The sequence below is a fragment of the Burkholderia cepacia genome, from assembly GCF_029962485.1.
In the GTDB taxonomy this organism is placed as follows: domain Bacteria; phylum Pseudomonadota; class Gammaproteobacteria; order Burkholderiales; family Burkholderiaceae; genus Burkholderia.
The window spans coordinates 2,329,283-2,443,355 of record NZ_CP073637.1; the positions used below are offsets into that span (position 1 = coordinate 2,329,283).

At 66.5% G+C, this 114,073-nt stretch carries 102 protein-coding genes, 2 tRNA genes and 1 pseudogene (2 of these 105 cut by a window edge); 34 read left to right on the top strand and 71 right to left on the bottom strand.

Going from position 1 to position 114,073, the window contains the following annotated elements; genetic code table 11:
- The 3 genes from KEC55_RS10860 to cysS form a co-directional block, all read right to left on the bottom strand.
- A protein-coding gene (locus tag KEC55_RS10860) for an acetyl-CoA carboxylase carboxyltransferase subunit alpha (protein ID WP_176047389.1) crosses the window boundary here: on the bottom strand, positions 1-522 show its 5' portion. Its footprint begins 450 nt before the window's first position; 522 of the gene's 972 nt are visible here — the first part of the coding sequence; the start codon lies at positions 520-522; its stop codon lies beyond the left edge, outside the window.
- A gap of 103 nt (positions 523-625) precedes the next feature.
- Positions 626-1,453 (bottom strand): DNA-3-methyladenine glycosylase family protein, encoded by an 828-nt coding sequence (locus KEC55_RS10865; RefSeq protein WP_282505489.1) that lies wholly within the window; start codon positions 1,451-1,453, stop codon positions 626-628.
- Between the two features lie 43 nt (positions 1,454-1,496).
- Entirely contained in the window at positions 1,497-2,894 is a 1,398-nt protein-coding gene (cysS, locus tag KEC55_RS10870; RefSeq protein ID WP_282505490.1) for a cysteine--tRNA ligase, read from the bottom strand.
- Between the two features lie 233 nt (positions 2,895-3,127).
- Here cysS and KEC55_RS10875 point away from each other — a divergent pair, with 233 nt between their 5' ends.
- The 4 genes from KEC55_RS10875 (at position 3,128) to KEC55_RS10890 (ending at position 5,875) form a co-directional block, all read left to right on the top strand.
- Positions 3,128-3,850, top strand: a complete 723-nt coding sequence (locus KEC55_RS10875) for a tetratricopeptide repeat protein (RefSeq protein ID WP_176047392.1) — start codon at positions 3,128-3,130, stop codon at positions 3,848-3,850.
- A gap of 39 nt (positions 3,851-3,889) precedes the next feature.
- A complete protein-coding gene (locus tag KEC55_RS10880) occupies positions 3,890-4,471 on the top strand; it encodes a peptidylprolyl isomerase (RefSeq protein ID WP_011352517.1) in 582 nt (193 codons plus the stop codon).
- A gap of 88 nt (positions 4,472-4,559) precedes the next feature.
- The gene (locus tag KEC55_RS10885; RefSeq protein WP_027784822.1) at positions 4,560-5,051 is read left to right on the top strand and encodes a peptidylprolyl isomerase; all 492 of its coding nucleotides are present in this window, start codon (positions 4,560-4,562) and stop codon (positions 5,049-5,051) included.
- Between the two features lie 23 nt (positions 5,052-5,074).
- Positions 5,075-5,875, top strand: a complete 801-nt coding sequence (locus KEC55_RS10890; RefSeq protein WP_282505493.1) for a UDP-2,3-diacylglucosamine diphosphatase — start codon at positions 5,075-5,077, stop codon at positions 5,873-5,875.
- Positions 5,876-5,921: 46 nt separating this feature from the next.
- Here KEC55_RS10890 and cysE read toward each other — a convergent pair whose 3' ends face one another.
- Together cysE and KEC55_RS10900 are read right to left on the bottom strand one after the other, a co-directional pair.
- Positions 5,922-6,725, bottom strand: coding sequence for a serine O-acetyltransferase (gene cysE / locus KEC55_RS10895; protein WP_282505494.1), 804 nt, complete (start codon positions 6,723-6,725; stop codon positions 5,922-5,924).
- Between the two features lie 299 nt (positions 6,726-7,024).
- A complete protein-coding gene (locus KEC55_RS10900) occupies positions 7,025-7,849 on the bottom strand; it encodes an RNA methyltransferase (protein WP_282505495.1) in 825 nt (274 codons plus the stop codon).
- A 280-nt stretch (positions 7,850-8,129) separates the two neighbouring features.
- Between KEC55_RS10900 and KEC55_RS10905 the strand changes: the two genes are divergently transcribed.
- Both KEC55_RS10905 and KEC55_RS10910 read left to right on the top strand, forming a co-directional pair.
- Positions 8,130-8,933 carry an inositol monophosphatase family protein gene (locus KEC55_RS10905; RefSeq protein WP_176047396.1) on the top strand — a complete coding sequence of 268 codons (804 nt, stop codon included), beginning with the start codon at positions 8,130-8,132 and terminating at the stop codon, positions 8,931-8,933.
- 319 nt (positions 8,934-9,252) lie between these two features.
- On the top strand, positions 9,253-10,875 hold the full coding sequence (locus KEC55_RS10910) for an NAD(P)/FAD-dependent oxidoreductase (protein WP_282505496.1): 1,623 nt from the start codon (positions 9,253-9,255) through the stop codon (positions 10,873-10,875).
- 117 nt (positions 10,876-10,992) lie between these two features.
- Here the strand turns inward: KEC55_RS10910 and KEC55_RS10915 are convergent, their stop codons facing one another.
- A complete protein-coding gene (locus tag KEC55_RS10915) occupies positions 10,993-11,688 on the bottom strand; it encodes a methyltransferase family protein (RefSeq protein WP_282505497.1) in 696 nt (231 codons plus the stop codon).
- Between the two features lie 585 nt (positions 11,689-12,273).
- Here KEC55_RS10915 and KEC55_RS10920 point away from each other — a divergent pair.
- Positions 12,274-12,513, top strand: a complete 240-nt coding sequence (locus tag KEC55_RS10920) for a hypothetical protein (protein ID WP_282505498.1) — start codon at positions 12,274-12,276, stop codon at positions 12,511-12,513.
- Positions 12,514-12,565: 52 nt separating this feature from the next.
- On the opposite strand, the gene KEC55_RS10925 is transcribed toward KEC55_RS10920, so the two are convergent.
- The 6 genes from KEC55_RS10925 to KEC55_RS10950 form a co-directional block, all read right to left on the bottom strand.
- Complete coding sequence (locus tag KEC55_RS10925; protein WP_282507515.1) at positions 12,566-12,850, bottom strand: hypothetical protein; 285 nt, start codon at positions 12,848-12,850, stop codon at positions 12,566-12,568.
- A gap of 243 nt (positions 12,851-13,093) precedes the next feature.
- Positions 13,094-13,411 (bottom strand): hypothetical protein, encoded by a 318-nt coding sequence (locus KEC55_RS10930; protein ID WP_282505499.1) that lies wholly within the window; start codon positions 13,409-13,411, stop codon positions 13,094-13,096.
- Positions 13,412-13,499: 88 nt separating this feature from the next.
- Positions 13,500-13,736, bottom strand: coding sequence for a hypothetical protein (locus KEC55_RS10935; RefSeq protein ID WP_282505500.1), 237 nt, complete (start codon positions 13,734-13,736; stop codon positions 13,500-13,502).
- A 194-nt stretch (positions 13,737-13,930) separates the two neighbouring features.
- Positions 13,931-14,143, bottom strand: coding sequence for a 30S ribosomal protein S21 (gene rpsU / locus KEC55_RS10940; protein ID WP_282505501.1), 213 nt, complete (start codon positions 14,141-14,143; stop codon positions 13,931-13,933).
- A 33-nt stretch (positions 14,144-14,176) separates the two neighbouring features.
- Complete coding sequence (locus tag KEC55_RS10945; RefSeq protein ID WP_282505502.1) at positions 14,177-14,386, bottom strand: hypothetical protein; 210 nt, start codon at positions 14,384-14,386, stop codon at positions 14,177-14,179.
- A gap of 47 nt (positions 14,387-14,433) precedes the next feature.
- Complete coding sequence (locus tag KEC55_RS10950; protein ID WP_282505503.1) at positions 14,434-14,718, bottom strand: hypothetical protein; 285 nt, start codon at positions 14,716-14,718, stop codon at positions 14,434-14,436.
- Positions 14,719-15,299: 581 nt separating this feature from the next.
- On the opposite strand from KEC55_RS10950, the gene mutS reads away from it, so the two are divergent.
- A complete protein-coding gene (mutS, locus tag KEC55_RS10955; RefSeq protein ID WP_282505504.1) occupies positions 15,300-17,957 on the top strand; it encodes a DNA mismatch repair protein MutS in 2,658 nt (885 codons plus the stop codon).
- Entirely contained in the window at positions 17,938-19,206 is a 1,269-nt protein-coding gene (locus KEC55_RS10960) for a hypothetical protein (protein WP_282505505.1), read from the top strand. Before mutS ends, KEC55_RS10960 begins: the two co-directional genes overlap by 20 nt.
- Here KEC55_RS10960 and KEC55_RS10965 read toward each other — a convergent pair.
- The gene (locus tag KEC55_RS10965) at positions 19,186-19,728 is read right to left on the bottom strand and encodes an FKBP-type peptidyl-prolyl cis-trans isomerase (RefSeq protein WP_175045517.1); all 543 of its coding nucleotides are present in this window, start codon (positions 19,726-19,728) and stop codon (positions 19,186-19,188) included. The genes KEC55_RS10960 and KEC55_RS10965 overlap by 21 nt on opposite strands.
- Positions 19,729-19,760: 32 nt before the next feature.
- Here KEC55_RS10965 and KEC55_RS10970 point away from each other — a divergent pair, with 32 nt between their 5' ends.
- From KEC55_RS10970 to KEC55_RS10975, 3 genes and pseudogenes are all read left to right on the top strand, one after another.
- Positions 19,761-20,981: a cupin domain-containing protein gene (locus KEC55_RS10970; protein WP_282505506.1), complete on the top strand. Its 1,221-nt coding sequence runs from the start codon at positions 19,761-19,763 to the stop codon at positions 20,979-20,981.
- A 56-nt stretch (positions 20,982-21,037) separates the two neighbouring features.
- Positions 21,038-21,284 (top strand): annotated as a pseudogene (locus tag KEC55_RS35040) (hypothetical protein).
- Positions 21,214-21,477 carry a hypothetical protein gene (locus KEC55_RS10975; protein ID WP_034195863.1) on the top strand — a complete coding sequence of 88 codons (264 nt, stop codon included), beginning with the start codon at positions 21,214-21,216 and terminating at the stop codon, positions 21,475-21,477. The pseudogene KEC55_RS35040 and the gene KEC55_RS10975 overlap by 71 nt, the downstream one beginning before the upstream one ends.
- A gap of 113 nt (positions 21,478-21,590) precedes the next feature.
- Here the strand turns inward: KEC55_RS10975 and KEC55_RS10980 are convergent, their stop codons facing one another.
- From KEC55_RS10980 to KEC55_RS11025, 10 genes are all read right to left on the bottom strand, one after another.
- On the bottom strand, positions 21,591-22,367 hold the full coding sequence (locus KEC55_RS10980) for an MBL fold metallo-hydrolase (RefSeq protein WP_282505507.1): 777 nt from the start codon (positions 22,365-22,367) through the stop codon (positions 21,591-21,593).
- 4 nt (positions 22,368-22,371) lie between these two features.
- Positions 22,372-23,517 carry an outer membrane protein assembly factor BamC gene (gene bamC / locus KEC55_RS10985; RefSeq protein ID WP_176047443.1) on the bottom strand — a complete coding sequence of 382 codons (1,146 nt, stop codon included), beginning with the start codon at positions 23,515-23,517 and terminating at the stop codon, positions 22,372-22,374.
- A gap of 111 nt (positions 23,518-23,628) precedes the next feature.
- On the bottom strand, positions 23,629-24,531 hold the full coding sequence (gene dapA / locus KEC55_RS10990; RefSeq protein WP_059233738.1) for a 4-hydroxy-tetrahydrodipicolinate synthase: 903 nt from the start codon (positions 24,529-24,531) through the stop codon (positions 23,629-23,631).
- A 46-nt stretch (positions 24,532-24,577) separates the two neighbouring features.
- Positions 24,578-25,180, bottom strand: a complete 603-nt coding sequence (locus KEC55_RS10995; RefSeq protein ID WP_282505508.1) for a class I SAM-dependent methyltransferase — start codon at positions 25,178-25,180, stop codon at positions 24,578-24,580.
- A gap of 8 nt (positions 25,181-25,188) precedes the next feature.
- Positions 25,189-26,391 carry a tryptophan--tRNA ligase gene (locus tag KEC55_RS11000; protein WP_175906273.1) on the bottom strand — a complete coding sequence of 401 codons (1,203 nt, stop codon included), beginning with the start codon at positions 26,389-26,391 and terminating at the stop codon, positions 25,189-25,191.
- A gap of 8 nt (positions 26,392-26,399) precedes the next feature.
- Positions 26,400-27,062, bottom strand: a complete 663-nt coding sequence (locus KEC55_RS11005) for a site-2 protease family protein (RefSeq protein WP_282505509.1) — start codon at positions 27,060-27,062, stop codon at positions 26,400-26,402.
- A gap of 47 nt (positions 27,063-27,109) precedes the next feature.
- Positions 27,110-27,742, bottom strand: a complete 633-nt coding sequence (locus tag KEC55_RS11010) for an L-threonylcarbamoyladenylate synthase (RefSeq protein ID WP_176047446.1) — start codon at positions 27,740-27,742, stop codon at positions 27,110-27,112.
- A gap of 66 nt (positions 27,743-27,808) precedes the next feature.
- Positions 27,809-28,639, bottom strand: a complete 831-nt coding sequence (locus KEC55_RS11015; protein WP_282507516.1) for a 3',5'-nucleoside bisphosphate phosphatase — start codon at positions 28,637-28,639, stop codon at positions 27,809-27,811.
- Positions 28,640-28,721: 82 nt separating this feature from the next.
- Positions 28,722-29,612, bottom strand: a complete 891-nt coding sequence (locus KEC55_RS11020) for an alpha/beta fold hydrolase (protein ID WP_176047448.1) — start codon at positions 29,610-29,612, stop codon at positions 28,722-28,724.
- Positions 29,613-29,754: 142 nt separating this feature from the next.
- Positions 29,755-30,612, bottom strand: coding sequence for a ferritin-like domain-containing protein (locus tag KEC55_RS11025; RefSeq protein ID WP_282505510.1), 858 nt, complete (start codon positions 30,610-30,612; stop codon positions 29,755-29,757).
- A 143-nt stretch (positions 30,613-30,755) separates the two neighbouring features.
- Here KEC55_RS11025 and KEC55_RS11030 point away from each other — a divergent pair, with 143 nt between their 5' ends.
- The 3 genes from KEC55_RS11030 (at position 30,756) to KEC55_RS11040 (ending at position 32,747) form a co-directional block, all read left to right on the top strand.
- Positions 30,756-31,280 (top strand): gamma carbonic anhydrase family protein, encoded by a 525-nt coding sequence (locus KEC55_RS11030; protein ID WP_176047450.1) that lies wholly within the window; start codon positions 30,756-30,758, stop codon positions 31,278-31,280.
- Positions 31,281-31,305: 25 nt separating this feature from the next.
- On the top strand, positions 31,306-32,256 hold the full coding sequence (gene hslO / locus KEC55_RS11035; protein ID WP_282505511.1) for an Hsp33 family molecular chaperone HslO: 951 nt from the start codon (positions 31,306-31,308) through the stop codon (positions 32,254-32,256).
- A 134-nt stretch (positions 32,257-32,390) separates the two neighbouring features.
- Positions 32,391-32,747, top strand: coding sequence for a hypothetical protein (locus KEC55_RS11040; RefSeq protein WP_282505512.1), 357 nt, complete (start codon positions 32,391-32,393; stop codon positions 32,745-32,747).
- Between the two features lie 86 nt (positions 32,748-32,833).
- Here the strand turns inward: KEC55_RS11040 and ftsB are convergent, their stop codons facing one another.
- The 9 genes from ftsB to KEC55_RS11085 all read right to left on the bottom strand — a co-directional run bounded on the left by ftsB (position 32,834) and on the right by KEC55_RS11085 (position 43,985).
- A complete protein-coding gene (ftsB, locus tag KEC55_RS11045) occupies positions 32,834-33,259 on the bottom strand; it encodes a cell division protein FtsB (RefSeq protein WP_027784847.1) in 426 nt (141 codons plus the stop codon).
- An 81-nt stretch (positions 33,260-33,340) separates the two neighbouring features.
- A complete protein-coding gene (gene eno / locus KEC55_RS11050; RefSeq protein WP_011352544.1) occupies positions 33,341-34,624 on the bottom strand; it encodes a phosphopyruvate hydratase in 1,284 nt (427 codons plus the stop codon).
- A gap of 106 nt (positions 34,625-34,730) precedes the next feature.
- On the bottom strand, positions 34,731-35,585 hold the full coding sequence (gene kdsA, locus KEC55_RS11055) for a 3-deoxy-8-phosphooctulonate synthase (RefSeq protein WP_047898480.1): 855 nt from the start codon (positions 35,583-35,585) through the stop codon (positions 34,731-34,733).
- 3 nt (positions 35,586-35,588) lie between these two features.
- Positions 35,589-37,241, bottom strand: coding sequence for a CTP synthase (locus tag KEC55_RS11060; RefSeq protein ID WP_282505513.1), 1,653 nt, complete (start codon positions 37,239-37,241; stop codon positions 35,589-35,591).
- Between the two features lie 157 nt (positions 37,242-37,398).
- Entirely contained in the window at positions 37,399-38,244 is an 846-nt protein-coding gene (locus KEC55_RS11065; protein ID WP_282505514.1) for an alpha/beta fold hydrolase, read from the bottom strand.
- A gap of 338 nt (positions 38,245-38,582) precedes the next feature.
- A complete protein-coding gene (locus KEC55_RS11070) occupies positions 38,583-41,066 on the bottom strand; it encodes a DNA internalization-related competence protein ComEC/Rec2 (RefSeq protein ID WP_282505515.1) in 2,484 nt (827 codons plus the stop codon).
- A gap of 57 nt (positions 41,067-41,123) precedes the next feature.
- Positions 41,124-41,912 (bottom strand): TatD family hydrolase, encoded by a 789-nt coding sequence (locus tag KEC55_RS11075; protein WP_282505516.1) that lies wholly within the window; start codon positions 41,910-41,912, stop codon positions 41,124-41,126.
- Between the two features lie 68 nt (positions 41,913-41,980).
- On the bottom strand, positions 41,981-42,739 hold the full coding sequence (lolD, locus tag KEC55_RS11080) for a lipoprotein-releasing ABC transporter ATP-binding protein LolD (protein WP_415877928.1): 759 nt from the start codon (positions 42,737-42,739) through the stop codon (positions 41,981-41,983).
- Positions 42,732-43,985 carry a lipoprotein-releasing ABC transporter permease subunit gene (locus tag KEC55_RS11085; RefSeq protein ID WP_175829644.1) on the bottom strand — a complete coding sequence of 418 codons (1,254 nt, stop codon included), beginning with the start codon at positions 43,983-43,985 and terminating at the stop codon, positions 42,732-42,734. Before KEC55_RS11085 ends, lolD begins: the two co-directional genes overlap by 8 nt.
- A gap of 150 nt (positions 43,986-44,135) precedes the next feature.
- Here KEC55_RS11085 and KEC55_RS11090 point away from each other — a divergent pair, with 150 nt between their 5' ends.
- The 5 genes from KEC55_RS11090 to KEC55_RS11110 all read left to right on the top strand — a co-directional run bounded on the left by KEC55_RS11090 (position 44,136) and on the right by KEC55_RS11110 (position 50,862).
- Complete coding sequence (locus KEC55_RS11090) at positions 44,136-45,212, top strand: regulator (protein ID WP_282505517.1); 1,077 nt, start codon at positions 44,136-44,138, stop codon at positions 45,210-45,212.
- A gap of 14 nt (positions 45,213-45,226) precedes the next feature.
- On the top strand, positions 45,227-46,924 hold the full coding sequence (gene recJ, locus KEC55_RS11095; RefSeq protein ID WP_282505518.1) for a single-stranded-DNA-specific exonuclease RecJ: 1,698 nt from the start codon (positions 45,227-45,229) through the stop codon (positions 46,922-46,924).
- A gap of 155 nt (positions 46,925-47,079) precedes the next feature.
- Positions 47,080-48,184, top strand: a protein-coding gene (gene prfB / locus KEC55_RS11100; protein WP_124455448.1) for a peptide chain release factor 2 whose coding sequence is annotated in 2 segments (ribosomal slippage) — positions 47,080-47,160 and positions 47,162-48,184 — 1,104 coding nt in all. Because the reading frame shifts where the segments join, the coding sequence is not laid out codon by codon here.
- Between the two features lie 73 nt (positions 48,185-48,257).
- Positions 48,258-49,784 (top strand): lysine--tRNA ligase, encoded by a 1,527-nt coding sequence (lysS, locus tag KEC55_RS11105; protein ID WP_282505519.1) that lies wholly within the window; start codon positions 48,258-48,260, stop codon positions 49,782-49,784.
- A 346-nt stretch (positions 49,785-50,130) separates the two neighbouring features.
- A complete protein-coding gene (locus tag KEC55_RS11110; protein ID WP_282505520.1) occupies positions 50,131-50,862 on the top strand; it encodes a glycine zipper 2TM domain-containing protein in 732 nt (243 codons plus the stop codon).
- Positions 50,863-51,009: 147 nt separating this feature from the next.
- Here KEC55_RS11110 and iscX read toward each other — a convergent pair whose 3' ends face one another.
- The 12 genes from iscX to KEC55_RS11170 all read right to left on the bottom strand — a co-directional run bounded on the left by iscX (position 51,010) and on the right by KEC55_RS11170 (position 60,136).
- Entirely contained in the window at positions 51,010-51,219 is a 210-nt protein-coding gene (gene iscX, locus KEC55_RS11115) for a Fe-S cluster assembly protein IscX (protein WP_021157676.1), read from the bottom strand.
- Between the two features lie 19 nt (positions 51,220-51,238).
- On the bottom strand, positions 51,239-51,580 hold the full coding sequence (fdx, locus tag KEC55_RS11120) for an ISC system 2Fe-2S type ferredoxin (protein ID WP_006478392.1): 342 nt from the start codon (positions 51,578-51,580) through the stop codon (positions 51,239-51,241).
- 90 nt (positions 51,581-51,670) lie between these two features.
- Positions 51,671-53,539, bottom strand: a complete 1,869-nt coding sequence (gene hscA, locus KEC55_RS11125) for a Fe-S protein assembly chaperone HscA (protein WP_282505521.1) — start codon at positions 53,537-53,539, stop codon at positions 51,671-51,673.
- A 54-nt stretch (positions 53,540-53,593) separates the two neighbouring features.
- Positions 53,594-54,121, bottom strand: a complete 528-nt coding sequence (gene hscB, locus KEC55_RS11130; RefSeq protein WP_282507517.1) for a Fe-S protein assembly co-chaperone HscB — start codon at positions 54,119-54,121, stop codon at positions 53,594-53,596.
- Between the two features lie 94 nt (positions 54,122-54,215).
- Positions 54,216-54,539, bottom strand: coding sequence for an iron-sulfur cluster assembly protein IscA (gene iscA, locus KEC55_RS11135; RefSeq protein WP_011352561.1), 324 nt, complete (start codon positions 54,537-54,539; stop codon positions 54,216-54,218).
- Positions 54,540-54,604: 65 nt separating this feature from the next.
- Complete coding sequence (gene iscU, locus KEC55_RS11140; protein ID WP_006481982.1) at positions 54,605-55,012, bottom strand: Fe-S cluster assembly scaffold IscU; 408 nt, start codon at positions 55,010-55,012, stop codon at positions 54,605-54,607.
- 67 nt (positions 55,013-55,079) lie between these two features.
- Positions 55,080-56,303, bottom strand: coding sequence for an IscS subfamily cysteine desulfurase (locus KEC55_RS11145; protein ID WP_282505522.1), 1,224 nt, complete (start codon positions 56,301-56,303; stop codon positions 55,080-55,082).
- Positions 56,304-56,372: 69 nt separating this feature from the next.
- Complete coding sequence (gene iscR, locus KEC55_RS11150; protein WP_009691731.1) at positions 56,373-56,912, bottom strand: Fe-S cluster assembly transcriptional regulator IscR; 540 nt, start codon at positions 56,910-56,912, stop codon at positions 56,373-56,375.
- Positions 56,913-57,026: 114 nt separating this feature from the next.
- The gene (locus KEC55_RS11155) at positions 57,027-57,509 is read right to left on the bottom strand and encodes a low molecular weight protein-tyrosine-phosphatase (RefSeq protein WP_282505523.1); all 483 of its coding nucleotides are present in this window, start codon (positions 57,507-57,509) and stop codon (positions 57,027-57,029) included.
- A gap of 101 nt (positions 57,510-57,610) precedes the next feature.
- A complete protein-coding gene (locus KEC55_RS11160; RefSeq protein ID WP_043190346.1) occupies positions 57,611-57,838 on the bottom strand; it encodes a hypothetical protein in 228 nt (75 codons plus the stop codon).
- Between the two features lie 129 nt (positions 57,839-57,967).
- Entirely contained in the window at positions 57,968-59,380 is a 1,413-nt protein-coding gene (locus KEC55_RS11165; RefSeq protein ID WP_282505524.1) for a lactate utilization protein B, read from the bottom strand.
- Between the two features lie 33 nt (positions 59,381-59,413).
- The gene (locus tag KEC55_RS11170) at positions 59,414-60,136 is read right to left on the bottom strand and encodes a (Fe-S)-binding protein (protein ID WP_282505525.1); all 723 of its coding nucleotides are present in this window, start codon (positions 60,134-60,136) and stop codon (positions 59,414-59,416) included.
- A gap of 183 nt (positions 60,137-60,319) precedes the next feature.
- Here KEC55_RS11170 and KEC55_RS11175 point away from each other — a divergent pair, with 183 nt between their 5' ends.
- On the top strand, positions 60,320-61,129 hold the full coding sequence (locus KEC55_RS11175) for an IclR family transcriptional regulator (RefSeq protein WP_282505526.1): 810 nt from the start codon (positions 60,320-60,322) through the stop codon (positions 61,127-61,129).
- A gap of 91 nt (positions 61,130-61,220) precedes the next feature.
- Here the strand turns inward: KEC55_RS11175 and pbpG are convergent, their stop codons facing one another.
- Complete coding sequence (pbpG, locus tag KEC55_RS11180) at positions 61,221-62,390, bottom strand: D-alanyl-D-alanine endopeptidase (RefSeq protein WP_282505527.1); 1,170 nt, start codon at positions 62,388-62,390, stop codon at positions 61,221-61,223.
- Positions 62,391-63,043: 653 nt separating this feature from the next.
- Between pbpG and KEC55_RS11185 the strand changes: the two genes are divergently transcribed.
- A complete protein-coding gene (locus KEC55_RS11185) occupies positions 63,044-63,610 on the top strand; it encodes a phasin family protein (RefSeq protein WP_006481973.1) in 567 nt (188 codons plus the stop codon).
- Positions 63,611-63,817: 207 nt separating this feature from the next.
- Here KEC55_RS11185 and lpdA read toward each other — a convergent pair whose 3' ends face one another.
- The 3 genes from lpdA to aceE form a co-directional block, all read right to left on the bottom strand.
- Positions 63,818-65,581, bottom strand: coding sequence for a dihydrolipoyl dehydrogenase (gene lpdA, locus KEC55_RS11190; RefSeq protein WP_282505528.1), 1,764 nt, complete (start codon positions 65,579-65,581; stop codon positions 63,818-63,820).
- Positions 65,582-65,868: 287 nt separating this feature from the next.
- Positions 65,869-67,512 (bottom strand): dihydrolipoyllysine-residue acetyltransferase, encoded by a 1,644-nt coding sequence (aceF, locus tag KEC55_RS11195; RefSeq protein WP_282505529.1) that lies wholly within the window; start codon positions 67,510-67,512, stop codon positions 65,869-65,871.
- A 68-nt stretch (positions 67,513-67,580) separates the two neighbouring features.
- Entirely contained in the window at positions 67,581-70,277 is a 2,697-nt protein-coding gene (gene aceE, locus KEC55_RS11200; protein ID WP_282505530.1) for a pyruvate dehydrogenase (acetyl-transferring), homodimeric type, read from the bottom strand.
- Positions 70,278-70,550: 273 nt separating this feature from the next.
- Here aceE and fixL point away from each other — a divergent pair, with 273 nt between their 5' ends.
- The 4 genes from fixL to KEC55_RS11220 all read left to right on the top strand — a co-directional run bounded on the left by fixL (position 70,551) and on the right by KEC55_RS11220 (position 77,151).
- Positions 70,551-73,067 (top strand): oxygen sensor histidine kinase FixL, encoded by a 2,517-nt coding sequence (gene fixL / locus KEC55_RS11205; RefSeq protein ID WP_176047471.1) that lies wholly within the window; start codon positions 70,551-70,553, stop codon positions 73,065-73,067.
- Complete coding sequence (gene fixJ, locus KEC55_RS11210) at positions 73,064-73,702, top strand: oxygen response regulator transcription factor FixJ (RefSeq protein WP_006493245.1); 639 nt, start codon at positions 73,064-73,066, stop codon at positions 73,700-73,702. The genes fixL and fixJ overlap by 4 nt, the downstream gene beginning before the upstream one ends.
- Positions 73,703-73,948: 246 nt before the next feature.
- Positions 73,949-74,809, top strand: a complete 861-nt coding sequence (gene folD / locus KEC55_RS11215) for a bifunctional methylenetetrahydrofolate dehydrogenase/methenyltetrahydrofolate cyclohydrolase FolD (protein WP_176047472.1) — start codon at positions 73,949-73,951, stop codon at positions 74,807-74,809.
- A gap of 254 nt (positions 74,810-75,063) precedes the next feature.
- Entirely contained in the window at positions 75,064-77,151 is a 2,088-nt protein-coding gene (locus tag KEC55_RS11220) for a M3 family metallopeptidase (protein WP_282505531.1), read from the top strand.
- A 58-nt stretch (positions 77,152-77,209) separates the two neighbouring features.
- Here KEC55_RS11220 and dinB read toward each other — a convergent pair whose 3' ends face one another.
- A complete protein-coding gene (gene dinB, locus KEC55_RS11225) occupies positions 77,210-78,373 on the bottom strand; it encodes a DNA polymerase IV (protein WP_282505533.1) in 1,164 nt (387 codons plus the stop codon).
- 137 nt (positions 78,374-78,510) lie between these two features.
- Here dinB and KEC55_RS11230 point away from each other — a divergent pair, with 137 nt between their 5' ends.
- Positions 78,511-79,203: an aspartate/glutamate racemase family protein gene (locus KEC55_RS11230; protein WP_282505534.1), complete on the top strand. Its 693-nt coding sequence runs from the start codon at positions 78,511-78,513 to the stop codon at positions 79,201-79,203.
- Between the two features lie 107 nt (positions 79,204-79,310).
- Here the strand turns inward: KEC55_RS11230 and KEC55_RS11235 are convergent.
- Positions 79,311-79,387, bottom strand: a tRNA-Met gene (locus KEC55_RS11235).
- A gap of 182 nt (positions 79,388-79,569) precedes the next feature.
- On the opposite strand from KEC55_RS11235, the gene xth reads away from it, so the two are divergent.
- Complete coding sequence (xth, locus tag KEC55_RS11240; protein WP_282505536.1) at positions 79,570-80,346, top strand: exodeoxyribonuclease III; 777 nt, start codon at positions 79,570-79,572, stop codon at positions 80,344-80,346.
- A gap of 21 nt (positions 80,347-80,367) precedes the next feature.
- Here xth and KEC55_RS11245 read toward each other — a convergent pair whose 3' ends face one another.
- The 4 genes from KEC55_RS11245 to glnA form a co-directional block, all read right to left on the bottom strand.
- Positions 80,368-82,476 carry a prolyl oligopeptidase family serine peptidase gene (locus tag KEC55_RS11245; RefSeq protein ID WP_282505537.1) on the bottom strand — a complete coding sequence of 703 codons (2,109 nt, stop codon included), beginning with the start codon at positions 82,474-82,476 and terminating at the stop codon, positions 80,368-80,370.
- A gap of 89 nt (positions 82,477-82,565) precedes the next feature.
- Complete coding sequence (ntrC, locus tag KEC55_RS11250; RefSeq protein WP_282505538.1) at positions 82,566-84,074, bottom strand: nitrogen regulation protein NR(I); 1,509 nt, start codon at positions 84,072-84,074, stop codon at positions 82,566-82,568.
- 46 nt (positions 84,075-84,120) lie between these two features.
- Entirely contained in the window at positions 84,121-85,263 is a 1,143-nt protein-coding gene (gene glnL / locus KEC55_RS11255) for a nitrogen regulation protein NR(II) (protein ID WP_176047479.1), read from the bottom strand.
- Between the two features lie 161 nt (positions 85,264-85,424).
- Positions 85,425-86,840, bottom strand: a complete 1,416-nt coding sequence (glnA, locus tag KEC55_RS11260; protein WP_014896606.1) for a type I glutamate--ammonia ligase — start codon at positions 86,838-86,840, stop codon at positions 85,425-85,427.
- A gap of 406 nt (positions 86,841-87,246) precedes the next feature.
- On the opposite strand from glnA, the gene KEC55_RS11265 reads away from it, so the two are divergent.
- Positions 87,247-87,711, top strand: a complete 465-nt coding sequence (locus KEC55_RS11265) for a rhodanese-like domain-containing protein (RefSeq protein ID WP_282505539.1) — start codon at positions 87,247-87,249, stop codon at positions 87,709-87,711.
- A 115-nt stretch (positions 87,712-87,826) separates the two neighbouring features.
- Here the strand turns inward: KEC55_RS11265 and KEC55_RS11270 are convergent, their stop codons facing one another.
- The 5 genes from KEC55_RS11270 to hrpA all read right to left on the bottom strand — a co-directional run bounded on the left by KEC55_RS11270 (position 87,827) and on the right by hrpA (position 95,956).
- A complete protein-coding gene (locus tag KEC55_RS11270) occupies positions 87,827-88,642 on the bottom strand; it encodes a competence/damage-inducible protein A (RefSeq protein WP_282505540.1) in 816 nt (271 codons plus the stop codon).
- Entirely contained in the window at positions 88,639-89,466 is an 828-nt protein-coding gene (locus tag KEC55_RS11275; RefSeq protein WP_176047482.1) for an EI24 domain-containing protein, read from the bottom strand. Before KEC55_RS11275 ends, KEC55_RS11270 begins: the two co-directional genes overlap by 4 nt.
- 111 nt (positions 89,467-89,577) lie before the next feature.
- Positions 89,578-90,552 carry a sterol desaturase family protein gene (locus tag KEC55_RS11280; protein WP_282505541.1) on the bottom strand — a complete coding sequence of 325 codons (975 nt, stop codon included), beginning with the start codon at positions 90,550-90,552 and terminating at the stop codon, positions 89,578-89,580.
- Positions 90,553-90,568: 16 nt separating this feature from the next.
- Entirely contained in the window at positions 90,569-91,558 is a 990-nt protein-coding gene (locus KEC55_RS11285; protein ID WP_282505542.1) for a beta-propeller fold lactonase family protein, read from the bottom strand.
- A 180-nt stretch (positions 91,559-91,738) separates the two neighbouring features.
- Positions 91,739-95,956 carry an ATP-dependent RNA helicase HrpA gene (gene hrpA, locus KEC55_RS11290; RefSeq protein ID WP_282505543.1) on the bottom strand — a complete coding sequence of 1,406 codons (4,218 nt, stop codon included), beginning with the start codon at positions 95,954-95,956 and terminating at the stop codon, positions 91,739-91,741.
- Between the two features lie 23 nt (positions 95,957-95,979).
- Here hrpA and argA point away from each other — a divergent pair, with 23 nt between their 5' ends.
- A complete protein-coding gene (gene argA / locus KEC55_RS11295) occupies positions 95,980-97,359 on the top strand; it encodes an amino-acid N-acetyltransferase (RefSeq protein WP_282505544.1) in 1,380 nt (459 codons plus the stop codon).
- A gap of 50 nt (positions 97,360-97,409) precedes the next feature.
- Positions 97,410-97,685, top strand: coding sequence for an oxidative damage protection protein (locus tag KEC55_RS11300; RefSeq protein ID WP_006478357.1), 276 nt, complete (start codon positions 97,410-97,412; stop codon positions 97,683-97,685).
- 139 nt (positions 97,686-97,824) lie between these two features.
- On the opposite strand, the gene KEC55_RS11305 is transcribed toward KEC55_RS11300, so the two are convergent.
- The 3 genes from KEC55_RS11305 to KEC55_RS11315 form a co-directional block, all read right to left on the bottom strand.
- Complete coding sequence (locus KEC55_RS11305) at positions 97,825-99,243, bottom strand: MFS transporter (protein WP_282505545.1); 1,419 nt, start codon at positions 99,241-99,243, stop codon at positions 97,825-97,827.
- A 181-nt stretch (positions 99,244-99,424) separates the two neighbouring features.
- On the bottom strand, positions 99,425-100,789 hold the full coding sequence (locus KEC55_RS11310) for a CaiB/BaiF CoA transferase family protein (RefSeq protein ID WP_282505546.1): 1,365 nt from the start codon (positions 100,787-100,789) through the stop codon (positions 99,425-99,427).
- The gene (locus KEC55_RS11315; RefSeq protein WP_282505547.1) at positions 100,786-102,537 is read right to left on the bottom strand and encodes an acyl-CoA dehydrogenase family protein; all 1,752 of its coding nucleotides are present in this window, start codon (positions 102,535-102,537) and stop codon (positions 100,786-100,788) included. Before KEC55_RS11315 ends, KEC55_RS11310 begins: the two co-directional genes overlap by 4 nt.
- A gap of 173 nt (positions 102,538-102,710) precedes the next feature.
- Between KEC55_RS11315 and KEC55_RS11320 the strand changes: the two genes are divergently transcribed.
- Entirely contained in the window at positions 102,711-103,613 is a 903-nt protein-coding gene (locus tag KEC55_RS11320) for a LysR family transcriptional regulator (RefSeq protein WP_282505548.1), read from the top strand.
- Positions 103,614-103,634: 21 nt separating this feature from the next.
- Here KEC55_RS11320 and KEC55_RS11325 read toward each other — a convergent pair whose 3' ends face one another.
- The 4 genes from KEC55_RS11325 to KEC55_RS11340 form a co-directional block, all read right to left on the bottom strand.
- A complete protein-coding gene (locus KEC55_RS11325; protein WP_282505549.1) occupies positions 103,635-105,056 on the bottom strand; it encodes an amino acid permease in 1,422 nt (473 codons plus the stop codon).
- Positions 105,057-105,146: 90 nt separating this feature from the next.
- A complete protein-coding gene (locus tag KEC55_RS11330) occupies positions 105,147-106,217 on the bottom strand; it encodes a porin (RefSeq protein WP_432625385.1) in 1,071 nt (356 codons plus the stop codon).
- Positions 106,218-106,287: 70 nt separating this feature from the next.
- Positions 106,288-106,674, bottom strand: a complete 387-nt coding sequence (locus tag KEC55_RS11335) for a RidA family protein (protein ID WP_282505550.1) — start codon at positions 106,672-106,674, stop codon at positions 106,288-106,290.
- A 31-nt stretch (positions 106,675-106,705) separates the two neighbouring features.
- On the bottom strand, positions 106,706-107,920 hold the full coding sequence (locus tag KEC55_RS11340) for an amino acid aminotransferase (protein WP_282507519.1): 1,215 nt from the start codon (positions 107,918-107,920) through the stop codon (positions 106,706-106,708).
- A 191-nt stretch (positions 107,921-108,111) separates the two neighbouring features.
- On the opposite strand from KEC55_RS11340, the gene KEC55_RS11345 reads away from it, so the two are divergent.
- Positions 108,112-108,594 carry an Lrp/AsnC family transcriptional regulator gene (locus KEC55_RS11345; protein ID WP_282505551.1) on the top strand — a complete coding sequence of 161 codons (483 nt, stop codon included), beginning with the start codon at positions 108,112-108,114 and terminating at the stop codon, positions 108,592-108,594.
- Positions 108,595-108,676: 82 nt separating this feature from the next.
- Positions 108,677-108,751: transfer RNA gene (locus KEC55_RS11350), tRNA-Val, on the top strand.
- 122 nt (positions 108,752-108,873) lie between these two features.
- Here the strand turns inward: KEC55_RS11350 and KEC55_RS11355 are convergent.
- The 5 genes from KEC55_RS11355 to KEC55_RS11375 form a co-directional block, all read right to left on the bottom strand.
- Complete coding sequence (locus tag KEC55_RS11355) at positions 108,874-110,268, bottom strand: aspartate aminotransferase family protein (RefSeq protein ID WP_282505552.1); 1,395 nt, start codon at positions 110,266-110,268, stop codon at positions 108,874-108,876.
- Between the two features lie 28 nt (positions 110,269-110,296).
- Complete coding sequence (locus tag KEC55_RS11360; protein WP_282505553.1) at positions 110,297-111,634, bottom strand: glutamine synthetase family protein; 1,338 nt, start codon at positions 111,632-111,634, stop codon at positions 110,297-110,299.
- 12 nt (positions 111,635-111,646) lie between these two features.
- Positions 111,647-112,453: a gamma-glutamyl-gamma-aminobutyrate hydrolase family protein gene (locus KEC55_RS11365; RefSeq protein WP_282505554.1), complete on the bottom strand. Its 807-nt coding sequence runs from the start codon at positions 112,451-112,453 to the stop codon at positions 111,647-111,649.
- Positions 112,454-113,204: 751 nt separating this feature from the next.
- Positions 113,205-114,002, bottom strand: a complete 798-nt coding sequence (hutG, locus tag KEC55_RS11370; protein ID WP_176051615.1) for an N-formylglutamate deformylase — start codon at positions 114,000-114,002, stop codon at positions 113,205-113,207.
- A 59-nt stretch (positions 114,003-114,061) separates the two neighbouring features.
- Positions 114,062-114,073 carry the end of a formimidoylglutamate deiminase gene (locus KEC55_RS11375; protein ID WP_282505555.1) on the bottom strand. 1,365 nt of this gene lie beyond the right edge of the window, so 12 of the gene's 1,377 nt are visible here — the last part of the coding sequence; its start codon lies off the right edge, out of view; its stop codon occupies positions 114,062-114,064.

Below are 114,073 nucleotides of genomic sequence, written 5' to 3' on the forward strand. Positions count from 1 at the left end.
CTGGCCACGCTCTTCCGCGCCGATGCCCGGGTAGGCGCCCGGCGTGTCGACGAACGTGAAGATCGGCAGCCCGAACTTTTCGGCGAGACGCATCAGGCGTTCGGCCTTGCGATAGCCTTCCGGACGCGGCATCCCGAAGTTGCGCGCGGCGCGCTCCTTCGTGTCGCGGCCCTTCTGGTGACCGATCACCATGCACGGATGACCGCCGAAGCGCGCGAGGCCGCCGACGATCGACAGGTCGTCCGAGAACGCGCGGTCGCCATGCAGCTCGTGAAAATCGGTAAACAGTTCCGCGACGTAATCGAGCGTGTACGGACGCTGCGGATGCCGCGCGATCTGCGAAACCTGCCACGGCGACAGGTTCGCGTAGAGGTCTTTCGTCAGTTGCTGGCTTTTCTTCGACAGCCGCTCGATTTCTTCCGAAATATCGACAGCCGAGTCGTCCTGCACGAATCGCAGCTCTTCGATCTTGGCCTCGAGTTCGGCGATCGGCTGTTCGAAATCCAGAAACGTGGTCTTCATGTGTTCGAATCCTTGGGTCTTGCGGCAGCGCGTATTCTACCCGCGCGGGCGACGCTCAAAACCGGCTCTCAACTATTGATGTTTAAAACCCGATAGCCGACGCTCAGGCGTCGGTGTCGGGCGCATCGAGGCTGCGCCACATGTACCAGGTCGCGACGGTGCGCCACGGCTCCCAGTTGGCTGCGACTTCACGCGCCTCGCTGCGCGTGACGGGTTCCCCGCTGAAATAATTGACGCTGATCGCGCGGATCAGGCCCGGGTCGTCGAGCGGCAGCACGTCCGGCCGCGACAGGTTGAAGATCAGGAACATCTCGGCCGTCCAGCGGCTGATGCCGCGGATCTGCGTGAGTTCCGCGATCACGTCCTCGTCGTCCATCGACGTCCATTTGTCGACGTGCAACGCGCCCGATACGAAATGCTGCGCAAGATCGAGGATGTATTCCGTCTTGCGTTTCGACAGCCCGCACGCGATCAGCTTGTCCGCGCCGAGCCGGATCACCGGCTGCGGCGCGAGCTTCGGGCACGCGTCCTCGATGCGCGCCCACAGCGACTGCGCGGACGGCACCGAAATCTGCTGGCCGACGACCGAGCGCGCGAGCGTGACGAACGGGTCGCCGCGCTTCACGAGATGCGCGGGACCGAACTTCGGAATCAGTTTCTTCAGGATGCGGTCGCGCTTGACGAGGTCGGCGCAGGCCTTGTCCCAGTAGGCAGGACGCACGACGACCTCCTCGCCGTCCACTTCGGACGCACGGGTCTTGCGGGCCGCGTCGGCGGCCGGTTGCGCCGCCGCCGGCTGCGCATGACCGTTCAGCGCGCCGTTCGGCGCGGCACGCGTCGCGTCCGCCTTCGCCGCCGGCACGCGCCTGGCTGCCGGACGCGCGGCGACCGCGGTCGCGCGCCTGACCGGCGCTTTTCTAGCCGTTGCCATCTTGCCTCCTACCTGACGGATCGGTCAGTGGAACGCACCGCGCTCATACGCGACGCCATTCGGTCGATCCGCCCGGTTTGTCTTCAAGTGCGATGCCGGCTTCGAGCAATTCCGCCCGGATCCGGTCCGCTTCGGCATAGTCCTTCGCTTGCTTCGCCGCGACGCGCGCGGCGATCTTCGCTTCGATCTCGTCGGCGGCGACCGCGCCCGCCTGCGCGACGCCGGACGCCTGCTGCAGGAATGCGCGCGGCTCGCGGCCCAGCAGGCCGAGCAGGCCCGCCAGCTGTTTCAGCTGCCGCGCGAGCGACGCGTCGCGCGTGCGATTCACTTCGCCCGCGAGCTCGAACAGCGTCGCCACCGCGACCGGCGTGTTGAAGTCGTCGTTCATCGCGGCCGCGAAACGCTGCGCGTACGGCTCGTTCCAGTCGAGCGCGAGCGTGTCGGCCTCGACGTCCTTCAGCGCCGTATACAGACGCGTGAGCGATGCACGCGCGTCGTCGAGATGCACGTCGCTATAGTTGAGCGGCGACCGGTAGTGCGTGCGCACGATGAAGAAGCGCATGACTTCCGCATCGTACCGCTCGAGCACTTCGCGGATCGTGAAGAAGTTGCCGAGCGATTTCGACATCTTCTCGTTGTCGACCTGCACGAAGCCGTTGTGCATCCAGTAGTTGACGAACGTCTCGCCGGTCGCGCCTTCGCTCTGCGCGATCTCGTTCTCGTGGTGCGGAAATTGCAGATCCTGCCCGCCACCGTGGATGTCGAAGTGATTGCCGAGCAGCGAGCAGCCCATCGCCGAGCACTCGATGTGCCAGCCCGGGCGCCCCATCCCGTACTTCGATCCCCACGACGCGCCTTCCGGATCTTCCGGCTTCGCGCGCTTCCACAGCACGAAATCGAGCGGATCTTCCTTCGCGTCGTTCGCGGCGACGCGTTCGCCCGCGCGCAGATCGTCGAGCGACTTGCCCGACAGCTTTCCGTAGTTCGTGAACTTGCGCACCGAATAATTGACGTCGCCATCGGTCGCCTGGTACGCGTAGCCGTTCGTCTCGAGCGTCTCGATCATGCCGAGCATCTGCGGGATGAACTGCGTCGCGCGCGGCTCGATGTCGGGCCGCTGGATGCCGAGCGCACTTTCGTCCTCGTGCATCGCGCCGATGAACCGGTCGGTCAGCGACTTGATCGTCTCGCCGTTCTCGACCGCGCGGCGGATGATCTTGTCGTCGATGTCGGTGATGTTGCGCACATACGTGACCCGGTAACCGATCGCACGCAACCAGCGCTGGACGAGGTCGAACACGACCAGCATGCGCGCGTGGCCCACGTGACAATAGTCGTAGACGGTGATCCCGCATACGTACATCCGCACTTCGCCGGACTGGCGCGGCACGAAAACTTGCTTGTCACGCGCGAGCGTGTTGTAGATGCGCAGTGATTCCATAGAGATGAACCGTGAGCCGAAGGAAACCGCCCTGGCGAAGCTCGCCCAGCATGCGAAACGGACGGACCATCTGCTGCGGCGCCAGGCCGAGCGTCCTCGTATCACATGGGGCGGTCAGGCTGCAAGCACAGCGGTGACGGCCACGAGAGGCAAAGAAAGACTGTCTGCCGCTCGCCGGAACGCGCAGACGTTTTGTTAGAATGGCTCGGAGTATAACATTCCGATTTACGCCTATGAAACCTCATCGCGGCCGCGCGCAGAGCGCTGCGACCCTCGTTGCGACCACCGTCATGGGCGTCGCGCTGACGCTGTTCGCGGTCCCCGCGGCGCATGCGCAGAAGGCCCCGGCCGTCGCCGACGGCACCCCCGAAATCGACGCGTCGATCGCCGGCAAGCAATGGAAGCAGGCGCTCGCGCAGCTCGACGCGCGCATCGCGTCGAACCCGCACGACGTGCAGGCGCAGTTCAAGCGCGGCACCGTGCTGGCCCGCCTGAACCGCGACGACGACGCGATCCAGCAGTTCGTCGCGATCACGCAGGCGTACCCCGAACTGCCCGAGCCGTACAACAACCTTGCGGCGCTTTACGCGAAGCATGGCCGCTACGACGACGCGCGCACCGCGCTCGTCACCGCGACGCAATCGAACCCGAGCTACTCGCTCGCGTACGAGAACCTCGGCGATCTCTACCTGCGCCTCGCGGCCGAGTCGTACAAGCGCGCGCAATCGCTCGGCCGCACGAGCGGCGCCACCGCGCAGCGCCTCGCCGATCTCCAGAAGATCGTGTCGCCGCCGAAAGCCGCGTCGAACGCACGCGCGGCGACGCCCGCCACGCGCGACTACACCGACCGCGCCGCCGCGAACGTGAGCACCACCACGCTGCCGATGTCGCCGACGTTCCAGTTCAGCGGTCCGTCGGGCGCACTGGCGGCGCCGTACGTCGCGCCGTCGCAATAAGCGGCGCGGCCTTCTTTCCCTCCCAACCTGAGGATCGCAATGAAACGTCTGTTGCTGGCGCTTGGCGGCGCCGCCCTTCTCGCGACCGCGACCGCACCTGCGTTCGCGCAATCGGCTACCGCGCACCCCGTCGTGCAGCTGAAGACCTCGCAGGGCGACATCCGCGTCGAGCTCTACCCGGAGAAGGCACCGAAGTCGGTCGCCAACTTCCTCGATTACGTGAAGGCCGGCCAGTACAACGGCACGATCTTCCATCGCGTGATCAAGGGCTTCATGATCCAGGGCGGCGGCTACAAGACCAACTTCGAGGAGAAGCCGACCCGCGCGCCGATCCCGCTGGAGAGCCGCAATGGTCTGAAGAACCTGACGGGCACGATCGCGATGGCGCGCACGAGCGATCCGAACTCCGCCACCGCGCAGTTCTTCATCAACACGGTCGACAACAGCGGCCTCGACTACCCGAACCCGGACGGCAACGGCTATGCGGTGTTCGGCAAGGTCGTGTCGGGCCTCGATGTCGTGAAGAAGATCGAAGGCGTCGCGACGACCTCGCGCGGCCCGATGCAGGACGTGCCGGCACAACCGATCGTGATCGAATCGGCCAGCATCGTCTCGAAGTAAGAACCTGCCGGCACGTCCGGCGCCTCACGCGGCCGCGTCGCACGACCGGCCGCGTGCCATTTAAACCGCCTCACCGAAGGAATTCATCATGGTTGAACTGCATACGAACCACGGCGTGATCAAGCTCGAGCTCGACGCCGAGAAGGCACCGAAGACGGTCGAGAACTTCCTGAACTACGTGAAGAAGGGCCACTACGACGGCACCGTGTTCCATCGCGTGATCAACGGCTTCATGATCCAGGGCGGCGGCTTCGAGCCGGGCCTGAAGCAGAAGCCGACCGACGCGCCGATCGACAACGAGGCGAACAACGGCCTGAAGAACGACAACTACACGGTCGCGATGGCACGCACGAACGATCCGCACTCGGCCACCGCCCAGTTCTTCATCAACGTGAACGACAACGACTTCCTGAACCACTCGTCGCCGACGCCGCAGGGCTGGGGCTACGCGGTGTTCGGCAAGGTCGTCGAAGGCCAGGACGTGGTCGACAAGATCAAGGGCGTCAAGACGGGCAACGCTGGTTTCCACCAGGACGTGCCGGCCGACGACGTCGTGATCGAAAAGGCCGTCGTGGTCTGACGCACGGTTACGGAGACACTTCGATGTTGCAGGAGAGTCCGCCGCGAAGCGTCTCCGCGGGCGTGCCAGGCGAGCGCGAGTACGCGCAAGCCGCACGCCCGTTCCTGTTTCTCTCCGATCTGCATCTGAGCGAAGCGATTCCGAAGACGGTCGCCGCGTTCGAGCATTTCGTGAAATACACCGCCGACAGCGCCGACTCGGTGTTCATCCTCGGTGATCTTTTCGAATACTGGATCGGCGACGACATCCTCGACGACGATCCGTTCGCGGCCCGCATGGCCGCGCTGATGCACACGTTCTCCGAGCGCGGGATCGCGCTCTACGTGATGCACGGCAATCGCGATTTCCTGCTCGGCCGGCGCTTCATGAAGGCAGCCGGCGCAATGCTGCTGCCCGACCCGTCGCTGATCATGGCGTTCGGCCAGCGCATCGTGCTCGCGCACGGCGACGCGCAATGCACGGCCGACCGCGGCTACCAGGTGTTCCGTCGCTTCGCGCGCAACCGCGTCGTGCAATGGCTGTTTCTCGCGTGGCCGTTCCGCTGGCGCCGCGCGCTCGCGCAGCGCATGCGCTCGAACAGCGAAACGGGCCGGATGCGCCCTGCTTCGGCCATCTACGATGTCACGCGTGAAGGCGTGGCCGCCCTGTTCCGCAAGAGCCGCGCGAGCGTGATCATTCACGGCCACACGCATCGCCCCGCGCGCCACCTGGAACCGGGCGGCATCCGCTGGGTGCTGCCCGACTGGGATCTCGATCACGGCGCACCGCGCGGCGGCTACCTGCGCGTCGACGCGGAAGGCATCCACGCGATGCCGCTCGACTGACGCCGCCGTCGCACTGACCGGCGGCCGTCGGCACGCATCGCGTTCGTTACATCTGGCGCTCGACCGTCTTTCCCTCCAGCACCGCCGACAGCCTGCGCAGGTCGAGGCGCGCCGCATCGGCGCCCTGCAGCGTTTCCAGATGCGTCCCGAGCTGTTCGAGCGCCGCGACGATCTCGTCGACACGACGGCTTTCCTTCGCCGCGTGATCGATCAGGCCGTGGATCGCGAGCGACATCGGATCGTCGGCGTTCGGCGTGATCCCGTACGCGCAGAATGCCGCACGCTCGGGCTGCGGCTTCGGCTGCGCCGGCATCACGACGCGCGCCGGATTGCCGACCGCCGTGCCGCCTGGCGGCACCGGCTTCACGACGACCGCGTTCGAGCCGATCTTCGCTCCCGCCCCGACCGTGAAACTGCCAAGCACCTTCGCACCCGCGCCGACGATCACGCCGGCTTCGAGCGTCGGGTGGCGCTTCGCGCCGCGCGTGAGCGACGTGCCGCCCAGCGTCACGCCCTGATAGATCGTGCAGTCGTCGCCGATAATCGCCGTCTCGCCGATCACGACACCCATGCCGTGGTCGATGAACACACGCCTGCCGATCGTCGCACCGGGATGGATTTCGATCCCCGTCAGGAACCGGCCGGCCTGCGACGCGAAACGTGCGAGCCAGTAGCGCTTCGCGCGCCAGCATGCGTGCGCGAAACGATGCAGCACGAGTGCATGCAACCCCGGATAACAGGTCAGCACTTCCCATGCACTGCGAGCGGCGGGATCCCGCTCGCGAATCGTTGCAACGTCTTCGCGCAGTCTCGTGAACATGATGTGGTCTGGGAAAAGGCCGGCGCGCATCGCCGGCAATGACCGGCCGTTATCGCGCCGGGTAATTTGCTTATGACGTCCGGCGATTGTAGGGCCAGTCGCGCACGGCCGCACGCGGTCGCGCGTTCACCCCGCGGCCGGCGCGGGTATTCGGGCGGAAGGCTTGCTGGAGCGGGCTTGCTGGAGCGGGCTTGCCGGGAGGGTCGACCGGGTGGAATGCGCCGGGCCGGGGCGCTTCCGCGCTGACCGACGCGCGACCTGCCCGGCCCGAAGCGGCATCCGGGCGACGATCGAGCGACCGAGCAACCGGCCGCCGGTGCGCCGGCCGCTTACGCGTCGCCGTCGGGCTTGCCCGATTTCAGCAGGATGTGCTTCGCGACGCCGCGCAGGATGTTGACTTCCTCGCGCTCGAGGCCCGTGCGCGCGAACAGGCGCCGCAACCGCGGCATCAGCTTCTTCGGATTGCGCGGATCGAGGAAATCGAGCGCGATCAGCGCGTTCTCGAGGTGGACGTACATCCGCTCGATCTCGTCGCTCTGTGCGAGCGTGCCGACCTCGGCCGACTGTTGCGCCAACGGCTCGGCCGCCTGCTCGAGAAACGCGACGCGCAACTCGTACGCGAGCACCTGCACGGCCTGCGCAAGGTTCAGCGAGCTGTAGGCCGGGTTCGCCGGAATGTGCGCGAGCGCGCTGCACTGCTCGACATGCTCGTTCGCGAGGCCCGTGCGCTCGTTGCCGAACACGAGCGCGATGTCGCCCGTGCCGACCTGTGCGCACGCCTGCGCGGCGGCCGCACGCGGCGCGAGGCGCGGCGGCCCGTATTCGCGCGTGCGCGCGGTCAGTGCGATCGACCAGTGAACGCCGGACAGCGCGTCGCCGAGCGTCGGCACGACATGCGCGGACGCGAGGACGTCGTCCGCGCCGCTGGCCATCGCGATCGCCTCGGGGTCGCTCTGCACGTGCGGCACGCGCGGCGCGACCAGTACGAGACGCGAAAAGCCCATCGTCTTCAGCGCGCGGGCGGCCGCCCCGACATTGCCGGGATGGCTCGGCTCGACGAGCACGAAGCGGGTGGACGTGAAGCCGCCGGACGGCGGCGGGGACGAGGCCGCGCCCGGCTCGGACGGCGCGGCGGTGTTCTGCGGAGTTTCCACTACGATGCGACTCGGTTCATCAGAATGGCAGTATGGTATCGCCATCGCCGCGGCAAACCCACTCGTCCGGACGGACAGTGGGGGTTTCCCCGCATTCCGGTCGCCTGAAACCGCCAAAAATCGGGTAAAATCATGCCTTTACGCGTCGCGCACCGTGCGGCGCGGGTCGTACCCCGTTCTTTGTCAATTCGCGTCTCACCTCGCCCGGCATGCTTGCGCCGTTCCGGGCGGTTGTTCCACTTCGTGGCGGCCCGTGCCGCCGGCTACAGGATCCAGGCTCATGCATCCCATGCTCAACATTGCTGTCAAGGCTGCGCGCCGCGCCGGACAGATCATCAATCGCGCGTCCCTCGATCTCGACCTGATCGAGATCCGCAAGAAGCAGCAGAACGACTTCGTCACCGAAGTGGACAAGGCCGCCGAAGACGCGATCATCGAGACGCTGAAGACCGCCTACCCCGATCACGCGATCCTCGCGGAAGAATCGGGCGAATCGGAGAACGAATCCGAATTCAAGTGGATCATCGATCCGCTCGACGGCACGACCAACTTCATCCACGGCTTCCCGTACTACTGCGTGTCGATCGCGCTCGAGCACAAGGGCGTCGTCACGCAGGCCGTCATCTACGATCCGAACAAGAACGACCTGTTCACGGCCACGCGCGGCCGCGGTGCGTACCTGAACGACCGCCGCATCCGCGTCGGCCGCCGCGACCGCCTGGCAGATGCACTCGTCGGCACCGGCTTCCCGTTCCGCGAGAAGGACGGCCTCGACGCGTACGCACGCCTCTTCACCGAAATGACGCAGGCCTGCACGGGCCTGCGCCGCCCGGGCGCGGCGGCACTCGATCTCGCGAACGTCGCGGCCGGCCGCCTCGACGCGTTCTTCGAGCAAGGCATCAACGTGTGGGACATGGCCGCGGGCAGCCTGCTGATCACCGAGGCCGGCGGCCTCGTCGGCAACTACACGGGCGACGCCGATTTCCTGCATCGCCATGAGATCGTCGCGGCGAACCCGAAGATCTACGCGCAGATGATCCCGATCCTGAACCGCTACAGCCGAGTCCACCCGGCAGCGGAGTAAAAGCCCGAGCCGCGCCCGCATGGCGCGGCTTTTGTGCAAACCGCTCGCGGGCATCGTCACGATCGCGCGCCGTTCGCCGCCCGATCACCCGGGAGGCGCGACAATCTGCCGTGCACAAGGGGCGCTTCGTGCGCCTATCCTGAAGTTGCCCGAGTCGTCCGGGCGGGTCGGCGTACTGCCGCTCGCCCCGCTTCTCCCGCAACGACAATGAATGGTTTGCGTCCGGCAGGCCCGCGCGACGAACAACGCCGCCGCCGGCATACCGGCCCCACCTGTATCAACATCGCCACGACGCCGTGGCAATCGCATCCGAGTCCCCATGTTACGGCTAAGCGAAATTAAACTCCCCCTTGACCACCCCGAGAGCGCACTCGAGGCCGCCGTTCGCGCGCGCCTCGCCGAGCTTGGCGTGGCGGCGGACGAGCTCCTCCGTTACACCGTGTTCCGCCGCGCGCACGATGCGCGCAAGCGTTCGGACATCAAGCTCACGTACATCGTCGATCTCGAGGTCAAGGACGAAGCGGCCGCGCTCAAGCGCATGGCCGGCAAGCCGCATTGCGGCAAGACGCCCGACATGGCGTACCACTTCGTCACGAAGGCGCCCGAGCGCGCCGATTTCCTGCGCCCGGTCGTCATCGGCATGGGGCCGTGCGGCCTGTTTGCTGGCCTGATCCTCGCGCAGATGGGCTTCCGTCCCATCATCCTCGAACGCGGCAAGGCCGTGCGCGAGCGCACCAAGGACACCTTCGGCCTGTGGCGCAAGAGCGTGCTCAACCCCGAATCCAACGTGCAGTTCGGCGAAGGCGGCGCCGGGACCTTTTCCGACGGCAAGCTGTACAGCCAGATCAAGGATCCCCATCACTATGGCCGCAAGGTGCTGGACGAGTTCGTCAAGGCCGGCGCACCGGAAGACATCCTGTATCTGAGCCGGCCGCACATCGGCACGTTCCGCCTCGTGAGCATGGTGGAAAAAATGCGCGCGTCCATCCACGAACTCGGTGGCGAAGTGCGCTTCGAAACCCGGGTCGACGACATCGACATCGATCAGGGCAAGGTGCGCGCGCTCAAGCTGTCGAACGGCGAAACGCTCCCGTGCGACCACGTAGTGCTGGCCGTGGGCCACAGCGCGCGCGACACGTTCCAGATGCTGCACGACCGCGGTGTCTATATCGAAGCCAAGCCGTTCTCGCTGGGGTTTCGCATCGAACACCCGCAGGGGTTGATCGACCGCAGCCGTTTCGGCAAGTTTGCGGGCCACAAGCAGCTCGGCGCGGCCGACTACAAGGTGGTTCACCACGCCAATAACGGCCGGGCCGTCTACAGCTTCTGCATGTGTCCGGGCGGCACGGTGGTCGCGGCGACCTCCGAGCCGGGGCGTGTCGTGACCAACGGGATGAGCCAGTATTCGCGCGCCGAGCGCAACGCGAATGCCGGCATCGTCGTCGGCATCACGCCGGACGACTATCCCGGCGGCCCGCTGGCAGGCATCGCGTTCCAGCGCAAATGGGAAGAACGCGCGTTCGAACTCGGTGGCGGCGATTACCGCGCGCCGGGCCAGTTGGTCGGCGATTTCATCGCAGGCCGGCCGTCGACGTCGCTGGGTTCCGTGGCCCCGTCGTACAAGCCTGGCGTGAATCCGACCGACCTCAGCACCGCGCTGCCGGACTACGTGATCGAAGCCATCCGCGAAGCGTTGCCCGAGATCGACAAGAAGATCGCCGGCTTCGCGATGCACGATGCGGTGCTGACCGGCGTGGAGACGCGCACGTCGTCGCCGATCCGGATTCGACGCAAGGATGACTACCAGAGCATGAACGTGGACGGCCTGTATCCCGCCGGCGAAGGCGCCGGCTATGCGGGCGGCATCTATTCGGCCGCCATCGACGGTATCGAAGTCGCGCAGGCGGTCGCACTCAGCATGACGTCGGGGCACACGTCCTGACAAGCCGGACAAAGCCGGCGTGCGAAGGTCCGTGACCCGAGTACGCCGGCTTTTGCATGTCCGCCGCGCCAGTGTGCTTCATCGGCGCGCAGCCATCGCGCGCTTTCGGCACTCCCGTCAAAACACGCCGGGAATCAACCGGTACCGAACCTTCGTCTTGTACGCACGATAATCGGCGTCTTCCGACAGCACCCGCTCTTCCATACTGATTCGCCCAATCTGCAACAGCATCCAGATGCCGATCGTGAGCAGGTTTCGCGTACTGAAGTTTGCAAGCAGGAAACCGATTTCGGACAACAGATAACCGGCATAGATCGGGTGGCGCATGAACCGGTACGCACCGGTTGACACGACGCCGCGATTCGCCGGCAGCAAACCGAACGAGCGCCCGAGCGACAGTTTCGCGAACAGTTGCCACGCAATCCCGCATATTTGCCAGGCGCCCCCCGCCCACTCCGGAATCAGTTGTGTGCTGGCAGTCAGCTGATAGGTCAGGCAGTAAAACGAACCACCCAGAGAGAAGCACACCGCGACGGGATGCCAGTCACGCCGTGTCGGCAATTTGGCAAAAGCCGACATGCCGACGGTCAATACCGCGGATACCAGCAGCAGGATCAGCGTGATCCGGCTCGGGTCCGCTCGCCACGACATGTAAATCAAATAAGCAAATACGCCTAGCACGGTCACCGACGCCACGCGAGCACAAAGCTCGATCAGATTGATCCGCTCCGACTCATGCGCAACCGCTGTAACGTGCGGCACCAGCGTACTTTGCGCGCACGCGCCCCCCGCATCCTGTATGGCCTGCTTCATGTTTGTGCCCCGAACTTACTGCGTTTTTATATATATTGCCGTTTCAGACTAGCACGCTCCCACCACTGAAACTTGCTTAAGTTTCAGTTTTGCGAGGTTGATTGGTGTAAGTCCCGAGAGCATCGGCAAATATAAGGACCGTGTAACCGGATTACGCGGCCTGCCAAACGTTTCACAGTTCGCAGCGCTGTTCAGACGGACGAAATCGTCTGCGGTAATGGGCGGCTTGTATCCCTGGCTAAAAAAGGGCCGAATGAAAGCCGCAGACCTGGCGGCCATGATCGATACCGAACGACGGCGCTGCTCGGCGAGGTTCGAAGCGGCAACGCGCCGTCCAACGTCCAAACACACGTTCTGATATGCGGGGCGCCGTCAGCACGCAAGGGTTACGACTGAACGGCACGGAACTCATCGAAATCACGATCCGGTCAAGTCAATGCTTCGGAGATGCCAGTCGCATAAGTCAAAGACCCTCACGGAGTACGAATTGCCCATGAATCGACTGGAAACGTGGTGGATATAGGCGAATTTGCCCGACTGTCGGCGAGCATACTTGGGAACTCAATGACCATACCGGACACGGCCATGGCTTCCTCAAACATGCAAGCGATCGTGTGCGGCAAGACTATCCAGGTTGTCTTGATGGCTGATGCCGGAACGGCCAGTATTTTCGTCGTGGACAATGACGACGGTTCCCATCAGTCAAAAATCGTAAGCGTTCGCCAGTACATTGATGCTGGCATGGCTGACGAGGGTGTTGCCCGTCACGTACTCGATGTTGTCGTGGCGGCGATTGAGCGGCGCGGTCAGCGCTGGGCGCACTGAACGTCAGCTTGCCCGTTCGTCGAACCGTACAAGACTCGCCCGCACATTGACGTCAGAGTGTCGTCAACAATCGCAATTGATGCTCGGTTTCAGTTCCCTTAACCAGCGCATAGCACCGCGTCTCCCGTCGCTCGATCACTGACAGGCCTTCTGTATCGGAGAAGGTGTTCCATATGACGCCGTCAATACTTGCAAATTCGCCGTGAGTTCGCGCAAAGGCACGCAACAGCGGACTTGCTTCACGACGAAGAACGACACGGTCTGCATTTAGCACATAGGTCGACCAGCCACCGCGGAGGACCAGGTAATAGGGTATCGAACGGTGGTCAATTTTCATGAGCAGAGCTGCTTCTTCCATTGTCATCGCCACGAGGTCTAACCGTTCGCCTTGCCGATGACGTTATTGACTCGAGTGGTGCGCGACCACGGCGGGTTGGTGAAGCTGGCCGGTTTCGATGCGCGCGATGATCCGATTGCGTATGCGACGCAATGGACGGAACGATGGCTGGCCGCTCAACTTGGCTGCAGGCAAAAGGGAGGCGGCGCTACTGTGCCTTGAGCTTCGGGCATCGTGGATACGTTACCGCCTGGGGTGCTTCATTTCCTCGGCCTCCATCGCGGCGAGTCGTTCTTCACTTGCGGATACAGATTCCATGGCTTCGTCGATCGAAGCCAATGCATATTCGCAGGCCAGTTTCGATTCTTCAACGGTAGCATCTGGCTGGTCGTCGTCGCTTGGCGGAGGGGAAAGCATGTCTCCGAGCATCATCGCCAGCTCGGGGGTGTCCCATTGTTCGCCCTTCTGCACCTTCTTCTTTATATAGTGCCGGATTTCCGCGTCTTGCTCGGGCGAAAGTGGAAGGTGCCGAAACGTGTTGCTTGGGTTAGCGTCAATCATGATGTTGCTCCGAAGTTCAAATGCCCCCTTGGACTGTCCATGCTACGCGCATGCCCCCGGAAAGCGATGAGGGTGAAGGAGCAAGTTGCTATTTTCGGCAGCGCGAATCCTGAATGCGTTCGAGGCGGGCCCAAAGCTCGTCCACTTGGAGCGTCAGGACCTTGTCTCGCCTAGATTGCGTGCGGAGCTTGTTGAGCTTGACTCTCCAGTACGCCGGATCGTTCACCGACGATCGGTTGATGAAGGCGTGTTGCGCTTGCTCAAGCAGCCCGATCGATCGTCTGATCTGGGCCAACTCGCGTTCCGCGTCGCAGTACCAGCTCATGCTTGTCGCCTTCTGATTATGATTTTAATCCCGACTTGCCGGACGGCGCGACGGGCCGACTGATCATCAGTCTCGCCGCTGCGAGGCGGCCGGCCAGCATGCCAAGCACATCGTCCGGCCGCCATACCTCGTGCCGGGGACCGAGATGGCGACGCCAGAGGGCCCCTCGGCCGGCACGTTGTGCACGATGTTCTCTAGTACATTTTGCGGGGCGGCAGCATGCGCTTCGCCCGTAGGCGCTGCCTGGAGACGGCACTGGCTTTTTTCCGCTTGCGCTCCGTCGTGGGCTTTTCGTAGCTGGTGCGACTGCGCAACTCCCGAATCAACCCGGTCTTCTCGATACTGCGCCGGAATCGCCGCAGCGCGACATCGATTGGTTCGTTGATCTTCAGCGTGACGGTTGTCATGTAACTCCTGTTTAAAAACGTTTGACGGGAAAACTAGCCGAGCCGCGTCATGACGGTGCTCGCTATCTCGTCAGATTCGAACTCCGAATACCCGGCGCCAATTGAAAATGCGCGCACAGCCGCAAACATCTGCAGCTCTTGTTGATGGCACAGCGCAGAATTGGTCATTCCAGCGGGCAGGACTGCGTCGCTCCGAGTGACCTTGCTCCGTCTGATCAGATCAAGAAGTTCGTCGACGATCATTTCGTCCTCCCAATTGCTGGCAAGTCACGTTGCCATGGCGAGTCGCGTTAGAGGGCGTTCAAGAAGAAGCCCTGCTTTTCGCGATTGTTGTCGATGACGCTCTCGGCGTAGCGCACCGACGCACGACGTGCGTCACCGGCGGTATCGAACGGGCCGTCATCGAGAAGCCTGAACGTCTGGCTCTGTGTCAGCGTGTCGGCTGTGCCGCGAAGGCAGATCTTGACCGCTGCATCGAAGCCGGCATCGTAGTTATGCGGGCTGCCATCCAACGCAGGCACGTGCGGGTAAATCAGTGGATAGATCTCGAATCCACGGTAGATATGCATGCTCATAGTGAACTCCTGGCGATCGATTGCGGCGACTCGCAAGGACGAGCGTATGCAGCCAGCATCGCCTGATGCATGGCGCGACGGGTCAGGGTGAAAGGGACAAACGTTGCGAGCGAGGAAATGCGCGACGCAACACGGTGGCAGGTGGAGGGCGAGCGGTCAAACAGCAAACGGGTGCTCGAACGAAACCATCATACGCGCTTCGTCGATCGGGCGTCCATCTTATTTCGACCGCGACGAGGCGGTTGACGAAGTGCCTCGCAGCACCGCGCCTACGGCACACCATATGTCGTTGCGCCCACGTTCATCGAGACGCTTTCGACGTGGCTAGTCGACCGGATGACGGCCGCGCCGATTGCAGCCGACGCACTGAACATGCCGATCGCCGTCGTCAATGAACGTTAAGCACGCGCTCGCCCTGCTTTGGGTTGCTGACAATCCATCCGGCCAGGTCAAGCGTCGGATCGAGGTTGCCAGCGGCCGGCCGCGATCTCCGACAACTGGCCGGATGGCGAACTTCGAGCAGTCCCGGTCGGGCCACTGGTAAACTCGGGCAACCCAAGCAACAACTTCATGCCTGACCTATGACCACGCTGTCGCCCGACGCCTTCGCCGGCCACACTCCGATGATGCAGCAGTACCTGCGCATCAAGGCCGACCATCCCGACACGCTTGTCTTCTACCGGATGGGCGACTTCTACGAGCTGTTCTTCGAAGATGCGGAAAAAGCCGCACGCCTGCTCGACCTGACCCTCACGCAGCGCGGCGCGACGGCCGGCACGCCGATCAAGATGGCCGGCGTGCCGCATCACGCGGTCGAACAGTACCTGGCGAAGCTTGTGAAGATGGGCGAATCGGTCGCGATCTGCGAACAGATCGGCGATCCCGCCACGTCGAAGGGGCCCGTCGAGCGCAAGGTCGTGCGCGTCGTCACGCCCGGCACGCTGACCGATGCCGCGCTGCTGTCCGACAAGAACGACGTGTACCTGCTCGCGATGTGCACGGGCCACAACAAGCGCGGCGTCGCGGTCAATGTCGGCCTCGCGTGGCTGAACCTCGCGAGCGGCGCACTGCGGCTCGCCGAAATCGAACCCGATCAGCTCGCAGCTGCGCTCGAACGCATCCGGCCGGCCGAAATCCTGACGCCGGACGGCGCGACCGACGCCGTGCCCGCAGGCGCGGGCGCAAGCAAGCGCGTACCGGCCTGGCACTTCGACATCGCATCGGGCACGCAGCGCCTGTGCGACCAGCTCGACGTCGCGAGTCTCGACGGATTCGGCGCGCACTCGTTGACGAGCGCATGCGGCGCGGCCGGCGCGTTGCTGCTCTATGCAGCGGCGACGCAGGGCCAGCAGCTGCGGCACGTGCGCAGCCTGAAGGTGGAGAACGAAACCGAATACATCGGGCTCGATCCGGCCACGCGCCGCAACCTCGAACTGACCGAGACGCTGCGCGGCACCGAATCGCCGACGCTGTATTCGTTGCTCGACACCTGCTGCACGACGATGGGCAGCCGCCTGCTGCGTCATTGGCTGCATCACCCGCCGCGCGCGTCGGTTGCCGCGCAATCGCGCCAGCAGGCCATCGGCGCGCTGCTCGATGCGCCGGCGAACGCGAGCCTCGATGCGCTGCGCAGCGCGCTGCGCCAGATCGCCGACGTCGAACGGATCACCGGGCGTCTCGCGCTGCTGTCCGCGCGCCCGCGCGACCTGTCGAGCCTGCGTGACACGTTCGCCGCGCTGCCGGCGCTGCGCGAGCGCATCAGCGCGATCGTCGCGAATGCCGATGCGCTCACGCGCGTCGATGCGGCACTCGCGCCGCCCGCCGAATGCCTCGACCTGCTGACCAGCTCGATTGCGCCCGAGCCGGCCGCGATGGTGCGCGACGGCGGCGTGATCGCGCGCGGCTACGATGCCGAACTCGACGAACTGCGCGACATCTCGGAGAACTGCGGGCAGTTCCTGATCGATCTCGAAGCACGCGAACGCACGCGCACCGGCATCGCGAACCTGCGCGTCGAATACAACAAGGTGCACGGCTTCTACATCGAAGTCACGCGCGGCCAGACGGACAAGGTGCCCGACGACTACCGCCGCCGTCAGACGCTGAAGAACGCCGAGCGCTACATCACGCCCGAACTGAAGACCTTCGAGGACAAGGCGCTTTCCGCGCAGGAACGTGCGCTCGCGCGCGAGCGCGCGCTATACGACTCGGTGCTGCAGGCGCTGCTGCCGTTCATCCCCGAGTGCCAGCGCGTCGCGTCGGCACTCGCCGAGCTCGACCTGCTCGCCGCCTTCGCCGAACGCGCGCGCGCACTCGACTGGGTCGCACCGACCTTCACCGACGAGATCGGCATCGACATCGAACAGGGCCGCCACCCGGTCGTCGAAGCGCAGGTCGAGCAGTTCATCGCGAACGACTGTCGGTTCGGCACCGAGCGCAAGCTGCTGCTGATCACCGGTCCGAACATGGGCGGCAAGTCGACGTTCATGCGGCAGACCGCGCTGATCGCGCTGATGGCTTACGTCGGCAGCTACGTGCCGGCGAAGTCGGCGTGCTTCGGTCCGATCGACCGGATCTTCACGCGCATCGGCGCAGCCGACGATCTCGCGGGCGGCCGCTCGACGTTCATGGTCGAGATGACCGAGGCCGCGGCGATCCTCAACGACGCGACGCCGCAAAGCCTCGTACTGATGGACGAGATCGGCCGCGGCACGTCGACGTTCGACGGCCTCGCACTCGCGTGGGCGATCGCGCGCCACCTGCTCGCACACAACGCGTGCTACACGCTGTTCGCGACGCACTACTTCGAGCTGACGCAGTTGCCAGCGGAATTCCCGCAGGCGGCCAACGTCCACCTGTCGGCCGTCGAACACGGCCACGGCATCGTGTTCCTGCACGCGGTCAACGAAGGACCGGCGAACCAGAGCTACGGCCTGCAGGTCGCGCAACTCGCCGGCGTCCCGGCACCGGTGATCCGTGCCGCGCGCAAGCACCTCGCCTATCTCGAACAGCAGTCGGCATCGCAGCACACGCCGCAACTCGACCTGTTCAGCGCACCGCAGGCGATCGTCGACGATCTCGAATGCGCAGATGCACCGGCCCGACCCGACGCACCGCATCCGGCGCTCGACAAGCTGCGGGACATCGATCCTGACGATCTCAAGCCGCGCGAGGCGCTCGATCTGCTGTACGAACTGCGCACGCTGGTCCGGTCGCACGATGCCGACGGGCACGCGTAAGCGCGTCTCGCCGGGCCTGCCGGCCCGCGCAGCCGCCGCGCTCGTCGCGGCGTTACTTGCGCTCGCGCAGGCCGGTGCGCAGGCTGCACCGCCGAAGCGCACCACCGCGCCCTACTCGTTCGCGGTTGTGTCGGGCGTCATCAACGTCCCGGCGGACGAACCCTCCGCCCAGCGGCTGCTCGATTCGATCGCGCGCGAGCGCAACCTCGCTTTCGTCGTCTATGCGGGCGATCTCAAGGGTTCGAAGGAAGCGTGCCGCGATGCGCTGTATTCGCAGCGCGGCGCGATCCTGGATTCGGCGCGCGTGCCGCTCGTGTTCATTCCCGGCCACGACGACTGGCTGACGTGCAACACGGCAGCCGGCGGCGGCTACGATCCGGTCGAGCGGCTCGACTTCCTGCGGCAGACGCTGCTCGCCGACTCCGCGCTGCCCGATCCCGGCGGGCTGCAGATCACGCGGGAAAGCGAAGTCGCACGGTTCCGGCCGTATCGCGAGAATGCCCGCTGGATGCGCGACGACATCGTCTACGTCGCGCTCAACGCGCCGGCGCCGAACAATCACTACCTGACGGCCGGCGGCCGCAACGGCGAATTCGAGGATCGCATCATCGCGAACGGTTTCTGGATCGACCACGCGGCCGAATACGCGAAGCGGCGCGAAGCGCGCGCGATCGTGGTGATTTTCGAAGGCGATCCGCAGTTCGAACGCTATGAACGCGCGGAACGCTTTGCGTGGCTGCGTTTCAACCGGCCGCGCGTACGCGACGGCTTCCGTGAACTGAAACGAACGCTGGTGAAGGCTGCGGCGACGTTCCGTGGCCCGATCCTGGTGATGCACGCGAGTGGCGAACCGCTGAACGGCTTCCTGATCGACCGGCCGCTGCGTGCCGATGATGGTGAGCTGATAGGAAACGTGACGCGCGTCGCGATCGGACCGCGCCATCCGGCGAATCAGTGGGTCAAGGTGAGCGTGTCGCCGTCACGGCAGACAATCTTCAACGTGAGCCTGCAGGAGGTGCCGAAGAACCTGCCTGTGCCGCCCGCGCTGCCGCTCGTGCCGCACGACGACGTACCGCTGCCACAGATGCCTGAAATCCCTGCGTTGCCGGCGTTGCCCGACTCGTCGTCGGTCGCGCCGCCGCTGCAGGGTGACGGCGCCGCCCCGGGCGGCGCGTCGTGGCCGGTGCCGCCCCCTGCATCGGGGCCGGCGCCCGGCCTGCCTGCTAGCTCAGTGCAGGGTACGCCCTGACGGCGCTTCGCCGTCTTCGTCTTCGTCCTCGTCGACGATTTCGAGCCCTTCCGCGCCATGCGCGTGCTCATGCTCGATTTCGTCTTCGGTGGCTTCGCGAACGTCCTTCACGGTCAACGCGAAACGCAGCGCCATGCCGGCCAACGGGTGATTGCCGTCGAGCACGACCTTGTCTTCGGCGACGTCGGTGACCGTATAGATCAGCGAATCGACTTCCTCGTCACCGTCTTCCGGCGTGCCTTCGAACTGCATACCCACTTCGAGCGGCTCGGGAAAACGATCGCGCGGCTCGATCTTCACGAGTTCGGGATCGTAGTCGCCGAACGCGTCCTGCGGCTCGAGCTGAACCTGCGCCTCGTAGCCCGGCTCGTGGCCGTCAAGCTGTTCCTCGATCTTGGGGAACGTGCCATCATAGCCGCCGTGCAGATAGACCATCGGCTCGTCGCTTTCCTCGATCAGATTGCCCTGTGCATCCGACAGCTTGTAAGTGACCGACACGACGGTGTTTTTTGCGATTTTCATCCAATTCTCCCAAATACAACTCTCATTATACGATGCGCAACCGGTCTCAAGCCGAACCGCGGGATACCGCTGCCGCCCCGCTCGGCGCGCCGCCTTCCGATCTTCCCACACCGCTGCTCGGCGGTCTCACGCCGGCGCAATTCATGCGCGGCTACTGGCAGAAGAAGCCGCTGCTGATCCGTCAGGCGATCCCCGGCGTTGCGTCACCGGTCTCGCGCGACGCGCTGTTCGAGCTTGCCGCCGACTATGACGCGGAATCGCGACTGATCACCCATTTTCGTAACAAGTGGCAACTGATGCACGGCCCGTTCGAACCGGGCTCGCTGCCGGCCGTCACGCGCAAGGCGTGGACCCTGCTCGTACAGGGGCTCGACCTGCACGTCGACGCGGCGCGCGCGCTGCTCGACCGCTTCCGCTTCATCCCCGACGCGCGGCTGGACGACCTGATGATCTCGTATGCGACGGACGGCGGCGGCGTCGGCCCGCATTTCGATTCATACGACGTCTTCCTGCTGCAGGTCGAAGGCCGGCGCCGCTGGCGCGTCGGTGCGCAAAAGGACCTGTCGCTGCAGCCGGACGTGCCGCTGAAGATCCTCGAAAACTTCGAGCCGAGCGACGAATGGGTGCTGGAGCCCGGCGACATGCTTTACCTGCCGCCGCACATCGCGCACGACGGCGTCGCCGAAGGCGAGTGCATGACCTGCTCGATCGGCTTCCGGGCGCCGTCGGCCGGTGAACTGGGCGCCCAGTTCCTGTACTATCTCGCGGAGCGCGGCGGCCTGCGCGACGGGGGCGGCGACGATCTCTACCGCGACCCGAAGCAGCCGGCCGTCGATACGCCCGCGCAATTGCCTCCGGCGATGGTCGAGCGTGTCGCCGAGATCGTCGATGCGATCCGCTGGCGCAAGCGCGACGTCGCCGAATTCCTCGGTTGCTACCTGAGCGAGCCCAAGCCGAACGTCGTTTTCGACCCGCCGGCGCGCCTGTTGTCCGAGTCCGCGTTCGTCACGCAAGCTTCACGACGTGGCGTGTGTCTCGACAGAAGGGCCGCATTGATGTATAACGCGCGCTCGTACTTCATTAATGGTGAGGAAGGACCGCTCGAGCAGGCCGGTGAATGGCTGCCCGAACTGGCCAATCAACGCCAGATGGAGGCGAAACGGTTTGTAACACTATCCCGGGTTCCCTCAATGACAGCCTTGTTGCACGAGTGGTATTGTGCGGGCTGGATACGGGTCGGAAACCGGAATTAGTGTGAGTCGCCCCGTATGCCCGTACGGATCAAATTCTGTATGGGAAAGACAACGTATTGACCCCGCATTTGTCGACGGTCGATAGGAAAGTGCATATAATTTCCGCCCAAGCCGTAGGGAAGATTCACGCTCTAAGAAGTGCATCTCCACCAGCGGCCCAGGTCGGTGTTGGAGCACATTACCGGTATTGTTTCGCGCTGTTGCTTACCTTTAACCATAAAAGGACGTGATCATGAAGAAATCCCTCCTCGTAGCTTCCCTGTTGGCTGCTGTTGCACTGGCTGCTTGCAACAAGAGCGCTGATCAAGCTGCTTCGTCGGCTGCAAGCGACGCGGCTGCTGCTGCTTCGACGGCTGCTTCGGCAGTTGCTGGTGCAGCGAGCGACGCTGCTGCCGCTGCTTCGTCGGCAACGGCTGCTGCGAGCGACGCTGCTGCTGCAGTGGCGTCGGCTGCTTCGGCAGCGACGGCTGCTCCGGCTTCGGGCGCAAGCCAGTAAGCCTCAGCGTCAGCTGAAAAAAAACCGGCCCGAGGGCCGGTTTTTTTACGTCTGCCGTTTCCGTACATATCGCCCGGCAGCCGCACAGAGCCGCCGTAGCGGCCCTGCCCCGCTCATCCGAGCATCAGCCAGTCGAAGCCCGCGTCCTGCGAGGCCACGATCACGTCCTCCCCATCCGTCCCCAGTACGCCGCCGAACGCCCGGCGGGCCAGTTCCGGCAGGTTGTTCTGCTGGCTCAGGTGCGCCGCGACCAGATGCTTGAGGCGGCTGCGTTCGAGCGACGCGAGGATGTCGGCCGCCGCGTCGTTGCTCAGGTGCCCATGGTTGCCGCCGATCCGCGCCTTCAGCGACTGCGGATAGCGGCTCGCGGCCAGCATCGCGGTATCGTGGTTGGATTCGAGCACCAGCGCGTCACAGCCGCTCAGGACGGCCGTAATGTGCGGCGTGGCCATCCCGACGTCCGTCAGCACGCCGAGCCGGCTGCAGCCATCCATGAACACGAACTGGAGCGGTTCCCGCGCATCGTGGGGGACCGTATAGGGCATCACGGCCAGATCGCGTATCGCGGCCGTCTCGTCGCCCCACAGCACGTGGAGATCGACATCGGCCTCGTCCGCGCCGACCGCGCGCGCGGTGCCCCAGCTCATGTAGAGCGGCAGCGACGCACGACGGGCGAGCGTCAGCGCGCTGCCGACGTGGTCGCTGTGTTCGTGGGTGATGAGGATCGCATCGAGATCATCGATGCCGAGATTCAGTCGGCCGAGCCGGCGCTCGACCTCCTTGGCGGAAAAGCCGCAGTCGAGCAGCACGCGGGTGGTCGTCGTGCCGCTCGAGGCCTCGACGACCAGCGCGTTGCCTTCGCTGCCGCTTCCGAGGCTGGCGAATCGCACGCGCTCAGTTCAGTTGTGCGTGCAGCAGCGAGATGATCCGCTGCGCGTCCGACGAGTTGTCGACCTGGCCGTTTGCGCCGACCACCGCGACCTGCGTGCCGCCGGCGCCTTGCGCGCGCACGTTGACGAGGAATTCCTTGCCCGGCTTCGCCGCCGACGGACCGCCGTAGAACAGCTTGCCGAACAGGCCGTCACGCTTGAGCTCTTCCATCGTATTCGCGTAGCGCACGGTATACATGCCCTTCTCGCGGTCGCGATTGTCGACCGTGAAGTTGGTGCGGTCGAGCGCCAGGCCCACACGCAGCCACGCGCGATCGAACGACTCGGCCAGCTGCAGCGTCGCCGCGCCGCCGCTCGTGTCGCTGACCTGCGCCGGCGCCGTCGCGGGATGCGCGTCGGTCAGCAACTGCTTCGCCTGCGCGTCGGTCAGGCCGAACTTCTGCATCAGCTTCGACAGGAAGACGGCTTCGAGCACCGGGTTGCGCGGACGCTCTTCCCAGCGCGACGACGTGCCGCCCTGCGGGCCGACCATCATTTCTTCCATCGCGCTGTGCGTGATCGAGATGTCGGTATTGCCGTCCGACGTGCGGTTCACGAGCGTGCGGAAGCGGTCGCGCGTGCCCGACGAGTAGGCGAAATCGATGACCTTGCCGATCGTGCGGCGGAACCAGTCGTCCGGAATGTTCGCGCGGTTTTCGGCCCAGTCGGTCGCCATGATGCCCGTCGACGGCGCATCGGTCTTCAGCGAGAAGCCGTTCTCCTGCCAGAACTCCTTCAGGATCGGCCACAGCTGCTCGGGCGTCCGGCCATCGACGACGAGCCAGCGGCGATCGCCGTCGCGCTCGATATGCATGCCGAGCGGATCCTGCGCGCTCGGGATGCCGTCGGTCGCGTTGCCGGCCTGCGTCGTGACCCGCGGCGGCAGCGTACCGAGCCCGGCGTTGCTCGGCGGCGCAACGAACTGCTGCGTCGTCGGCACCGGCTTCAGGTCGCTCGGCACCGCGAGCGGCGGCGCCGAACCGGTGTTCTTGTAGTTGACCCGGTCGGGGGCCAGGTAGTCGTTCAGCGTATCGCAGCCAGCGAGCGCGCCCAGCGCCAGCGCCACCACCGACAGCTGGATGGCGCGAGAGGAAATGGCGAAACGTTTCATGAAATCCTTCGTCTTGCTAGAACGCTCGTCAGGAGCGGCGCCGGACGGAGCCGGCCGGTGCGGGTTGATCAGGGGTCGAGCCGGCGACCGCAGGACGCGGCCGCCTCGGCATCAGAGAACGCCGGCCTCGACGAGGGCCGAACGCACGGCGTCGTGGCAGCGCTCGTCGAGCGCCGTGAGCGGCAGCCGGATACCGCCCTGCATCTTGCCCATCGCCTGCAGCGCCCACTTCACCGGGATCGGGTTCGCCTCGATGAACAGGTTCTTGTGCAGCGACAGCAGCTTCATGTGCAGCGCCCGGGCGGTCTGGACGTCACCGGCCAGCGCCGCGCGGCACAGGTCGCTCATCGCACGCGGGGCGACGTTCGCCGTCACCGAGATGTTGCCGTGGCCGCCGAGCAGCATCAGCGCGATCGCGGTCGGATCGTCGCCGCTGTAGATCGCGAAATGCTTCGGTGCGGCCTTGATCAGGTGCGCAGCGCGATCGATGTTGCCGGTCGCTTCCTTCACGCCGATGATGCCCGGCACTTCCGCGAGGCGCAGCGTCGTTTCGTTCGCCATGTCCGCGACCGTACGGCCCGGCACGTTGTACAGGATCACCGGCAGGTCGACCGCTTCGGCGATCGTCCGGAAGTGGCGGTACATGCCTTCCTGCGTCGGCTTGTTGTAGTACGGCACGACCTGCAGCGTCGCGTCCGCGCCGACCGCCTTTGCGTGCTTAGTCAGCTCGATCGCCTCGGCGGTCGAGTTGCCGCCCGCGCCCGCGATGATCGGGATGCGTTTTGCCGCATGCTCGACCGCCGTGCGGATCATCAGGATGTGCTCTTCGACGTTGAGCGTTGCCGACTCGCCGCTCGTACCGACCACGACCAGCGCATCGGTGCCTTCCGCGATGTGCCAGTCGATCAGTTTGCGAAACGCCGGCAGGTCGAGACTGCCGTCTTCGAGCATCGGGGTGACGATCGCGGGGATGCTGCCGCGGATTTGAATGCCGTCTTGGGTGCCGTTAGCCATGAAACGCGATTGAATGTGTACCGGTAAACGTTGAGATTGTAGCGGATTAGCCGGGCAGTTCGTAACGTGGAATTCCCGCCCCCGCCTTCGGGGTCGCGCCCTCGCGCACCGCGCAGAGACGCTGGACGAACGCCTCGCGCGGCGCGGCGACGAAACCGTCCTCGTACGCGACCACCCGCAGGCGGCCGTGCACGGCGTCCAGCAGCTCGCCCGGGGCGAGCAGGAACGCGGGGTTGGACGGTTTTCCGACCGTTTCGTTTCCTTGCGCGAAGGTTTCGTAGATCAGCACGCCGCCCGGCACCACTGCATCGAGCAGATGGGGCCAGAGCGGACGATGCAGGTAGTTCGTGACGATCACGGCCGCAAACCGCTCGCCGGCCGGCAGCGGCCACGGCGCGCCTTCGAGATCGGCCGCGCGAGCCTCGACGCCGGGAATCGTGCGCAACGCGGCCAGCGCGACCGGATCGCGGTCAAGCGCGACGACCGGATGCCCATGCGACGCGAACCAGCGCGCATGGCGGCCGCCGCCCGCGGCGACATCGAGCACGGCGCCGCCGGCCGGCACGAGCCGCGACCATTGCGCGACCCAGCGCGACGGCTCGGCCTGAGCGACGTGACCGCCCGCGGCGGCAATGACGGATTCGCTCATGCGCCGGATCAGTTGTACGACAGGCCCATCGCGTCGCGCACGTCACGCATCGTTTCCGTCGCGTACTTGCGCGCCTTGTCGCAACCGTCCGCGACGATCGCGCGCAGCAGCGACGGATCGTCCATGTACTTCTGCGCGCGCTCGAGCATCGGCTGCTGTTCGCGCAGGATGCCTTCGACGACCGGCTGCTTGCAGTCGAGGCAACCGATACCCGCCGAGCGGCAGCCCTGCTGCACCCACTCGTGCGTCGCTTCGTCCGTATAGACCTGGTGCAGCTGCCACACCGGGCACTTGTCCGGATCGCCCGGATCGGTGCGGCGCACGCGCGCGGGATCGGTCGGCATCGTGCGGACCTTCTTCGTGATCGTCTCGGCGTCTTCGCGCAGGCCGATCGTGTTGCCGTACGACTTGGACATCTTTTGCCCGTCGAGGCCCGGCATCCGCGATGCCTCGGTCAGCAGCGCCTGCGGCTCGACCAGGATGATCTTGCGCGCGCCTTCGAGATAGCCGAACAGGCGCTCGCGGTCGCTCATCGACAGGCTCTGCGATTCCTGCAGCATCGCGCGCGCCTGTTCGAGCGCCTCGTCGTCGCCCTCCTGCTGATACGCATTGCGCAGCTCGTGATAGAGCTTCGCACGCTTGCCGCCGAGCTTCTTCGCGGCTTCGAGCGCCTTCTCCTCGAAGCCGGGCTCACGGCCATACAGGTAGTTGAAGCGGCGCGCGATCTCGCGCGTCATCTCGACGTGCGGCACCTGATCCTCGCCGACCGGCACGAGCGAGCCGCGATACAGCAGGATGTCGGCCGCCATCAGCACCGGGTAGCCAAGGAACCCGTAGGTCGACAGGTCCTTGTCCTTCAGCTTCTCCATCTGCTCCTTGTAGGTCGGCACGCGTTCGAGCCAGCCGAGCGGCGTGCTCATGCCGAGCAGCAGCGCGAGTTCCGCGTGCTCGGGCACCTTGCTCTGGATGAACAGCGTCGCCTGCGCCGGATCGATGCCCGATGCGAGCCAGTCGATCAGCACGTCCCACACGTTCTTCTCGATGACCTCGGGAGTCTCGTAGTGCGTCGTCAGCGCATGCCAGTCGACGACGCAGAAGAAGCACGGGTACTCGGACTGCAGCTTCACCCAGTTTTTCAGCACGCCGTGGTAATGACCGAGGTGCAGCGACCCGGTGGGTCGCATGCCGGAGAAAATACGTTCTGGGAACATGATTGTCGTTAGAAAAGCGAGGCGAATGGGGACAGGATGGCGCTCAGGACGGCGTAGCCGACGTTGACGAGCGGGCGCAGCCAGAAGTTCGTCAGCACGCCCGTCGCGACCAGCGCGAGGACGATGATGAAACCGTACGGCTCGATGCGCGACAGCGCGATCGATTGCTTCGGTGGCAGCAGCGCCGCCAGGATGCGGCCACCGTCGAGCGGCGGCAGCGGAAACAGGTTCAGCACGCCGAGCACGAGGTTCGCGCTGACGCCGGCAAGCGCCATCCGCGTGAAGAACGGCTCGTCGATGCCGACGGCGGGCAGCACGAGGGTCAGCAGGCCCCAGACCAGCGCCTGCACGAAGTTGCAGGCCGGGCCCGCGAGCGACACCCACAGGCTACCCCAGCGCGGGTTGCGCAGGTTGCCGAACGAAACCGGCACCGGCTTCGCATAGCCGAACAGGAACGCGCCGCCCGTCAGGAAGTACATCACGAGCGGGATCGCGATCGTGCCGAGCGGATCGATGTGGCGCATCGGGTTGAACGACACGCGCCCCATCACGTAGGCGGTGTTGTCGCCGAGCAGGCGGGCGGCGTAGCCGTGCGCGGCCTCGTGCAGCGTGATCGCGAAGATCACGGGCAGCGCGTAGACGGCGATGGTCTGTATCAGGGAAGCATCCATATCGCGTTATTGTAACAAGCGCACTCGCGCAAAATTGAACGGCCCGCTCATGCGGCCGAGAGGCCGAACGGTTCCAGCGCGCCGCGCCCTGCGCGCACGAGCTCCGGCTCGTCGCCGGTCAGGTCGATCACCGTCGACGGTTCGCGCGGGCACGCGCCGCCGTCGATCACGAGGTCGACCTGCTTCTCGAGCCGCGTGCGGATTTCTTCGGGATCGTTGAGCGGCTCGTCGTCCGGCGGCAGGATCAGCGTCGTGCCGAGCAGCGGCTGGCCGAGCGATTCCAGCAGCGCGAGCGTGATCGCGTGGTCGGGCACGCGCAGCCCGATCGTCTTGCGCGACGGGTGCGACAGCCGGCGCGGCACTTCCTTCGTCGCCTGCAGGATGAACACGTAGGGACCCGGCGTCACCGACTTGATCTGCCGGTACTGGCGATTGTCGACCATCGCGAAGTTCGCGAGCTCCGACAGGTCGCGCACGAGCAGCGACAGGTGCTGCTTCTCGTCGAGGCCGCGAATCCGGCGCACGCGTTCGACCGCATCCTTGTCGTCGAGATGACACGCGAGCGCATAGCTCGAATCGGTTGGCATCGCGATCACGCCGCCCTTGCTGATGATGTCCACGGCCTGCTTGATCAGGCGCGGCTGCGGATTATCCGGATGAATCCTGAAGAACTGGGACATGGGGGTACGTAAAGGGGGAAGAATCGGCAACGCACGGCAGCACGGGCGGCGGTCAGCCGCCCGGCGTCAGAGCCAGCGCTCCCAGACCGGTGTGAGGTCGGACGGCAACGGCGGCAGGCTGCCGAGCTCGATACGGCCCTCGCCCGGCGCGTGGAAATCCGAGCCGCGCGACACTTCGAAGCCGAAGCGGCGCGCAACCTCCGCGTATTCGCGGTACTGGTCGGGCGTATGACTGCCCGTGATGACTTCAATCGCGCGGCCGCCCAGATCGATGAATTCGCCGAAGAATGCGTCGAATTCGACGGGCGTGTAGCGGTAGCGGCCCGGATGCGCGACCACGGCTTCGCCGCCCGCCGCGCGAATCCAGCCGACCGCGTCGGACAGCGATGCCCAGCGATGCGGGACGAAGCCGGGCTTGCCGTCGCCGAGCAGCCGGTCAAACACGTCCGACGTCGATTCGGCGTGGCCGTTCTCGACGAGAAAGCGCGCGAAGTGCGTGCGCGAGATCAGGTCGGGATTCGAGACGTACTTCAGCGCGCCTTCGTACGCGTCGGGAATGCCGAGCGTCGCAAGCTGCTCGCCGATCGCCAGCGCGCGCGCCGCGCGGCCGTGGCGCGTGCGATACAGACCGTCGACCAGCACCGGGTTCGCGGGATCGATGTTCAGGCCGACGATGTGCACGGTGCGCGCCGCCCACGTGACCGAAATCTCGACGCCGCTCAGGTAACGCATGCCGAGCGCTTCCGCCTCGCTGCGTGCCGCCGCCTGGCCGCCGATTTCATCGTGATCGGTCAGCGCCCACAGGGTCACGCCGCCCGCATGCGCGCGGCGCGCGACGTCGGCAGGCGACAGCAACCCGTCGGAAACATTGGAATGGCAGTGGAGATCGGCGTTCATTGTCGGCATGGCAGGTAAGGCTTCATTCTACTGCAACGCGGCAATTGCGCCGCTCGCCTGCCCTGCCGACCGCATCGCGCGCCTACGCGCAGAACGCCTCGATCAGCGCCGCGATCTGCTCGGGCTGGTCGTGATGCACCATGTGGCCGGCGTCCTCGACGAGCTTTTCGCGCCAGTCGGGGAACGCGTCGAAGCGCGCCTTGAATTCGGGCAGCGGGATGTCGCCGGCGATATGCGCGAGCGTCGGCGAATTGACGGCTTCGACGTGCAGCACCTTCGCCCGCACCTGCTTCCAGGTAGCCATCACTTCATCGAGCCGGTACAGCAGCGGGCCCGGCATCTTGTGCGCCGGATCGGCCAGCAGGTGGTAGAGACCGTCGTCGCCGCGCTTCGACCAGTGCTCGGCGAGGAACGCGGCACGTCGCGGGGCGAGCCGCGGATTGGTCTTGATCAGGCGCGCCGCCACGTCGTCGAGGGACGCGTACGGCCGCAACGCCGGCGGCTCGCGCAGTTCGTCCAGCCAGCCGCGCAGCCGGCGCGGCGCCTGTTCAGCCCGGGCAGGCGCGAGCCCGAAGCCTTCGAGATCAACTACGCGACGCACGCGTTCAGGCCGGGCGCCGGCGTACAGGCACACGACGTTCGCGCCCATGCTGTGCCCGACCAGGTTGACTTCGCCGGCCGGCGCATAGTGGTCGACCAGCGCATCGAGATCACCCAGGTATTCGTGGAACCAGTAGTGGCCGCCGCCCTGCCGGGCCACCGGCCAGTCGGACAGCCCGAAGCCGCGCGCATCGGGCGCAATCACCTGCCAGTCGCCCGCGAGCGCGTCGACGACGAACTGGAACGATGCCGCGACGTCCATCCAGCCATGCAGCATGAACAGCATCGGCGCATCGGGCCGGCCCCAGCGCCGCACATGCAACTGGACACCGCGCACCGTGACGAAATCGGAAACAGAACTCGAGGCACTCATTGCAACCGCCAAAAAAAAGAATGGTCGTTCGATTATAGCGGCGACGCCTGCGTTCCGGCGCTCGGCAATCGAGGCCGCGCTCTAGCAGCGGTGGCATTCGGACGGCCGCCGGGAAGCACCGTCGGCCGGGTGCGCGGGCCGGCTAATGCGCCGCGTTTCCGTCCGCGGCGTCCTGCGCGGCCAGTTCGTCGAGTTCGGCCTGCTCGAAGCCGGCATCGCGGCGCGCATCGAAATTGAATGGGCCGCGCAGCCGCGGCGCATGGTATTGCTCGGCCAGCTGCCGGTAGGTCGGCACCGGATCGCGGCCGGCTGCGTCGCACAGATGCCGGAACCAGCGGTTGCCGATCGCGACATGGCCGACCTCGTCGCGCAGAATCACGTCGAGGATCGCGGCCGACGCGTCGTCGCCCGCCTGCACGAGCCGCGCGCGGATCGGCGGCGATGCGTCGAGCCCGCGAGCCTCGAGCGTGCGCGGCACGAGCGCCATGCGTGCCAGCACGTCGTCCTTGGTCCGCTCGCACATCTCCCACAGTCCGTTGTGCGCGGGAAAATCGCCGTACAGATGCCCGAATGCCGCCAGCTGGTCGGACAGCAGCGTGAAGTGATAGGCCTCCTCGGCCGCGACCTTCAGCCAGTCCGCATAGAACGCGTCCGGCTGGCCCGCGAAGCGCCAGACCGCGTCGAGCGCCAGGTTGATCGCGTTGAATTCGATATGGGCAAGCGCGTGCAGCAGCACCGCGCGCCCCTCGGGCGAACGCATGCTGCGCCGTTCGAGCTGGCGCGGCTCGACGAGCGGCGGACGGGCAGGACGTCCGGGCAGGTCGGCCGGTTCAGGCAGCGCGAGCGACGGCGCGATCGCGGCCTGCCCGGCCCGCAGCGCATCGTGCAACGCGCGCACCCGCGCGGCCTTCGCCGCCGGTTCGGAAAGGCGCAGCGCGTCGAGCGCCACGCGGCGCACACAGGCCGGCGTAGCGCCGGAAGACGAAGACTCCATGCTCATAAACGGGGACACCTTGCGTACGCATCGCGGGAGCATATGCACGCGACGGTTTACAATATGCGTTTGCTCCACGGCGCCATGCGCCGGGCAAACCGGACGCGCCATTCTACCGGCGCCCATCATCGAAGAGACAAGGAGACTCCGTGACGATCTACAAACTGGGCGAGACGGCCCCGACGATCCACGAAAGCGTATTCGTCGCCGACACGGCGGCCATCATCGGCAAGGTCGTCCTCGAGGAGAACGCGAGCGTGTGGTTTGGCGCGACGATTCGCGGCGACAACGAAACCATTGCCGTTGGCGCCGGCAGCAACGTCCAGGAAGGCGCGGTCCTGCACACGGACCCGGGCTTTCCGCTGACGATTGCCGAAAACGTGACGATCGGGCACCAGGCGATGCTGCACGGCTGCACGATCGGCGAAGGTTCGCTGATCGGGATTCAGGCGGTGGTCTTGAATGGTGCGGTCATCGGCCGCAACTGTCTGGTTGGCGCAGGCGCGGTCGTGACGGAAGGCAAGACGTTCCCGGACAACTCGCTGATTCTCGGCGCACCGGCGAAAGTCGTGCGCGAGCTGTCGGCGGAAGACATCGCGCGGCTGCGCGCAAACGCGAAGACGTATGTCGAGCGGCGCGCGCATTTCAAGGAGCAACTCGTGCGGATCGGGTGATTCGCGCGGATTTCAAGGAAGAAGAGTGAGCGACCAGTTACAGAAATTCATGTTCAATGCGGCGCCCGTGCGCGGCGAGATCGTTTCGCTGCGCAATACGTGGCAGGAAGTGCTCGCCCGCCGCGACTACCCTGCCCCCGTGCGCACGGTGCTCGGCGAGATGATGGCCGCGTGCGCGCTGCTGTCCGCGAACCTGAAATTTCACGGCACCCTGATCATGCAGATCTTCGGCGACGGGCCGGTCCAGATGCTGGTCGTCCAGTGCGGTTCGGATCTGTCGATGCGGGCCACCGCGAAGTTCGCCGGCGACTCGGCGCAAACGATCGGCGACGACACCAGCTTCGCGTCGCTCGTCAACGCGAGCGGCCACGGCCGTTGCGTGATCACGCTCGACCCGGCCGACAAGCTGCCGGGCCAGCAGCCGTACCAGGGCATCGTGCCGCTGAACGGCGTCGACGGCCCGCTCGAGTCGGTGTCGCAGGTGCTCGAGCACTACATGCATCACTCTGAGCAGCTCGATACGCGGCTGTGGCTCGCGGCCGATCGCGACCGCGCGGTCGGCATGCTGTTGCAGAAGCTGCCGGGCGACGGCGGCATCGTGCCACGCAACGCCGAAACCGATATCGACACGTGGGAGCGCGTCTGCACGCTCGGCGGCACGCTGTCCGCCAAGGAACTGCTCGAGGTCGAACCGGAAGTCGTGTTCCGCCGGCTGTTCTGGCAGGAAAACGTGCAGCACTTCGAACCGGCCGGCACGCGCTTCCAGTGCTCGTGCTCGCGCGAGAAGGTGGGCGCGATGCTGCGCATGCTCGGTCGCGACGAAGTCGACAGCGTGATCGTCGAGCGCGGCCACGTCGAGATCCACTGCGAGTTCTGCAACCAGCGCTACGAGTTCGATCCCGTCGACGTCGCGCAGTTGTTCGCGGCACCCGGCGTCGAGACCGGCATCGCGCCGGCAACCGACCAGCGTCACTGAGCGGCGTGCTCGTGCCCGCCATCCGGGCACGGGCGCATAATGACGCACGAGCGCCGCACGCACGGCTCAGGCACCGGAGGCTCGGCCTTCGGTGCACGCCACTTCCCGCCGTCGGCGCGCTGCAGGAGAAACACATGAATCGCCTCCGCCCGTTTCGCACCCTCATCCTGATGAGCGCCGCCGCCGGCACGCTCGCGCTCGCCGGCTGCGCGATGCCGCCGCCGACGTCCACGATCCTGAGCCGCCTGCCCGAGCCGGGCGCGTCGGGTGGCCAGCCGCCCGCGCTCTCGAGCGCCGAACGCAAGCGCTACGACGAGATCGACCAGCAGGTGCTGCGCGAACAGAACAGCGCCATCGCGGCCGAGGCAGCCGCACGCGCATGGGCGTACTACTCGCCACCGCCCGTGACCGTCTACGGCGGGTACTACGGCGGATGGGGAAATCGCTGGGGAACGGGTATCAGCTACGGCTACCCGGGCTGGTGGTGGTGAGCGGTCAATCGAACGATTGACGACTGGCAAGAAATAAAAAAGCGCGGTATTTCCCGCGCTTTTTCAATGGGTTCGAGGTATCGCGATCAGTGATGCGCGGCCTTGCCCTTGTCGCCGCCATGATGCCGCGACGGCTTCGCAATCGACTGCGGGTTCGGTACGACACGCACCGGCGCCGCGGAGACGGTACCGCGCGTCGACGTGTTCGACGGCGTGTTGTTCAGCGGGCCTGCGGGCGCATTCGGCGACACGAACTGCACGAAGACTTCGCCGTCCTTCACCATGCCCATCTCGTAGCGCGCACGCTCCTCGATGGCCGCGGTGCCGCTCTGCAGATCCTGCACTTCGCCGGCCGTGCGCTCGTTACGTAGCTTTTCGTCCGCATTCTTCTGGAGCTGGTCGTCAAGCTGCTGACGCAATTCATGCACCCGCAGCCAGCCGCCGTGTCCCCACCATAGGGGGTACTGAATGAGCGCCAGCAAGGCAATCAGGACGACAGTGACAAGCCGCATGTAAGAGACGCAGATATAAGAAGCGCCGCTCCGCGCACGTGCACAGAGCGGCGTCGATATGACGAACCCGATAGTAGCGCGTTAGCGCAGGTTATAGAAAGCCGATTTACCCGGGTAGCTTGCGATGTCGCCGAGATCTTCCTCGATGCGCAGCAACTGGTTGTACTTCGAGATGCGGTCGCTGCGCGACAGCGAACCCGTCTTGATCTGACCGGCATTCAGGCCGACCGCGATGTCCGCGATCGTCGAATCTTCCGTTTCGCCCGAGCGGTGCGAGATCACGGCCGTGTAGCCCGCGCGCTTCGCCATTTCGATCGCCGCGAACGTTTCGGTCAGCGTACCAATCTGGTTGATCTTGATGAGGATCGAGTTCGCGATGCCCTTCTCGATGCCTTCCTTGAGGATGCGCGTGTTCGTGACGAACAGGTCGTCGCCGACCAGCTGCACCTTCTTGCCGAGGCGGTCGGTCAGCAGCTTCCAGCCTTCCCAGTCGCTTTCGTGCATGCCGTCCTCGATCGACACGATCGGGAACTTGTCGGCGAGCGTCGCGAGGTAGTCGGTGAATTCGGCCGACGACAGTTGCAGGCCTTCGCCCGCGAGCTGGTACTTGCCGTCGTGGTAGAACTCGGATGCCGCGCAGTCGAGCGCGAGCAGCACGTCTTCGCCCGCGCGGTAGCCGGCCTTCTCGATCGCCTGCAGGATCGTCGACAGGCACTCGTCGTTGCTGCCGAAGTTCGGTGCGAAGCCGCCTTCGTCGCCGACTGCCGTGCTCATGCCGCGGTCGCTCAGGATCTTCTTCAGCGCGTGGAACACTTCCGCGCCGCAACGCAGGGCTTCACGGAACGTCGGCTGGCTGACCGGGACGATCATGAATTCCTGGATGTCGAGGCTGTTGTTCGCGTGCGCGCCGCCGTTGACGATGTTCATCATCGGCACCGGCAGTTGCATCGCGCCCGAGCCGCCGAAGTAGCGGTACAGCGGCAGGCCTGCCTCTTCGGCAGCGGCCTTCGCCACGGCCATCGACACGGCCAGCATCGCGTTCGCGCCGAGGCGCGACTTGTTGTCGGTGCCGTCCAGCTCGAGCAGCGTCTTGTCGAGGAACGCCTGTTCCGACGCGTCGAGGCCCATGATGGCTTCGGAGATTTCGGTGTTGATGTGCTCGACTGCCTTCAGCACGCCCTTGCCGTTGTAGCGGCCGGCTTCGCCGTCGCGCAGTTCGATCGCTTCACGCGAGCCGGTGGACGCGCCCGACGGCACCGCCGCGCGGCCCATCGTGCCCGATTCGAGCAGCACGTCGCATTCGACGGTGGGGTTGCCGCGCGAATCCAGAATCTCGCGGCCGATGATATCTACGATGGCACTCATGGGTTTCCTCTGAGAATGACGATGGATTCTTCAAACTGCGACGGCGCGCACGCCTGAACCGCTTTCGCTACAGACGCGCGAAGCCGTCGCAAGGTTCATTCGATCTTTAATTGAAATCGTTTTCCAGGAACGGATTGCGCTTCACCGCCTGGTCGAGCGTGACCAGCGTCTCCAGCAGCGCACCCATCCGGTTCAGCGGCACCGCGTTCGGGCCGTCCGACTTCGCTTCCGCCGGATTCGGGTGCGTTTCCATGAAGAGGCCGGCGACACCCGTCGCGACCGCCGCACGCGCGAGCACCGGCACGAATTCGCGCTGGCCGCCCGAGCTCGTGCCCTGCCCGCCCGGCAACTGCACCGAGTGGGTCGCGTCGAACACGACCGGCGCGTTCGTCTCGCGCATGATCGCGAGCGAACGCATGTCCGACACGAGATTGTTGTAGCCGAACGAGACGCCGCGCTCGCACGCCATGAAGCGGTCTTCCGACAGCCCCGCTTCACGTGCCGCGTCGCGCGCCTTGTCGATCACGTTCTTCATGTCGTGCGGCGCAAGGAACTGGCCCTTCTTGATGTTGACGGGCTTGCCCGAGCGCGCGCACGCGTGGATGAAGTCGGTCTGGCGGCACAGGAACGCCGGCGTCTGCAGCACGTCGACCACCGACGCGACCTGCTCGATCTCGTCGATCGAATGCACGTCGGTCAGCACCGGCAAGCCGAGCTGGCGCTTCACCTCGGACAGGATCCGCAGGCCTTCGTCCATTCCGAGGCCACGGAACGACTTGCCCGAGCTGCGGTTCGCCTTGTCGTAGGACGACTTGTAGATGAACGGAACGTTCAGCTTCTCGCAGATCTCCTTCAGGCGGCCCGCCGTGTCGATCGTCATTTGCTCCGATTCGACGACGCAGGTACCCGCGATCAGGAAGAAAGGCTTGTCGAGACCGACCTCGAAATCGCACAGCTTCATGCTTTACACTCCGTGCGCTTGCTTGTTGGCGAGCGCAGCTTCGACGAACGACTTGAAGAGGGGATGACCGTCACGCGGCGTGGACGTGAATTCCGGGTGGAACTGGACGCCGACGAACCACGGGTGCATCGAACGCGGCAGCTCCATCATTTCCGGCAGATCCTCGCTCGGGGTACGGGCGCTGATGATAAGGCCGCCGGCTTCGAGCTGGGGCACGAAGCGGTTATTGACTTCATAACGGTGGCGATGGCGTTCGTTCACGTCCTTGCCATAGATTTCTTCCGCCATCGTGCCCGGCTTGATCGGGCAGCGCTGCGAACCGAGGCGCATCGTGCCGCCGAGGTCGGATTCCTCGGTGCGCGTCTCGACCTTGCCGTCGCGGTCATACCACTCGGTGATCAGCGCGACCACGCGTTCCGGCGTGTCCGGCTCGAATTCCGTGCTGTTCGCCTGCTTCAGGCCGACGACGTCGCGCGCGAATTCGATCACCGCGAGCTGCATGCCGAGGCAGATGCCGAGATACGGCACCTTGGCTTCGCGCGCATAGCGGATCGCCGCGATCTTGCCTTCCGTGCCGCGACGGCCGAAACCACCCGGCACCAGCACGGCGTCGAGATGCTTCAGGCTGTCGACACCGTTCGCCTCGATCTCTTCCGAGTCGATGTACTCGATGTTGACCTTGGTCGACGTGTGCAGCGATGCGTGGCGCAGCGCCTCGATCAGCGATTTGTACGACTCGGTCAGATCGACGTACTTGCCGACCATGCCGATCGTCACTTCGTGCTTCGGGTTCTCGAGCTTCTCGACGAGCGCCGACCACATGCTCAGATCGGCGTCCTTCGGCGACAGCTTCAGCTCCTCGCAGATGATGCGGTCGAGGCCCTGGTCGTGCAGCATCTGCGGAATCTTGTAGATGCTGTCGGCGTCCCACACCGAGATCACGGCGTCTTCCGGCACGTTCGAGAACATCGAGATCTTCTTCGATTCGTCGTCGGGGATGCGGCGGTCGGCACGGCACAGCAGCACGTGCGGCAGGATGCCGATCTCGCGCAGCTTCTGCACGCTGTGCTGGGTCGGCTTCGTCTTCAGCTCGCCGGCCGTCGCGACGTACGGCACCAGCGTCAGGTGCACGAAGCACGCGCTGTTGCGACCGAGACGCAGGCTCATCTGGCGCGCAGCCTCGAGGAACGGCAGCGACTCGATGTCGCCGACCGTGCCGCCGATCTCGACGATCGCGACATCCGGCTCACCGCAGGTGGCCGACGCGGCCCCGCGCTCGATGAACGCCTGGATTTCGTTCGTGATGTGCGGAATGACCTGCACGGTCTTGCCGAGATAGTCGCCGCGGCGTTCCTTGCGGATCACCGATTCGTAGATCTGGCCGGTCGTGAAGTTGTTGGCCTTGCGCATCTTCGTGCTGATGAAGCGCTCATAGTGGCCGAGGTCGAGGTCGGTCTCCGCTCCGTCTTCCGTCACGAACACTTCGCCGTGCTGGAACGGGCTCATCGTGCCGGGGTCGACGTTGATGTACGGATCGAGTTTGAGGAGGGTGACTTTCAGACCGCGCGATTCTAGGATCGCGGCGAGGGAAGCGGCGGCAATACCCTTGCCAAGGGAAGAAACTACGCCGCCGGTGACGAAAACATATTTGGTCATCGCTGGATGCTCGCGGGAAAAACGGATTATACCGTAAAGCCCGCCCTTCTCTCAGCAATTGGCGCGATGATCGCGCCCTTTCGCGCCGACCCGCGCCAGCCGCGCGCGCCGGGGCAAACCGGCCGGCCGGTCGACGCGCGGCGGCCCGCGCGACGCGTCAGGCGCGCTTCGCGAGCGGCGCGCTGACCTGCGAAACGCCGCCCTCCTCCGCCTTCAGCGAATTCAGCATCCGCTGCAATGCGCGGGCGGTCTCGAGCGGCCGCTCCATCGGGAACAGGTGACTGCCTTCGAGCCACTCGACGCGGCCGCGCGCCGCGCGCCGCGTCGCGTCGAGCCCGACCTGCCGCACCTCGCGCGAACGCGTGCCGGCGAGGAAACCGAGCGGCACCGGCGCGCCGTGCGCGAGCCGCGGGCCGATCGTGTGCGGCAGTGTACGGTAGATCAGATACTCGACCTGGCGGTCGAACGCGAGCGCCCGCTCGCCGTCGGCGCCGGCCTGCGGAATCCCGTAGTCGATGTAGTCGGCCAGCATCCGTTCGTCCCAGCGCGCGAACGCCGGCTTCTCGCGGAAGTGCCGCCAGACTTCGTCTCGGCTGACCCAGCGCGTGCGCCGGTTGCGCGTCGCGGCGGCTGGCGACAGCCGCTCGTCGAGCCCCGCCCACTGGCTCGCGCGCAGTGCGCCGGCACGCCAGCCCGCGATGATCGGCGAATCGATCATCACGACGCCGCGCACCCATTGCGGCTTCTTCAGCGCGGCCATCAGCGACAGGTAGCCGCCGAGGGAATGGCCGACGAGCCATACCGGGCGCTCGTAGCGCCTGCCGATGTCGTCGAGCAGCTGCTCGACGAGGTGCGGCCAGTCGCGCGTCACCGGATAGCGGCGGTCGTGGCCGATCCGTTCGATGTAGCGCAGCTCGTAGTCGTCGGCCAGTTCGGCGAAGATCGTCCGATACGTCGACGCCGGGAAGCCGTTCGCATGCGAGAAGTGGAGGATGTCCTTCAAACGCCGTTGTCTCCTTTGTCGACGAGAGTTAGTGCTTTAGCACTTACTCTCGTCCCATGCTTCGCGGTCGACGAGAGTTGGTGCTTTAGCACTTACTCTCGTCCCATGCTTCGCGGTCGACGGGAGTGGATGCCTGAGCACTTACTCTCGTCCCATGCTTCGCGGTCGACGGGAGTGGGTGCCTGAGCACTTGCTCCCGTCCCGTGCTTCGCGGTCGACCGGAGTGGATGCTTCGGCATTGCTCCGCTCCCGTGATTCATTTTCTGCCGAGGCCCTGCTTCGGCACTTTACCCGCCGGCCCCGCGTTTTCTTGCCTGATACGCCGGCCTTCGCCGCACTCACCGGTCCATCCAGTACCGGCGCCGCTCGTCGCGATAACGCACGAATGCGAACCCGCCATCGGCCGGCGCGACGTCGAACCGTATGGCGCCGTCGCGATCGGTGCGCGGCAGCGGAATCCCGCGCGCCTCGTAGCGTGCGAGGACGCTCCGGTGCGGATGCCCGAAACGATTGCGATAGCCTACAGGAAATACCGCGACACGCGGCCCGACCGAATCGAGGAAAGGCTCGACCGACGACGTGCGGCTACCGTGGTGCGGCACGACCAGGATCTGGGCGGCCAGCGCGTCGCGCGCGGCGCTCACGAGCCGGCGTTCGGCGGGCGCTTCGATGTCGCCCGTCAGCAGCGCGGACGTCCCACCCGCATCGATGCGTAGCACGCACGACTGCCCGTTCGACGAGCCCGTGTCCGGGCCGCCCGACGGCCAGAGCATCGTGAACACGACGCCGTCCCAGGTCCAGCGCTGCCCGGCCGCGCACGGCAGCCGGTCCGCCACGCCGGCGGCCGTCGCATCGCGCCACAGTCCGCTCTTTGGCGGAATGCCCGCCAGCAACTGGCGCACGTCGGCGGCCGCATAGACGGCCGGTGCGCCGCCCGCGTGATCGGCGTGCGCGTGACTGAGCACGAGCGAATCGATTACCGCGATGCCACGCGAGCGCAATGCCGGCGCGACGATCCGCGCACCGGCATGCGTCGACTCCGCGCCCGGCCCCGCATCGAACAGCAAGGTCCGCCGCGCGGTTTCAACCAGCACCGACGCGCCCTGCCCGACGTCCAGCACGGTCAGACGGAACCCGCCCGGCGGCGGCGTGTCGGGCGCCGGCGCAACGAGCGGCAGCCACGTGAGCGGCGCCGCCCAGCGCAACGGCCAGCCGCGCGGCATCAGCGCCCACACGACACCCACGCAGGCCAGCGCGAGCACCGGCCAGTCGGGCATCGGCAGCCAGAACACGCCAGCCGGCCAGTCGGCGAGGTGCCCGAGCAGCGTCATCATCGGTTCGAGCGCCGCGTGCGCGAGCCGAAACGCATACGCGTCGAGTGGCGCGGGCAGCGCGATGCCGGCCAGCACGACCGGCGTCACGACCGAGCTGACCCACGGAATCGCGAATGCATTGCCGAACGGGCCCGACAGCGAAATCTGCGCAAACCAGGCGGCCGTGAGCGGCGCGAGGCCGATCGTCACCGCGTACTGCACGCGCGTGGCCTCGGCGATACGACGTCCCGCGCGCATGCCCCACGCGCGCAACCGGCTCGACAAGCCGGCCGCGCCGTCGCCCCCGTCGTCTTCCGCGTTCGCCTCCCGCACCGCGCGCCAGCCGGCAACCGCCAGCAGGATCACGGCGACCGCACCGAACGACAGCCAGAACCCGGCCGACAGCACCGCCCACGGATCGGCGAGCAGCACGCCGCCGAGCGCCGTGCACAGCACCGCCGACGTCGGCACGCTGCGTCCGGCCAGATACGCGATGCCGCCGCCCGCGATCATCCACCACGCGCGCTGCGCCGGCACGTTGAAGCCGGCGAGCGCCGCATAACCGGCCGCGGCCACCAGGGCGGCAAGCGCGGCCGCGTACTGTGCAGGCAACACGAGCGTCGCGGCCCGCGCGCGCCAGCGCAGCCGGCGCCAGACCATCGACACGAGCCCGCCCGCGATCGCGCCGACCAACCCGACATGCAGGCCGGAAATCGCGACCAGGTGGCTCGTGCCGGTGTTGCGCAGGACGCGCCAATCGTCGTCGCCGATGCCCGACTGGTCGCCGATCGCCAGCGCGGCGACGATCCCGCGATGCGCCGCGTCGACACCGAGCGTCTCGCCGATACGGGCCCGCAGCGCGTCGCGCAGCCGATCGATCGACGCACGCCATCCCGATGCGCGCGCGTCGAGCAATGCCGCCCGCCGTGGTGCGCCGATGTACCCGATGGCACGAATGCCCGCCGCGAGCCACGCCGCCTCGCTGTCGCGCACGCCGGGATTGGCCTCCGCATGCGGCCGCTTCAGGCGCACGACGAAACGCCAGCGCTGTGCGGCGCGCAGGTCGGGCAGCGCTTCGCGTGTCGCGGGCCTGCCGTACGTGCGCCACGACAGCCGGATCAACGGCGGAAAACGGACCAGCCCCGCATCGTTCGACTCGACCGCGAACAGCAGCCGCGCGCCGCGCTCGTCGACGACGGGCAGCCCCCTGATCACGCCCGTGACGACGATGTCGCGCCCTTCCCATTCCGCCGGCAAGCTGTCGCCCAGCCGCCATTCGGCGCGCACGGCCGCGTAGCCGAATCCCGCGACGCAGGCCGCGAGCGCGCACAGCATCCAGCCGAGTGCGGCCGTCGTACGCGTACGCCGTCGACGCATGCACCACGCACCCAGCGCCGCGCATCCGGCGAGCATGGCCACCCCGGCCACCCATGCGATCGCGCCCGGCAACGCCGCCTGCCGCTGCATCACGACGACGCCGAGCGCGAACGCGATCCACGCCACGCGCATTCCACCTCCTCGTCGACCTGGCGCCGCGATGACGAATGCGGCGCGTTCCGGCAACGATTATGCGGACGAAAGTGCGAGTCGCGGCAGCGCGGCGAGCGCGTTAGCCGAAGTGCATAGGGACACGGCACCGGCGTCGAGCCCGCGAAGTTCGGCGAGCACGTCGCCGATGCGCGGCACCTGGTCGGGCGTGTTGCGGGACTTGTACGCCCATTCGGGCGCGATGTCGGGTGCGTCGGTCTCGACGACGAGCGCGTCGAGTGGCAACTCCGCGGCAAGCCGGCGGATCTGCAGCGCTCGCGTGAACGTCACGTTGCCGCCGAAGCCGAGATGCAGCCCTTGCGCGAGATACGCTTCGGCCTGCTGGAAACTGCCGTTGAACGCATGCGCGATGCCGCGCCGCACGCCGAAACGGCGCAGCCCGGCGAGCACGCGGTCCTGCGACTTGCGCACGTGACACAGCACGGGCAGGTCGAATTCGCGCGCCAGCTTGAGCTGCCCCTGATAGAAGAACTGCTGCCGGTCTTCGTCGAGCCCCGGCACGAAATAGTCGAGGCCGATCTCGCCGATCGCAACGAAGCGCGGATCGTCGAGGCTCGCCTCGATTTCCATGCGCAGGCGGTCGAGATCCTCGTCACGCGCCTGCGGCGTATACATAGGATGGATGCCGAGCGCATAGACGGCGCCCGGCGTGCGTTGCGCGAGTTCGCGCACCGTCGTGAAGTTGTCGCGCCCGATGCTCGGGATCACGATGCGCGACACGCCGGCCGCGCGCGCCGCGTGCGCGACCGCGTCGCGGTCGGCGTCGAACTCGGCGGCATCGAGATGGCAGTGCGTGTCGATCCACATGGCGGCATGTCCTGCGCCCTCGCGCCGCGCCGGGACGCGCCCGGCAGCAGCCCGAAAGCGTTCGCTTCTTACACCGGCAGCGCCGGCTCCTCGTACAGCACGCCGTCGCGCAACCGCATGATGCGGTCGCAGCGCGCGGCGAGATCGGGATCGTGCGTGACGATCACGAAACTCGTTTCGAGCGTCTCGGACAGTTCGAGCATCAGGTTGAACACCGTGTCGGCCGTCGTACCGTCGAGGTTGCCGGTCGGCTCGTCGGCGAGCACGCACGCGGGTTTCGTGACCAGCGCACGCGCGATCGCGACGCGCTGCCGCTCGCCGCCCGACAGCTCGCCCGGCCGGTGCTTCGCACGCGGGCCGAGACCGACGCGCTCGAGCATCGTCTGCGCCTCGGCACGCGCGGCCTCGGTCGTCATCCGGCGGATGCGCAGCGGCATCGCGACGTTGTCGAGCGCGGTGAATTCGGGCAGCAGGTGATGGAACTGATAGACGAAACCGAGCGCACGATTGCGCAGCTCGTTGCGCTCGCGCTCGGCGAGTTGCGTAAACGGCTTGCCGAGCAGCGACACCTCGCCCGCGCTCGGCTCGTCGAGCCCGCCGAGCACGTGCAGCAGCGTGCTTTTGCCGGAGCCCGACGCGCCGACGACCGCGAGCTTCTCGCCGCGCCGCACCGTCAGCTCGGTGTTGTTGAGCACCTGCACGTTGAAGCCGCCCTGCACGAACGCCTTCGTGATCCCGCGCGCCTGAAGCACGTATTCCTGCATACCAGCCGAATCCTGTCTGTTGTGTTGTCGTGAATCCGCCAATGCGGTCGCGCGGTCATTCATAACGGAGCGCCTCCGCCGGCTTCACCTTCGCGCCGCGCCAGCTCGGATAGAGCGTCGCGACGGCCGACAGCGCGAACGCGATCAGCCCGATCCGGATCACGTCGCTCGCGACGAGTTCGGACGGCAGCTCGCTGATGAAGTACACCGACGGCGGCAGGAACTGCACGCCGAACAGGTGCTCGATCATCGGGATCAGCCACGGGATGCTCCACGCGATCAGACAGCCGAGCGCGACGCCCGACGCGGTGCCGACGAAGCCGATCGTCACGCCCTGCACGACGAAGATCTTCATGATCGACCCCGGCTGCGCGCCGAGCGTGCGCAGGATCGCGATGTCGGCCTGCTTGTTGGTCACCGTCATCACGAGCGACGACACGAGGTTGAACGCGGCCACCGCGATGATCAGCGTAAGGATGATGAACATCATCCGCTTCTCGATCTGCACGGCCGAGAACCAGGTCTTGTTCTGCTGGGTCCAGTCGCGGATGTACAGGCTGCCCGACAGCGTATGCGACAGCTCGACCGCCACGTCCGGCGCCTTTTGCATGTCCTTCAGACGCAGCCGCACGCCGGTCGGCGCGACCATCCGGAACAGCGCCTCGGCATCGCGGATATTGATCATCGCGAGCGTGCTGTCGTATTCGTAGTGGCCCGACTCGAATACGCCGACGACCGTAAACTGCTTCAGGCGCGGCATCATGCCGGCCGGCGTGATCGACCCTTCGGGCGCAACGAGCGTGACCTTGTCGCCGACCGTCACGCCGAGGTTGCCGGCGAGCGCATCGCCAAGCACGATGCCGAACTGACCCGGCACGAGCGCGGCAAGCTGGCCGGCCTTCATGTCCTTGCCGATGTCCGACACCTGCGGCTCGAGCGTCGGCTCGACGCCGCGCAGCATCACGCCGCTCACGGCGTCTTGGCGCGTGAGCAGCGCCTGTGCGTCGACGTACGGCGCCGCGCCGATCACCGACGGATTGCGGCGCGCTTCCTGCGCGGTCAGTTGCCAGTCGGGCATCGAGCCCGTCGGCGAGAACACCTCGACGTGCGCGAGCACCGACAGCATGCGATCGCGCACTTCCTTCTGGAAGCCGTTCATCACCGACAGCACGACGATCAGCGCCGCGACACCGAGCGCGATCCCGAGCATCGACACGAGCGCGATGAAGGAAATGAAGCCGTTGCCGGTCGTGCGTTTGCCGGCGCGCGTGTAGCGCCAGCCGATCTGCCATTCGTACGGAAGTTTCAAGCGAATCCTTTCTGCTGGTTACGGCGGGGAGGCGCCCCGCGGCCGGCCCGCCGCCCGGTGGCGGCCACCGGCCCGGGCACGGTCGAAAAACGGCCGCCGGACGCGAACGGGCCGTCAGCCGGCCCGATCACGCGCGCAGTTTGCCATACAATGCGCACCATCATGCACGACCGACGCCTCCATTTTCTCGTTCCGTTCGCGCTGCCGTCGGCGGCCGATGCGGCCTCGTCCCTGCACACGCTGGACAGCCCCGCGCTCGAAAAGTTGCTCGCCCGCGCCAGCCTCGTCGAGCGCGTGGCCGGCGAGGACTTCCAGCGCACACTGCCGCACGAGCGCTGGCTGGCACGCCAGTTCGGCGCGACCCAGGGCAACGCGGCGGACGAGGCGCCGCTCGCGCCCTACATGTTGCTGGCGGACGGCGGCGATCCCGGCACGCAAGCGTGGGCGTGCGTCGAGCCCGTGCACGTCGAAATCGCGCACGATCACCTGGTGCTCGTCGACCCGGCCGCCCTCGCGCTCGACGAAGGTGACGCAGCCGCGCTGCTCGCGGTCGCGCGACCGCTGATCGAGGAGCTCGGTGTACGGCTCGAAGCGCCGAACCCGGCGCGCTGGTACCTGTCGAGCGACCAGCTCACCCGGCTGGCCGGCGCCGCACCGCTGCGCGCAAGCGGCCGCAACATCGAGATCTGGCTGCCGCACGAAGCCCATACCGGCGAACGCTCGCGGATGTGGATGAAACTCCAGAACGAAGTGCAGATGGCGTGGTTCCAGCACCCGGTCAACGACGCTCGCGAAGCGCGCGGGCTACCGGCCGTCAATTCGATCTGGTTCCATGCACAGGGGACGCTGAAGCCGGTCGGCAAGCCGTTCGCGCGCGTGCTGTCGGCGTCGCCCGCGGCGCTCGGCCTCGCGCGCGCCGCGCAAACCGAAGCCGGCAGCCCGCCCGCGACGTTCGGCGCGCTGCCCGCCGCCGACGGCGCAACGCTCGTCGAACTGCCGGCGCTGACCACGCCGTTCATCGAGCAGGACTGGGCGCGCTGGCACGACGGGCTCGTCGCGCTCGAGCGCGACTGGTTCGCGCCGGCCCTCGCCGCGCTGCAGAACGGCGCATTGTCGAGCGTCGATGTCACGCTGTGCGGCGACACGAGCTCCGTGACGCTGCACGCGACGCGCGGCGACCTGCGCAAGTTCTGGCGCCGCCGTGCGATCGCCTCCCTGTTCGAATAACCCACCCACTGCGTATGACCCGGATCGTTACCCGCCCCGTCGCGCCCGCCGACGCCGAAGTGCTCGCGCGCCACGGCCTGCACCCCGTTCTCGCGCGCCTGTATGCGTCGCGCGGCGTGCAGTCGCCCGCCGACATCGAGACCGCACTTGCGCGCCTCGTCCCGCCCACCGAACTGAAGGGCTGCGCCGATGCGGCGTCGCTGCTCGCCGACGCGATCGCCGACAAGCGACGCCTGCTCGTCGTCGCCGACTATGACTGCGACGGCGCGACCGCCTGCGCGGTCGCGGTGCGCGGCCTGCGGATGTTCGGCGCGCAGATCGACTACCTGGTGCCGAACCGCTTCGAATACGGCTACGGCCTCACGCCCGAAATCGTCGAACTCGCCGCCGCGCGCAAGCCCGACCTGCTGATCACCGTCGACAACGGGATCGCGAGCGTCGCGGGCGTCGACGCCGCGAACGCCCGCGGCATCGACGTGCTCGTGACCGACCACCACCTGCCCGGCGACGCACTGCCCACCGCCCGCGCGATCGTCAACCCGAACCAGCCCGGCTGCGCGTTCCCGAGCAAGCACCTCGCCGGCGTCGGCGTGATGTTCTACGTGCTGCTCGCGCTGCGCGCCGAGCTGCGCCGCCGCGGCGCATTCGCGAGCAAGGAAGCCGAGCCGCGCCTCGACGGGCTGCTCGACCTCGTCGCGCTCGGCACCGTCGCCGACGTCGTGCGGCTCGACGGCAACAACCGCGTGCTGGTCGCGCAGGGGCTGCAGCGCATCCGCAACGGCCGCATGCAACCGGGCATCGCCGCACTGTTCCGCGCCGCCGCGCGTGAAGCGCGCACCGCGTCGGGCTTCGACCTCGGCTTCGGCCTCGGCCCGCGCCTGAACGCCGCCGGGCGGCTGTCCGACATGTCGCTCGGCATCGAGTGCCTGATCACCGACGACATCGGCCGCGCGTGGGACCTCGCCCAGCAGCTCGACGTGATGAACCGCGAACGCCGCGAGATCGAGGCCGGCATGCAGCAGCAGGCGCTCGCCGATCTCGCCGACGTCGACCCGGCCGACGCGTGCACGATCACGCTGTTCAATCCCGAGTGGCACCAGGGTGTGATCGGCATCGTCGCCGGCCGGCTCAAGGAAAAATTCCACCGCCCGTCGTTCACGTTCGCGCACGCCGACGAAGAAGGCAAGCGGGTCAAGGGTTCGGGCCGGTCGATCGCCGGCTTCCACCTGCGCGACGCGCTCGACCTCGTGTCGAAGCGCGAACCGGACCTGATCGTCGCATTCGGCGGCCACGCGATGGCGGCCGGCCTCACGCTCGACACCGAGAACGTGCCGCGCTTCGCGGCCGCGTTCGAGGCCGTCGCGCGCGAATGGCTGTCCGACGACGCGCTCGCCCGCGTGATCGAGACCGACGGCGAACTCGAGGACGCGTACTTCACGCCGCAGTTCGTCGGCCTGCTCGACGAGGCCGTGTGGGGGCAAGGTTTTCCGGCCCCGCTTTTCTCGGGCGAATTCGACGTCGTGTCGCAATCGCTCGTGAAGGAGAAGCACCTGAAGCTGCAGCTTGCGCGCGGCCGCCAGCGCTTCAATGCGATCTGGTTCAACCACACCGAACCGCTGCCCGAGAGCGCGCTGGTCGCGTACCGGCTCGTCGCCGACACGTGGAACGGCGTCACGCGCGTCCAGCTCATCGTCGAGCACGCAGCCGGCTGAGCGCGCCCTCCCCGGCCCGCTACCGCGCCCGCCCCGGCATGTGCGCCACGCCGGATGGGGCCGCGGCACACGTGCGCGCACCGTTTGCGTCACCGGGCAACCCTGCCGATCGGCTATAATTCCGCTTTTTTACGAAGCAAGAATAGCGAACGATCATGGAAGCGGAACGTCTCAACGCGATCGAAAGCTCCCTGCTCGACCTGCGCAACCGCGCGGGCGAGCTTCGGGGGTATCTTTGACTACGACGCCAAAGCTGCGCGTCTGACCGAAGTCAACAAGGAACTCGAAGACCCGAACGTCTGGAACGATTCGAAGAACGCCCAGGCGCTCGGTCGCGAGAAGAAGCTGCTCGAAGGCGTCGTCACGACGCTGACCGCGCTGGATGGCGACCTGCGCGACGCGCTCGACCTGTTCGAGCTGGCGCGCGAGGAAGGTGACGAGGACACGCTCCTCGCGTCGGAAGAAGACGCCGCGAAGCTCGAAGCGCGTGTCGGCGACATCGAGTTCCGCCGGATGTTCTCGAACCCGGCCGACCCGAACAACTGCTTCATCGACATCCAGGCCGGCGCCGGTGGCACCGAGGCGTGCGACTGGGCATCGATGCTGCTGCGCCAGTACCTGCGCTACTGCGAGCGCAAGGGCTTCAAGGCCGAGGTGCTCGAAGAGTCCGACGGCGACGTCGCCGGCATCAAGAACGCGACGGTCAAGGTCACGGGCGAATACGCATACGGCTTCCTGCGCACCGAAACGGGCATCCACCGTCTCGTGCGCAAATCGCCGTTCGACTCGTCGGGCGGCCGCCACACGTCGTTCTCGTCGGTGTTCGTCTATCCGGAAATCGACGACTCGATCGAAGTCGAGATCAACCCGGCCGACCTGCGCATCGACACGTACCGCGCATCGGGCGCGGGCGGTCAGCACATCAACAAGACCGACTCCGCGGTGCGGATCACGCACATGCCGACCGGTATCGTCGTGCAGTGCCAGAACGACCGCTCGCAGCACCGCAACCGCGCAGAAGCGATGGCGATGCTGAAGTCGCGCCTGTACGAAGTCGAGATGCGCAAGCGCCAGGCCGAACAGGACAAGCTCGAATCGAGCAAGACCGATGTGGGCTGGGGCCACCAGATCCGCTCGTACGTGCTCGACCAGAGCCGCGTGAAGGACTTGCGTACGAACGTCGAAATGAGCAACACGCGTGCGGTGCTCGACGGCGATCTCGACGACTTCATCAGCGCCAGCCTCAAACAGGGCGTGTAAGCGCCGCGGCGCGGCCTGGCCCGCGCCGCCCTTCCCGTTTGCGTTGCCGCACCCACTCCGAATTCCGACCATCATGACCGAACCGACCCAAACGCAGCCCGCCGTCACGGCGGACGAAAACCAGATCATCGCCGAGCGCCGCGAGAAGCTGCGCGCCCTGCGCGAGCAAGGCGTCGCCTACCCGAACGATTTCCGGCCCGAGCACCACGCAGCCGACCTGCAGGCGAAATTCGCCGAGTCGGACAAGGCCGCGCTCGAAGCGAACCCGGTCGAGGTGTCGGTGGCCGGCCGCATGATGCTCAAGCGCGTGATGGGCAAGGCGAGCTTCGCGACGGTGCAGGACGGTTCGGGCCAGATCCAGTTCTTCGTGACGCCCAACGACGTCGGCGCCGAAACCTACGACGCATTCAAGAAGTGGGACCTCGGCGACATCGTCGCCGCGCGCGGCGTGCTGTTCCGCACCAACAAGGGCGAGCTGTCGGTCCAGTGCAAGGAGCTGCGCCTGCTGTCGAAGGCGCTGCGTCCGCTGCCGGACAAGTTCCACGGCCTGTCCGACCAGGAAATGCGCTACCGCCAGCGCTACGTCGACCTGATCGTCACGCCGGAAACGCGCGACACGTTCCGCGCCCGCACGAAGACGATCGCGTCGATCCGCAAGTTCATGGACAACGCCGAGTTCATGGAAGTCGAAACGCCGATGCTGCACCCGATCCCGGGCGGCGCGGCGGCGAAGCCGTTCGTCACGCATCACAATGCGCTCGACATGCAGATGTTCCTGCGCATCGCGCCGGAGCTGTACCTGAAGCGCCTGATCGTCGGCGGCTTCGAACGCGTGTTCGAGATCAACCGTAACTTCCGGAACGAAGGCGTGTCGCCGCGTCACAACCCGGAATTCACGATGATGGAGTTCTACGCCGCGTACACCGACTACCGCTGGCTGATGGACTTCACCGAGCAACTGATCCGCCAGGCGGCAATCGATGCGCTCGGCACCGCGACGATCCAGTATCAAGGCCGTGAGCTCGACCTCGCGAAGCCGTTCCATCGCCTGACGATCACGCAGGCGATCCAGAAGTACGCACCGGACTACACCGCCGGCCAGCTGTCGGACGACGCGTTCCTGCGCACCGAACTGAAGCGCTTCGGCGTCGACGTGTCGCAGCCGGCGTTCCTGAACGCGGGCATCGGCGCGCTGCAGCTCGCGCTGTTCGAGGAAACGGCCGAAGCGCAGCTGTGGGAACCGACGTTCATCATCGACTACCCGGTCGAGGTGTCGCCGCTCGCACGCGCATCGGATACGGTGCCGGGCATCACCGAGCGCTTCGAGCTGTTCATGACCGGCCGCGAAATCGCGAACGGCTTCTCGGAGCTGAACGATCCGGAAGACCAGGCCGCACGCTTCAAGAAGCAGGTCGAGCAGAAGGATGCGGGCGACGAGGAGGCGATGTTCTTCGACGCCGACTACATCCGCGCGCTCGAGTACGGGATGCCTCCGACCGGCGGCTGCGGGATCGGCATCGACCGTCTCGTGATGCTGCTGACCGACAGCCCGACGATCCGCGACGTGCTGCTGTTCCCCCACCTGCGCCGCGAAGACTGATCGCCGCGCCCGCGTGTGCGCCGCGCCCTGCGGCGCGCACGCGTCAGCTTTGTAACGACGCGTAAATCCCATCAGCCCGCGTTCGCCGGCTTTCGATCCCTCCCCGTTTTATTCCCTCGTCGCGACGGCCTTCTCCGGGTTTTCCCGGTCACGACCGCCAGCGCCCCGCTGCAATTCGTTACACCTTGATACGGTGCGCCGCACGCCGCTGGACGACACTCCTGTTGCGTCACCACGCATGACCACGGGACCAGAACCAGGCGCAGGAACGCCCGGTCTGCTCGCTCCCGAGCGTGGGATCCGGCCCGGCCCGCAGTGCCGACCGGGATCGACATCGGAGAAAAAAATGGACAACCAGAATCAGACCACGCCGCAAAAGCAACGCCTCCACCCGCTCATCGCCACCGCAGCCGGCGCCGTCATCGTCGCCAGCCTCGCGGCGACAGCCGCGATCACGGGCGTGTTCCCGAAGGCGAGCAGCAGCAACGCACAGAACGGCCAGACCCAGGCTGCGCTGATCGCATCGCAGCCGGCCGTCGATACGGCCGCGGCCGCCAGTGCGGCATTGGCCGCGCAAGCACAGCAGCAGGCAGCCGAACAGGCCGCCGCGCAGCAGAAGGCTGCCGTCGCGCAGGCCGAGCCGAAGCCCGCGCCGCGTCCGGCAGCGCCGGTGCACCGCCGTCATACGACGGCACCGCAGCCGCCACAATACGCGCAACAGCCGTCGGCGCCGGCCCAGACCTACTGCCAGAGCTGCGGCACGGTCGTCGCGATTTCGCAGTCGCGCACGCCGGGCCAGAGCTCGGGGATCGGCGCCGTGGGCGGTGCTGCGGCCGGCGGCCTGCTCGGCAACCAGTTCGGTCATGGCAACGGCCGCACCGCGATGACGATCATCGGCGCGCTGGGCGGCGGTCTCGCCGGCAACCAGGTCGAGAAGCAGGTGCGCGCGGAAACCGACTATCAGGTGCAAGTGCAGATGGAGAGCGGCGCGACGCGCACGTTCACGTACCACAACCCGCCGCCGTTCGGCCAGGGCCAGCGCGTGCGGATCGAGAACGGCACGCTGGTCGGCGCGTAATCGCCTGATCGCATCGGTGCCCCCTGCCCGCGTGTCGTGCGCGGGCAAGCGGCCTGAAAACAAAAACGGCTCGTGAGCAGGTGCTCACGAGCCGTTTTTTTCATTGGTGCCGTACGCGCCAGTGCGGCACACGCGGTGCCCGGTCGGTCAGTCCTCGTCGTCGAAATCCGATTCGTCGATCCAGTGTGCCTGGATCGCTTCGAGGATCTTCTCGCCGGAGTGCTTGGGATCATCGTCGAAGCCGTCGAGTTCGAGCACCCACTGGCGCAGGTCGACGAAATTGATCCGCTGCGGGTCGATGTCCGGGTGCTTGTCCGCCAGCGCAATGGCTATTTCACGCGAATCGGTCCATTTCATCGCCTGCCTCCGGTTTAGGTCAGTGGTTTTCCTTCGCGTGGTTGATCGAGTACTTCGGAATCTCGACCACCAGGTCCGAATCTTCCTTCACGATCGCCTGGCACGACAGGCGCGACGTCGGCTCGAGGCCCCACGCCTTGTCCAGCAGATCGTCTTCGTCCTCCTCGGACGGCGTCAGATCGTTGAAGCCCTCGCGGATCACCACGTGGCACGTCGTGCATGCGCACGACTTCTCGCATGCGTGCTCGATCTCGATCCCGTGATCGAGCAGGTTGTCGCAGATACTCTTGCCGGGCGTCGCGTCGATCACTGCGCCATCCGGACACAGTTCGACGTGAGGCAGCACTACCAGTTGAGGCATGTCCGTTCCGTCAGTCAGGGTGCGGCGCCAGGCGCCGCACGGTTCATTATCTCGCGCAGACCGTCGCCGGCCGATGCGCGGTTCGCAAGTTCAGATCTCGTCGAGCCGGCGGCCCGACAGCGCGCGCTTGATGCTCTTGTCCATCCGGCGCGCCGCGAATTCGTCGGTGCCGTCGGCCAGCGACTTGGTCGCCGCTTCGATCGCGTTCGTATCGTCGCCCTGCGCGACCGCGCGCAGCGCGGCAGCAAGCGCATCGACCTGCGTACGCTCGTTGGCATCGAGCAGTTCGCCGTCGGCCGCCAGCGCAGCCTGTGTCGCCTCGAGCATCCGCTCGGCCTCGACCTGCGCTTCGCGCAGCGCGCGGGCGCGCATGTCGATTTCGGCCGTCTTGAAGCTGTCCTCGAGCATCTTCGCGATGTCGTCGTCGGCGAGGCCGTACGACGGCTTCACGACGACCGACGCCTCGACGCCCGACAGTTGTTCGCGTGCGAACACCGACAGCAGGCCGTCCGCATCGACCTGATAGGTCACGCGAATGCGCGCTGCGCCGGCCGTCATCGGCGGAATGCCGCGCAGCTCGAAGCGCGCGAGCGACCGGCAGTCGGCGACGAGCTCACGCTCGCCCTGCACGACGTGGATCGCCATGGCGGTCTGGCCGTCCTTGAAGGTCGTGAATTCCTGCGCACGCGCGATCGGAATCGTCGAGTTGCGCGGAATGATCTTCTCGACGAGGCCACCCATCGTCTCGACGCCGAGCGACAGCGGAATCACGTCGAGCAGCAGCCAGTCGTCGCCGGTACCGCGATTGCCCGCGAGCAGGTCGGCCTGGATCGCCGCGCCGAGCGCGACGACCTGATCCGGATCGAGGTTCACGAGCGGCGGCTGGCCGAAATATTTCGCGACCGCGTCGCGGATCACCGGCATGCGCGTCGCGCCGCCGACCAGCACGACACCCTTGATGTCGGCCGGCGTGACCTGCGCGTCGCGCAACGCCTTGCGGGTCGGCGAGAGCGTACGCTGCACGAGCGGCTCGACGAGCGACGCGAACGTGTCATGCGTAATCGTCTGTACGAGGTGCGCACCGCCCGACAGCGTGACATCCAGCGACGCTTGCGGCGCGGCGGACAGCGCTTCCTTCAGCACACGCACACGGTCGAGCAGCAGGCGCACGTCTTCGGGCGCCAGCGTCTTCGCGTCGATGCCGGCCTGCGCGAGCACGTGATCGAACAGCGCATGGTCGAAATCGTCGCCGCCGAGCGCGGAATCGCCGCCTGCGGCCAGCACTTCGAACACGCCCTTCGTCAGCTTCAGGACCGACAGGTCGAACGTGCCGCCGCCGAGGTCGTACACCGCGTAGAGGCCTTCGGCCCCGTTGTCGAGGCCGTAGGCAATCGCCGCGGCAGTCGGTTCGTTCAGCAGGCGCAGCACGTTGAGGCCCGCGAGGCGCGCGGCATCCTTGGTCGCCTGACGCTGCGCGTCGTCGAAATATGCGGGCACCGTGATCACCGCGCCGACCAGATCGTCACCGAGCGAATCCTCGGCGCGATAGCGCAGCGTCGCGAGAATTTCGGCCGACACTTCGACCGGGCTTTTCACCCCGTCGATCGTACGGATCTGCACCATGCCCGGCGCATCGACGAATTCGTACGGTGCGTTTGCCGCACCTTCGACCTCGGCCTTGCCGCGGCCCATGAAGCGCTTGACCGACACGATCGTGTTGCGCGGATCGGTGGCGGCTTGCTCCTTCGCTTCGTGGCCGATGCGACGGCCGCCCTTCTCGAGGTAGCGCACCACCGACGGCAGCAGCATGCGGCCCGCTTCGTCCGGCAGCACTTCGGGCACGCTGTTGCGCACGGCCGCGACGAGCGAGTTCGTGGTGCCGAGATCGATCCCGACGGCGAGTCGCCGCTGGTGCGGCGCCGGCGCCATGCCCGGTTCGGAAATTTGCAGTAAAGCCATCTTGGTTCGTTCGGGCGCTCGGCCCGTTTGCTGCGCGTGCCGCGAGGCACGCGGTTAAGTTTCGAGGCGCTCGATCTGCGCGCCCACTTCCGACGCGACGCGTTCGATGAACATCAGCTGGCGCACGGCTTCCGCGGCGGCCTGGTCGGCGCCGCTGTCGAGCAGCGTGCCGAGGCGCTCGACACGCACGCGCTTCTCGTCGCGCAACTCGGCGAGCAACCAGTCGAGCGCATCGACGTTGCGGGCGGCCGCGGCATCCTCGATGCCCTCGCGCCACTCCATCTGCTGCATCAGGAACGCCGGCTCCATCGCCGTGTTGTTTTCCGCGCCGATGTCCACGCCGCGCAGCGACAGCAGATAGGACGCGCGCTTCAGCGGATCGCGCAGCGTGCGGTACGCCTCGTTCGCGCGGGTCGCCCATTGCATCGCGATGCGCTTCTGTGCATCGCCGGCCGCCGCGAAGCGGTCCGGATGCACCTGCGTCTGCACCGTCCGGTAGGCGGTGTCGAGCGCCGTTTCGTCGAGCGCGAATTGCGCCGGCAGGTGAAACAGGTCGAAGTGGCTGTCTTTCAGCGAGACCATCGTCGCGTTCAATTCCGGTTCGTCGCGCGGCAAACGCCGCACATTAAAAAGGCGGCCCGTGCCGCCTCTTGCCCGCATCGCGCGGAGATCCGCGTCACACGCGGAACGATTCGCCGCAGCCGCACTCGTCCTTCACGTTCGGGTTGTTGAACTTGAACCCTTCGTTCAGGCCTTCGCGGGCGAAGTCGAGCTCGGTGCCGTCGATGTACGCGAGACTCTTCGGATCGACGATCACCTTCACGCCATGGCTCTCAAACACCTGATCCTCGGGAGCCAGCTCGTCGACATACTCGAGCTTGTACGCGAGCCCCGAGCACCCGGTCGTGCGAACGCCAAGCCGCAGGCCCACACCCTTGCCGCGACGGACGAGGTATTTCTGGACGTGCTGTGCTGCTTTTTCGGTCAGTGAAATTGCCATGATGTCCTTGCTGCGGCGTGCCACCGGGGCCCGCCGCGTTTCCTTCTCTAGCCGCTCGATGCCGCTCAGGCTGCTGCCTGATCGCCTTCCTTGGTGTCGTGGCGCTTCTTGTAGTCGGCCACGGCTGCCTTGATCGCGTCTTCCGCGAGGATCGAGCAGTGAATCTTCACGGGCGGCAGCGCGAGCTCTTCGGCGATCTGCGTGTTCTTGATCGACAGTGCTTCGTCGAGCGTCTTGCCCTTCACCCACTCGGTGACGAGCGAGCTCGACGCGATCGCCGAACCGCAACCGTACGTCTTGAACTTCGCGTCTTCGATCACGCCGTCCGCGCCGACGCGGATCTGCAGCTTCATCACGTCGCCGCAAGCCGGCGCGCCGACCATGCCCGTGCCGACCGTGTCGTCGTCCTTCGCGAACGAACCGACGTTGCGCGGGTTTTCGTAGTGATCCAGAACCTTGTTGCTGTAAGACATGACTCAGACTCCTTGACTCGTTACGTCTGCGTGCGTCAATCCGCCCGCGGGTGCATTCAATGCGGTATTAGTGTGCGGCCCATTCGATCGTCGACAGATCGATGCCATCCTGGTGCATTTCCCAAAGCGGCGACAGTTCGCGCAGCTTCGCGATCTTGCTGTTCAGCAGGTTGATCACGAAGTCGACTTCCTGCTCCGTCGTGAAGCGGCCGACCGTGAAGCGGATCGAGCTGTGCGCGAGTTCGTCGTTGCGGCCGAGCGCACGCAGCACGTACGACGGCTCCAGCGACGCCGACGTGCACGCGGAGCCCGACGACACCGCGACGTCCTTGATCGCCATGATCAGCGACTCGCCTTCGACGAAGTTGAAGCTGATGTTCAGGTTGTGCGGGACACGACGTTCCATGTCGCCGTTCACGTAGGTTTCCTCGATCTGCGACAGGCCGCGCAGCAGCTTGTCGCGCAGCATGCGGACGCGCTCGTTCTCGGTCGCCATTTCTTCGCGGGCGATGCGGAACGCTTCGCCCATGCCGACGATCTGGTGCGTCGGCAGCGTGCCCGAACGCATGCCGCGCTCGTGGCCACCGCCGTGCATCTGTGCTTCGATGCGCACGCGCGGCTTGCGGCGCACGTACAGCGCGCCGATGCCCTTGGGGCCGTAGGTCTTGTGCGCCGAGAACGACATCAGGTCGACCTTCAGCTTCGCGAGGTCGATCGCGACCTTGCCGGTCGACTGGGCGGCGTCGACGTGGAACACGATGCCCTTCTCGCGGCAGATCTCACCGATCGTCTCGATGTCCTGGATCACGCCGATCTCGTTGTTCACGTGCATCACCGACACGAGGATCGTGTCCGGGCGCAGCGCGGCCTTGAACACGTCGAGGTCGATCAGGCCGTCATCCTTCACGTCGAGGTAGGTGACTTCGAAACCGTCGCGCTCGAGCTCGCGGCAGGTATCGAGCACGGCCTTGTGCTCGGTCTTCACCGTGATGATGTGCTTGCCCTTGCCCTTGTAGAAGTTCGCGGCACCCTTGATCGCAAGGTTGTCCGATTCCGTGGCGCCGGACGTCCAGATGATCTCGCGCGGATCGGCGTTCACGAGTGCGGCCACCTGTTCGCGCGCTTCCTCGACTGCACGCTCCGCGTCCCAGCCGTAAGCGTGGCTGCGCGACGCCGGGTTGCCGAACTGCTCGCGCAGGTACGGCACCATCTTGTCGACCACGCGCGGATCGACGGGCGTCGTCGCGCTGTAATCCATGTAGATGGGCAGGTGGAGAGTCTCTTGGGTCATCTGTCGCTCCGGGTATTCTGTGCAGGGACTAACTATGTGCGTTATGGGGTATGGCGGGCGCCTTCGCGCTCACGAACTCGCGATGTTGAACACCGAATTGGGGCCGAGCGGCATCGTGCGCACGGGCTCGGCCGGTGCGGCGACGGGCTCCGGTGTGCGGCGATCGCGCAGCACCGCAGGGGCGCCCTCACGTGCACGCTGCTGATCGACGAGATCCTGCAGCGACACGGAATCGAGGTATTCGACCATCTTCTGGTTCAGGGTCGACCACAGCTCATGCGTCATGCAATGGCCGTCGGGCTGCTTCGAGCCGTCGCACGTGCCTTTGCCGCCGCACTGCGTGGCGTCGAGCGGCTCATCGACCGCGATGATGATGTCGGCAACGGTGACGTCCTGCGCGCGACGCGCGAGGTTGTAGCCGCCGCCCGGGCCGCGCACGGATTCGACGATTTCATGCCTGCGCAGCTTGCCGAACAGCTGTTCGAGATACGAGAGCGAAATCCGCTGGCGCTGGCTGATGCCTGCAAGCGTCACCGGGCCCTGCTCCTGGCGCAGTGCCAAGTCAATCATCGCCGTGACGGCGAAACGGCCTTTGGTGGTGAGTCTCATGGTGTCTAGGGGACTGCAATCTTGACGATTTTGGTCAAGTATAAATATTTGACGTTTTTAGTCAAGTATCCATGTCTTTGAAAGGGTATTCGCAGATCGCTGAATACCGCGCGATCAGCCCGCCGTACGGGCCCGAAGCGTCTCCAGCAGGCCCGCGCACGCGCGTTCGACCTGATCGAGTACCTGTTCGAACCCCTGCGCGCCGCCGAAATACGGATCGGCCACTTCGGTTTCAGTCGAGCCCGGCGCGAACTCCATCAGCAGGCGCACCTTGTCGCGATGCTGCGGCGGGCAACGCCGTTGCAATTCCGCGAGATTCGCTTCGTCCATCGCGAGCAGCAGGTCGAAGCGCTCGAAATCCGCCGCGCCTACCTGCCGCGCACGCAGCGCCGACAGGTCGTAGCCGCGGCTGCGGGCGGCTGCCTGAGCCCGCGTATCGGGCGGCTCGCCCACATGCCAGTCGCCGGTGCCGGCCGAATCGATCGCGATCCGGTCGGCCAGCGCGGCCGCGTCGACCTGGTGACGCATCACGCCTTCCGCGGTGGGCGAACGGCAGATGTTGCCGAGACAGACGAAACAGATCGCAACGCGGGTCATCGCACTATCGGAACGTTGCGGCGGACCGCGTGGGAGAAGAGCACGCCATTATACAAAGACAGCCGAAATCGCGCCGCCGCGCAAAGCGACGGCGCCATGCATTACAGCGCCTTCGGTGCGGCGAGCACGACGTCGCCGGATGCTGCCGGCAGCGGCTTCGCCGCGTCGCCGACCAGCCCGAACGACACCGCGCGCGCCAGTTCGGCAGACGCCTGGTGCACCGCCAGCGGGCCACGCGACGGCGCATCGGCCATCGCATGCAGATAGGCTGCCGCTGCCAGCGGGACGACGATTGCCAGCGGCCAGTACATCGATATTGTCTTTCTCATGATGCGGACCTCCTTGACCTCGTACCCCGAAACCCAATTCCGGGGACTACAGACAGGATTCTATAGACCGCATCTATCGAGATAAATATGCAAATAGCGAACGCACTGTTGCCGCCGGATGAACAGTCGTCAGCCGAGGTGGCTTTGGGACGCCGCGTACAGTTCGCGGAACGTGCGCCCGGTGGGTGTCGGCATGTCGCGCGTATCCATCCAGCCGCCCATCATCGGCAGGCGCCGCAGCATGCCGCCGTTGCCGCCCAGCCGCTCGAGGACGCGCACGGCGAGCTTGGTCGTCAGCGCGTACAGCATCGGCCGCCGCGCGAAGAAGCCCCATGCGGCGAGCGCCGCCCGCTCGCGCCACGGCCGCAGGTGCCGCTCGACCTGCTTCTCGCGCAGCGTGCGCAGCAGGTGCGACAACGGAATGCCGGCCGGGCACACACTGTCGCATTCGCCGCATAGCGTCGCGGCCTGCGGCAGGTCGAGCGTGCGATCGAGCCCGACGTAGCTCGGCGTCAGCACCGACCCCATCGGCCCCGGATAGACCCAGCCGTACGCGTGGCCGCCAACCTTCTGATACACCGGGCAGTGGTTCATGCACGCGCCGCAGCGGATGCAGCGCAGCATCTCCTGGAATTCGCCGCCGATCAGGCCCGTGCGGCCGCCGTCGACCAGCACCACGTAGTTGTGCTCGGGGCCGTCCTCGTCGCCCGGCCCGCGCGGCCCGGTCAGCAGCGAAAAATAGTTCGACGTCTTCTGCCCGGTCGCCGAACGCGGCAGCAGGCGCATCGCGGTCGCGAGGTCCTCGAGCGTCGGCAACACCTTCTCAATGCCCGTCACCGCGACGTGCACGCGCGGCATCACCGTGCACATGCCCTCGTTCCCTTCGTTCGTCACGATCGCGACCGAGCCCGTCTCGGCGATCACGAAGTTGCCGCCCGTGACGCCCATGTCGGCCGACATGAAATGCGGGCGCAGCACCTCGCGCGCCTCGCGCGTCATGTCCGGAATCTCGGTGAGGCGCTCGCGGTGGTGCGTGCGCGCGAACAGGTCGGCGATCTCGTCCTTGTCCTTGTGCACGACGGGCGCAATGATGTGGCTCGGCGGCTCGTTGTCGTTGATCTGCAGGATGTATTCGCCGAGGTCCGTCTCGATCGACTGCACGCCCATCTCCGCGAGCACCGCGTTCAGGCGCATCTCCTCGGACACCATCGACTTGGTCTTGATGACCTTCTTCACGTCGTGCCGGCGCGCGATGTCGGCGACGAGCCGCGCGGCATCCGCGGTCGTTTCGGCGAACAGCACCGTCGTGCCGCGCCGCGTCGCCTCGCGCTCGAACGCTTCGAGCCACACGTCGAGGTTCTCCAGCGCGCGGTTGCGGCGCGCCTTGAGCGCGGCGCGCGTGGCCGGGAAGTCGATCGCGGTCATCGCGTCGGCGCGCGCGGACACGAACTTCGTCGACAGCTTCTTCAAGTTCTGCTGCAGGCGCTGGTCGGCCAGCTTCTGGCCGGCGCGCGCCTTGAAATGCATCGATTGGACTTGCATCGCGGTATCGGGAAAAGTGAGCGGAACCGGGCGTCAGACGTCGCCCGCCAGCACCTGCGCGACGTGCAGCACGCGCGTGTCGCGGTCGCCGGTGCGGCGCAACCGCCCTTCGATGTTCAGCATGCAGCCGAGATCGCCGAGCACGACGGCGCCCGTGCCCGATGCGCGCACGTTCGCGCATTTCTCGTCCGCGATGGCCGCCGAGATGTCACCGTACTTGATCGCGAACGTGCCGCCGAAGCCGCAGCAGTGCTCGCAGTCCTTCATTTCGGTGACCGCGACGCCGCGCTGCGCGAGCAGCGCGCGCGGCTGCGCCTTCACGCCGAGTTCGCGCAGGCCCGAGCACGAGTCGTGATAGGTGACGGGCCCGGTGAATTCGCCCGGCGCGAGCGACACCTTCGCGACGTTCGCGAGGAAATCGGTCAGTTCGTAGACTTTCTGCTGGAACCGCGTGTAGCGCCCCATCAGTTCGGGGTCGTCGCGGAACAGGTCGCCGTAGTGCGCGCGGATCATCCCGCCACACGAACCCGACGGCGCGACGACGTAATCGAACTGCTCGAACTCGCGCAGCGTCTTTTCGGCGAGATCGCGCGCCAGCGCACGGTCGCCCGAGTTGTAGGCCGGCTGGCCGCAGCAGGTCTGCGCGGGCGGCACGATCACCTCGTAGCCGGCGTCGCGAATCAGCTTGAGCGCCGAGAAACCGATTTCGGGGCGCATCAGATCGACCAGGCAGGTCACGAACAAACCGACTCGCATACGTGCTCCTTCGAGAAAACGGCTCTCATTATCCGCCGTTTGGCCGGCAAGACCAACGCCGGCTCGCAGGCAAGCCCGCCGCGCGCGAAACGAGGACTTCCTCGAACGGCGTTCGCTTTTTTCACAATACGAGATACAATCGTTGCAACACCGCTTGACGCGTCAACCGATTTCTCCCCCGACATGAGCCAACCCACCCCGGATTCAAAAACGTCGATCCAGGTGATCGAACGCATGATGCGGCTGCTGGACGCGCTCGCCGCGCACAGTGATCCTGTCAGCCTGAAGGAACTGGCGCAGCGCACGGAGCTGCACCCGTCGACCGCGCACCGCATCCTCAACGACATGGTGACCTGCCGCCTCGTCGATCGCTCCGATCCCGGCACCTACCGCCTCGGCATGCGGCTGCTGGAACTCGGCAACCTCGTGAAGGCGCGCCTGTCGGTGCGCGACGCGGCGCTGATGCCGATGCGCGAGCTGCACCGCCTCACCGGGCAGACCGTGAACCTGTCGGTGCGCCAGGGCGACGAGATCGTCTACATCGAGCGTGCGTATTCCGAGCGATCGGGGATGCAGGTCGTCCGCGCGATCGGTGGCCGTGCGCCGCTGCACCTCACCTCGGTCGGCAAGCTGTTCCTCGCGGCCGACGAAACGTCGCGGGTGCGCGCCTATGCGACGCGCACGGGGCTGTCCGGCCATACGCAGAACAGCATCACCGACATCGCGAAGCTCGAGCGCGAGCTGACGATCGTCCGCCAGCAATCGTGCGCACGCGACAACGAGGAACTGGAGCTCGGCGTGCGCTGTATCGCGGCCGGCATCTACGACGATTCGGGCAAGCTCGTCGCGGGCCTGTCGCTGTCGGCGCCGGCCGACCGCCTGCAGGACGCATGGCTCGGCCAGTTGAGCCGCACGGCGCTCACCATCTCGGAATCGCTCGGCTACCGGCCGGCGCCCTCGAAGGACATGGACGGGCTGCAACGGCAGGCGTAAGCCGTCCTCGCCGGCCTCGGTGCCGGTTGTGCCGCCGGACGAAAAAAAGCCCCGCAATTGCGGGGCTTTCTTGTTGCAGCCTGCGGCGCGATCAGGTCCCGCCGTTCGGCGTGTTGGCTGCCGTCAGGCGCTCGCCGCCACCGGCGTCGAGCCAGTTGCGCAGGCGCGATGCGTCGGCGAAGCGCGAGTACTTGCCGAACGAGTCGAGCAGCACCATCACCATCGGCCGGCCATGGATCGTCGCCTGCATCACGAGGCATTCGCCTGCTTCGTTGATGAAGCCCGTCTTCTGCAGGCCGATGTCCCACGAGCCGTTGCCGCGGATCAGCGCGTTCGTGCTGTTGTACGCGAGATTGCGCTTGCCCGTGTACACCTCGTAGCTGCGATCGGTCGAGAACTGGCGGATCATCGGGTACTGATACGCGGCATTGACCATCTTCACGAGGTCACGCGCACTCGACACGTTCGAGCTCGACAGGCCGGTCGAATTCTCGAAGTGCGTATCGGCCATGCCGAGCGTCTTCGCCTTCGCGTTCATCGCGGCGATGAACGCCGGACGACCGCCCGGGTAGTAACGCGACAGCGCGGCAGCCGCGCGGTTTTCCGACGCCATCAGCGCGATGTGCAGCATGTCCTCGCGCGACAGCACCGAGCCGACCGACAGGCGCGAGCCCGTGCCCTTCTCGTAGTCGCGGTCTTCGTCGGTGACTTCGATCTGGTCGGTCATCGGCGCCTTCGCGTCGAGCACGACCATCGCCGTCATCAGCTTCGAGATCGACGCGATCGGCACGACGGCGTGCGAATTCTTGTCGAACAGCGGCTCGCCGGAATTCTGGTCGACGACGTACGCGACGCTCGAGCGCAGCGCGAGCGCGTCGGGCGTGTCGTGCAGGCCGAACGCCTGGCCGACCGTCGGCCGGCGCGGCTGGAACGCGACCTTGCGGACCGCGCCACGATGGCCGCCATGCAGGTTGTTCGCCGCGAGCGTCACGCGCTTTCGCGACGCCTTCGCGCGCGGCGCATCGGCCGCAGCGACCTTGGCGGATTTATCGGACGTCGCCTTGGCCGACTTCTTCTTCGCTGACGAAGCAGGAGCGACGGCCTTTTTCTTGGCGGCTTGTTGGGTCTTCGCGGTAGCGGCAAAGGCGTCGGCAGGCGCGACGGACGCGGTGGTCGCCAGCAAGGCGACTGCGACCGACACAGCCGTGCCGAGCGTCATGCTCTGCAACAATCTGCGCGGTGAGAACGATTCGGCTTTCATTGGGGTCTGGACAAAGCGGGCGGGAGGTTTCCGCAAGTGTAGTTAAAGCTGAAAAAAAGAGCAATATTAGGCACTTACCGATCGTCGTTAAACCGGAATGTAAGGGTCGGTCAACCTCAGACCAATTGACCCTCCCGCCCCCATCGAAAAAACTCATGGGTGCACTGCCCGACAGCGCCCGTCTCCCGATTACCACACGGTTAATTGAGATAACGTCACTTTGGAGGCGATTTAAAGCGGGGAAACTACGTATCCGGTGCTCGGCGTGCCAAGGGCGCCGGTCTCGACCGTGGCGGCGGCACGTCGCCACGGCACGCGCATCGAAACGGCGCGTTTTTCGACAGGAACAGAAGGATAACGTTCCATGGGCCTGTCAGGTTTACCTGTGCATGATCATGGTGCGCCACGCTTGCCCCGCACTCGTGCGCACCATCTGGGATCGCGCATGAAACCGATTCCGGACGGCCACGATAACTCGTTGTTTTATCGATAATTTGTCGCGATTGTGCAACGCACAAAAAATACTTGACATCCGTTTTCTCTGCCCTAAAATACGCCTCATTGCTGCGTTGCACAAAGCACGCGCATCCGAGGTTCCCCGTCGTAGTGCCCTTTACCCTGCGATCGACGCGATCGCTTTTCAGGAGCTGGACATGTCCTTGCTGACCCCCGAGCAAATCGCCGCTGCACAGAAAGCCAACCTCGAAAGCCTGTTCGGTCTGACGACCAAGGCATTCGAAGGCGTCGAAAAGCTGATCGAACTCAACCTGCAAGTCGTGAAGTCGACGCTGGCCGAAGGCCAGGAAAACGCACAGCGCCTGCTGTCGGTGAAGGACGCTCAGGAACTGATCGCACTGCAAGCCAGCCTGTCGCAGCCGGTCGCTGAAAAGGTGCTGTCGTACGGCCGTCACCTGTACGAAATCGCATCGTCGACGCAAGCCGAGTTCGCGAAGGTTGCCGAAGCGCAATTCGAAGAGCAGAACAAGAAGGTCCAGGCACTCGTCGACAACGTCGCGAAGAACGCCCCGGCCGGTTCGGAAACGGCTGTCGCCGCACTGAAGTCGGCACTGAACGCTGCGAACACGACGTACGAAACGGTTCAGAAGGCCACGAAGCAAGCCGTCGAAATCGCTGAAACGAACTTCAACGCTGCTGCTGCCGTCGCAACGAAGGCTGCAACCGCCGCTGCTGCACGTCGTTCGAGCAAGCCGGCCGCGTAAGCGTCCCCTGCTCCTGAAAGAGCCGCGCCCAGCGCGGCTTTTTCGTTTCCGGCGCCGGAATTTGCGCGAACGGGCCGCCGCTCGCCTCGTTCGATCAAGCGTTCTGATCGCAGCATCGGCCGCAGACAAAAGAAAACGCCGCCGCCCGGATTGCCCGGGCGGCGGCGTTCTTTCGTGGCCGGCGCGTGGCCGGCCGTGCCGGTCGCGTTACTTCTTGCGTTGCGGCGGCAGGTCCGTGCAGACGCCTTCGTACAGTTCGGCGGCCATGCCGACCGATTCGCCGAGCGTCGGGTGCGGATGGATCGTCTTGCCGATGTCTTCCGCGTCCGCGCCCATCTCGACCGCGAGGCACACTTCGCTGATCAGGTCGCCTGCGTTCAGGCCGACGATTGCGCCACCGATCACGCGATGGGTTTCCTCGTCGAAAATCAGCTTCGTGAAGCCTTCGTCGCGGCCGTTCGCAATCGCGCGGCCCGATGCGGCCCACGGGAACACGGCCTTGCCGTACTTGATGCCTTCGGCCTTGCACTGGTCTTCCGTCTTGCCGGCCCACGCCACTTCCGGATCGGTGTACGCCACCGACGGGATCTGCAGCGCGTCGAAGTACGCCTTTTCGCCGTGCGCGGCTTCCGCTGCGACGTGGCCTTCATGCACGGCCTTGTGCGCGAGCATCGGCTGGCCGACGACGTCGCCGATCGCGAAGATGTGCGGGACGTTCGTGCGCATCTGCTTGTCGACGTCGATGAAGCCGCGATCCGTGACCGCGACGCCAGCCTTGTCGGCACCGATCTTCTTGCCGTTCGGGCTGCGGCCCACCGCGACGAGCACGAGGTCGTAGCGCTGCGCTTCCGCCGGCGCCTTCTCGCCCTCGAACTTCACGTAGATGCCGTCTTCCTTCGCTTCCGCGCCGACCGTCTTGGTCTTCAGCATCACGTTGCCGAAGCGCTTCGCGTTGTACTTTTCCCAGACCTTCACGAGATCGCGGTCCGCGCCCATCATCAGGCCGTCCATCATTTCGACGACGTCGATCTCGGCGCCGAGCGTCGAGTACACCGTGGCCATTTCGAGGCCGATGATGCCGCCGCCGATCACGAGCATGCGCTTCGGCAGTTGGCGCAGTTCGAGTGCGCCCGTCGAATCGACGACGCGCGGGTCTTCCGGCATGAACGGCAGCTTCACGGCTTGCGAGCCGGCAGCGATGATCGCCTGCTTGAACTTGACGACCTTCTTGCCGTTTTCGCCCTGCACTTCCATGTGGAACGGATCGACGAATGCGCCGACGCCGGTGACCACTTCGACCTTGCGCGCCTTGGCCATGCCGGCGAGGCCCGTCGTCAGCTTCTTGACGACGCCGCCCTTGAAGTCGCGCAGCTTGTCGAGATCGACTTCCGGCTTGCCGAACGTGATGCCGTGCGACGCGAGCGCCGCGGCTTCTTCGACGACGAGCGACGTATGCAGCAGCGCTTTCGACGGGATGCAGCCGACGTTCAGGCACACGCCGCCGAGCGTCGAGTAGCGCTCGACGAGCACGGTCTTCATGCCGAGGTCGGCGGCGCGGAACGCGGCCGAGTAGCCGCCGGGGCCGGCGCCGAGCACGAGCATGTCGCACTCGATGTCGGCGGCGCCTGCGTAGCTGCCGGCTTGCGGCGCGGGCGCCGGAGCGGCGGCCGGTGCCGGCGCGGCGGCTGCGGGCTTCGCTGCCTCGGGTGCTTTCGCGGGCGCGGCTGCGCCAGCCGACGCTTCGACGATGGCGATGACGGTGCCTTGCGAGACTTTCTCGCCAGCCTTGACCTTGATTTCCTTGACGGTGCCGGCGACGTCGCTGGGCACTTCCATGGAGGCTTTATCGGATTCGAGCGTGATGAGCGTTTGCTCTTTTTCGATCACGTCGCCGGGTTTCACGTTGACTTCGATGACATCGACGCCGCTGAAATCGCCGATATCCGGAACCTTGACTTCGATGAGACTCATTACTGTCCCCTTCTTGATTAGCTGCAGACAGAGGGGGGAGAAACCCGCGGAAGAACCCATTACCGCGACTACGGCCTGACAAGAGAACGCGACGTTGGGCAGCACCACCTTTGCCGTCCGCCCAAGGACGCGCCTTTCTTTTGGTTACTTTTCTTTGGAAGACAAAGAAAAGTGACCGCCGCCCCGCGCAGGGGCGACGCTAGTAGACCGTTAGCGAAACAGGTTCAACGAAGAGGCGTGGATGACCGACACAAAACCCACGCCCCCGCGAGCCACTCCCACGCTCATCAAAGAATGATGCGACGGAAATCCGCGAGCAACGCGCCGAGATACGCATTGAACCGCGCGGCTTCCGCGCCATCGATCACGCGATGGTCATACGACAGCGACAGCGGCAGCGTCAGACGCGGCACGAACTGCTTGCCGTCCCACACCGGCTTCATCTGGCCGCGCGACAACCCGAGGATTGCCACTTCCGGCGCGTTGATGATCGGCGTGAAGTTCGTGCCGCCGATCCCGCCGAGCGACGAGATCGAGAAGCAACCGCCTTGCATCTGGTCCGGCTTCAGCTTGCCGTCGCGCGCGGCCTTCGACAGCTCGGCCATTTCCTTCGCGATATCGACGAGCCCCTTCTTGTCCGCGTCGCGGATCACCGGCACGACGAGGCCGTTCGGCGTGTCCGCGGCAAAACCGACGTGGTAGTACTGCTTGAACACCAGGTTGTCGCCGTCGAGGCTCGCGTTGAAGGTCGGGAATTTCTTCAGCGCGGCGACGACTGCCTTGATCACGAACGCGAGCATCGTGAACTTCACGCCCGCCTTTTCGTGCTCCTTGTTCAGCTGCACGCGCAGCGCTTCGAGCTCGGTGATGTCCGCTTCGTCGTTGTTCGTGACGTGCGGGATCATCACCCAGTTGCGATGCAGGTTCGCGCCCGAGATCTTCTTGATGCGCGACAGCGGCTTCGCCTCGAACGGGCCGAACTTCGAGAAGTCGACCTTCGGCCACGGCAGCAGGTTCAGCTCGCCGCCGCCTGCCGGCGCGGCTGCCGCGCCCGGTGCCGCGCGCTGGCCCGTCATCACGCCCTTCACGAAGCCCGTGACGTCTTCCTTCGTAATGCGGCCCTTCGGACCCGAGCCCTGCACGCGTGCGACTTCGACGCCGAGTTCGCGCGCGAACTTGCGCACCGACGGCGACGCGTGGCTGGCGCGGTATTCACCCGACGGCGCGGCGGCCGGTGCGGCGGCGGCCGGTGCCGGCGCAGCCTTCGCGGGCGCCGGTGCGGCAGCCGGCGCCGGCGCGGCGGCGGCCGGAGCCGGTGCGCTCGCCTGCGCGGCGGCGGCCGGTGCGCCTGCGGCTTCGAGCAGCACGATCAGCGTGCCTTCCGATACCGAATCGCCCACCTTGACCTTGATGTCCTTCACGACGCCGGCGGCCGGGCTCGGCACGTCCATCGTCGCCTTGTCCGACTCGAGCGTGACGAGCGACTGTTCCTTCTCGACCGTGTCGCCGACCTTCACGCCGATCTCGATGACCGGAACGTCCTTGTAGTCGCCGATGTCGGGCACCTTCACTTCGAGCGTGCCGCCGGCCGCTGCCGGGGCGGCAGCCGGTGCCGCCGCGGCCGGCGCAGGCGCCGCCGCCGGAGCCGGTGCTGCGGCCGGCGCAGCCGCGCCATTGGCCTGCGCCGCGGCGCCGCCTTCGAGCAGGATGATCAGCGAGCCTTCCGACACGGAATCGCCCACCTTGACCTTGATTTCCTTCACGACGCCGCCTACCGGGCTCGGGACGTCCATCGTCGCCTTGTCGGACTCGAGCGTGACGAGCGACTGCTCGGGCTCGACCGTATCGCCGACTTTCACGCCGATCTCGATCACCGGCACGTCCTTGTAATCGCCGATATCCGGCACCTTCACTTCGATCGCTTGACTCATCTGTTTCTGTCTCCATGGCCGCGCGCGCTCCTCGCGGGAGCGACGCGCGGCATCACACGGCGTGTGCGTTAAACGGTCATCGGGTTGGGCTTGGACGGATCGAGGTTGTACTTGGCAATCGCGTCCGCGACCACCTTGCGCTCGATCGTGCCCTCGTCGGCCAGCGCGTTGAGCGCTGCGACGGTGACCCAGTGACGGTCGACTTCGAAGAAGTGACGCAGCTTCTCGCGGGTGTCCGAACGGCCGAAGCCGTCGGTGCCCAGCACGACGAAGCGGCGATCGATCTGGCCGCGGACCTGGTCGACCAGCGCACGGACGTAGTCCGTCGATGCGATGACCGGGCCCTGCGTGTCCTTCAGGCACTTCTGCACGTGCGACAGGCGACGCTCTTCGGTCGGATGGAGCAGGTTCCAGCGTTCGACCTGGTGGCCTTCACGCGCGAGCTCGGTGAAGCTCGGCACGCTCCACAGGTCGGCAGCGACGCCCCAGTCGTTCTTCAGCAGGTCGGCCGCGGCGATCACTTCGTTGAAGATCGTGCCCGCGCCGAGCAGCTGGACGCGCGGCGCCTTCTTGTCGGCGTCGGCCTTCTTGAACGCGTACATGCCCTTGATGATGTCGGCCGCCACGTGCTCGCCCTGCGGAATCGCCGGGTGCTCGTAGTTCTCGTTCATCACCGTGATGTAGTAGTACACGTCTTCCTGGTCCTGCACCATGCGGCGCAGGCCGTCCTGGATGATCACGGCGAGTTCATAACCGAACGTCGGGTCGTAGCTCACGCAGTTCGGTACCGATGCCGCCCACAGGAGCGAGTGGCCGTCTTCGTGCTGCAGGCCTTCGCCGTTCAGCGTCGTGCGGCCCGCGGTACCGCCGAGCAGGAAGCCGCGCGAACGCATGTCGCCTGCGGCCCATGCGAGGTCGCCGATCCGCTGGAAGCCGAACATCGAATAGAAGATGTAGAACGGCACCATGATCTCGCCGTGCGTCGAGTACGACGTCGCCGCCGCGATCCAGTCGCACATGCCGCCCGCTTCGTTGATGCCTTCCTGCAGGATCTGGCCGGTTTCCGATTCCTTGTAGAACATCAGCTGGTCGGAATCTTCCGGCACATACTTCTGGCCCTGCTGGTTCCAGATACCGATCTGGCGGAACAGGCCTTCCATGCCGAACGTGCGCGATTCGTCCGGGACGATCGGCACGACGCGCTTGCCGAGCGCCTTGTCCTTCAGCAGGATGTTCAGGATCCGCACGAACGCCATCGTCGTCGAGATCTCGCGGCCTTCGCCCGTGCCCTTCAGCAGCGGCTCGAATGCATCGAGCGCCGGCACCGGCAGCGACGTCGCCTTCTCGCGGCGGTGCGGCAGGTAGCCGCCGAGGTCCATGCGCTGCTTGCGCATGTATTCGAGTTCCTTCGAGCCTTCCTCGAACTTCAGGTACGGCACGTCGGCGATCTGTTCGTCGGTGATCGGCAGGCGGAACTGGTCGCGGAACTTCTTCAGTTGCTCGACCGGCAGCTTCTTCTGCTGGTGCGTGATGTTCATCGCCTGACCCGACTCGCCCATCCCGTAGCCCTTGATGGTCTTCGCGAGGATGACGGTCGGCGCGCCCTTCGTGTTGCTGGCTTCGTGGAACGCTGCGTAGATCTTGTGCGGATCGTGGCCGCCGCGGTTCAGCGCCCAGATGTCGTCGTCCGACCAGTCGGCGACGAGCGCCTTCAGTTCAGGCGTATTGAAGAAGTGCTCGCGCACGAACGCGCCCGACTCCGACTTGTACGTCTGGTATTCGCCGTCGACGACTTCCATCATCCGGCGCATCAGCGCGCCCGACTTGTCGCGTGCGAACAGCGCATCCCAGCGGCTGCCCCAGATGACCTTGATCACGTTCCAGCCGGCGCCGCGGAACTCCGATTCGAGTTCCTGGATGATCTTGCCGTTGCCGCGCACCGGGCCGTCGAGACGCTGCAGGTTGCAGTTGATCACGAACACGAGGTTGTCGAGCTTTTCGCGGCTCGCCATCCCGATCGCGCCGAGCGATTCCGGTTCATCCGTCTCGCCGTCGCCGAGGAATGCCCACACCTTGCGGCCTTCCGTCTTCGTGATGCCGCGCGCCTCCAGGTACTTCATGAAGCGCGCCTGGTAGATCGCCATGATCGGGCCGAGACCCATCGACACGGTCGGGAACTGCCAGAAATCCGGCATCAGCCACGGGTGCGGATACGACGAAATGCCGTTGCCGTCGACTTCCTGGCGGAAGTTGTCGAGCTGCTCTTCCTTCAGGCGGCCGAGCAGGAACGCGCGCGAATACACGCCCGGCGACGAGTGGCCCTGCACGAACACGAGATCGCCGCCGTGCTGGTCGGACGCTGCGTGCCAGAAGTGGTTGTAGCCGACGTCATAGAGCGTCGCGGCCGACGCGAACGATGCGATGTGGCCGCCGACGTTCGTATCCTTGCCTGCACGCAGCACCATCGCCAGCGCGTTCCAGCGCGTGTACGAACGGATGCGGTGCTCGATGTCCTGGTCGCCCGGGATCTTTGCCTGGGCGCCGACCGGAATCGTGTTGATGTACGGGGTGTTGGCGGAGAACGGCAGGTGTTCGCCGTGCATGCGGGCGAACTCGATCTGCTTTTCGATCAGGTAGTGCGCGCGGCCGGTGCCCACGGAGGAGATCACGCCATCGAGCGACTCCAGCCACTCGACGGTTTCTTGCGGGTCGTCGTCACGTTCGGCGGCGACATATTTCATCACTTCGTTCGGTACAGCGGACATTCTCGTCTCCTGGGTCCTGGAATGTGAGGATCGCTCTCGTGCAGACGACGCGACGCGGCCGGCTGCGGGCAAGCTCCAGCGGATTGTAATGAGCGTGCGCGGGCCTGCGCAACAAAATTTTCGAATTGTGAGATCTTTTCTCGCAATGCGAAATATTGCTGCGCTGCACCCATGTTTCGGGGCGCTCCGGCACGCCGCGGCGGAACAAATCCGTTTCCGTTCAACATATCCGGTATAGGTTTTCCATGTATTGCGCTGCGCTACAATCCTGCCATGTTGACCGATCGGCTTTTCGCACGCTCGGCGCGACCGTCGGGCCCGCCGGCGGAGTCGCAGCCGTCCCGTTGGCACCACGGACCGTGGTGGTCCAATTCCTATTTGCTGACGCCGCTGCTGTCGATCCTGGTGTTCCTGGTGGTGATGAGCCTCATCCTGTGGAGCCTCAATCGCCGCGAACAGCAACAGCAGGAAGACACCCTCTTCCGTAACGTCGCGTGGGCGCAGCAGCAGATCCGCCTGTCGATGACGGGCGCGCAGGAGCAACTGCAGGCGCTGTCGCGCGATCTCGCGTCGGGCCGCCTCGACCAGAACGCGTTCCAGATGGCCGTCGCGGACGTGATGCAGACGCATCCGGAAATCCTCTACCTGAACTGGTACACCGCACCCGGCGTGCAGCGCTGGCCGACCGTGCATCCGCCGCTGCTCGGGCAGCGGCTCGCGAAACCAGGCGACGCACAGATGCAGGACGCCGTGCGCGGCGCGTACGACGAAGCGCGCAGCACGCGCCGCCAGGCCTACTCGCCGCTGATCTACGACGACTTCGGCAACGGCTTCATCACGCTGCAGACGCCCGTGATGCGCGGCGACCGCGAATATCTCGGCTCGATCGCCGCGGTGTTCTCGGTCGAAGGCATCCTGAAGCACGACATCCCGCAGGAACTGTCGTCGAAGTACAAGATCTCGATCACCGACTCGAACAACCGCGAGCTGTCGTCCACGTCGACACGCCCACGCCTGCCGCGCGACTCGCACTACGACCTGCCGCTCGATCCGCCCGGCCAGGGACTGACGGTGCGCGTGTACGCGTTTCCGCAGCTCACGAACCTGACCAACAACACGCTCGTGTGGCTCGTGGCCGGCCTGTCGTGCTTCGTGCTGTGGAGCCTCTGGAGCCTGTGGAAGCACACGCGCCAGCGCTTCGAGGCCCAGCAGGCGCTGTACGCGGAAGCGTTCTTCCGCCGCGCGATGGAAAACTCGGTGCTGATCGGCATGCGCGTGCTCGACATGCACGGCCGCATCACGCACGTGAACCCCGCGTTCTGCCGGATGACGGGCTGGGACGAAACCGACCTCGTCGGCAAGGTCGCGCCGTTCCCGTACTGGCCGCGCGACGCGTACCCGGAAATGCAGCGCCAGCTCGACATGACGCTGCGCGGCAAGGCGCCGAGCTCGGGCTTCGAACTCCGCGTGCGGCGCAAGAACGGCACGCTGTTCCATGCGCGCCTGTACGTGTCGCCGCTGATCGACAGCTCGGGCCGCCAGACCGGCTGGATGTCGTCGATGACCGACATCACCGAACCGAAGCGCGCGCGCGAGGAACTCGCGGCCGCGCACGAGCGCTTCACGACGGTGCTCGAAAGCCTCGACGCCGCGGTGTCGGTGCTGGCCGCCGACGAAGCCGAGCTGCTGTTCGCGAACCGCTACTACCGCCACCTGTTCGGCATCCGCCCGGACGGCCACCTCGAATTGTCGGGCGGCGGCTTCGATCGCGCGCAGGCATCGTCCGACTCGATCGACATGGTCGACGCGTTCGCGGGCCTGCCGGCCGCCGCGCTGACGAGCAGCACGGCCGACGCGCAGGAGGTGTACGTCGAGAGCATCCAGAAATGGTTCGAAGTGCGCCGCCAGTACATCCAGTGGGTCGACGGCCACCTCGCGCAGATGCAGATCGCGACCGACATCACGACCCGCAAGAAGGCGCAGGAACTCGCGCACCAGCAGGAAGAGAAGCTGCAGTTCACGAGCCGGTTGATGACGATGGGCGAAATGGCGTCGTCGATTGCGCACGAACTGAATCAGCCGCTCGCCGCGATCAACAACTACTGCTCGGGCACGCTCGCGCTCGTCAAGAGCGGCCGCGGCACGCCCGAGACGCTGCAGCCCGCGCTGGAAAAGACCGCGCAGCAGGCGTTGCGCGCCGGGATGATCGTCAAGCGGATCCGCGAATTCGTGAAGCGCAGCGAGCCGAAACGCCAGCCGGCGCGGGTTGCGGACATCGTCGCCGACGCAGTCGGGCTTGCCGAAATCGAGGCCAGGAAGCGCAGGATCCGGATCGTCACGGAAATCCTCGCAAGAATGCCTATTATTTATGTCGACCCCGTGCTGATCGAGCAGGTGTTGATGAACCTGATGAAGAACGCGGCCGAGGCGATGGCCGACGTGAAGCCGGCGTCGGCGGACGGCGTGATCCGCGTCGTCGCCGACATCGATGCGGGCTTCGTCGACATCCGCGTGATCGACCAGGGTCCGGGCGTCGACGAAGCGACCGCCGAGCGCCTGTTTGAACCGTTTTACAGCACCAAGTCCGATGGCATGGGCATGGGGCTGAACATCTGCCGTTCGATCATCGAATCGCATCGGGGGCGTCTGTGGGTGGTCAACAACGTCGAGCCGGATGGCCGCATTTCCGGCGCGACGTTCCACTGCAGCCTGCCCATTGGGGAACCCGCTGATCTCGGCCAAGGGGGGCGCGAGGCATCGGCATCACATACCGTTACGGGAGAACTATGAATAGCCCTGTCACCACCACTCAGGAAACCGTCTTTGTCGTTGACGACGACGAGGCCGTACGGGACTCGCTGCGCTGGCTGCTGGAGGCGAACGGCTATCGCGTGCAATGCTTTTCGAGCGCGGAGCAGTTCCTCGATGCCTACCAGCCGGCGCAACAGGCCGGCCAGATCGCATGCCTGATCCTCGACGTGCGGATGTCGGGCATGAGCGGTCTCGAGCTGCAGGAACGCCTGATCGCCGACAATGCCGCGCTGCCGATCATCTTCGTCACGGGTCACGGCGACGTGCCGATGGCCGTATCGACGATGAAAAAGGGTGCGATGGACTTTATCGAGAAACCGTTCGACGAAGCCGAGCTGCGCAAGCTCGTCGAGCGGATGCTCGACAAGGCCCGAAGCGAAAGCAAGAGCGTCCAGGAGCAGCGTGCCGCGAGCGAACGCCTGTCGAAGCTGACCGCGCGCGAGCAGCAGGTGCTCGAACGCATCATCGCGGGCCGCCTGAACAAGCAGATCGCCGACGATCTCGGCATCAGCATCAAGACGGTCGAAGCGCACCGCGCGAACATCATGGAAAAACTCAACGTCAACACGGTGGCCGACCTGCTGCGCCTCGCGCTGTCGAAGAAGCAGGCCTGAGCGTTGCGCGCGGCGCCGGGCAGCCCTGCCCGGCCGGCCGCACCATCGGACTACCGCGCCGCGCGACGCGGCCCACTCGCGCGGCATGGCCCGGCGCTTCCTCCCGGAGCGCCGGCACCGGCGCCATGACGCTTTCCTTGTATTCCCTGTCGGACGACAGCAGGCGACCGGTATAATTGCGTGCTTTGCTGCGGCGCTTCGCGCGTCGCACGCCCGCATTCCAACTTCCCGGCAGGACCCACCACCATGACAGCCCTCCTCATCGACGGCAACGCCCTTTCGAAGACCCTGCGCGGTCAGGCCGCCGAACGCGCCGCCGCCCTGACCGCACGCGGCCACCAGCCCGGTCTCGCGGTGATCCTCGTCGGCGAAAACCCGGCGAGCGAAGTCTACGTGCGCAACAAGATCAAGGCGTGCGAGGACAACGGCTTCTTCTCGCTGAAGGATGCGTACCCGGCCACGCTGTCGGAAGCCGGCCTGCTCGCGCGTATCGACGAACTGAACCGCGACCCGAAGATCCACGGCATTCTTGTCCAATTGCCGCTGCCCGCGCATATCGACAGCCACAAGGTGATCGAGGCGATCGCGCCGGAGAAGGACGTCGACGGCTTCCACGTCGCGAACGCCGGCGCGCTGATGACCGGCAAGCCGCTGTTCCGCCCGTGCACGCCGTACGGCGTGATGAAGATGTTCGAGGCGCACGACATCGCGCTGCAGGGCGCGAACGCGGTCGTGATCGGCCGTTCGAACATCGTCGGCAAGCCGATGGCGATGATGCTGCTCGATGCCGGCGCGACCGTGACGATCTGCCACAGCAAGACGCGCGACCTCGCCGCGCACACGCGGCAGGCCGACATCGTGGTCGCCGCGGTCGGCAAGCGCAACATCCTGACCGCCGACATGGTGAAGCCGGGCGCAACGGTGATCGACGTCGGCATGAACCGCGACGACGCCGGCAAGCTGTGCGGCGACGTCGATTTCGCGGGCGTGAAGGAAGTGGCCGGCCACATCACGCCGGTGCCGGGCGGCGTCGGCCCGATGACCATCACGATGCTGCTGATCAACACGATCGAAGCGGCCGAGCGCGCCGCCGACGCGGCCGCCTGACTCCCTGCCCGTTCAGCCGGCGCGCGGTTCCGTGCGCCGGCGTCTCGCCAGCCGCATCGCCGCGGCTGCACCGCGCCGGTCGCCGGCCGCCCGTCGCCCGTCGCTCGCATCCGCCCCTGCGTCAATCGCGTCATTAGAAACTAACGATTGGAAAGCGCGCGATGCGCCCCAATAATGTCGGTATCGGGCGCCATCGCGCCCCGCCGCCGTTACCCTTTTCATCCCGGTTCATCCGGCAACAGACAGGGAGTCTTATGTCCGCCAGCGCCAACACCAACCCGCTCCTCGACTTCTCCGGCCTGCCCCGTTTCGGCGAGATCCGCCCGGAACACGTGACGCCCGCGCTCGATACGCTGCTCGACGCAGCCAGCCGCGCGGTCGAAGCCGCGAGCGCAAGCGCGACGCCGTCGACCTGGGCCGCCGTCGTCGAGACGGTCGAGCACGCGACGGAGCCGCTCGGCCGCGCATGGGGCATCGTCGGCCACCTGAACGCGGTCGCCGACACGCCGGAACTGCGCGCCGCCTACGGCGAAAACCTGCCGCGCGTGACCGAGTTCTGGTCGAGCGTCGGCCAGAATCTCGCGCTGTACGAGAAGTACAAGGCGATCGCCGCGAGCACCGAATACGCGACGCTGTCCGCCGAGCGCAAGAAGATCCTCGACAACGCGCTGCGCGATTTCCGCCTGTCGGGCGCCGAACTGCCCGAAGACCAGAAGCCGCGCTTCGCGGAACTGCAGGAACAGCAGGCCGCCCTGTCGAAGGCGTTCTCCGACCACGTGCTCGACGCGACCAACGCGTACGCGTACTTCGTCAATGACGAAGCCGATCTCGCCGGGCTGCCCGGCGACGCGATCGAAGCCGCCGGTGAAGCCGCGCAGAAGGACGGCAAGGACGGCTGGAAATTCACGCTGCACTTCCCGTCGTACTTCCCGGTGCTGCAGTACGCCGACAACCGCGCGCTGCGCGAGACGCTCTATCGCGCCTATGCGACGCGCGCATCGGAGCTCGGGCCGCAGTACGGCGACGGCAAGGCCGAATGGGACAACACGGCGATCGTCGCCGACGAGCTGAAGCTGCGCCGCGAAGAGGCGCAGATGCTCGGCTACCGCAACTTCGCCGAAGTGTCGCTCGCGCCGAAGATGGCCGAATCGCCGCAGCAGGTCATCGCGTTCCTCGAGGATCTCGCGACGCGCGCGCGCCCGCACGCGGACAAGGACTGGGACGAGCTGCGCGCATTCGCCGCGAAGGAACTCGGCCTGACCGAACTCGCGCCGTGGGACGTCGCATACGCGGCCGAAAAGCTGCGCCAGCAGCGCTACGCGTTCTCGGAAAACGAGGTGAAGCAGTACTTCCCCGAGCCGGCCGTGCTGAAGGGCCTGTTCACCGTCACCGAGACACTGTTCGGCGTGCGGATCAAGGCGGACGACGCGCCGGTATGGCACAAGGACGTGCGCTTCTTCCGCGTCGAGAACCGCGACGGCTCGCTCGTCGCGCAGTTCTATCTCGACCTGTACGCGCGCGAAGGCAAGCGCGGCGGCGCATGGATGGACGACGCACGCTCGCGCGCGAAGCGCGGCAGCAGCGTGCAGACGCCGGTCGCGTACCTCACCTGCAATTTCTCGGCACCGATCGGCGGCAAGCCCGCGTGCTTCACGCACGACGAAGTCATCACGCTGTTCCACGAGTTCGGCCACGGGCTGCACCACATGCTCACGCGCGTCGACGAACTCGGCGTGTCGGGCATCAACGGCGTCGAATGGGATGCGGTCGAGCTGCCGTCGCAGTTCATGGAGAATTTCTGCTGGGAATGGGACGTGCTGTCGTCGATGTCGTCGCACATCGATACGGGCGCCACGCTGCCGCGCGAGCTGTTCGACAAGATGATCGCCGCGAAGAATTTCCAGAGCGGGCTCGGCACGCTGCGCCAGATCGTGTTCTCGATGTTCGACATGCTGCTGCACGTCGACTTCGATCCGGCCGGCGCCACCGGCGTGACCGCATTCGCGCGCGAGATCAACGAGCGCTATCACGTGATCCCGCAGGCGGCATTCTCGCGCTGGCCGAACACGTTCAGCCACATCTTCGCGGGTGGCTATGCGGCCGGCTACTACAGCTACAAGTGGGCCGAGGTGCTGTCGGCCGACGCGTACGCGGCATTCGAGGAAGCGGCCGCCAAGAGCGGCAGTGTGCTCGACGCGGCCACCGGCACGCGCTATCGCCGCGAGATCCTCGAGGTCGGCGGCAGCCGCCCGGCGATGGATTCGTTCAAGGCGTTCCGCGGCCGCGAGCCGGAAATCGATGCGCTGTTGCGCCACAACGGGATGGCCACGCCCGCGCACTGAGCGCGCCGCCCGGCCCTTCCGGTCGCATCGACAGGCACCGCTTCGGCGGTGCCTTTTTTCATGGCGCGGGCGTGTCGTCGTCGAACAGCGAGAACTGCCCGTGCCGCTCGGCGGTGTCTTCGTCGATGCGCACGCCGACGCCGAGCAGCCGCACGGCCTGCGCGCGCCGCTGCAGCCCCTTCGCGAGCAGCGTGACGGCCGTCTCCGCGTTCGTCGCGTCGGCCACGCATTCGACTGTCGTACGCTGGAAATCGGCGAAGCGGATCTTCACGTACAGCTTGCGGATCGACCGCGCGGCGCCCGCGCGCGCGATCCGCGCGTCGAGCTGCACGACGAGGCGGCGGATCTCGTCCGCGCATTGCTCGAGCGTCGTCAGGTCGGTCACGTAGGTCGTCTCGACGCTGACCGACTTGCGCTCCTGGTCGGCCTGCACGGGCCGTTCGTCGATTCCGCGCGCCAGTTCGTACAACCGCCGCCCGAATGCGCCGAACTCGCGGTGCAGGTCGATCAGCGGCCAGTCGCGCAACTGCGCGCAGGTCTGGATGCCGAGCCGGTCGAGCCGCGTGGCCGTCACCTTGCCGACGCCGTGCAGCTTGCGCACCGGCAGTGCCGCGACGAACGCGTCGATTTCGTGCGGCCGCACCACGAACAGGCCGTCCGGCTTGTTCCAGTCCGACGCGATCTTCGCGATGAACTTGTTCGGCGCGACGCCGGCCGACACGGTCACGCCGACCGTGTCGAACACGCGCTGGCGGATCTCGCGCGCGATCAGCGTCGCACTGCCCTGGCAGCGGTCCGACCCGCTGACGTCGAGGTACGCCTCGTCGAGCGACAACGGCTCGACGTCGGGCGTGTAGTCGCGATAGATCGCCATGATCTGCCGCGACGCCGCGCGATACTTGTCCATCGCGGACGGCAGGATCAGCAGGTCCGGGCACTTGCGCATCGCCAGCGCCGACGACATCGCCGAATGCACGCCATAGCGCCGCGCCTCGTAGTTGCAGGTCGCGATCACGCCGCGCTGGTCGGGCCGGCCGCCGACCGCGAGCGGCCGGTTGCGCAGCGACGGGTCGTCGCGCATCTCGACCGATGCGTAGAAACAGTCGCAGTCGCAGTGAATGATCTTGCGCATGCGCGGCAGCGCGTCGCCCGGCGGCGGCACGTGCGGATCGGCAGGCGGAATGGTGGTCTGGTTCACGGTGCCGATACTGTACAAAAACACAGTGCCGGTTTCAACTGTCGCGTGCGGCCACGCCCGGCTGCGCCGTACCGGCCCGCTTTGCGCGGATCGTACCGGCCGGGCATGGGCAGCGGCGCCTATACTCGTCGGCCGCGACACACGAAACGAGAAGGTGACGGATGAAGACGATCGGACTGATCGGCGGCATGAGCTGGGAATCGTCGGCCGAGTACTACCGGATGATCAACCGGCACTCGAAGGCGCTGCATGGCGGCCACCACAACGCGAAGAGCGTGCTCGTCACGGTCGATTTCGCGGAAATCGAAGCGCTGCAGCGCACGCACGACTGGGCGGCGCTCGGCGAGCGGATGGCCGATGCGGCACGGCAGCTCGAAGCGGCCGGCGCCGACCTCGTCGTACTGACGACCAATACGATGCATCGCGTGCACGACGCGATCGAAGCCGCGGTGATGCTGCCCTTCCTGCACATCGCCGATCCGACCGGCAGCGCGCTGCGCGACGCAGGCGTCGAGCGCGTCGCGCTGCTCGGCACGCGCTACACGATGGAGTTGCCGTTCTATGCGGAGCGACTGCGCGACAAATTCGGGATGGACGTGCTCGTACCGGACGAACGCGGGCGCGACGACGTGCACCGGATCATCTACGACGAGCTGTGCCACGGCGTCATCACGACGCAATCGCGTGCGACCTATGTGTCGATCATCGAGGAACTGGCGCAGCGCGGCGCGCAGGCCGTGATCCTCGGCTGCACGGAGATCACGCTGCTGATCGGCGCGGACGATTCGCCGCTGCCGGTGTTCGACACGACCGCGCTGCATGCGAAGGCGGCCGTGGAGTGGGCCGCGCGATAACCGCGACGACGATTTCGCGCGCGGAAAACAAAAAACCCGGCACGAGGCCGGGTTCCTGTCGACGAAGCGCGCATCGGTCATTTGCGCTGCACATCGTCTGGTGTGCTTGGTTGCGGGGGTAGGATTTGAACCTACGACCTTCGGGTTATGAGCCCGACGAGCTGCCAGACTGCTCCACCCCGCGTCAGAGAAATAAATTATAGGGTGATGAAGTACTCACGTCAACACTTTTGTCACAAATTCTTCTCTCCCCTTCCAGACAGCGTGGCGCGCCCGCTGCTCCGCGTCGCGTAAGCGCGCCGTCGCACCGCATGCACGCGGTAAGATGGCGGCCTTCGCATTCACGCCGCACACACACTCCCGTTCATGAAAATCGCCACCTGGAACGTCAACTCGCTCAACGTCCGCAAGCAGCACGTGCTCGACTGGCTCGCGCAAAGCGGCACCGACGTGCTGTGCCTGCAGGAACTGAAGCTGCCTGACGAGAAATTCCCGCGCGCCGATCTCGAGGCGGCCGGCTACCGCAGCTGGTTCACGGGCCAGAAGACCTACAACGGCGTCGCGATCCTCGCGCGCGAGTCGCTGACCGTCGACGAATCGGACGTCGTGCGCAACATCCCCGGCTTCGACGATCCACAGCAGCGCGTGGTCGCCGCGACGGTCGACGGCGTACGCATCGTGTCCGCGTACTTCCCGAACGGCCAGGCACCCGACTCCGACAAGTTCGTCTACAAGATGCAATGGCTCGACGCGCTGCAGGCGTGGCTGCGCACCGAGCTGCAGCGCTTCCCGAAGCTCGCGCTGCTCGGCGACTACAACATCGCGCCGGAAGACCGCGACGTGCACGATCCCGCGAAATGGGAAGGCCAGAATCTCGTGTCGCCGCAGGAGCGCGCGCACTTCGCGCAACTGATCGAGCTGGGCCTCGTCGATGCGTTCCGCCGCTTCGAGCAGCCCGAGAAGACCTTCACGTGGTGGGACTACCGGATGATGGCGTTCCGTCGCAACGCCGGGTTGCGCATCGACCACATCCTGCTGTCGCCTGCGCTCGCGGAGACCTGCACGTCGTGCGAGGTCGATCGCACGCCGCGCACGTGGGAACAGCCGTCCGACCACACGCCCGTCGTCGCGGTCGTCGGCTGATCGTCCAATCCGCCCGCGCGCTCAGCGCCGCGCGGGCGCCGGCCCGAGATGGGCCCACAGGAAGCCGAACTCGGCCGCATCGGCCTCCGCACGCTCCAGGTCGTCGGCACTGCCGTGGCCGCCGTCGGTGTTCTCCCAGTACCACACCCGTTCGTGACCGAGCGCATGCATGCGCGCGGCCATCTTGCGCGCGTGCGCGGGATGCACGCGGTCGTCGCGCGTCGACGTCGTCAGCAACAGCGGCGGATACGCGACACCTTCGCGCACGCGGTGATACGGCGAGTACGCTGCCAGCGCCGCGCCCTCACCCGGATCGTCCGGGTCGCCGTATTCGTCGAGCCACGCGGCGCCCGCGTGCAGCTTCGGATAGCGCTGCATGTCGAGCAGCGGCACGCGGCACAGCACCGCGCCGAACAGCTCCGGGCGCTGCATCATGCACGCGGCGACCAGCAGTCCACCGTTGCTGCCGCCCTCGATCCCGAGTTGCGCGGCGCTCGTCACACCGGTCGCGGCGAGATCCTCGGCTACCGCGATGAAGTCGTCGAACGAGCGCTGCCGGTGTTCGCGCTGCGCGTCGACGTGCCAGCGCGGTCCGAACTCGCCGCCGCCGCGGATATGCGCGAATGCCATCACGCCGCCACGTTCGAGCCACCCGATGCCGAACGCGTCGCTGTAGCCCGGCAGGTTCGGAATCGCAAAGCCGCCATAGCCCGACAGCAGGCACGGCCGCGCGACGCGCGTGGCGCCTTCGGCCAGATCGAGTGCATCGCGCGGCCCGATCAGCGTGTACGGCACCACCGTGCCGTCCTGCGAGCGCGCGCTCGCGCGGCGCACGACGAGCCCGGCCGCATCGAACTGCACCGGCGGCCGGTCGAGCAGCACACGGCGCGACGGTGCATCGTCCGCGCGATCGGCCAGGTCGGCCAGCCAGCATTCGGGCGGATCGAGATAGGTGTCGACATCGACGTACACTTCGTCGTTCAGCGTCGCCTCGACGGGCTCGACGTCGATCTGCGCGTCGCCCGCCCACTCGAACGGCCGCGCATCCCATGTCCACTTGCCGTCGTCGGCCTGTCGCGGTTGCCACAGCATCGTGCGGTTGTGCACGTCGTCGAGCCAGCTCGCGATCAGCGTCGTGCGCGTGTGCGTCCATGTGCACGCGGACGTCGTCGGCTGCGGCGCGAACAGCGTCGTGAAGTCGCGCGCCCCCGCGAGGAATGCCTGCTCGCGGATCGCGAGCAGCGAGCCGCCCGCATGGCGCACCCCCTCGCAGTCCCAGTCGAGACGCGGCTCCAGCACGAGCCAGCCTTCCCAGAACCCGACCTCGACATGCGTCGGCACGTCGTAGCGGGCCCACTCGCCCGCTTCGGTCAGCCAGTACGCGTGCGCATCGAAGAAGTCGACGCTGCGCCACGCGACATGCCGGTTGTCGATCGGATCGAACCACGCACCCGCGCTGATGTCGTCGGGTTCGCCGCTGAAGACGACAGGCGCATCGGCAAGCGCCGTGCCACGCACCCAGCGCAACGCTTCATACGGATAACCGGCCGCGGTCGCATGCGCTTCGCCGCGATCCCAGCTCACGTAGACGGTGTCGCGGTCGATCCAGCCGACCGTGTGATGGCCCGGCTCGTCGATCGTGAAGCCGCCGTCGACGAAACGGCGTTCGACGAGATCGAATTCGCGCACGACGACCGCATCGGCGCCGCCCGGCGACAGCGACAGCAGCGCGCGATCGCCATCCGGATACAGGATCGCGTCCTGCTCGAATACCCACGACTCGCCCTCCTCGGCACCGAGCGCGTCGACGTCGAGCAGCGTTTCCCATACAGGCTGACCGGCACGCCAGTCGTCCCAGCGCGTGCGGCGCCACAGCCCCTTCGGATGGAGATCGTCCTGCCACAGGTCGTACGCCCAGTCTCGCCAACGGGTCGGAATCACCGGGCGTTCGCGCGGCAGATACGCTTTGGCGAGACGCGCGGTCAGCGCGCGATACGCGTCGTCATCGCGCAGCGCGGCGCGCGTGCGCGCATTCTGCTCGTCTACCCACGTGCGGGCGCGCTTGCTGTCGAGCGCTTCGAGGAAACGGAACGGGTCGGCCCCGGCGGGCCAGCGGAAGGAATCGGACATTGAGGATCGGCGGAATGGCAAACGGCGTGCAAACCGCGATTATGTCCGATCGCGGCATGCGCGACGCCCGCGCATGCCGCAAATCGTGCTCAGGGCTCCAGATGGAGTTCCTGGATCTTGCGCGTGATCGTGTTGCGGCCGATGCCGAGCCGCTCCGCGGCCTCGACCTTGCGACCGCGCGTGAAGTCGAGCGCCTCGCGGATCACGGCCGCCTCGAAGCGGCGCGCGAGCTCGTCCATCACGTCGGCCGAATTCTCGCGCAACAGCCGCGCGACTTCGGTGCGCAGGCCATGCTCCCACAGCGGGTAGCCGGTCGGCGCACTGCCGTTCGGCGCGGCCGCGATGGGTGCGCTCGCCACCGGCGTCGCACCGATCGCGGGCGGCACCGGCGGCGCGCTGCCGGGCGCATCCGCGCCGTCGCCCGTCGCGACGACCGGCGCACCGGCCGGCACGAGGTCGGGCGGCAGGTCCTTGATCTCGACCGTCTGCGCGGGCGCCATCACGGTCAGCCAGTTCGCGAGGTTCTCGAGCTGCCGCACGTTGCCGGGAAACGCCAGCGACGTCAGGTATGCGAGTGCATCGTCGGACACGCGCTTCGGCTCGACGCCGAGATCGCGTGCGCTCTTCTGCAGGAAGTGGCGCGTGAGCAGCGCGATGTCCTCGCTGCGTTCGCGCAGCGGCGGCAGGCGCAGCCGGATCACGTTGAGGCGGTGGTAAAGGTCCTCGCGGAACAGCCCCTGCCGCACGCGCGATTCGAGATTCTGGTGCGTCGCGGCGATCACGCGCACGTTCGCGCGCAGCGGGTTGTGGCCGCCGACGCGATAGAACTGCCCGTCCGACAGCACGCGCAACAGGCGCGTCTGCAGGTCGAACGGCATGTCGCCGATTTCGTCGAGGAACAGCGTGCCGTTCTCGGCCTGCTCGAAGCGGCCCTGCCGCGTCGTCTGCGCGCCGGTGAACGCGCCGCGCTCATGGCCGAACAGCTCGGATTCGAGCAGGTCCTTCGGAATCGCCGCCGTGTTCAGCGCGATGAACGGCCCGTTCGCGCGCGGGCTGTGACGATGCAGCGCGCGGGCGACGAGTTCCTTGCCGGTGCCCGACTCGCCCGTGATCAGCACGGTCGCGGCCGAATGCGACAGGCGGCCGATCGCGCGGAACATGTCCTGCATCGCCGGCGCCTGGCCGAGCATCTCGGGCGCTTCGGCCACGCGTTCATCCTGCGGCGCGCCGCCGCGCAGGCTTTCTTCCACCGCACGGCGGATCAGCTCGACGGCCTTGTCGACGTCGAACGGTTTCGCGAGATATTCGAACGCGCCGCCCTGGAACGCCGCGACGGCGCTGTCGAGATCGGAGAACGCCGTCATGATGATGACGGGCAGGCCCGGCAGGCGCTCGTGCATCGCCTGCAGCAACTCGAGGCCCGAGCCGCCCGGCATCCGGATGTCGGACACGAGCACCTGCGGCGTCTCGTGGTCGAGCGCGGCCAGCGCGTCGCGCACGTTCGCGAAGCTCTTCGTCGCGAAGCTGTCACGGGCGAGTGCCTTTTCAAGCACCCAGCGGATCGATTGGTCGTCGTCTACTATCCAGATCGGCTTCATAGGTCGGTCAGGTTTGGGTGAATCCGGTGAATCGCAATGTCGCCGCTCAATGGTCGAGCGGCAGCAGAATCTGAAATTCGGTACGTCCGGGCCGGCTCTCGACCTCGATCATCCCGTCGTGCTGCTGCACGAACGTCTGCGCGAGCGTGAGGCCGAGACCGCTGCCGTCTTCGCGCCCGGACACGAGCGGATAGAAGATCCGGTCGCGGATCTCTTCCGGAATGCCGGGCCCGTTGTCGATCACGTGCAAGTCCAGTGCCAGCCGGTACAGGCGCTTCGCGATCGTCACCTTGCGCGCGATGCGCGTGCGCAGTTCGATCTTCGCGTCGCCCTGCGCGATCCGCTCGCGCAGCGCCTGCGCCGCATTACGCACGATGTTGAGCAGCGCCTGGATCAGCTGCTCCTTGTCGCCGCGCAGGTCCGGCACGCTTACGTCGTAGTCGCGCTCGATCGTGAGCCCGCGCGGGAATTCCGCGAGCATCACCGCGCGCACGCGTTCGCACACTTCATGAATGTTCACGTCGCCGACGATGTGCGGATGCCGGTGCGGCTCCAGCAACCGGTCGACGAGCGTCTGCAGGCGATCGGACTCCTTGATGATCACCTGCGTGTATTCGCGCAACTCGCCACGCTCGCGCTCGCCCAGCTCGAATTCGAGCAGCTGGGCTGCGCCGCGAATGCCGCCGAGCGGGTTCTTGATCTCGTGCGCGAGGTTGCGGATCAGCTGCTTGTTGACCGCGGTCAGGTCGTGAATCCGCTCTTCCCGATCGGTACGCGACTGCCGTTCGTTCTCGAACAGCTCGACGAGCACGAAATCGGGCGAGGTCTCGAGGAAGCCGACGATCGCGTGCACATGCAGCGGTTCGCGGCCGGGCCGGTCGAGCACGGTATCGAGGTGCGTCGCGTGAAAGCGTTCCTCGCCGATCGCGGTGATCGTCGACGCCAGCTCGTTTGCGTTCGGAAAAATCTCGCCCCACGGCCGCTGCGCGAGCTGCCGGCGCGAGATGTCGAGCATCGCCTCCGCCGACGGGTTAGCGAACGCGATCCGCAGCGTCTTGCGGTCGAGCACGATCACGACCGTCGGCAGCGCTTCCAGCCCCGCCAGCAGGCCCGAGCGTGCGAGCCGCTCGTCGTCCGTCAGTCGCTCGGGCTGCCCCGTTTTCGCCTTGATCAGATTCTTCAGAACCATCTGCGTGCTTGTCGCGCCTCACCGGGCCAGAAAATGAAAATCACCGGAACAAAAAAGGGACGGCTGGACGCCGTCCCCTTTCAGACTCCGCCGTTCCCGCCGCAGGCCGTGCGACGGGAACGAACCGGCAAAACGGCGCTGAATCGAAGCGCCATCGCCGATTAGAGCGAGTAGTACATCTCGAACTCGATCGGGTGCGTCGTCATGCGGAACTTCGCCAGCTCCTGCTCCTTCAGCGCGAGGTATGCATCGAGCATGCCGTCCGTGAACACGCCGCCGCGCGTCAGGAACTCGCGATCCTTGTCGAGCGCTTCGAGTGCCTGGTCGAGGCCCGCGCAGACGGTCGGGATCTTTGCATCTTCTTCCGGCGGCAGGTCGTACAGGTTCTTGTCCGCTGCTTCGCCCGGATGGATCTTGTTCTGGATCCCGTCGAGACCGGCCATCATCAGTGCCGTGAAGCACAGGTACGGGTTCGCCATCGGATCCGGGAAGCGCGTTTCGATACGGCGGCCCTTCGGGTTCGACACGTGCGGAATGCGGATCGATGCCGAACGGTTACGCGCCGAGTAGGCGAGCTTGACCGGTGCTTCGAAGTGCGGGACCAGACGCTTGTACGAGTTCGTCGTCGGGTTCGTGATCGCGTTCAGTGCACGGGCGTGCTTGATGATGCCGCCGATGTAGAACAGCGCCAGTTCCGACAGGCCGGCGTAGCCGTTGCCCGCGAACAGGTTCTGGCCGTCCTTCCAGATCGACTGGTGAACGTGCATGCCCGAACCGTTGTCGCCGACGACCGGCTTCGGCATGAACGTCGCCGTCTTGCCGTACGAGTGCGCGACGTTGTGGATGATGTACTTCGACCATTGCGTCCAGTCGGCGCGCTCGACCAGCGTCGAGAACTTCGTGCCGATTTCGTTCTGGCCCTGGCCCGCCACTTCGTGGTGGTGCACTTCGACCGGGATGCCGAGCTGTTCGAGCAGCAGGCACATTTCCGAACGCATGTCCTGGAACGTGTCGACCGGTGCGACCGGGAAGTAGCCGCCCTTCGTGCCCGGACGGTGGCCCGTGTTGCCGCCTTCGAATTCCTTGCCGGCCGACCACGGTGCTTCTTCCGAGTTGATCTTCACGAAGCAGCCCGACATGTCCGTGTTCCACTGGACCGAGTCGAAAATGAAGAATTCCGGTTCCGGACCGAAGTAGGCCGTGTCGCCGATGCCCGTGCTCTTCAGGTACGCTTCGCCGCGCTTCGCGAGCGAACGCGGATCGCGCTCGTAGCCCTTGCCGTCGGCCGGCTCGACCACGTCGCAGGTCAGCACGAGGGTCGACTCTTCATAGAACGGGTCGACGAACGCTGCGTTCGGGTCCGGCATGAGCAGCATGTCCGACGCCTCGATGCCCTTCCAGCCCGCGATCGACGAACCGTCGAATGCATGGCCGCTTTCGAACTTGTCCTCGTCGAACGCCGAAACCGGCACCGACACGTGCTGTTCCTTGCCGCGCGTGTCCGTGAAGCGGAAATCGACAAACTTGCAGTCCTCGTCCTTCACGAGTTGCATGACGTCGGCGACGGTTTTACTCATAACCTCTTCTCCTGATTGAACAATTCCGGCGGACTGGGAACCGCCTCGTTTATCGAGCTGACCGGGGTCTTGCTTTGGCGCAGCGCGCCCCGATTCGACCGAATTCTATATAGCAGCTTCCGTGCCACCTTTGCGAACGACGGGCGCAAATCGCGCCGGAGCTCGCCACGACGGGGCTGTGCTGCGCGATTCCGGGGCCTTGCGCCGCACCGGCCGCTCGCCGAAAGCACCCCGATGGTGCAATCACGGCAGCCTGCCGCAGCCACCGAATCATTCTGGTGCATCCGCACCATTCTGCACTCTTTTGGTGAGCGCGTGGGCCACGCGTGCACCGCACCGCATGCGGGCGTCCGTGCCACGACGCCGCGCTAAAATGTTCGTTTGACCGATACGGAGACTCCCTGCCATGAGTACGCTCGACCAGCTTTACGCAAAGGCCGACGAACGCCGCGCACAAAACGCGCTCAACTACGCCGGCGCGCTGCTGCCGGTCGAGGCATTCGAACTGTTGCAGCTCGACCCGTCCGCGCGCCTCGTCGACGTGCGCACACGCGCCGAACTCGACTGGATCGGCCGCCCGCTCGTCGGCGACGGCCAGTACCTGCACCTCGAATGGACGCGCTACCCGGGCGGCGTGCCGAACGCCGAATTCGTCAACGAACTGAAGGCGGCCCTCCCGGCCGATACGCCGATCCTGTTCCTGTGCCGCAGCGCCGCGCGCTCGAAGCTCGCCGCGGTCGCGTCCGCGCAGGCCGGCTTCACGAAGGCGTTCGATCTGCTCGAAGGCTTCGAGGGCACCAAGGACGCCGAAGGCCACCGCAAGACGGTCGACGGCTGGTGCTTCCGCAAACTGCCGTGGATCGGCGCCTGACGGCGCACGACGCTCACCGGCTACGACAACCTCATCGTCGAGCCGGGCGATGACATGCCGATGACGGGCCGCGTTGCGCGGCCCGTGGCTTTTGTGCGGCCGCCTGGCCGGCCGCTCAGACGCGCGGCGTGTCGGGCTCGACGACGTCGCCGCCGAGCAGGTGCACGCCTTCGCGCAGCTTCACGAACGCGGCCGCGACGGCTTCCGGCTCGCCCTTCACGCCGAGGTCGATGTGACGGCGCGCATAGATGCCGCCGCGCTCCGCATCGCCGACGCTCGGCAGGCTGAACACGCGCACGCCCGGGAAATCGCGCTCGATGCGCTCCATCAGCGGCGTGAGCGTCGATTCCGGCAGCTCGAACACGTACAGCGAGCGCTCCGCGTGCGGCGTCGCGTGATGCAGGTGCGCGTACTTCGTGTCGAGCACCCATTCGATCATCGGCCAGGCCATCACCGGGAAGCCCGGTACGAAATGCAGGTCGCCGGCCGAGAAGCCGGGAATGCGGTTATAGCCGTTCGGGATGATCGTCGCGCCCACCGGGAACACGCCCATGTTGAAGCGGTGCTGGTTCTCCGGCGATTCGAAGTCGACCGGCGTGGCCGGATCGGTGTGCGTTTCGCGGATCCGCTCCGAAATCAGCGCCTTCGCTTCGGGATGCAGTTCGAGCGCCACGCCGAGCGCGGCGGCCGCGCACTGGCGCGTGTGGTCGTCCGGCGTCGCGCCGATTCCGCCCGTCGAGAACACGATGTCGCCCGACGCGATCGCACGCGCGAGCGTCGCCGTGATGCGCGCCGGATCGTCGCCGACGTATTCGGCCCAGTCGAGCGCGAGGCCGCGCGCGCCGAGCAGCTCGATGACCTTCGCCAGATGCTTGTCCTGCCGGCGGCCCGAAAGGATTTCGTCGCCGATGATGATGATGCCGATGCTCATGCCTGCCCCATGTCGATTGCGGTGGCGCGCGCGCTCGCGCGCAGGTCTTCCAGCGCGCGCAGGCAATAGTGCCCGAACCACAGCGCCGAGAAGACGAGGATGAAAGCGTATACCCAGATCATGGCGGCCGCGACGAACGGGAACAGCACCATCATCCAGACCGACGAGACCCACACGAAGGTCGGCACGGTGCCGAGCAGCCCGGTCGCGACGCCGATACCGATCAGCGGCCAGCGGTGCCGGCGCACGAGCGCGCGGCGCTCGTCGCGGCTCGCGTGCAGCGCGAGCGCGTCGTAGGTCATCACGCGGTACGTGAGCCAGCCCCAGATCACCGGCGGCAGCAGCGCGAAGAACGGCGGGATCAGCCACAGCGGGATCGTGACGACGAGCAGCACGACGCCGACGAGCGCCGCGCCGAGCGAATTGAACGCGCTGCCGAAGAAGGTGCCGCCGCGCTTCGATTCGAGCGCCGCGAACTGCCGGTTCGACAGGTGCTTGATCACGACCGGCATCGAGATCGTCGCGATCAGCAGCAGCACCGTCAGCACGATCAGCGGGATCGCGAGCGACACGACCACGAACGGCGCGACGACCGCATGCAGCTGCGACATGCCGATCGCGTCGAACGCGCGATACAGCATGGCCGTCAGTACGAAGCCGTCGAGCGCGCCGCGCGCGATATCCAGTAGCGTCTGCCACGAGAACCACAGCACGGCGCCCCAGAGCAGCGCCGAGACGACGAACGGCATCAGGGTGAGCCACAGCATGCGCGGGTGCAGCGCGCTGGCGAGCGCCCGGACGAAAGAGCGCAGCAAGTCGTTCATGCGAGCCTGTATCGACGGAGAAAAACGGGGAAAGGATAAACCACACGGCCCGCATGCGCCGAAGCGCATGCGGGCCGTGTGGGAATGCCGTTCAACGGGAGCGGAATCGCGTCAGGCCGACGCCGCGCCGCGCTTGGCGGGGAACAGGCGCCGGAAGATCCGCACGAACGCGAGGCCGTGCTGCGACCAGAAGCCGTCGCCGTAGGACACGCCCTCGACCTGCTCGCGGATGCCGGTCGGCTCGACCGTGCGGTTCCACGAGGCGGTGCCGAACATCATGTCCCACCACGGAAACAGCACGCCGAAATTGCAGCCGTACTTGGTGCCTTCGTGACCGTAGCCGACCGCGTGGTGGCGCCGGTGGAAGATCGGGCTGACGAGCAGGCGCTCGCCGAGCCAGCCGAACGACAGGCGCGCATTCGTATGCTGGATGCTCTGCATGAAGTTCGTGAACGCGGTCAGCACGACGAACTGCGACGGCGTCACGCCGATCACGAGCGCGATCGCCGCGAAGAAGCACGACTGGAGCACGTCGTCGAGCAGGTGGTTGCGGTCGTCGCACCACAGCGACATCTGCCGCTGGCTGTGATGGACCGCGTGCAGCTCCCACCAGATGCCGAACTTGTGCTGCCAGCGGTGATACCAGTAGCCGGCGAAATCGAGCACGACGAGGTAGATCGCGAACGAAATGATCGGCTTCGAGGTCACGCCCGGCCACAGATAGTCGAGGTTGACGTTCGCGACGCCATGCAGGCGCAGCCACGCCTGGAAGTTGTCGAACACCGGCTGCAGCGCGAAGAAGAAGAACAGCGTGTAGATGCCGAGCTTCGAGATCGCCGTGTAGATCACGTCGACCCGCACCGCGCGGCGGTTCTTCCAGCGTTCGACCGGCAGCAGCGCCTCGAGCGGGCGCAGCAATGCAAACATCAGCACCATCTGCAGCGCGCCGATGATCACCCAGTACAGCGCGTCGTAGGTGTCCTCGTCATAGTCCATCAGGTTGAACTTGAAGAGGAGCGGCTGCACGACGTCGACGTACAGCCAGGTCTGGATGTCCGACACGAACGCATCGATCAGGTGCAGCATCGTTCGCCTCCGCCCGTCACGCGCCGTTCGCCGCCTTCCACGGCGCGCGGTCGTAGAAGTAGATGCCGTGCGGCGAGCGGCCGACGGCAATCGTCTGCACCAGCTTGCGCGAGGCCAGGTCGATGATCCCGACCTTCTTCGCGAAGCGGAACGTCACCCACAGCGTCTTCTTGTCGGCGGACAGCTCCATGTCGTCGGGGCCCGGCAGCAGGCCGGTGATGTCGCCGACATTGGTGAGCGTGTTCTCGTCGATGATGCTGATCGTGTTCGCGACGCGATTGGTCACCGCGACATGCGTGCCGTCGGCGAGCGAGCGGAAGTTGTGCGCGCCCTTGCCCGTGTAGATCTGCTTGACGACCTTCTGGTTGCGCCAGTCGACGACCGCGACGTAATCCGCGCCCGTCATCCCGATGAGCAGGAATTTGTCGTCCGGCGTGAGCCACAGGCCGGCCGGCACCTTGCCGACCTTCATCTTCCACTTGACCGTCTGCGTCGGCAGATCGATCGCCGCGATCTCGCCGGACACCTGCAGCGACACGAGCAGCGTCTTGCTGTCCTTCGTGAACGCGAGGTGGCTCGGCATCACCGCGAGCGGCACGCGCTTCACGAGCTTCAGGTCGCGGCCGTCGTAGCCGTAGATGTCGACGCGATCGAGGCGCAGGCCGGCCGCCGCGAACCACTTGCGGTCGGGCGAGAAGCCGAGCTGGTAAGGATCGTCGATCCCTTCGACGGTACGCTGCAGCTTGCCCGTCTTCGGATCGAGGAACATCAGGCTGTTCGAGACCGAATTTGCGACGATCAGCGACGAATTGTCGGGCGTCGCCATCAGGTGATGCGGCTCCTTGCCGGTCGGCATCGTGCTGACGACCTCGCGGGTCTGCTGGTCGATCAGGGAAAGCGTCGCTTCGGCCGAATTGAGGACGATCACGTTATTCGCGTGTGCGGCGGGCGCCAGTACGGCGGCGGCCAGCGCGAGCGTGCGGCCGAGGGAAAGGAAAGTGCGCATGAAGACTCACGTCGTGGAACAACCGTCATTGTAAAACGTTCAACCGGCCGCACCGGTTGACGGCGGTCGGCATTGCGCCACTTCGACGCACGCCGCGGCGGCCGGATGAGCCGCCGCGGCAGGCCCCGCGCGGCCGGCCGGGGCCGGCCGCCGGTATGGGCCCGGGAAGCCGATGTTGCGCTAGCGCTGCATCGACTCCCAGACCTTGTGCAGGCGCTTCACAGAGACAGGCATCGGCGTGCGCAGTTCCTGCGCGAACAGCGAAATCCGCAGCTCCTCCAGCAGCCAGCGGAATTCCGCGAGCCGCGGGTCGGCGACGCCGCCGCGCTGCGACACCGCGCGCTGGTACTGCTGGGCAAGCGGCAGCAGGTCGGCCGACTGCTTCGCGTCGCGCGCCGGATCGGCCTTCAGCTTGTCGATCCGCAGCGCGATGCCCTTCAGGTAGCGCGGGAAGTGCGCCAGTTGCGTGTACGGCGTGTCGATTACGAAGCGCTTGCCGACCAGCGCGGCGAGCTGCTGCTGCAGGTCCGCGTGCGCCTGCGCGAACGGCTTCGCCTGCGCAAGCTTCTTCACGAGCCCCGCATATTCGGCCAGGACCTGGCCGACCAGCCGCGCGATTTCCTGCGCGAGCAGGTTCAGGCGGCTCCGGCCCTCGTCGCGGCGTGCGTGGAAGCTCACGTCGTCGTCGGGCAGCGGGTCCTGCAGGCATGCGCGGTCGAGCGCCGTGTCGATCAGCTGGTCGCGCAGCTCGTCCTGCGTGCCGAGCGACATGTACTGCATCGCCATCTCGCGCAGGCCCGGCAGGTTCTTCTCGAGGAACTTGATCGGCTCCTTCAGCTGCAACGCGAACAACCGCCGCAGGCCGGCCCGGTGGATGCGCGCGGCCTCCTCCGGCGAATCGAACACCTCGACGTCGCAATGCGTGCCGCGGTCAACGAGCGCCGGGTAGCCGTACAGCGTCTGGCCGCGCCGGCGGATTTCCAGCAGCTCGGGCAGCTTGCCGAAATTCCAGGTCGTCAGGTTCTCGTACAGCGCCGTCGCGCCGGCTTCCGCCGGAGCGGCCGTCTGCGGCGCCGCGCCCTTGCCGGCCTTCGCGCTGCGACCGGCGGCACCGGCGGCACCGGCCGCACCAGCTGCCGCCGGCGTCTGGCCGATCGGCTGACCTGCATCGGCATCGCCGCCCGTCGCGATCGTCGACGCCGCCGCGATCTTCTGGAACTGCTGCTGCGCCTGCGCGCCAAGCTCCTGGCGAAGCTGCGCGAGATTGCGCCCCATCGCGAGCTGGCGGCCGTGCTCGTCGATCACCTTGAAGTTCATGAACAGGTGCGCGGGCAGCGTCTCGAGCTTGAAGTCGGCCGTCTTCATCGCGATTTGCGTCTCGCCGCGCACGTCGGCGATCAGCGCCTCGACGAGCCCGCCCGCGCCGAAGCGCTCGCGGCCCATCCGCTCGACGAAACCGGCCGCGTACTCGGGCAGCGGCACGCAGTGCCGGCGCAGCTTCTGCGGCAGCGACTTCAGCAGCAGTTGCACCTTTTCCTTCAGCATCCCCGGCACGAGCCACTCGCAGCGGCGCGCGTCGACCTGGTTCAGCGCGTACAGCGGCACCGCGAGCGTCACGCCGTCGCGCGGCGTGCCGGGCTCGAAGTGGTACGTGAGCGCCATCTCGACGCCGGCCATCGTCGCGCGCTTCGGGAACAGCTCGGTCGTCACGCCGGCCGCCTCGTGGCGCATCAGGTCGTCGCGCGACAGGTACAGCAGCCGTTGCTTGTCCTCCGACTGGCCGCCCTTCTTCACCTCGTCGCGATACCAGCGCTCGAACGCGACGCCCGTGTGGATCCCTTCCGGGATCGCCTGGTCGTAGTACGCGTAGATCAGCTCGTCGTCGACCAGCACGTCCTGGCGGCGCGACTTGTGCTCGAGCTGCTCGATGTCGGCGAGCAGCTTGCGGTTGTGCGCGAAGAACGGCAGTTTCGTGTCGAATTCGCCTTCGACCAGCGCGCCACGGATGAACAGCTCGCGTGCGCGTGCGGGATCCTGCTTGCCGAACGCGACGCGCCGGCGGTGGTAGATCGGCAGCCCGTACAGCGTCGCGCGTTCGTACGCGCTGACCTGCGCCGGTCGCTTTTCCCAGTGCGGCTCCGACAGTGATTTCTTCAACAGGTGCGCGCCGATCTTCTCGACCCATTCGGGCTCGATCTTCGCGAGGCAGCGCGCATACAGCCGGCTCGTCTCGACGAGCTCGGCCGCCATCACCCAGCGGCCGGCCTTCTTCGCGAGCACGGAGCCCGGCCACAGGTAGAACTTGATCCCGCGCGCGCCGAGATAGTGCGGATCGTCGTCGGCTTTCAGGCCGAGGTTGCCGAGCAGGCCCGTCAACAGGGCCAGATGGACCTGTTCATAGGTCGCCTCGACTTCGTTCAGCCGCCAGCCGTGCTCGCGCACGACGGTCAGCAGCTGCGAATGGACGTCGCGCCACTCGCGCAGCCGCAGGTGCGACAGGAAGTTCTGCCGGCACGCGTCGATGAGCTGGCGATTCGACTTCTTGTGCGCGACGGCCTCTTCGAACCACGCCCAGATCTTCAGCCACTGCAGGAATTCGGAACGCTCGTCGGCAAACCGGCGGTGCGCCTGGTCGGCCTGCTCCTGCGCCTCGATCGGCCGGTCGCGCGGGTCCTGCACGGACAACGCGCTCGCGATGATCAGCACCTCGCGCAGCGACTGCTGGTCGCGCGCGGCGAGAATCATCCGGCCCACGCGCGGGTCGAGCGGCAGCCGCGCGAGTTCGCGGCCGAGCGGCGTCAGCGCGTTGTCGTCGTCGACCGCACCGAGTTCATTGAGCAGTTGATAGCCGTCCGCAATCGCACGGCCGGGCGGCGGCTCGAGGAACGGGAACGACTCGATCGCCGTCAGGTGCAGCGACTTCATCCGCAGGATCACCGACGCGAGCGACGAGCGCAGGATTTCCGGATCGGTGAAGCGCGCACGCGCCTGGTAGTCGCTTTCCTCGTACAAGCGAATGCAAACGCCGTCGGCCACGCGGCCGCAACGGCCCGCGCGCTGGTTCGCGGCCGCCTGCGAGATCGACTCGACCTGCAACTGCTCGACCTTGTTCCGGTACGAATAGCGCTTCACGCGCGCGAGGCCCGTGTCGACCACGTAACGGATGCCCGGCACCGTCAGCGACGTTTCGGCCACGTTGGTCGCGAGCACGATCCGGCGCGCATTCGACGCCTTGAACACCTTGTCCTGGTCGGCCGCCGAGAGCCGCGCGAACAGCGGCAGGATCTCGGTGTGTGGCGGATGGTGCTTGCGCAGCGCCTCGGCCGCCTCGCGAATCTCGCGCTCGCCGGGCAGGAACACCAGCACGTCGCCGGGGCCTTCGCGGCACAGCTCGTCGACCGCGTCGACGATCGCGTCCATCAGGTCGCGCTCGGCTTCGCGCGCGGTCTTCACGCGGTCGCGGCCGCCCGTGCCTTCGGCATTCTTCACGGCCGGTCGATCCTCGGCCACCGGGCGGTAGCGCATCTCGACCGGATACAACCGCCCGCTCACCTCGATCACGGGCGCTGGGCGCTCGTCGGTGCCGAAATGGCGCGCGAAGCGATCGGCGTCGATCGTCGCGGACGTGACGATCAGCTTCAGGTCCGGCCGCCGCGGCAGGATTTCCTTCAGGTAGCCGAGCAGGAAGTCGATGTTCAGGCTGCGTTCGTGCGCCTCGTCGATGATCAGCGTGTCGTACGCCTTCAGCAGCGGGTCGGTCTGCGTCTCGGCGAGCAGGATGCCGTCCGTCATCAGCTTCACGGACGCGCCCGGCGCGAGATTGTCGGTAAAGCGCACCTTGTAGCCGACCACCTCGCCGAACGGCGTGCCGAGCTCCTCGGCGATCCGGCGGCCGGTCGACGATGCGGCGAGCCGGCGCGGCTGCGTATGGCCGATCAGGCCCGTGCCGCCGGCGCCGAGGCCGCGACCGAGGTCGAGACAGATCTTCGGCAACTGCGTGGTCTTGCCCGAGCCCGTTTCGCCGCAGACGATGACAACCTGATGACCGGCGATCGCGCGCGCGATTTCGTCGCGCCTGCCCGACACGGGCAGGCTTTCGGGGTACGTGATCGGCGGGACGGGATTCGGCGCGACGACAGCGCGCGGCGGACGCTCGCGGCGCGGTGGGCGCTCGCCCGTTGCCTGCGGTGCGCCCTTCGCGGCCGGCTGGCGCGCATCGCCGCGCCGTTCGTCACCGCGCGGCGCGCGCGGCGCGTGTGCCGGCGTGCCCGCCGGCTGGTCCTGCTGCTGGCGCGGCGGCTGGCCCTGCTGCCCGCGTGCATCGGCCGCACCATCCGGGTGCCGGGCCGACGGCGTATTGGCCCGCGTCGGCGCGGGACTTTTAGAAACATTCGACATGGGGGCGCATTATAATCCCGCCCATGAATTCCCAAACCGACCTCCCTCCCGCCCAGACCGGCGCCGCGACGCCGCCGGCCGCCGACGATTCGCCCGCCAGTCACGCGCAGTTCGTCGACTGGATGCGCTCCGTCGCGCCCTATATCCACAAGTTCCGCAACAGCACGTTCGTCGTGGGGTTTGGCGGCGAGGTGGTACAGCAGGGGCTGTTGAACGCGCTCGTGTCCGACATCGCGCTGCTGCAGGCGATGGGCATCCAGATCGTGCTGGTGCACGGCTCGCGCCCGCAGGTCGAAGAGCAGCTGAGCCTGCATGGTGTCGAATCCGAGTTTTCGCACGGCCTGCGCATCACCGATGCGCGCGCGCTCGAATCCGCGAAGGAAGCGGCCGGCGAAGTGCGTCTCGACATCGAGGCCGCGATCAGCCAGGGTTTGCCGAACTCGCCGATGGCGCACGCGCACATCAGCGTCGTGTCGGGCAACTTCGTGACCGCCCGGCCGGTGGGGATTCTCGACGGGGTCGATTTCGCGCACACGGGCATCGTGCGCAAGATCGACGCCGAATCGATCCGTCATTCGCTCGCGAGCCGCAAGCTCGTGCTGCTGTCGCCGCTCGGTTTCTCGCCGACCGGTGAAGCGTTCAACCTGTCGATGGAAGACGTTGCGTCGGCGGCCGCGATCGCGCTGCGCGCCGACAAGATCATCTTCCTGACCGAAGCGCCCGGCATCGTCGACGACGAAGGCGAGCTGGTGCGCGAAATGTCGCTCGACGCGGCCGCCGAGCTGCTCGATTCCGGCAACGTCCAGGGCGACGACGCGTTCTTCCTGAAGCACTCGATCCGCGCGTGCCGCGGCGGCGTGACCCGTGCCCACCTGATCCCGCAGTCGCTCGACGGCAGCATGCTGCTCGAACTGTTCCTGCACGACGGCGTCGGCACGATGATCTCGTACGAGAACCTCGAAAGCCTGCGCGAGGCGACGCCGGACGACGTCGGCGGCATCCTGTCGCTGATCGAGCCGCTCGAATCGGACGGCACGCTGGTGCGACGCGGCCGCCACCAGATCGAACGCGACATCGACCACTTCTCGGTGATCGAGCACGATGGCGTGCTGTTCGGCTGCGCGGCGCTGTACCCGTACCAGCAGGAGAAGATCGGCGAGATGGCGTGCCTGACGGTCGCGCCGGAAGCGCAAGGTTCGGGCGACGGCGAACGCCTGCTCAAGCGCATCGAGCAGCGCGCCCGCGCGCGCGGCCTCACGCACATCTTCGTGCTCACGACGCGCACCGAGCACTGGTTCCTCAAGCGCGGCTTCGTCAAGGTCAGCGTCGACGACCTGCCGGAAGACCGCCGCAAACTCTATAACTGGCAGCGCAAGTCGCTCGTGCTGATGAAGCAGCTCTGAGCGCAGGCACGACTGCCCTCCCCCCAGTTCGATTACAGGAGAAGTACACGATGGCTCGAATGATTCAATGCGCGAAGCTCGGCAAGGAAGCCGAAGGCCTCGATTTCCCGCCGCTGCCGGGCGAACTCGGCAAGCGCATTTACGAGAGCGTCTCGAAGGAAGCGTGGCAGGGCTGGCTCAAGCAGCAGACGATGCTGATCAACGAAAACCGCCTGAACATGGCCGACCCGCGCGCGCGCCAGTACCTGATGAAGCAGACGGAAAAGTACTTCTTCGGCGACGGCGCGGACCAGGCGTCCGGCTACGTGCCGCCGACGGAAGGCTGATGACTCGGCGCGCGCGGCTGGCAGCCTGCCGGCCACGCGCTCCAGGAAAGACGGCACCGTGTTTCGCACGGTGCCGTTTTCTTTTGGCGATACGCGTCCGGTGCGCTCCGGCCTCCCGCGCGGCAGCCTTGCGGGCCGCTCAGCCGGCCGGCTTCAGCGCACCGCCCTCGCCCGGCTGCGCATTCCCGTCAGCCGCGGATTCCGCGCTGCCGCCTTCGGTGCCCCACTCGGCCGCATCGCTGCGTTCGGCCGTCGACAGTTCGTCCGCGCGATACCCGGTGCGATTCAGCAGCGCCAGCATGCAGGCGAGCGACACGAGCGCGTAGAACCCCGATGCGACCGCGACGCCGACGATGCTGCCGGTCGCGTTGAGGATCGCCTGCGCGAGCACCGGCGTGCCGCCGCCGACGACGAGCGCGCTCAGCTGATATGCGAGCGACAGGCCCGTGTAGCGGATGTTCGCCGGGAACACCCGCGCGAGCACGCCGCCGACCGCGCCATAGAACATCGCCGACGGAATCGTCGAGATGCACATGCCCGCGACGGCCACCCAGTACGAACGCGTCGCAAGCGCATGGAACATCACGGGCATCAGCACGATTTCCGGAATCAGGATCCAGCACATCGCGCGGCGCATGTCGACCTTCGACACGAACCACGCGCCGACCGGCTGCATCAGGAACTGCACGACGAGCGAGATCGACAGGATGCCGAGGAACGTGCCCTGCGCGTAGCCGAGTTCCTTCGTCGCCCACGACAGCGCGAACGTGCTGCGGAAATACGTGACGTTGATCACGGGCAGTGTGCCGGCCGCGAGCAGCACGACCACCCAGTGATCGCGCACGACGTCGCGCAACGGCAGCTTCACCGTGCGCTTGCGCGCGAGCACGCGCTGCATGTCGGCCGACTCCTCGAGCTTCAGCCGGATCACCATGCCGATGATCACGAGCACGGCCGACAGCAGGAACGGAATGCGCCAGCCCCACATCAGGAACGACGGTGTCGGCAGCGCGCTCAGCGCGAAGAACGCGGCCGTGGCCAGCAGGTTGCCGGTGGGCGAACCCTGCTGCGCGAACGCCGCATACAGGATGCTGCGATGCTTCGGCGCGTTCTCGCTCGCGATCAGCACCGCGCCGCCCCACTCACCGCCGACCGCGATGCCTTGCAGCACGCGCAGCACGACGAGGCCGGCCGGCGCCCAGACGCCGATCTGCGCGTAGCCGGGCAACAGGCCGATGCCGGTCGTCGCCAGCCCCATCATCACCAGCGTGATCACGAGCGCGGTCTTGCGGCCGACACGATCGCCGAGATGCCCGAACACGATGCCGCCGAGCGGCCGCGCGGCGAAGCCGGCCCAGAACGTGACGAATGCAAGCAGCGTCGCGACACCGGGATCCATCGTGCTCGCAAAGAACACCTTGCCGAACACGAGCGCCGCGGCCGTGCCGTAGATGTAGAAGTCGTACCACTCGATCGTGGTGCCGACGAACGCCGCGAAGGCGGCGCGGCCAGGCCGCGGCTGCGGCTGAGCGGCGGACGGGGATTGCGGACGGCTCATTGATGTCTCCATGTCTGTGATCGGTGGCGCGACTGTCGCGCGCCTTTTCCGGGTGGCCGGCTCTACGCCGCCGGCCGGCGAGGTTGCTCCAGGGTGCGTTGCCCTGTGTTGCGCTGCTTTTCGTTGCTTTTCGTTGCGGTCCGTCGGCCCGTCATGCTCGCCTGCGGGCCTCGTCGGCCGGTCACGTCTGGTCGGGCGCCGCCCTCAGAACACCGGCCTCGAGCAGTTGCTGCTGAAGCGCGCGATCGACGCCGAGCCGGTCGAGCACGGCACGCGTGTCGCCGCCGAGCGCGGGTGGCGGCGAACGATAGGTCGCCGGCGTGCGCGACAGCTTCACCGGCGACGCGGTGCCGCGATACGCGCCGATCTCGACGAACAGGTTCCGGTGCAGCGCATGCGGATCGTGCGCGACGTCGGCCACCGTCCGTACCGGCCCGCACGGCACGCCGGCCGCCATCAGGTCGTGCGCGAGCGGCTCGCACGCGTGCGCGGCGAGCCGCGCTTCCAGTTCGGCCTTCAGCTCGGGCCGGTGCGCGCAGCGGCTGCGGTTGTCGACGAAGCGCGGATCGCTGGCGAGCGCCGGCGCACCGAGATGCGCGACGAGCCGCGCGAACTGCCGGTCGTTGCCGACCGCGAGGAAAATCGGCACGGTCGCCGTGCGGTAGCTGTCGTAAGGCGCGATGTTCGGATGCGCGTTGCCGCTGCGCTCCGGTACGCGCCCGGAGCCGAAGAAGTTCGGCAGGTGCGGATGCAGCAGCGACACGCCGCAGTCGTACAGCGCAATGTCGATCGACTGTCCGCGCCCGCTCTTCTCGCGCTCGGCCAGCGCCAGCAGGATGCCGGCGAGCGCATTGAGCCCCGTGACCATGTCGACGATCGGCAGACCGATGCGCGTCGCATCGCCATCGCGTTCGCCGTTGACGCTCATCAGCCCGGCCATCGCCTGGATCACCGCGTCGTAGCCGGGCAGCCCGCCGAGCGGGCCTTCGTCGCCGAAGCCCGTCACCGCGCAGTGGATCAGCCGCGGGAAGCGCGGCTGCAGGTCGCGTGCATAGTCCATCCCCCAGCGCGCGAGCGTGCCGGGCTTGAAATTCTCGACGAGCACGTCGGCCTCTTCGAGCAGGCGCCACAGGATCGCGCGCCCTTCGTCGCGCGACAGGTCGAGCGCGAGCCCTTCCTTGTTGCGATTGACGCCCATGAAATACCACGCGGTATCGCCGACGAACGGCGGCCCCCAGCCGCGTGTTTCGTCGCCGGCAGGCGGTTCGATCTTGACCACCGCCGCACCGTGGTCAGCGAGCGCTTGCGTGCAATACGGGCCACCGAGCACACGGCTCAGGTCGACGACTTTCAGGCCGTCCAGTGCGCCTTGGGTCGCGTTCGTCGCGTTCGTCGCGTTCGTCGCGTTCGTCGCATTCGTCGCATTCGTCGCATTCGTCGCATTCGTCGCATTCGTCGCATTCGTCGCATTCGTCGCATTCGTCGCATTCGTCGCATTCGTCGCATTCGTCGCATTCGTCGCATTCGTCGCATTCGTCGCGCTCATCGTTCGACCTCCGGCAACAGGTCAAGCGCCGTGTCGAGCGCGACCGGCGTACCGCGCAGCAACGCATCGAACGCGGCCGATTCGTCGTCGCGCGACGCCGGCGCGAGCGGATCGACCGGCAGCAGCTTGTGGCGCACGATCAGGTGCGCGAGCGCGAGACGCCGGAAGTCCGGCGCAAGGCGCACGCCCTCGCAGGCCATCAGCACGGCCGCGCTCGCGTAGTACAGCGCGGACGCGGCCTGCCGCACGCGTGCGTCGTCGCCTTCCGCCGCGACCCGCGCCAGCGCATCGCAGGCGCGCGCGAGAATGCGCCGCAGCGCCGCGCGGCTCGCATCGGGCAGCGGCGCCGCGCCGAGCCGGTCGCCCAGGAACGCGCGCAGCGCATCGAGTGCGTGCTCGCGCTGCGCGGCCCGCGCGACGTCCAGCGCGACGATGTTGCTCGTGCCCTCCCAGATCGAGCCGAGATGCGCATCGCGCACGATGCGCGCGTCGCTCCATTCCTCGATGTAGCCGGTGCCCCCGCGCACTTCCATCGCATCGCCCGTCACGCGGCGCGCGTCGCGGCACGCGCGAAACTTGATCAGCGGCGTCAGGATCCGCACGCAGCGCGCGGCCTGCTCGTCACCCGCGTCGGCCTGCGGCAGCAGCAGCGCAATCTGCATGAACATCGCGCGCGCGGCCTCGGCCGGCAGCAGCATCTTCATCAGCTGGCGCTGCATCAGCGGCATCTCGATCAGCTTGCGGCCGAACGCCTCGCGATGCGCGGCGACGTGCAGCGCCTCGTTCAACGCACGCCGCATCAGCCCCGCCGCGCGCACGCCGTTCGACAGCCGCGACATGTTGATCATGTCGGCCATCTGGTGAAAACCGCGGCCGACCTCGCCGATCAGGAACGCCTGCGCACCTTCGAGCGCGATCTCGCCGCTCGCCATCGAACGGCTGCCGAGCTTGTCCTTCAGGCGCACGATCCGGTAGCGGTTGCGCGTGCCGTCCGGCAACGTCTTCGGCAGCAGGAACAGCGCCAGGCCCTTGATGCCGTCCGGCGCGCCCTCGGGCCGCGCGAGGACCATCGCGAGATCGGCGTCGGCATTCGAGCAGAACCATTTGTCGCCGGTCAGGCGCCAGACGGTCTCGCCGTGTGCGTTCGTCTCGCGCGCTGCGCGCGTCGCGATCCGGGCGACGTCGGAGCCGGCTGCCTGCTCGGTCATGAACATCGCGCCCTGGTACAGCGTGTCGAAGTCGCGCGATGCGAGCATCGGCAGGTAACGCGCGACAAGCGCCGGATCGCCGAAGCGGCGCAGCGTACGCGTCAACGAGTCGGTCATGCTGACCGGGCAGCACAGCCCGAACTCCGCCTGGACGAACAGGAACGTCAGCGCGTACTTGACGAGCGGCGGCACGGATTCCGGCCCGTGGCTCAGCGACGCGAGCCCGAGCTCCGCATAGGCAACGCGTTCGAGCGCGACGTACGCGGGATCCTTGTCGATCCGCTGCACGGCCTCGCCGCGCCGGTTGCGGTGCTCGAGCACGGGCGGGTGCTTGTCCGCGCGCGACGCCCATTCGTCGAGCTCGCCGGACACGCGTGCGCCGAGCGTGCGCAGCCGCGGCTCGAGTTCGGCATAGTGCGCGTCGCCGAGATGCAGCTTCAGCAACGCGCCGAGGTCGGGATCGGCGGTGAAGAAATTGATGCCCCGGCTGTCGGGGATGTTGGATGCGCCGGCGTCCGGCGTGCGAGCGGTGTCGTTCATGCGTGCGTCTCCTGGGTTGCCTGCACGTCGGCTGGAGGCGCCGCCGCGGCGCCCGGCCAGTCCCGCGCAAAGCCTTCCGCAGAGCGTAGGCGCGCGATCGATAAGCGTCCAATACAGGATTTATCCGGTACGATAGATATCGCTTATCGATGCCGACGTCGGGAGGAGACACCATGGAACTGAGGCAGTTGCGCTATTTCGTGGCGGTCGCCGAGGAACTGCATTTCGGGCGCGCAGCGAAGCGCCTCTTCATCTCGCAGCCGGCGCTGAGTTTCGACATCCGCAAGTTCGAAGACGCGCTCGGCGTGCAGTTGTTCTCGCGCACCAACAAGACCGTCGCGCTGACCAACGCGGGCGAGGTGCTGCTCGGCGAAGCGCGCCGGTTGCTGCTGCAAGCGGCCGAAGCCGAGCGCCTGACGGTGCGCTCCGCGTCGGGCCTCGCGGGGCGGCTGCGGATCGGCTTCGTCCATTCGATGCTGTATCGCGGGCTGCCCGATGCGGTGCGGCGCTTCGAGGCCGACTACCCGGGCGTCGAGGTCGTGCTGAGCGAGATGAACACGCAGGCGCAGGTTCAGGCGATCCAGCGCGGCCAGATCGATCTCGGCTACGCGCACTGGGGCCACTTCCCGCCCGAGGTCGAATCGGTACCCGTCTATGCTGAGCCGTTCGTGTGCTGCCTGCCGGCCGCGCATCCGCTCGCCCGGCGCAAGCAGGTCGCGCTCGCCGCGCTCGCGGCGGAACCGTTCATCCTGTTTCCGCGCGAAGCGGCGCCGCACTATCACGACCTGATCATCGCGCAATGCGTGAACGCGGGATTCAGTCCGCTGATCCGCCACGAAGCGCGCCTGTGGCAGACGATCCTGTCGATGATCGAGTTCGGGATGGGTGTCGCGCTGGTGCCGCGCGTGCTGCAGCAGGCGAAGAGCGACCGGCTCGCGTTCCGGCCGCTGAAGGATGCGTCGCTCGAATCGCGCACGCTCGCGTTAAAGCGCAGCGGCACCGCCGAGCCGGTTGCGCTGCGCTTCGCCGACTACGTGCGCGCATCGATCGACGGGCTGCCCGCGCTCGCTGGCTGAACGCGCTCGCCCGCCGCTACGTCACGACTTCGCGCCGGGCTGCAGCACCGGCTGCGCGCGTCGATACCACACCGCGTACACGACCGACAGCGCAACCAGGAACGGAATACCGAAGATCAGCGTCATGTGGAATTCCGCCGTGAAGTAGGTCGTCACCATCACCGCGAGCATCAGGCCCGCGCCGAGCAGCGTGAGCAGCGGAAAACCGCGCATCCGGAACGCGGGCGCCGGCAGGCCGAGCGCCGCGCGACGCCGCCGGAAGCAGTAGTGCGTGACGAAGATCATCATCCACGTGAACAGCGCGCCGAACATCGACACGGCCATCATGATCGTGAACGACGCGTCCGGATACAACACGCTCAGCACGGTCGCAAGCGCGATGCCGAGCGTCGACAGCATCAGTGCGCCGAACGGTACACCGCGCGCGTTCACTTCCCCGAGCGCCTTCGGCGCATGCCCCGCACGCGACAGGCTGAACATCATCCGCGTCGTGATGTAGAGCTGGCTGTTCATTGCGGACAGCGCGGCGATCAGCACGACGAAGTTGATCAGTCCGGCCGCGCCCGGCAGGTGGATTGCCTCCATCACCTTCACGAACGGGCTTTCGTCGCGCCCCGCCGCCGTCCACGGCACGATCGCGAGCATCAGCGCGAGCGTGACGAGGTAGAACAGCACGAGCCGCACGATCGTCGAGCGGAACGCACGCGTGACCGCGCGCTCGGGATCCTCGGCTTCACCGGCCGCGACCGCGATCATCTCGATGCTCAGGTAGCTGAAGATCGACACGATCACCGCGACCCAGGTGCCCCACGCCCCCTTCGGAAAAAAGCCGCCGTGATCCGTGTAATGGTGGAATCCCGCGCGTGCCGAGCCGTCGCCGACCAGCCCCGGATTGCCGAACACGACATAGGCGCCGAGCACGATGAAGCCGACGATCGCCGCGATCTTCACGACCGAGAAGCCGTACTCGACCGCGCCGAACACATCGACGCTACGCGCGTTGACGAACACCAGCAGCGCGGAGAACCCGACGATCCACAGCCAGCCCGGCACGCCCGGCAACCAGTACTTCATGTACAGCGCGATCGCGGTGACCTCGGTGCCGACCGCGAGCACGATGCACGCCCAGTACGCGTAGCGCACAAGGAACCCGGCCCACGGGCTCACGTAATGTTCGGCGTACGCACCGAACGAACCGGATGTCGGGTGCGCGACCGTCATCTCGGCGAGACAGCCCATCAGCAGCAGCGAGATGAACGCGCCAATCGCGTAGCTGACGAGCACGCTCGGGCCCGCGAAGCCGATCGCGAAGCCGCTGCCGAGAAAGAGGCCGGTGCCGATGGCGCCGCCGATCGCGATCATCGCCATCTGCCGCGCGGTAAGCGTGCGGCGCAGGCCTTGCTCGCGCGCCGCGATATGCTGGAATTGCCCTTCTGGTTGCATCGAATGACCTCGTTCGAAAGCGATTGTCCGGTCGGAATGTCGACGGCGCGCGGCCCGGCGCCGGACGGCCGGCCGCCGCGCGCCGCGGGCTCAGAACATGTGGCGCAGGCCGGCCGCGACGCCCGTCTGGTTGCCGCGTCCGGGCATTTCCGTGAACGCGCCGCCCGTCACGCGGTTGTAGTCGACCGTCGCGTAGACCTGCGTTGCCTTCGACAAAGCGTACTCGGCCTCGAGCACGCCCGTGTAGCGCTTGCCGCCGTTACCGGCCACGCCGTTGACGTTGCGGATGTCGTCGTAATACGCGACGCCCGTCACCGACACGGCCGGCGTGACCTTGACGCTCGCACCCGTATAGAAGATCGCGTCGCGACGCGGGTTGTCCGCGAACGCACCGTAGGTCACGTCGCGGCCCGGCGCGTTCAGCAGTTGCTGGTCGAGCATGCCCGTACGATCGATGCCGCCGAGATAGCCCGCGTACAGCGTCGCCGCGCCGAACGCGTAGCGCGCGCCCGCGCCCCACGCCTGCTGCGCGCGGCTGCTCAGGTCCCGCACCTGCTGGTACGTCGCGCCGACCATCAGCCCGCCCTGCGTGTACGACACGTGCGTGCCCCAATACGCATTCGCGCCAAGGCTGCCCGCGACGCCGCCGAAGCCGTAGCTCGCGCCGACGTTCAACCCGCCGAACGTGCCGTCGTAGCTGACGACGTTGCTCGCACGGCCTTGCGTGAGGAAATACGGCCACATGTTGGCCGTGTAGTTGCCGACCGTCAGCGGATCGAGATCGCCGAACAGGTTGAACGCCTCGGTCGCCTGGCGGCCGAGCTTCACGGTACCCCAGTCGCTCGCAAGACCGACATACGCGTAGCGACCGAACAGCGCGCCGTCGAGCTGCCCGTTCTGCGGCTCGAAGCCGCTCTCGAGCTGGAAGATCGCCTTCAGCCCGCCGCCGAGCGCTTCGCTGCCCTTCAGCCCCCAGCGGCTGTTCGTGATCGCGCCGTTGGTCATCTGCACGCTCGCACCGTTCGACGCGTCGGCATGCGTCGTGTAGCGAATGCTCTGGTCGACGATTCCGTACAGCGTCACGCTGCTCTGCGCCATCGCGCCGCTCGCGGCAAGCGCACCGGCCATCATTGGCAGTGCGAATTTATGGATTGTCCTCATGTTCTCCTCCAGTCCTGTTGTCGTTTGTCGATGATTGCGTGACTGCGCGCCACGCAATGCGGTGTTCCTGCTAGGTGTGCGCCACAGGCAGCGCGACGTACGCGACGAGTTCGACGCGCATCGCCGGATGCGCGAAACCCTGCACGCCGACGCACGTCCGGTTCGGATACGGTTCGCGAAAGTGGCGCCGGTATTCGGCGTCGAATTCGGGCATCGCCTTCACGTCGGACAGGTAGACGAGCACCTGCGCGACGTCGTCCATCGTCGCGCCGGCCGCCGCGACGGCCTTCGCGAGATTCGCGAGCGTGATGCGCGCCTGTTCGGTCATCGTGTCGCCGGCGATCGCACCGGATGCGTCGACCGGCCCGTGCCCCGTAAACATCAACCCGCCGGCGCGGGTCGCCCACGAGAAAGGTTGTGCGAGCTGCGGCAGGTCGACCGGAATCGTTTCAGCCATCGTGTCCTCCTTGTGATCGGGACCGGGACATTCAGGCGGCCTGCCGCGACGCGCCGCCGAGCACATCGGCGATCGCGTTGGCGACGTGGTCGACATTCGCATCGTTCAGGCCAGCGATGCACATGCGGCCGGAGCGCAGCAGATAGACGCCGTGCGATGCACGCAACCGGTCGACGTCGGTCGCTGCCATGCCCGTGTAGCTGAACATCCCGCGCTGCGCGACGAGTGCGTCGAACGCACGGTCTGGCAGCCGCGCATCGAGCCGCGCCTTCAGTTCGCCGCGCATCCGCTTGATGCGCGTGCGCACCTGCGCGACCTCGTCTTCCCAGCGCGCGCGCAGCGCGTCGTCGTTCAGCACGGTCGACACGAGTTGCGCGCCGAACAGCGGTGGGCTCGAATAGGTGCGGCGCACGCCGGCCTGCAACTGACTCAGCACCGTCGCGGCCTCGCCCGCGTTCGCGCAGACGACCGACAGCCCGCCGACGCGCTCGCCGTACAGCGAGAAGTTCTTCGAAAACGAATTGCCGACGATCGCGGGCAACCCGGCATCGACGATCGCGCGCACGGCCCACGCGTCGTCGGCGAGACCGTCGCCGAAGCCCTGGTACGCCATGTCGAGAAACGGAATCAGCCCGCGCCGCGCGAGCACGTCGATCACCGCGCGCCACGCGTCGCGGCCGAGGTCGAGCCCCGTCGGGTTGTGGCAGCACGGCTGCAGCAGCACGACGCTGCGCGCCGGCAACGCATCGAGCGCGGCAAGCATCGCGTCGACGCGGATGTCATTGCGCAATGCGTCGTAGTACGGATACGTATGCACGTCGAGGCCGGCGGCCGAGAAGATCACGCGGTGGTTGTCCCACGTCGGGTCGCTGATCCAGATCGCACTGTCGGGGAAATAGCGCTTCACGAATTCCGCGCCGAGCCGGATCGCGCCCGATCCGCCGAGAGTCTGAAGCGTCGCGATGCGCCCTTCCGCGAGCGCCGCGCAGTCGTCGCCGAACACGAGGCGCTGCACGCCCTGCCGATACGCGGCAAGCCCCTCCATCGGCAGATAGGTGTGCGGCGCGCCGGCTTCGCGCAGACGCTCGGCCGCGATGCGCGTGCTGCCGAGAACCGGAATCCGGCCCGTGTCGTCGTAGTAGAGACCGATGCTCAGGTTGACCTTGTGCGGATGCGCATCCTGCTGGAAGGCCTGGAACAGCGACAGGATCGGATCGCCCGGGTAGGCGGGAATGTGTTCGTACATGGCGAAATGGCGGTAGAGGTTGAAAGCAGCGGCGCGACCGGCGGCATCACGTTGCGCCGGGATGGGCAGTCGGGACATGGGGCGCATGTTATCGAGGACGAAATAGAATGAGCTTCACTTTTCGATGACGAACTCGCCAGATTGCAGTAGAGTCTGCGGATCCATTCTCAAAATTCACCGGATTCTGCGAAATGACTCTGGATCGAACCGATATGCGGATCCTCCGGCACCTCGAACGGGACGGACGCATCAGCAATCAGGACCTCGCGAACGCGGTCGCGCTGTCGCCGTCGGCATGCCTGCGGCGCGTGAAACTGCTGGAGGAACGCGGCGCCATTACCGGGTATCGCTGCGCGATCGAGCCGAAGAAAGTCGGCGTCGCGTTCGAGGCGCTCGTGCATGTGTCGATGCGGCCTGACGTACCCGAGTGGCACGACCGGTTCGTGGAAGCGATCCAGCAGTGGCCGGAGGTCATCGCGGCGCAGATCGTCACGGGCGGGTCGAACTACGTGCTGGCGGTTCGCGCGCGCGACCTCGATCACTATTCGGATTTCGTGATCAACCGGCTGCACCGCGCCGCGGGCGTGATGTCGATCAACTCGAGCATCGTGCTCGCGACGCTCAAGCGCGACGGGTCGATCCTGGATCTCGTCGAGCCGTCGACGGCCGGCTGACCGATCGTTGCGCGGGCCTGAAAAATATTTGCAGAAAGTACTTTACAGACCCTCAAAGCACTGACATAATTTCAGCTTCTTTGGGCGGTTAGCTCAGCGGTAGAGCACTGCCTTCACACGGCAGGGGTCACTGGTTCGATCCCAGTACCGCCCACCAAAGAATTCAAGGCCCTGCGTCTCACGACGCAGGGCCTTTTCGTTTTGGTGTCGCACTCGTCAAAGCGTGCACATCCGGGCGGCAATGCCGTCCCGGAACCACACCACGCACGCTGCACGGACTTACCGTGCGTGCCCCACCCGCTCCGCCGTCGCATCGAACGCGCGCTTCGCCTTATCGACGATCTCGTCGACCTCCGCCTCACGAATCACGAGCGGCGGCGACAGCAACATCCGGTCGCCCGTCGCGCGCATGATCAGGTTGCCGTTGAAGCAGAAGTCGCGGCAGATCGTGCCAATATCGACATCCGCACCGAACCGCTCGCGCCGGCCGCGATCGCGCGCAAGCTGAACGCCCGCGACCAGCCCCGTACCCGCAATCTCGCCGACGACCGGATGATCACCCAGCGCGTCGCGCAGCCGGCGCTGGAAATACGGCCCGATGTCGTTCTTCACGCGCTCGACGATCCCTTCGTCGCGCAGCAGCTTCAGGTTCGCGACCGCGACGGCCGCCGCCACCGGGTGGCCCGAGTACGTGAGCCCGTGATTGAATTCGCCGTTGTCGATGATCGGCCGCGCCACGCGCTCGTGAATGCCGACCGCGCCCATCGGCACGTAGCCCGACGTGAGGCCCTTGGCCATCGTGATCAGATCCGGCTCGAAGCCGAAGTGCTGGTGCGCGAACCATTCGCCGGTCCGGCCGAAGCCGCCGATCACCTCGTCGGCCACGAGCAGGATGTCGTACTTGCGGCAGATCCGCTGGATTTCCGGCCAGTACGTCGACGGCGGGAAGATCACGCCGCCCGCGCCCTGGAACGGCTCACCGATGAACGCGGCGACGTTCTCCGCGCCGAGTTCGAGAATCTTCGCTTCGAGCTGCTGCGCGCGCGCGAGGCCGAACGCTTCCGGCGTCTCGCCCGGCTGCGCTTCGCCGAAGAAATACGGCTGGTCGATGTGCACGATGTGCTCGACCTTCGAGGGCATCTGCTCGTGCATGTAGCCCATCCCGCCGAGCGTGCCGCCTGCGATCGTCGAGCCGTGGTAGCCGTTCTTGCGCGAGATCACGTATTTCTTCTGCGGCTTGCCCTGCACGCGCCAGTACTGGTGCACGAGGCGCAGCACGGTGTCGTTGCCTTCCGAGCCGCTGTTGCAATAGAAGAAGTGGTTGAAGCCGGCCGGCGTGACTTCCGCGAGCATCGCGGAGAGGTCGATCACCGGCGGGTGCGTGGTCTTGAAGAACGTGTTGTAGAACGGCAGTTCCTGCAGCTGGCGATACGCGGCGTCGGCGAGTTCCTTGCGGCCGTAGCCGACATTCACGCACCACAGGCCGGCCATGCCGTCGATGACCTTGTTGCCTTCCGAATCCCACAGGTAGACGCCGTCGGCCTTCACGATCACGCGGCTGCCGGCGCGGTTCAGCGCGCCCATGTCCGAGAACGGGTGGATGTGGTGCGCGGCGTCGAGCGCGCGGTATTCGGCGGTCGAGTGCGGCGAGAAGGCTTCGTTTCGATCGATCATGTTTCCTCCGTAAAACAGCGCCGCACGTTCATACGTGCAGCAGCAGATGTCTGCGTTCCCACGAGCTGATCACGCGGAAGAACGCTTCGTATTCGGTTTCCTTCAATGCCAGGTAAGCCTTCACGAACTTGTCGCCCAGGATGCCGGCGAGCGGCTCGCATGCGGCCATCAACGAGATGCCCTCTTCGAGGTTGCGCGGCAACTGGTAAGGCAGGTCGTAACCGTCCGATGCGATCGGCTCGGTCGGCGCGAGTTGCTGCGTCATGCCGAGATAACCGGCGGCGAGCGTTGCCGCGAACACGAGGTACGGGTTGCAGTCGACGCCCGGAATTCGGTTCTCGATGCGGCGCGCGACAGGGCTCGACTGCGGGATGCGGAAGCCGACCGTGCGGTTGTCGTAGCCCCACTGCACGTTGATCGGCGCGGCCATGAAACGCGATAGCCGGCGGTACGAATTGATGTACGGCGCGAAGATCGGCATCAGCGCCGGCGTGTATCTCTGCAGCCCCGCGAGGTAGCTGTGGAACAGCGGCGACACCGAACCGTCCTCGCCTGCGAACAGGTTCCGCCCGGTGTGCATGTCCGCCAGGCTCTGGTGAATGTGCATCGCGGATCCCGGTTCGTTTTCCATCGGCTTGGCCATGAAAGTCGCGTACATGTTGTGACGCAGCGCGGCCTCGCGCACCGTGCGCTTGAACAGGAACACCTGGTCGGCCAACGGCAGCGCGTCGCCGTGCACGAAGTTGATCTCCATCTGCGCGGCACCGACTTCATGGATCAGCGTCTCGATATCGAGGCCCTGCATTTCGCAGTACTCGTAGATGTCCTCGAATAGCGGATCGAACTCGTTGACGGCCTCGATCGAATACGACTGGCGGCCCGTTTCCGCGCGCCCCGTGCGACCGATCGGCGGACGCAGCGGCAGGTCGGGATCGGCATTCATGTCGACGAGATAGAACTCGAGCTCCGGCGCGACGACGGGTTTCCAGCCCTTTTCCTTGTACAGGTCGAGCACGCGGCGCAGTACGTAGCGCGGCGAGATCTCGACCGGCGAGCCGTCGAAATGCACGCAGTCGTGGATCACCTGCGCGGTCGGATCGACGGCCCACGGGATCAGGCAAATCGTCGACGGATCGGGCACGCACACCATGTCGGGATCGGTCACGCCGGTCAGTGTGCCGTCCTCCGGATAGTCGCCGGTGACGGTCTGCACCATCACGGCCTGCGGCAGCCGCATCGATTCGCCGGATTCGAACTTGTTGCGCGGGATGATCTTGCCGCGCGCGATGCCGGCCATGTCGGGGATGATCGCTTCGACCTCGGTGATGCGGTGCTGCCGCAGGAATTCGCTCAGTTCGGGTTGCATGATCGGCCTCGTTCAGTCGACGTCGGATGCAGCCGGCGACGCCATCGCGCCGCCGGCTGCATGAATGCGGTGCGTCATGCGCGCGCGGCACGCCGCGCCGAATGCCGCGAAGATGTCGCGCGACAGCGGCTGTTCCGCGTAGCGCCATTCGGGATGCCACTGCACGCCGAGCGCGAACGCACGCGCGCCGCGCACGCTGACGGCCTCGACGAGCCCGTCGGGTGCACTCGCCTCGACAGCGAGCCCCGCGCCGAGGCGAGCGATGCCCTGATCGTGCAGCGAATTGACCGTCGCCTCGTGCGCGCCGCGCGCGATCCGCTGCAGCAGGCCGCCCGGCGCGAGTTGCACGGCGTGTGCGGGGCCGTACTGCCGTTCGAGCGGATCGGCCGGCCGTTCGCGATGATCGTCGAAGCCGTTCATCGCGTGCAGCCGCTGATGCAGCGTGCCGCCGTATGCGACGTTCAGCTCCTGCATGCCGCGGCAGATCGCGAGCACGGGCACGCCCGCATCGATCGCCGCGCGGATCAGCGGCAGCGCGGTCGCATCGCGCGCGGGGTCGTGCAATGTGTCGGGCGCGCTCGCGGCACCGCCGTAATGATGCGGTTCGACGTTCGAGTAGCTGCCGGTAAACAGCAACCCGTCGACCGCCGCGACGATGGCTTCGGCCGGCTGGCGCGCGCCGAGCGCGGGCAGCACGAACGCCAGCGCGCCGGCGCCGTCGACGAGCGCGGCCAGGTACTTCTCGCCGGCCGTGTGATTCGGATGCGCACCGCGCAGGATGCGGTCGGCGGTGACGGCTACGATCGGGCGCGCACGCATGAGCGTCCCTCCCTCTGCGGTAATCGCGCGCCACACGCGTGCGCACGGGACGATGACGGCCTGCGGTTGCGCCGCACGCACGCGCAGTCACGCAGCGCGTACGCATGCGCGATCCTGCCGCGCGGACGATGCGCCAAGCGGCGGTGCGGCCCGGGACGGATGCGGAAAAGGACGCTAGGGCAACAAGGATGCGCTGCCGTCGCACTGCACCGCGCTGAACACGTGCGCGGTCACGAGGTTGAAGCGGCGCAGGCCGCGATGGGAAATGGCGAAGAAACGAGGCTCGCGTAAAGGGGCGGCACGCGTGCCGCAATCAGCATGCCGGTTCGGCCCGGCCTGAGGCGGCGCGCCCGCCGACGGACTTCGCGTCCGGCGTATCGAAGGGCTGGCGGCTTTCACGATCGTACTCGACTGACTGAAGGAGGCAGGACACGCGTCGCGATGAAGCGCATGCGGCAAAGCCGCGCTGCGACACGTCGGCAAGGTGTCTCGCAGCGGATTCCGGCGCGGTTTGAGCATTGTCGATGCCCTCGCCGCCGGTGCGCGCGTGACGACTTCCTGACATTCAGCTTATATCACCTAAAAATTGCGTCAAATTTTCAGGTGCCGATGACGACATCGATCAGACGAAAAAAACGGCATCGATCTCAGCGATCGATGCCGTGTTGTGCATCGCGTCGGCGCGCATGCTGCGTGCTGGCGGGCCGCCACGCCCTGCTCCGCCGCGCTGCCGCATGCGCACGTCCCGCGTTCAGCGATGGGCGAGCGCAGTCTCGACGAGCGTCTGCAGCAGCGGTGCGATCCGTGCCGCACGCGCTTCGTCGTACGCGTACGGACGCGTCTCTTCCATGTAGGTGATCTGCGACAGCTCGAGCTGCACGGCCTCGACACCCGTGTCGGGCACGCCGTAGTGACGCGTGATGTAGCCGCCCTTGAAGCGCCCGTTCGCGATGGCCGTATAGCCGCCATGCGCGAGCACGCGCGCAGCCAGTGCCTCCGCGAGGCCCGGTGTGGCCGTCACGCCGCTCGACGTGCCGAAATTGAAGTCCGGCAGGCGGCCTTCGAAGAAGCGCGGCACATGCGAGCGGATCGAATGCGCTTCCCACACGAGCACGCGGCCGTGCTCGCGCTTCAGGCGTGCAATCTCGCCCTGCAGCGCGTCGTGATACGGCAGCCAGTAGCGGTCGCGGCGGCGCATGATCTCGTCGTTGCCGGGCAGCGCGTTCGCCGGATAGAGCGGCGCCTTGTCGAACGTATCGACCGGCACGAGCCCGGTGGTGTCCTGGCCCGGATACAGGTTCTCGTTGTCGGGCGGACGGTTCAGGTCGACGACGTAACGCGCGTGCGACGGCACGAGGATCGATGCGCCGAGATCGGCCGCGAAGCCGTACAGCCGCTCGAGATGCCAGTCGCAATCGTCGACGAACCGCGCGTCGGGCGTCATCGTCGCGGCGATGTCGTCGGGGATGTGCGTGCCTGCGTGCGGAATCGAGATCAGCAGCGGCAGCGTGCCCTGCTTCAGCGTGAATACAGCCGGTTGTTCAGTCATGTCGCATCACCGTAAGAGTCTGCCGGCGCACGCGCGCGGCGTGCGCCGGTTGCCGCGCGTCAGCGCAGCAG

Excerpts from the sequence above, each read along its gene's own strand:
- KEC55_RS10865 (WP_282505489.1), bottom strand. The coding sequence starts at position 1,453 with ATGGCAACGGCTAGAAAAGCGCCGGTCAGGCGCGCGACCGCGGTCGCC.
- cysS (WP_282505490.1), bottom strand. The coding sequence starts at position 2,894 with ATGGAATCACTGCGCATCTACAACACGCTCGCGCGTGACAAGCAAGTT.
- KEC55_RS10875 (WP_176047392.1), top strand. The coding sequence starts at position 3,128 with ATGAAACCTCATCGCGGCCGCGCGCAGAGCGCTGCGACCCTCGTTGCG.
- KEC55_RS10880 (WP_011352517.1), top strand. The coding sequence starts at position 3,890 with ATGAAACGTCTGTTGCTGGCGCTTGGCGGCGCCGCCCTTCTCGCGACC.
- KEC55_RS10885 (WP_027784822.1), top strand. The coding sequence starts at position 4,560 with ATGGTTGAACTGCATACGAACCACGGCGTGATCAAGCTCGAGCTCGAC.
- KEC55_RS10890 (WP_282505493.1), top strand. The coding sequence starts at position 5,075 with ATGTTGCAGGAGAGTCCGCCGCGAAGCGTCTCCGCGGGCGTGCCAGGC.
- cysE (WP_282505494.1), bottom strand. The coding sequence starts at position 6,725 with ATGCGCGCCGGCCTTTTCCCAGACCACATCATGTTCACGAGACTGCGC.
- KEC55_RS10905 (WP_176047396.1), top strand. The coding sequence starts at position 8,130 with ATGCATCCCATGCTCAACATTGCTGTCAAGGCTGCGCGCCGCGCCGGA.
- KEC55_RS10910 (WP_282505496.1), top strand. The coding sequence starts at position 9,253 with ATGTTACGGCTAAGCGAAATTAAACTCCCCCTTGACCACCCCGAGAGC.
- KEC55_RS10915 (WP_282505497.1), bottom strand. The coding sequence starts at position 11,688 with ATGAAGCAGGCCATACAGGATGCGGGGGGCGCGTGCGCGCAAAGTACG.
- KEC55_RS10920 (WP_282505498.1), top strand. The coding sequence starts at position 12,274 with ATGGCTTCCTCAAACATGCAAGCGATCGTGTGCGGCAAGACTATCCAG.
- KEC55_RS10925 (WP_282507515.1), bottom strand. The coding sequence starts at position 12,850 with ATGAAAATTGACCACCGTTCGATACCCTATTACCTGGTCCTCCGCGGT.
- KEC55_RS10930 (WP_282505499.1), bottom strand. The coding sequence starts at position 13,411 with ATGATTGACGCTAACCCAAGCAACACGTTTCGGCACCTTCCACTTTCG.
- KEC55_RS10935 (WP_282505500.1), bottom strand. The coding sequence starts at position 13,736 with ATGAGCTGGTACTGCGACGCGGAACGCGAGTTGGCCCAGATCAGACGA.
- rpsU (WP_282505501.1), bottom strand. The coding sequence starts at position 14,143 with ATGACAACCGTCACGCTGAAGATCAACGAACCAATCGATGTCGCGCTG.
- KEC55_RS10945 (WP_282505502.1), bottom strand. The coding sequence starts at position 14,386 with ATGATCGTCGACGAACTTCTTGATCTGATCAGACGGAGCAAGGTCACT.
- KEC55_RS10950 (WP_282505503.1), bottom strand. The coding sequence starts at position 14,718 with ATGAGCATGCATATCTACCGTGGATTCGAGATCTATCCACTGATTTAC.
- mutS (WP_282505504.1), top strand. The coding sequence starts at position 15,300 with ATGACCACGCTGTCGCCCGACGCCTTCGCCGGCCACACTCCGATGATG.
- KEC55_RS10960 (WP_282505505.1), top strand. The coding sequence starts at position 17,938 with ATGCCGACGGGCACGCGTAAGCGCGTCTCGCCGGGCCTGCCGGCCCGC.
- KEC55_RS10965 (WP_175045517.1), bottom strand. The coding sequence starts at position 19,728 with ATGAAAATCGCAAAAAACACCGTCGTGTCGGTCACTTACAAGCTGTCG.
- KEC55_RS10970 (WP_282505506.1), top strand. The coding sequence starts at position 19,761 with ATGCGCAACCGGTCTCAAGCCGAACCGCGGGATACCGCTGCCGCCCCG.
- KEC55_RS10975 (WP_034195863.1), top strand. The coding sequence starts at position 21,214 with ATGAAGAAATCCCTCCTCGTAGCTTCCCTGTTGGCTGCTGTTGCACTG.
- bamC (WP_176047443.1), bottom strand. The coding sequence starts at position 23,517 with ATGAAACGTTTCGCCATTTCCTCTCGCGCCATCCAGCTGTCGGTGGTG.
- dapA (WP_059233738.1), bottom strand. The coding sequence starts at position 24,531 with ATGGCTAACGGCACCCAAGACGGCATTCAAATCCGCGGCAGCATCCCC.
- KEC55_RS10995 (WP_282505508.1), bottom strand. The coding sequence starts at position 25,180 with ATGAGCGAATCCGTCATTGCCGCCGCGGGCGGTCACGTCGCTCAGGCC.
- KEC55_RS11000 (WP_175906273.1), bottom strand. The coding sequence starts at position 26,391 with ATGTTCCCAGAACGTATTTTCTCCGGCATGCGACCCACCGGGTCGCTG.
- KEC55_RS11005 (WP_282505509.1), bottom strand. The coding sequence starts at position 27,062 with ATGGATGCTTCCCTGATACAGACCATCGCCGTCTACGCGCTGCCCGTG.
- KEC55_RS11010 (WP_176047446.1), bottom strand. The coding sequence starts at position 27,742 with ATGTCCCAGTTCTTCAGGATTCATCCGGATAATCCGCAGCCGCGCCTG.
- KEC55_RS11015 (WP_282507516.1), bottom strand. The coding sequence starts at position 28,639 with ATGAACGCCGATCTCCACTGCCATTCCAATGTTTCCGACGGGTTGCTG.
- KEC55_RS11020 (WP_176047448.1), bottom strand. The coding sequence starts at position 29,612 with ATGAGTGCCTCGAGTTCTGTTTCCGATTTCGTCACGGTGCGCGGTGTC.
- KEC55_RS11025 (WP_282505510.1), bottom strand. The coding sequence starts at position 30,612 with ATGAGCATGGAGTCTTCGTCTTCCGGCGCTACGCCGGCCTGTGTGCGC.
- KEC55_RS11040 (WP_282505512.1), top strand. The coding sequence starts at position 32,391 with ATGAATCGCCTCCGCCCGTTTCGCACCCTCATCCTGATGAGCGCCGCC.
- ftsB (WP_027784847.1), bottom strand. The coding sequence starts at position 33,259 with ATGCGGCTTGTCACTGTCGTCCTGATTGCCTTGCTGGCGCTCATTCAG.
- eno (WP_011352544.1), bottom strand. The coding sequence starts at position 34,624 with ATGAGTGCCATCGTAGATATCATCGGCCGCGAGATTCTGGATTCGCGC.
- kdsA (WP_047898480.1), bottom strand. The coding sequence starts at position 35,585 with ATGAAGCTGTGCGATTTCGAGGTCGGTCTCGACAAGCCTTTCTTCCTG.
- KEC55_RS11060 (WP_282505513.1), bottom strand. The coding sequence starts at position 37,241 with ATGACCAAATATGTTTTCGTCACCGGCGGCGTAGTTTCTTCCCTTGGC.
- KEC55_RS11070 (WP_282505515.1), bottom strand. The coding sequence starts at position 41,066 with ATGCGCGTGGCGTGGATCGCGTTCGCGCTCGGCGTCGTCGTGATGCAG.
- KEC55_RS11075 (WP_282505516.1), bottom strand. The coding sequence starts at position 41,912 with ATGTGGATCGACACGCACTGCCATCTCGATGCCGCCGAGTTCGACGCC.
- lolD (WP_415877928.1), bottom strand. The coding sequence starts at position 42,739 with ATGAATGACCGCGCGACCGCATTGGCGGATTCACGACAACACAACAGA.
- KEC55_RS11090 (WP_282505517.1), top strand. The coding sequence starts at position 44,136 with ATGCGCACCATCATGCACGACCGACGCCTCCATTTTCTCGTTCCGTTC.
- recJ (WP_282505518.1), top strand. The coding sequence starts at position 45,227 with ATGACCCGGATCGTTACCCGCCCCGTCGCGCCCGCCGACGCCGAAGTG.
- lysS (WP_282505519.1), top strand. The coding sequence starts at position 48,258 with ATGACCGAACCGACCCAAACGCAGCCCGCCGTCACGGCGGACGAAAAC.
- KEC55_RS11110 (WP_282505520.1), top strand. The coding sequence starts at position 50,131 with ATGGACAACCAGAATCAGACCACGCCGCAAAAGCAACGCCTCCACCCG.
- iscX (WP_021157676.1), bottom strand. The coding sequence starts at position 51,219 with ATGAAATGGACCGATTCGCGTGAAATAGCCATTGCGCTGGCGGACAAG.
- fdx (WP_006478392.1), bottom strand. The coding sequence starts at position 51,580 with ATGCCTCAACTGGTAGTGCTGCCTCACGTCGAACTGTGTCCGGATGGC.
- hscA (WP_282505521.1), bottom strand. The coding sequence starts at position 53,539 with ATGGCTTTACTGCAAATTTCCGAACCGGGCATGGCGCCGGCGCCGCAC.
- hscB (WP_282507517.1), bottom strand. The coding sequence starts at position 54,121 with ATGGTCTCGCTGAAAGACAGCCACTTCGACCTGTTTCACCTGCCGGCG.
- iscA (WP_011352561.1), bottom strand. The coding sequence starts at position 54,539 with ATGGCAATTTCACTGACCGAAAAAGCAGCACAGCACGTCCAGAAATAC.
- iscU (WP_006481982.1), bottom strand. The coding sequence starts at position 55,012 with ATGTCTTACAGCAACAAGGTTCTGGATCACTACGAAAACCCGCGCAAC.
- KEC55_RS11145 (WP_282505522.1), bottom strand. The coding sequence starts at position 56,303 with ATGACCCAAGAGACTCTCCACCTGCCCATCTACATGGATTACAGCGCG.
- iscR (WP_009691731.1), bottom strand. The coding sequence starts at position 56,912 with ATGAGACTCACCACCAAAGGCCGTTTCGCCGTCACGGCGATGATTGAC.
- KEC55_RS11155 (WP_282505523.1), bottom strand. The coding sequence starts at position 57,509 with ATGACCCGCGTTGCGATCTGTTTCGTCTGTCTCGGCAACATCTGCCGT.
- KEC55_RS11160 (WP_043190346.1), bottom strand. The coding sequence starts at position 57,838 with ATGAGAAAGACAATATCGATGTACTGGCCGCTGGCAATCGTCGTCCCG.
- KEC55_RS11165 (WP_282505524.1), bottom strand. The coding sequence starts at position 59,380 with ATGCAAGTCCAATCGATGCATTTCAAGGCGCGCGCCGGCCAGAAGCTG.
- KEC55_RS11170 (WP_282505525.1), bottom strand. The coding sequence starts at position 60,136 with ATGCGAGTCGGTTTGTTCGTGACCTGCCTGGTCGATCTGATGCGCCCC.
- KEC55_RS11175 (WP_282505526.1), top strand. The coding sequence starts at position 60,320 with ATGAGCCAACCCACCCCGGATTCAAAAACGTCGATCCAGGTGATCGAA.
- pbpG (WP_282505527.1), bottom strand. The coding sequence starts at position 62,390 with ATGAAAGCCGAATCGTTCTCACCGCGCAGATTGTTGCAGAGCATGACG.
- KEC55_RS11185 (WP_006481973.1), top strand. The coding sequence starts at position 63,044 with ATGTCCTTGCTGACCCCCGAGCAAATCGCCGCTGCACAGAAAGCCAAC.
- lpdA (WP_282505528.1), bottom strand. The coding sequence starts at position 65,581 with ATGAGTCTCATCGAAGTCAAGGTTCCGGATATCGGCGATTTCAGCGGC.
- aceF (WP_282505529.1), bottom strand. The coding sequence starts at position 67,512 with ATGAGTCAAGCGATCGAAGTGAAGGTGCCGGATATCGGCGATTACAAG.
- aceE (WP_282505530.1), bottom strand. The coding sequence starts at position 70,277 with ATGTCCGCTGTACCGAACGAAGTGATGAAATATGTCGCCGCCGAACGT.
- fixL (WP_176047471.1), top strand. The coding sequence starts at position 70,551 with ATGTTGACCGATCGGCTTTTCGCACGCTCGGCGCGACCGTCGGGCCCG.
- fixJ (WP_006493245.1), top strand. The coding sequence starts at position 73,064 with ATGAATAGCCCTGTCACCACCACTCAGGAAACCGTCTTTGTCGTTGAC.
- folD (WP_176047472.1), top strand. The coding sequence starts at position 73,949 with ATGACAGCCCTCCTCATCGACGGCAACGCCCTTTCGAAGACCCTGCGC.
- KEC55_RS11220 (WP_282505531.1), top strand. The coding sequence starts at position 75,064 with ATGTCCGCCAGCGCCAACACCAACCCGCTCCTCGACTTCTCCGGCCTG.
- KEC55_RS11230 (WP_282505534.1), top strand. The coding sequence starts at position 78,511 with ATGAAGACGATCGGACTGATCGGCGGCATGAGCTGGGAATCGTCGGCC.
- xth (WP_282505536.1), top strand. The coding sequence starts at position 79,570 with ATGAAAATCGCCACCTGGAACGTCAACTCGCTCAACGTCCGCAAGCAG.
- KEC55_RS11245 (WP_282505537.1), bottom strand. The coding sequence starts at position 82,476 with ATGTCCGATTCCTTCCGCTGGCCCGCCGGGGCCGACCCGTTCCGTTTC.
- ntrC (WP_282505538.1), bottom strand. The coding sequence starts at position 84,074 with ATGAAGCCGATCTGGATAGTAGACGACGACCAATCGATCCGCTGGGTG.
- glnL (WP_176047479.1), bottom strand. The coding sequence starts at position 85,263 with ATGGTTCTGAAGAATCTGATCAAGGCGAAAACGGGGCAGCCCGAGCGA.
- glnA (WP_014896606.1), bottom strand. The coding sequence starts at position 86,840 with ATGAGTAAAACCGTCGCCGACGTCATGCAACTCGTGAAGGACGAGGAC.
- KEC55_RS11265 (WP_282505539.1), top strand. The coding sequence starts at position 87,247 with ATGAGTACGCTCGACCAGCTTTACGCAAAGGCCGACGAACGCCGCGCA.
- KEC55_RS11270 (WP_282505540.1), bottom strand. The coding sequence starts at position 88,642 with ATGAGCATCGGCATCATCATCATCGGCGACGAAATCCTTTCGGGCCGC.
- KEC55_RS11275 (WP_176047482.1), bottom strand. The coding sequence starts at position 89,466 with ATGAACGACTTGCTGCGCTCTTTCGTCCGGGCGCTCGCCAGCGCGCTG.
- KEC55_RS11280 (WP_282505541.1), bottom strand. The coding sequence starts at position 90,552 with ATGCTGCACCTGATCGATGCGTTCGTGTCGGACATCCAGACCTGGCTG.
- KEC55_RS11285 (WP_282505542.1), bottom strand. The coding sequence starts at position 91,558 with ATGCGCACTTTCCTTTCCCTCGGCCGCACGCTCGCGCTGGCCGCCGCC.
- hrpA (WP_282505543.1), bottom strand. The coding sequence starts at position 95,956 with ATGTCGAATGTTTCTAAAAGTCCCGCGCCGACGCGGGCCAATACGCCG.
- argA (WP_282505544.1), top strand. The coding sequence starts at position 95,980 with ATGAATTCCCAAACCGACCTCCCTCCCGCCCAGACCGGCGCCGCGACG.
- KEC55_RS11300 (WP_006478357.1), top strand. The coding sequence starts at position 97,410 with ATGGCTCGAATGATTCAATGCGCGAAGCTCGGCAAGGAAGCCGAAGGC.
- KEC55_RS11305 (WP_282505545.1), bottom strand. The coding sequence starts at position 99,243 with ATGAGCCGTCCGCAATCCCCGTCCGCCGCTCAGCCGCAGCCGCGGCCT.
- KEC55_RS11310 (WP_282505546.1), bottom strand. The coding sequence starts at position 100,789 with ATGAGCGCGACGAATGCGACGAATGCGACGAATGCGACGAATGCGACG.
- KEC55_RS11315 (WP_282505547.1), bottom strand. The coding sequence starts at position 102,537 with ATGAACGACACCGCTCGCACGCCGGACGCCGGCGCATCCAACATCCCC.
- KEC55_RS11320 (WP_282505548.1), top strand. The coding sequence starts at position 102,711 with ATGGAACTGAGGCAGTTGCGCTATTTCGTGGCGGTCGCCGAGGAACTG.
- KEC55_RS11325 (WP_282505549.1), bottom strand. The coding sequence starts at position 105,056 with ATGCAACCAGAAGGGCAATTCCAGCATATCGCGGCGCGCGAGCAAGGC.
- KEC55_RS11330 (WP_432625385.1), bottom strand. The coding sequence starts at position 106,217 with ATGAGGACAATCCATAAATTCGCACTGCCAATGATGGCCGGTGCGCTT.
- KEC55_RS11335 (WP_282505550.1), bottom strand. The coding sequence starts at position 106,674 with ATGGCTGAAACGATTCCGGTCGACCTGCCGCAGCTCGCACAACCTTTC.
- KEC55_RS11340 (WP_282507519.1), bottom strand. The coding sequence starts at position 107,920 with ATGTACGAACACATTCCCGCCTACCCGGGCGATCCGATCCTGTCGCTG.
- KEC55_RS11345 (WP_282505551.1), top strand. The coding sequence starts at position 108,112 with ATGACTCTGGATCGAACCGATATGCGGATCCTCCGGCACCTCGAACGG.
- KEC55_RS11355 (WP_282505552.1), bottom strand. The coding sequence starts at position 110,268 with ATGATCGATCGAAACGAAGCCTTCTCGCCGCACTCGACCGCCGAATAC.
- KEC55_RS11360 (WP_282505553.1), bottom strand. The coding sequence starts at position 111,634 with ATGCAACCCGAACTGAGCGAATTCCTGCGGCAGCACCGCATCACCGAG.
- KEC55_RS11365 (WP_282505554.1), bottom strand. The coding sequence starts at position 112,453 with ATGCGTGCGCGCCCGATCGTAGCCGTCACCGCCGACCGCATCCTGCGC.
- hutG (WP_176051615.1), bottom strand. The coding sequence starts at position 114,002 with ATGACTGAACAACCGGCTGTATTCACGCTGAAGCAGGGCACGCTGCCG.